Below are 115,343 nucleotides of genomic sequence, written 5' to 3'. Positions count from 1 at the left end.
ATCCCAAGTCCGCATCGAATTCAACTTTTTTCTGAAAATAGGCTCCTCCACAGCACGTAGGGAATGTATACACCGAGATATGCAGACGGATACAGGAACCAGCCATTCAGCAGGAAATGGTGAATCTCGGTGGTGAACGTAGTCATATGAGCATTGGTCGCATACACATCACCAGCGATGACGGTTGCCGCACTGTAGAAGCAGAGTAGCGCAAGAATATGGAATACTCGGGTAACCATTCGGGAACGAAGAGCAACATAAACCATAATTAGCGGAACAATTAACAAGAGCAACAAAAATACCAATTTCATCATCGATTTACTCCTTCGGTAAATGGAATTCTAATGATAATCAGTATGGGCAAATAGACTCAACTTCTAAACTTTTTCAACAATTTTACAAAAAGAAAGAGGAATTCAGCATATGAACAATTAAATTAAAGGAGGATAACCCATTATCAGGTAATTTGGAGGAGGAGAAAGGGAATATGAAGAAGGCGTTATGGCAGCACTGGATCGGGGCATTCCTGGTCTTTATCATGATGGCAACTGCACTGCTGGGGCCGGGTTCGCAGAGTCCGGTACAAGCTGCAGCACCACTTACGGTATCTCAGGCCATCGCTGCCCAGAGCGGTGGAGGAACAGCGACGGTTGAAGGAATCATTGTTGGACATGCTACCGGGTCGCTTACCGCGAAGTTTACATCTCCGTAAGCCAATGATTTTAATGTTCTGATTGCAGATTCAGCGTCAGAGCGGACCAACGCCAGATTATTGGATGTACAAGTTCCCGCATCGTTCCGTTCGCAATATGGACTAGCTTCCAATCCGAGTCTTGTAGGCAAAAAGATCATCGTAACCGGAACCCTCGGTGCCTACAACAGCTATGCAGGAGTCAAAAACCCAACGTCCATCACACTTTCCTCCGGAACAACCAATCCTGATCCAGAACCGAACCCGGGCACAACACTGCCGGACGGTACCGGCAAGAAAGTATTGTTTGATAATACCCACGCCCAGACAGCAGGTGTTGCGGACTGGATTATTGACGGGGCATTTTCGGATTTTGCCAACGGTTTGCGAAACGCAGGCTTTGTCGTGGATCAGCTGGAACGCAGCATCCCGTATACATTCGGTGAGCAAGCCATCACCTATAATAAATTGAAAGATTATGACGTCTTTGTCATTGGCGAAGCCAACGTGCCGTTCAAAGCGACAGAGCAGGCTGCGCTGGTGCAGTACGTGCAGAACGGAGGAAGTATTTTCTTCATCTCCGACCATTACAATGCAGACCGCAACAAAAACCGCTGGGATTCTTCCGAAGTATTCAACGGTTATCGCCGAGGTGCCTTCCTGAATCCGGCCAAAGGCATGTCTTCGGCTGAAGCCGAATCACCAGCGATGCAGAGTGTGACTAGTTCAGACTGGCTAGCGACGAACTTTGGTGTCCGTTTCCGCTACAATGCCCTTGGAGATGTTAATGCATCGGATATCGTTGCACCTGCTCAATCCTTCGGCATTACGGCTGGTGTTAATTCTGTAGCCATGCATGCGGGATCGACCGTTGCGATTATAGACCCGAACAAGGCCAAAGGCTTGGTGTATGTACCAAGTGGTGTGTCCAAGTGGGGCAATGCGGTGGATCAGGGCGTATACAATGGTGGTGGACGAGCTGAAGGAGCGTATGCAGCCATTGCAAAGGTTGGTGCGGGCAAAGCCGCATTTATCGGCGACTCTTCACCTGTGGAAGACGCTACTCCGAAATATTTGCGTGAAGAGACCGGTGCTACCAAGAAGACCTATGATGGATTCAAAGAAGTGGACGATGCCACGTTCCTTGTGAATACCGTGAAATGGCTTGCGGTCAAAGAGAGTTATACCAGTCTGGCACAAGTGCCAGGACTGACATTGGATACGGCCACAAGCCTGCTTTCGATGGAAGTTCCGGCTGCATCAACCGAGCCGCAACTTGAGCCATGGGCTGCACCCGCGGCAGGGTACAAATGGTATGACCCAGCTACATTTAAAGCAGGTTCATACGGAAAAGCACAATAAGTGAAATAGACATCAAATCATCATGCGAATAGGGCCTGACCGTGAAAGTTTGTTCGCGGACATGCTCTTTTTTGCTTGTTATAAAAGTTTCAATGAAGCCCATGATTGTCTCCTACAGCCCTGTCATTGCATAAATATCTGCTCCAGAGGGGAAGGTATGGGTACTAATGATACGGCGTGAAGCCCAACCCAACCAGAGGAGGCGGCGAATGATGACTCAGCAAGCAGACTGTGACAGTTCCTCGATGAGGCAGAAGCTCAAGGCAGATCTGCATCGTGTGGCGGATCGAATGAACATGACGTTATCCCGCTTTGACAATGACAGTGTCTGTCTGTTGGGGCAGTTTGCAGAGATTCGAGCGGAGATCAAGCAGATCGAGGTGCTTGCCTCTTCGTTTTATCTGGATTGTTATCTGTCACCCTTTACCGAGAAGTTTGCCGAGTTAACATCGAGCGTACAGCATCTATCTGACCGGAGATATGGGGCGTTGATTGTGATTGAACGGGAAGTTCCGTTGGAGACGATCATTCACTCAGGCGTGGCTGTGGATGCAAGAGTGACCCATGCGTTGCTGGAATCGCTGTTTATTCCCGGTGCACCTCTGCATGATGGGGCTGTGTTGATTCGTGGCAATCAAATTGTTTCCGCTGGTAATGTGCTGCCGTTGTCGCAAGCGGAAGTGCATGAACGAAAAATAGGCACTCGTCATCGGGCAGCACTGGGACTCAGTGAATTGACGGATGCGGTTGTGTTGGTCGTCTCCGAGGAGACGGGACAGGCTTCATTTGCTGTTGATGGCGATTTGCATCCCATTAATGTGGTTGAAACGCTCCCATAAGTGTGAACGATCAAGTGGCCTACTTGAGGCGAATAAGTTGATGCAGTTAAGTGAATTGTACCTTTCTCCTGTAAGGGAGAGAGGTTTTTCTATTGATAGACGATAAAATTATAATCTGAAATTCGACAGATATGCTCCCGCATATGAGAAACATCGATCGATGCTTCTCTGACATTGCGATGTGATTTTGCACAAACTGGGTATTCATGGGTACAATAGAGAATGGTCAATGAATAGAGAACAATGCGACTGGATCGCAAAAATGGTTGGAGGAGACGGTTAGCACATGAGTTGGTTTGAAGCAATGGAGCATCACGATTATGAGGAACTGGTTCTGTGCCAGGATCGAAATTCAGGGTTAAAAGCAATTATCGCCATACACGACACAACACTCGGCCCTGCGCTGGGAGGGACGCGGATGTGGACTTACGCTTCAGAAGAAGCAGCCATTGAAGATGCCCTGCGCCTTGCCCGTGGTATGACATATAAGAATGCGGTATCTGGCCTGAATCTGGGCGGGGGCAAAACCGTTATTATCGGAGATCCGCGGCGTGACAAAAATGAAGCGATGTTTCGGGCGTTTGGACGATATATTCAAGGGTTGAACGGACGTTATATTACAGCCGAAGATGTGGGAACAACGGAAGAGGACATGAACCTGATCTATCAGGAAACCGACTATGTGACAGGCATCTCGGCGAGCTATGGTTCATCCGGTAACCCATCACCCGCAACGGCTTGGGGTGTATATCGGGGGATCAAGGCAGCAGCCAAAGAAGCATTTGGTACCGATCTGCTGGAGGGTAAAACGATAGCGGTCCAAGGTGTCGGCAATGTGGCGATGCATCTGTGCAAATATCTGTATGAGGAAGGTGCATATCTGATCGTTACGGATATCCATAAGGACTTGGTGAAACAGGCTGTGGACCGCTTCGGTGCGACAGCAGTTGATCCCGCAGACATCACTAGTGTGGATTGCGATATCTATGCACCATGTGCGCTGGGCGGCACGATTAATGACGATACGCTCAAAACGCTCAAGGCGAAGGTAGTAGCGGGCTGTGCCAATAATCAGCTACTGGAGACCCGTCATGGGGATCAATTATATGATATGGGCATCGTATACGCGCCTGACTATGTTATCAATGCAGGTGGTGTCATTAATATTGCGGATGAGCTGAACGGGTATAATGCGGATCGGGCATGGAGCAAGATCGGAGAGATCTATTCCAATCTGGAGAAAATATTCGAAAGCTCACGTACTGAGGGCATCGCTACCTATGTTGCCGCGGATCGTCTGGCTGAGCGTCGGATCGAACAGATGAAGAATACGCGCAGTACATTCTTGCAGAATGGTCATCACGCATTGAGTTCCCGGAGATTGCGAAAGTAAACGTAATAGAATCATAACCAAATTTAAAAGGGTCTGTTAGATAACGGCAACATCCATTCCCAAGATGGATAGTCGATCTGACAGGCCATTTTTTTATGTTGCTATCCGTAATAAAAAAAGAAAACAGTGGCAATATCTCCCTAATTGATCAATTTTACTATGGATTTTTCCGATAATGTATGTACATCGTTCAGATGCAGATGGTTCAGGGAAGTGGGGAGAAGTGGGAAATGGGGAAAAGAAAAGGGTTAGGGCATAGGATCAAAAATATGTCGCTTAAAATCAAATTGCCTTTCATGATCAGTGTATTGGTTGTTTTGGTTCTGCTTGGTGCAACGACCACAAGTTATATGATTTCATCTGATGTTGTGGTCAGGAAAAGCAAGGATGAGATTAATGTGATGGCTGACCGCCTTGGGGAAGGGCTTTGGACAGCGATGCAACTTCAGCAACAATTGAGTCATGCGATATCCGTACATAATACCTTCAAGGAACTCTTGGAGCTGCGTAATACAACTGACATGACGGATGAAGAATTTTTCTCGGATGAGAACCCGTATTTCAATAAGGCCAATACGATCTTGACCGACAGTATATCGGAAACGGAAGGAAGTAAGCCAGATCTTTTCGTGTTTGATAAGGAAGGAATCATGGTGGCGGGAACCATGCCGGAAGTGATTGGTCAGTCACGGGGAGATCGGGAATATTTCAAGGAGTCCATACAGGGGAAATCCTTCATCAGTGATGCCGTCGTCTCTAAGACTAGCAAGAAGCTCATTATTGCATTTTCGGAGCCCATCATCGATGAAGAGGGGAATATCCTGGGTGTGCTTGCTATGTCGGTGGACAGCAACTTTTTCCTGGGGCAACTCGGAGACATTAAAATCAATGGTCAAGGCAAAGTTGAAGTGCTGAGCCGGAGCGGCATCATTATGTATGATTCACTGGACCCTTCCCTTGTGGGACAAACGTTGGAAGAGGATAAGGACGCGATGGGAATTATCGAGGCCAGAGCCACCGACAAAGTGAAAATCACTTCGATGGATCAAGAGGATACCTACTATCGTATTGATCAAATTCCGGGTGCAGATCTCTCTGTGGTCATTATTGACGATTATGACGATATTAAGCGCCCAATAGATGATATACAGCGCCAGATGTTTATCGTGACCTTGATTGGAATTGCTCTGGCTATTGGCGTAGGATTGTTGATTTCTCGTAGTATTACAAGACCTATCATTCGTCTGATCGGGCTGTTCCAACAGCTTGCTCAAGGCAATCTGACCGTTAAGGCCAATGGCAGATATAACAGTGAATTCAAGGATCTGGCTGAGAGCTTTAATGTTATGGTGGAACAAAACAGGAACCTTATTACCGATATGAATAATTCCATTCATGTTCTCCAAGACAGCACTCAGGAATTGGAGGAAACATCCAGACAGACGGCAAGATCCATTGATGAGACATCGGCGACGTCCATGGGGATTGCAAAAGCGATGGAGGCCCAATCGGAAGATACCGAGCAGATTGCAGGCAAATTCAACAGCTTTGGCGATAAAGTGGCTGCGATGAACAGCAGTGCACAGGATGTGAAGGCAAGAGCGGATGAGATCGAAACGGTATTCCACAACGGGAATGAAGTCGTGAATGAACTGATGCGTATTAATGAGGTGAACGAACGGGAAGTGGAGAAAATCTCTGAGATTACCGTCAAACTTCAAACGAGTTCGGGCAGTATTAGTCAGATCACGGAAGCCATCAGCCAGATTGCGAAGCAGACCAATCTGCTTGCATTGAATGCTTCAATTGAAGCATCACGGGCGGGGGAGCATGGCCGAGGATTTGCGGTTGTGGCCGAGGAGATTCGCAATCTGGCAGAGCAGAGTTCCCGCCAGTCCAAGGAAATCTCCAGCATTATCGAGCAGAATCTGGCCGATGTCGCCGAGAACAACCAAAGTGTTGCAGAAATTCACACCATCTCGTCCAGACAGGATGAGCTTGTCTTGCAGACTCGTCAGGCGTTTGATGTGATTCTAGAGAAGGTGACGGTCATTAATCAACAGATCGCCACAATGGCAGGACAGATGCAAGAGATGTTGCAGAACAAGGATGTTGTACTGGAGTCAGCTCATAGTTTGTCGGCTTCAGGAGAGCAGGTATCTGCTTCGGTTGAAGAGGTAACAGCAACCATGATGGAGCAGTCTTCCACGGTGCAGCAGTTGGCAAACATGGTTGATACGATCGATCAATTGACACAAAAGCTGGCTGAATCGGCTGCGCGATTCAAGGTGGAGTAAGGGGCTGTCTCAAAAGGAATTCCGCCTCGCTCCAAGCGCTAACGAACCTACCGCACCTTAAAAGGCGGATCATCACGCTTGCAAGATTTAAAGAATCTCAGTAACGCTATTTCGTCAAAAAACGTTGTCAAACCCTAAAAAATCGAGCGATTCTACGAAATAACGTCTCTGTGATTCGTTAGATCTCGGATCTGGGCAAATGGGAGCGAATAGCGTGCCTCAGGTTCATTAAAACAAAATAACATGAACAAGGGATGTCCCCTGTCATATTCATGACTTATAGGACATCCCCTTCTTTTTTATGGTCTCGATCAATGTGCTCTAGTCCATTTAGTGATCAATGAGATGCAACAGTTGAGGGAGAGGTGTGCGAGGCTTGGGCATAGGCTGATCTTCAGCGTTAAAATACCCCATGTGAAGTGTGCCTACTATTTTTTCCTCCGGTGTCACACCAATGGCTTCACAGAATAGTGGATTTTCGTTGAAAGGACTTGTCTTCCATACGACCCCGATGTGTTGTTCCCAGGCGAGCAACTGTATGTTCTGAATCAGTGCCGAGGTTGCAGCAAAAGCCTCTTCCCACGCTTTGGAGGGCAGGTTGGCTGTCATAACCACAACCAGATGCACAGGTGTCTGTTCACAATAGGCTGCTCTGATTTGTTGTCCGTACTTTGCTACAAATTCAGGATTGCGTGTACTCAATACAGCGCTCGCGAATTTCTCTCTGCCCTCATTCATAAACAGAATGAAGCGCCAAGGTTCCTTTTTGGAATGAAAAGGTGCCCATATCGCGTCCTCCAGAATCTCATGAATCGTTTCCAAGGGAATGGGTAGGCCATTAAATTCCTGAATCGTGCGTCGTTCGATCACGGTCTGCCTAAGGCTTGTTTTGGGTTTCATCATGTCCCTCTATAACTCGAAGGAAGCAGCGATCTCATCAATAATTTTGCTAAGACCGAGGGGACCGTATCCTGCAAACCACAGGTTGGCATCACCGATATATACATGATCGTTCTGGACTGCATTCAGATTGGACCAGATGGATGTATCCATGATGTTGTTAAGCACAACCTTGTTTTCTTCACCTGGACGAAGAATGATAAACAGCCGATCCGGGTTCAACTCAGGCAGAATTTCCTCGGAGATTGCCACATTCCATGATCCCTGAAAATCTACACTGTCTACTGAAGCAGGGGTTAATCCCAGAGCACCAAACAGAGTGAAGTTATCATCAGGTTTAATCAACTGAAGCTGTTTATCCTGTACGCGCATGTAAGCCACCGTTTCGTCTTTGGCTTTTACGGCAAGCTCATCATGGGTTTGGGTCACTTTGGCATCATAGGCGTCTTTGACCGCTTGGGCTTCTTTTTCTTTGCCAAGAACGGTTGCCGTTTCCATGAATCGCTCCCAGTCTCCTTTTTCTTCATTATCAAAAAGGATCGTTGGAGCAATCTTGGAGAGTTGCTCATAGTTTGCTTCATTTAACGTTTTGGAGGCCAGAATGAGATCCGGATCAGCCTGGAGCAATGCTTCAAAATTGGGAGACTCGCCGGAACCTACGGCAGTGGTATCTTTCATCTGATCTGCCAGATATTCAGGGAATCCGAGATCGTTATACGTTACCATGGCTGTCGGTTCAATGCCGAGAGCGAGTAATTGGTCAGCAAAGACGTAGAGCATACCCGCAATTTTCTTGGGTTCAGCAGGAATTTCGATATCCCCTTTGATCGTAGAAATAGTGCGTGTATTTTCACTTCCCTGTTCAGCGGTTGATGGCTCTACCCCATTGGAGTCGGGTGAAGCGGAGTTCCCGCTGTTCTGGGAAGTCCCACAGCCTGCAAGCATGCTGCATAGAACAAGAACGGTTATAAGGAATCGTCCTGATTTGAAAAAGGTAGAGAAGCGTTGGTTGTTAGGTAAAGACACGTTGTACACACCCTTTAACTGATTTTGATTATCATTATCAAAAATAATTATAGGTGCATTCCAAATCGTAATCCATGGATATTCCTGTTTAATGCATGGACGTTTGGCTCAGGAACAATTGACTAACCCGATTCAGAAACAGACTATGGGCCAAGGAAGTATAACAGGAGTAGGGGGAGGAATCGCCCAATTCATAGACTTGATTCATACGAACCGCCTCCCATTGCTGCCAGATTGAATTTTGCATAAGCGACGCTACAGTGTGCGTACGCTCTTCTGCGTGACCACTTGTAAACAGAATGAAGTGTTCAATATCCGACTGAACCAGCTGTTCCAGCGACATTAAACGGGAATGGGATACGTGGTGTAGAGCTTGGGGTACGGATAACTGCAAATCATCATAGAGTACCGTCCCCAGATTACGGTTGCCGTAGACCCGGAACTGTCCATCTTCGTATTGCGCAACAGCCACAGGGCGGTCATCGATGGCATGCTGTATACTGGAGATTTTTTGTTTGACCGATAGATCATAACGTTCCAGCCATTCTTCACCAGCTGTTATTTTGCCCACGGATTGTGCAATGGAGTACATCTGTTTACGCCAATCTCCTGCAAAAGATACGGTGCAAGTGGAGGCAATATGCCGAAATAATTCGGCTTTTTTGGGCTCTTCATAATCGGTTCCTTCATACCCAATGATCAGTTCCGGGTGTGCATTCATTAATAGTTCCAGATCAGGCTGATCTCTGCCCACTTGAATCACATTTTTGAATTCATATGAGGTTCTATGGACCGGATTAATCAGTGCCGCATAAGGCTCAATACCAAGGGCAAGCAGATGCCCCGTATAGGGATGGGCAAGTGAAGCGATACGTGTTACGGAGCGATGCTTTTTAATATAGACCATGGGAGACAATCCGGTGGTTGCTTTGAATTTTCGGCTAAAATAGAATTCATCTTCATACCCGACCTGGCGGGCTGTTTGTTTGATCGTGTTGTCCGAGGCCAGTAGCAGATCACCGGCTTCCCGGATGCGTACGGCGTTCAGATATTCGATGGGGCCTTGTCCGATCATTTTTTTGAACAATCTGGAATAACGGTTGACACTCAGTCCAGCCATTTCAGCCAGTTTTTCGCGTGTGAAGTTCTCCTGATAATGTGTATGGATATATTTTTGGCTCTGCCTTACCGCTTCAATTGCTGTATCTTCCTGAGATTTTTGCTTCTTCTGCTTCAATAGGACAAGACACAGTTCCTGAAAGAGGATCTGACGTGCCATTCCAGCCCATGGATCTTCCTTCTGCCCACCTTCATGGATTTGAATGGCAAGCACGGGAGCTGAGGGAACAACAGCTGCAATGCATTCAAGATGTGGATCAATAACTCGCTGCATGTTGCCTTCCAGTTCTTCGTTGTAGACATTGTAGGTTAAGGTGACACATTCAAAATCATGCTGTACCTCAGTAGTTGCGATACAGGTGTGAGAAGGCGGGACGGAGAGGACTTGAGGGGCGCATAGGGAGATGACTTTGTCTTCGACTTTGACAGTTAAGCCCCCTTTGATCACAACAAGCAGCGTATGATGTGGACGGGATGGAAAGGACACTTGTTCTGCATTGTTGTCGACACGCCGAGCGTCAATGAGCCTATATAAAAGATTCGTGAGTTTCATCTGATCTTCTCCTGACTGCTGTGAATGTACATACTATACTGCTGCTTATAAAAGTTATCTATATCAAAACGTGATGCACTTCTGGTTCAGCAGCTTCATGAATTGATCCAACGCACTACTGACATACCGATCCTCACCGCGGACAAAGGTTGTCGTGGTATGAGTATAGCGATCAGCCAGATCAAATACGGAGAAATTATCCGGTTTCTTGTGAATAACGCTGCACGGCATAATGGTAAATGCGATTCCTGACTCTACACAGCTAAGCAGGTTTTCCATCGTACTCACTTCGATGATATTACGTGCGGACAATCCTTCTTCCTGCAAAAATTCTTCGGTCATTTCACGATACGGACAGCCCTCGGGGAAAACAACCCATGATACTTGGCACAGACTTTCGGGTGGTGTATCCATCTGCTTGGAGATGATATGAACGGTGTCCTGCATCTCGTATTCCACCTTCAAACCTTCTTTCACACAAGCCCCGCTGATAAAAGCACCATCAATCTCATCGTCCTGTATTTTCTTGCGCAGTACTTTGGGTGAAGTGGCGTTAACGAGTGAGATGGACACCTTCGGGTAGGTTATCTGATATTCATTCAGGATCTCCATAAAACGGCTGGATGCCGCCGTTTCCACAATGCCGATTTTCAGTGTGCCGGAAGGCTCACCGGGATCGGTCATATCCTGCTTCAGATCATGCAAAAGGTTGTGAATCTGTGTGGCGTACTGGACGAACTGTTCTCCTTTGGAGGTCAGTACAACGCCTTTGGGAAATCGGTTGAACAACTGGATCTGATATTCTTGCTCCAGTTTTTTGATACGTGTAGTGACATTGGATTGTGCGTAATTCAGTTCTTTGGCGGCCTGTGAGATTTTGCCTGAACGCGCCACCGCGAGAACAATATCGATATCGGAAAGTTCCATGCTGTACCCTCCTGAACATTGATTAACTTCAATTGCTTCCGCAGATGCTAATGTTAGGTATCTCTCTGAGAGATACAAGTATATATTTCAATCATTTTACGATATATCAGGGTCGCCTTACAATATCCTTAAAGACGAAGAGAGTAGGGATATGACATGGATAACATGAATACACGTTCAACACTATTAAGCCCGGTGACGATTCATCAGTGGCAATTAAGGAACCGAATTGTGATGGCGCCGTTGACCCGGGGATTTGCTGATGATCAGGAGGGGACCGTGACGGATGAGATGGTCGCCTATTATGAGCAGCGTGCGCGGGATGGCGTGGGACTGATCATTACCGAGGGCATTAACCCGAATCTGGCAGGCAAAGGCACCTACGGCATCCCCGGTTTATATACAGATGAACAGACGACTTCTTGGAAAAGGGTAACGGATGCTGTTCACAGACATGGCGGCACCATTATTGCTCAACTGTGGCATGTCGGCAGGTTGTCCCACTCCGATCTGATCGGAACCGCTCCACTGGCACCTTCCAGCCTTGCGGCAGAGGGAAGAGTGCATAAGCTGCATAAGCCGTATCAGGTTCCCCAAGCGATGAGTACACAGGATATAGCGGATACGATTCAGCATTTTCAGGCTGCTGCCCGTAATGCAGTTCTGGCGGGGTTTGACGGGATCGAGCTGCATGCTGCGCATGGGTATCTGATCGACCAGTTTATCAATGAGAAGACCAACCACAGAACAGATGAATACGGAGGAGACACTGCGGGTAGATTGCGGTTCTTGCGGGATATTATTGTGGCTGTGAAAAAAGAGATCAGTGTAGATCGCATATCTGTACGATTCTCTGAGAAAAAGGATGATGATGCATCCTATGCATGGGTAGATAAAGCTGAAATGATCGATGCATATCTGAATTTGTTCCGCGAGACGGGAGTAACAATCTTGCATCCCTCAACAGACCATTATGCGAAAGCATGGGAAGGGGAGCGGACCTTTCACGAGCGGATTCGAAGTCAGTGGGATGGAATCATCATTGGTGTGGGGGATTTGGATGTTCAGACCGCAGAGCAGGCGATTGGTAAGGGAAGCATAGATCTGGCTGCGTTCGGCAGACCGTTTATCGCCAATCCAGATCTGGTGCGTAAATTGAATGCTGGTGAGCGTTTGGTCGAGTATGATGCTGCTACGCATCTGCCCGTGTTGGTGTGAAAATAAAGTGAAAAAAGGGCAGAATAGGCTGCCCTGAGGTTCAGATACTTTTTGAGTGATCCAGCGGATTCATTTCGCTTTTTCTAGTTGAGCTTTTTTCGATATACCAAAGAATAATCATAGACAACGCATAGAACAGACTGAAAGCCAGAATAATGATCCATACACTTTCCATGTCCATGCTTTTGATGAAAATGCCTGTCAAATATGGACTAAGTGTATAACCCAGGCAACCTACGAATAACAGCAAGCCGTTAAACCGTCCCTGATGTGTATCGGGTACACGCGAAGCAATATACAGATTGATGTTGGTCTGCACAAGAATCTCACCAATGGTCCACAGCACCGTGGATAAGGCGACGATGGAAAAATGGGGGAAGGTTCCGAGCAGGTTCAAGGCTCCAAATCCGATTCCATAGAAGAGTGCGCCTGTAGCTATGGAGTTCAGGGCAGTTAATTTGCGTGTAGCGGACAGGATCACGGTGGTAAGAATAATGACGCTAATGGCATTGATGGTCATGACAGAGCCGTAATAGGCTGCCCCGTTCTCGCCAAACGAGTGATTCATCTGGAGTGGGAGGCTAAATGAGTATTGCATATAGATAAAATAGTTAAGAAATGACACAACGATGAAGAAGGCAACGAGTGGATTTTTCAGCAGTAGTCTGAATAACGGTGAAGGCGGTTGGCTCAATCGTTGTTGTTCTTGTTGTTGTCCAGCATGTTCGCTGCTTGTTGATGCCAATTCCTTGCGTGTGCCGATCTTAACCTGGTTGATGATGATAAAGGTAGATATCAGAAACACGGTACCGATACTTATAAAGACAATGTTGACGTGATCCTTGATAAAAAAACCGGCGACCAGTGGTCCGATGGCTATACCCAGATTGGCCCCCAGATACATGAGGGAAAAGGCGGACTTTCGCTCTTTCTCCTCCGTACACAGTTGAATAATCAATGCATTATAAGCAGGCCGGGTAATACTGATGAAGAACATGACTGCAATCAGAAGATAACCAACAGTAATGGTTCCTGACCAAAAAGAGCAGCTTATAATCATGATGGCAGACAACAGTTGCCCGATGACAATAATTGTTTTTTTGCCCATAAGATCGCTTAAATAGCCGCCGAGAAGTACACCGGGTCCGCTAATCAGGGCTGCCATGGACACAAAGATTCCTGCACTGACCACATTCATGCCCATCTGCAACGTAAGCACCAAGGTAATCAGGGAGAATACAAAATCTCCCGTGCTGTTAATCGTTCTGGCTAAACAGAGATAATAGATATCGCGGCTCAGACCCGCGTAGGTTTTGAATAACGACAATAATTCCAGCCCTCCCCAAGATAACCGTCACTCCAGACCTAAAACGGTAAGGTTCATCCGTACAACTTATACGGTTTCAGCAACTGTCACTTCAATCTTGAAACGATCGTACATATCCAGCAGGGTTTGACGCAATTCCTCGAACGAATCACCCTCCACGATAGCATAGCCTGATCGGGTCATGGTATCGTTGACGTCCCCGGCGCACTGCCCCACTTGATAGGATACATTGAACTCAACGATGCCGGGGATATCCGCATAATCCTCTATCCCGGATATGTGTTGAATTATCCCGGCGCGTGAAGGGAAGCAGATCATGCCTGTGAATTTCTGGCTTGTCTCCTGTTGCTTAAATTCATATATTCCAACTTCCAGATCAGTAACGGCTTCGAAGAAATCAACGCCATGGGTGTTCTTGATACAAGGAGGCATAACATGTGATCCCCCGATTCTTGCACCAATTTCTCCAAAAACCACTTCTCCTTCCGGAGTTAGAAAAAGTTCGGCATGTGTTACGGATTGATTGATACCCAAGGCAGCAATCACCTGCTCATTAATTTCTTTGATGTGATGGATAAAATCAGCTTCCGTGCCTTCAGGGAACGTAATACTGGCCGGAGGTTTCTGCTTCGTCGCAATATCCAGGCAGTTATACAAGTATTGGGAAACGGATGCAAATACAACCTTGCCCTTAGACACAATGGAATCACAATGAAACTCCGTACCGTGGATGAATTCCTCCAGCAAATCCCTTTGCTGTGCTTGTCTTGTATGGTGTAGATAATGTATCAGTTCATCCATGCTGGATAATTTGAACGTATTGATACTTCCATATCCGCTGAGTGGCTTCACAATAATCGGGAAGCCGTGTACAGCAGTGAAACGAATATAGTCCTGTTCATGTAGAGCAATGGCAATTTCGGATGTCCGAATTCCGCGTTGATGCAGCATTTGTTTCATGATCCATTTGTTGCGAACAGCTTCAGCCTGATTGCGCTGCATACCGGGGATACCGAACTCGGAACGGAGCTGACCACCAATCTCAATCGCATTCTCACCCGGCGTTAACAAAGCAGAGATGGAATGGGATTCTCGGATCTGCATCATATGCTCCCGAATGGCATCCACAGATTCAAGATGATCAACATACCTAATTTCATCAAAGAAGTCTCTGAGCACCTCATCATGATGCAAATTATGCCGTTCAATAATCAGAATTTTCTTGTGATCCGCTAATTTCTGCAAAGGTCTAACGAAGTTTAATCCAGTAGGTAGCCTGAAATCAGATATGTATACAATGGTTTTCATACGTTCTCGTATATCCCCTTTCAACAAAATACTAAAAATAGTAAAAATTCATTTCATAACATTATAGCTCAATATTTTCCATTTTGAATACACCTTTTAGTTAAAAATATGAACTAAAATACATATTTATGTTGCGTTAAAGTGTTAATTGACAATAGGAATTTTTTGGTATACGATCTTTAGCGGATCAGAAATAAAAAGGAGGAAATAGAAATAAATGGAGATCGTTAAAGAGAAATATGCCATACTGGGAACGCTAGGAGACGATGAAGGATTCCTCACTTGCAGCATGCATATCGCGAAGAAGTTAGGCAACTCGGAACGAATCAAGCCATACCCCGAATTTGAAGCGGCTGCGGAAGACTTGAGATCAGGGATCATTTCCTGCCTACTGGTCCCCGGGGCGTATCCCAAGCTCAACAGCTTCATCATGGATTCTGAACTAGTGGTGTCTGAGAGCTTTGTGGAGAAGATTCCTGCGCTGGTTCTATCCGGCTGCCATGCGGTATGTCCCGATCAGATCGACATTATCTATCATCATCCAGCAACCACATACTTGTTATCTGAACTTGATACAACCTATAGAGAGAACAGCACCGTATCGTCCAACCCCGAAGCGTGTAGAAAGGTTCTGCACAACACGGAGAATTCCATTGCGCTCACCAATCAGCTATGCGCTGATCATTACGGGCTTGTGACCTACAAGGTGTTGCGCGAGGGAATCAATATGCCATGGGTATGTTTTACACAAAATACACAGAGGGTGAATGCAGTCATATGAAAAGAATTGCTATTATACTGGATAAAAATCTGGAACCTGGCGCCGCTGCTAATGTGGCTGCCCTGTTAATGGGACAAGCGGCTCTGAATGAGCCGGGGTTATATTCTGATCAACCTGTGCTGGATCAGAGCGGCGTTCAGCATGCGGGCATCCGATATAGCACTGTCATTCTGAAGGCTGGGGAGAATCAGCTGATCAATCTGGCCAAACTCTGCTCAGATGATAGCGGGGAACTGAGCCATGTTGTTTTTTCACAGACAGGCCAGTCGCTCAACAATGCCTTTGAACAATATGCAGTTGAGATTGCTTCGATGGAATTGGAAGCTACCAAAGTGGTAGGTGTCATTGTATGGGGCGAGGATGATCAAGTTAGGGCAGCGACCAAAAAATTCAGTGTCATGAAATAAGGGAAAAGGGCAGAAGCTGATCTTAGAGATCACTCTGCCCTTCTTTATATATGAAAGAATTGTTATAGACACACTTATAGATGATTGCTGGCGACGGCTGCTTTCTTTTCCGTAAAGTAATACACCAAAGCGAGCAGCGGCATAATCAGGCCAATCAGCGTTGTGAGACTCCAGCCTCCGTTAGCATAAGACCAGCTTCCAAGGGATGAACCAATCGCACCGCCGACAAAAAAAATCGACATGAATATACCATTCACACGCCCTCTCGCTTCACTTCCTAACGAATAGATAATGCGTTGACCCAGCACCAGATTTCCCGAGACAGCCATATCCAGTGTGATCGCCACGATCACAAGCAGGATCAATGCCAACGTGGAGTGGCTCTGGAACACATAAGCAAGACCGAACGAAGCAGCAGCGATCACCATGGCAGCACCCGTCAGAATACGTGTTAGTCCGCGATCAGCCAGTCTCCCGGCAATGGGAGCGGCAATAGCACCTCCGACACCAGCTAGTGCGAACCAGGCAATTCCTTGCTGTGACATATCAAAATCGTTAGCCAGTCTGAGCGGAACCGTGGTCCAGAACAAGCTGAAGGCACCAAACAGACTGGCCTGATAGAACGCCCGGCGGCGCAGCAGCGGCATCGTTCTGAACAGTGTGCCCAAGGACACGATTAATTGCCCGTATTTCAAGGTGGGTTCAGGCTGGCGAGCAGGAAGAGCACGTGACAGGAGCAGCATTAGAAGTGTTATGACAATGGCGGAGAATACAAAGACCGTCTGCCATCCGAAGAGACTGGTGATGAAACTTGCGACAGGACGAGCGAGCATGATACCCAGCAGCAGACCACTCATTACATTGCCTACAACCCGACCGCGCTGCTCTTCGGAGGTAAGATACGTTGCATAGGGCACCAGAATCTGAGCGACAACAGAACCTATGCCAATGAACAGGGAGGCAGTCAGAAATACAACAGCAGTGGGTGAGAAAGCCGCAGCAAGGAGAGCAACGACCAGTACGATGAGGAAAAGCACGACCAGGCGCCGATTCTCGGTAATGTCACTGAGCGGCACGATGAACAGCAAACCAATGACATAACCAATCTGAGTCAACGTTACGATCAATCCGGCAGCGGCAGAAGACAGCCCCGTTGTGATGCTGATCGGTCCGATAACGGTCTGAGCATAATACAGGTTTGCCACGATCAATCCACAAGCGGATGCCAGCAAAAAAATAATCCAGGTAGGTACAGGTGCCTTCTTCACTTGTTGTCTCATATCCATCATAATCATCCTCCACAGATTTCATATTCGTATTGAAAGTTCGATATTCCAGATAAATGGGTGTGTTTAATATTAATTACTAAACGTTGTGTTCACTAATTACAACATATAATAAACTAAACGTTTAGTATTGTAAATAGGCTCGACATATTTTAGATAGAAATTTAAATGAGGATATAAAAATGAGCGGAGAATGAATTGTGTGTACGCAATGCATTTTAGTATAATGAACGTATCGTTTTTATGAATATTACTGATGATAAAATATATTTTTTGCATCCAGGAGGGCTCAAGATGACTGCCAAAAGAGGACGTCCGCGTAACATGGAAACCCAGAATGCCATTCTTACAGCATCGTATGAGTTGTTGTTGGAGCACGGATTCGGGGCGGTTACAATCGAGAAGATTGCTGAACGTGCACAGGTGAGCAAAGCCACCATCTACAAATGGTGGCCGAACAAAGGCGCTGTCATCATGGACGGATATATGTCTGCCGCAACGGCAAGATTACCAGTACCGGATACAGGCTCGGTATTGGAGGATATACGCATACATGCGAGTAATCTGGTTCGTTTTTTGACCAGTCGGGAAGGAAAAGTGATTACACAGATTATTGGGGAAGGGCAGTCGGATGCAGGGCTTGCCGAAGAATACCGTACAAGATACATTCAACCACGTCGGCGTGAAGCTCGGGGAATTCTGGAGAAGGGTGTGGAACGTGGCGAATTGAAGGCAGGGGTGGACATTGGACTGTACATTGATCTGATCTATGGGCCGGTGTTCTATCGTATGTTAGTGACGGGGGAAGCGATGGAGGATGCGTTTGTAGATCTGTTGCTCCGTTCATTGTTTGAAGGTATTCAGTCCAAGTAAGTAGAGGGAAAGCGGCGATACAAGTTGGAGGAAGAGGGAAGAGGGTGATTCGTAGGAATCACCCTGGAAGGGGCGCGCGTGTATTGTACGTTGGAGATTGTTAGACCTGGAATATAGGTGAGATGGCTGAGGGCCATGAGTCTGTAGCGTTAGAGGAAAGGGAGGATGAGTGCTCGCTTAACACCGGGGATGCGTTCCATACCGAACTTGGCAGTTCGCGGCGTAGCACAGGGGCGACTTCCTTGGCAAAACGCTCCACTTGCTCCAGCTGCTCACTATGCGTCAGTCCATCTACGCTGATACTCAGCACCTGATGTCCGTAAGCGGCATGATAGTCCAGAATTTTCTCAATGACCTGCTCCGGACTGCCGATTAACGCAGGACCTCGTGCAATGTTATCCTCCAGATCGGTAAAGGGCGACTGATTATGCTGTGCGGCGGCGGTGGCATGGAACGCTTCATAATATGGCTTATAGCGGCGAATGGCTTCTTCACCCGTATCCGCCAGATAGAGACTGCCGGCACCAGAACCAATCACTGCTTGCTGCGGATCATGACCATAATAATCGAGGCGCTCCCGATAAAGATCAATTAACGCTTTATATTTGACCTGAGGGTGAAAAGAGTTCGACGTGAAGAGCGGCTCGCCATATTTGGCAGCGAGTTCGGTCGAGACCGTGCTGGACGCGCTACCATGCCAGATTGGGATGGACTGCTGAAGCGGCCTGGGCCACGTGGTCACTCCCTCAAGCGGAGGGCGATACGTTCCCTGCCAGGTTACATTCTCTTCAGACCACAGCCGTTTTAGCAGATGGTAGCGTTCATCGAGTGAATCCCATTGTTCCTCTTCGCGGATGCCAAACAGCGGATAGTGCCGAGGGTCATTGCCTTTCCCGATGATCATCTCCAGCCGTCCGCCCGATAATTGATCCAGCGTGGCATAATCCTCGGCAACCCGGACTGGATCAAGTATACTAAGAACAGTGACGGTGGTTAGTAACCGAATGCGTGTGGTTGCTGCGGCTATTGCGGTTAATACGACAGGTGGCGAGGAAGATAAAAAAGGCGCACCGTGTCGTTCACCGATTCCATAAGCATCGAAACCTAGTCGTTCAGCCAGCTTCGCTTGCTCTAATATATTGTGGAATTTCTGTTGTGTCGTTAGAGCTTCCCCGGTTACAGCATTAGGCAGATTCATCATGAGACTAAACAAGGCAAATTTCATCTGACCTTCTCCTCGAACTGAATTGATAATTTCTGTGTTGTATAATCCTATTGAAATAGTAGGATATGTAAGTTGAATTAAATGTATCATGTTCTCACGGATTCTTCTAATGGATTTTTTCTATAAGCAGGAGCAGCCAGGCTTCATTGCATAAATGTGAAGGGAATTGCCACGATTTTTATTGACCGCTGTAAAATTTAGGATTAAAATTGTGCTTATCATATAAATTCAAAATTATGGATTTTCATTGTGGAGGTGGGATACATGGAACCTACAACTACGATACGCTCATATATTGAGGACTACATCAGGAAACAGGGGTACACCCTGCAGTATTTTGCCGATATATCGGGAGTTAACGCTGGAACGCTTAGCGCAATTATTAAGGGGACTCGGCCCATCGCTATGGCGCAACTGGATCTGATTACCCAAGGCATGAAGCTGGAAGAGGGGTATTTCTACGAGATTTATGGGGCTGAATGTTTCGTGGAATCGGCACCTCATTGGAGGAGACTGGAACCATTCCTGCAACGCTGTGCTGAATTGGACAAGCTCGAATGTATTCATAAGGTTATCCAGGAAGTGACGGATGATCGTTCGTATATCTCGGAGTTGTTCGAGATGGCGGAAGGCATGCTTGAACGTGGACAGACGAAGGCTGCACGGATGTTGTACGAATGTGTGGCGGAGTGTGAGAAATATCAACACTCGGAACGTCTGGCTTTGTGCCAGTATCGCATCTTCACGTTATCTCTAGGTCAGGACCAGCATGAGAATCTTCGTGCGGCCGTACATTTTGAACCATATATTAATCGGCTGGATGAGGAACGGCAACTGGATGCGATTAGGGAGTTGGCGAATACATACAATGGGTTATGTCATTGGGATAAAGTATTCCAGTTAGCTGATGAACTGTTGCAACGGGTCAAATTTTTGGAACAATACAAAAATAAAAAAAAGGGATTGGAGTTTATTCGAACTTCAAAACACCCATTATTTACTTATAAATTTTATGCTTACTTATTAATAGCAACAGTATGGGGAGAACGTAAAGAGTATGAAAAGGCACTAGAGTATACTTCTTTCTATTCAAATATTGTTATTGAAGACCCTACTACAGAAGATCAACTCTTTATAAATCGATTTAAAGATTGGGCTGAAGTTAATACCTATTTATATAAGTTGATGACGGGTGACTATGATGCGCTTAACTCCTATCTCGACTTTATAGAAGCGAATGAAAATGAAACTCTGCTTGGACTTGTCAAAATTATGGAAGCGGCTAATCAGTATCAACTGAATGTTGACCACGTTCTCAAAAGATTTGATTTGTTTATCCGTATGTTAGTTAATGATCCTAACTATGAGAGTAGTTATACCACTCAGATAAAAGATGATCGATATACTAAATTTTGGGCTGAATTAGCATTCTACCAGTTGTCTAAAGCCAGGCATCATGAAGGTTTCAGGGATCTGCTTACTTGTTTAAGCTCTGCTCACAAGATCAAGGATGACTCCACCATAATTTATTGTGTGAGTTTATTTGAGGAATACAGAACACAGGCTTCTGAATTAATAGAGTCTCAATATAAAAGTATTATCAAGGAGGTTTATGGTCGGTATGAGAAAAAAAGCAAAGTTGGTATTAACGCTGTTTAGCTCTTTCATAATATTTTCTAGTATTACTGGTGGTATAAGCCATATTATAAATCTGGTTTTTAATCATGGTGCAGGTGGATATTAGGATTATTGATATTAAAGTCTTTCATTAACATGCGTCTTATTTCCGGGATATGGAGATGGGGCGCTTATTTGTACTATCCATTAGTTTATCCATAACGAAAAGAGGATTTATCATTGCAGATTGATATTCAGAAGCTTTACGACAAATATATAACTTTGGACATTCCTAATCCATTCACGTTAGAGCAGATTCATGACCGACTAACCAAGAAATACTACGCTGATAAGGTAGATTTAGAGGAGTTTTCCGACTTACGTAACGATCCTCATGCGGAATTTGATCAGGCGATTGCAGCTTATGTATTTAAGGATGAGAGGGGAACCAAGCAATTAATTAGCCTGAATAAGGATGAGGATATCCATGAGCCATTGGAGTTTGCATGGATCATCAATTCCACTGTGCGAGGATTTTCTCTTCTATTAGTTCTTGAAATCGAAGTATTTTACGGAATGGAAGAGAGTGAAATGACTCTGGGTAATCCACGTTTTGAGGAATATCTGATCCTACTCTATTTAACAGGTTACATTGAGTTTGAGAATGACTCTTCTATTCATCTGTTGCGTGCTCGTTATCGAGAGGGCTACAGACTTCGTTATTTTGGCATGCAGAACGGTGATGATAATTATCTATACGAAGAGATTACTTTCCAATAGATGTATTAACTTTTTTGAAAAGAAAGGCAGAAAGTAAGTGGGACCAAAAATGATAATATGTCCATGATTTACTTTTGCGTTTGTTGTTTCGACCATTCTTGAACACGATATGTAGACATGCTCTCAATATATTTGCGCACATCTTGTAGTGATGAGAGGTTTTCATATCTCTATGCAAAATGCTTGATGTTGAAAGTATCTCGATGTAAATAAACATTTTATTCTGCAAAGGAATATAATATAAATTTTTTGGCAATGTATCCTAAAATGTTATACAAAGAGGGGGTGCATGCTATGAATGAACCGAGGCAGATCAAAGATAAAATCGAACGGAACAGGCAAGAGTTAAGTCGTTTGGCGGAGAATCATGGCATGCAGGACAACCAAGTCCTCCGACAGTCCATGGTACTGGACGAACTTATTAATGAATATAATCGATTCAAATATAAAAGCCATCTTAGGAACAGACAACCGATTGCATAATGCAGTCGGTTTTTTTGTCTAATTAGTGTTCTATAGAATAGCGTAGTCGACTGTAGCGATACAGTCGGCTTTTTGGCGTTCACCCTGAAACCTATGCGGATAACTTGAAATTCCGTACCAATTCCAGGATTGGCAGGATAGCGAATGATCATTAAAACTGGATATGATGACCCCAGTTATATCCAGATTGATCTGTGGAGGGGACTCATACAATGATCGGGAGAGGGAGGGATGAACGGAAATGATGGACAAGGTACGCATTTTTCTCGGAAAAAACGTAAACCTGCGCACCAAGTTGCTCCTGTTGTTCTTGGCACTGACGTTGCTGCCGCTAAGTTTGCAGGGAATGATGAACTACAAGCATTTCTCGCAGACGATGGATCGCAAGACCGAGCAGTTCACCATTGAACTGGTTCGCCAGATTAACGCCAATCTGAATCGGCTGCTGAAGGACTTTGAGCGGTTGTCGCTCTTGCCGCTTTACGATCAGATGGTGCTTGGCATTCTAGGGAAATACAACGCTCCAATGGGGTCGGGTACATGGGCGAGGTCTGAGGATTATCTGAAAATGAAGCTCTACACATCGGGTCAAGCTTATGATCGGCCCGAGATTCGGGGGATTCACCTGATTAGCAACAGCGGTATTTTGTTCTCCAATCTCGATTCGCTGGCGGTCAAGCCGGTATGGGACAGCAGGCAGGATGACTGGTTTGCAGAGCTTGAAGACTCGGAAGGGACATGGCGCCTGCTTCCTCCGCATCAACCCGGCTATTACACGGGTGGTCAGCAAGAATCGTATATATCGGTGGGCAGAGTGCTTCGAGATCCGGGTACGCTCCAGCGATTGGGGTACATTCTGATTGACATCCGTCTGGAAGCCTTCGGCCAACTGTTATCCAATCTGAATGTTGAGCAAGATGCAAGTCTGATGATTGTAGACAGCAAGCAGCGTCTTCTGTTCGAACGGACCTCAACTGGAGGGATGTCTGCGTACGACCAGTTGTTAATGAATGGACAGCTTCAAAACTATGCAGGAAACCAAAAAGTTGTTCTGGCTGGGCAGTCCTATCTCTATGTACAACACCATTCCAGCTATTCCGGTCTTTCGGTGAGCAGTCTTACACCTATTGCTGTGATTCAAAAGGAATCGGGTGAGATGCTCACCTTCACAATATGGTTCGCTGTATTGTGTATGGCGGGTATAGCGATTCTGGCGGTTCTGTTATCCTATCGTATCACCCAGCCACTGATTCGATTGAAGCACCATATGATTCGGGTAGAGCAGGGAGATTTTAGCCAGCGGGTAGCACACTTCAGCAGTGATGAATTCGGACAGATTAGCCGGGGCTTTAACCGAATGATGGAAGAGATTCATCGACTGTTCAATGAGGTGTTTCTGCTGGGCATTCAAGAGCGGGAGGCAGAGTTGTCAGCGTTGCAAAGTCAGATGAATCCCCATTTTATATACAACACGCTGGAGTCCATTAACATGATGGCCATTCGCCAGAGGCATGCTGAGGTATCGGACATGGTGACGGCGCTTGGCAAGCTGCTGCGTTACACGATTGATAAGGTGGACCGGATGGTTCCCCTTGGGGAAGAACTGGCTTTTGTACAATCCTATGTACGCATTCAACAGGTACGTTACGATGGCAAGTTAGAGATTATCTATGACATCGAAGAAGCGATAACGGAGTATTTGATTCCCAAGCTGGTACTGCAACCGCTGGTGGAGAATGCAGTCTACCACGGCATTGAAGGGCAGGAAAATGGAGGAGTAATCTGGATATCTGCCTTGAAATTCGACCATGAACTGCTGATTAGTGTACGAGACAACGGTAAGGGGATGGCTCAGGCAAAGATTGACGAGTTAAATGAGTCCATATCAAAACAGCCTTCCAATGAGGCATTACGTTGCCATGCCGGGGACAGTCTGGGGCTTAACAATATCGCTCAGAGGCTTCGCCTCATGTATGGAGAGGGCGGCAGCCTAAGCATTGATGGAAGTCCCGGGCAGGGCCTGGTGGTCACGATATCCATTCAACTTCTACCGAAAGGGGATTGAAGCGCATGTATAAAGTATTGCTTGTAGAGGATGAGCCAGTCATCCGTCAGGGACTGAGGGAGCTGATCGTACAAGTGTCTTCTCAGTTTCAGGTAACGGGCGAAGCGTCGAGCGGTACCGAGGCGCTGGATTTTCTGAGATGTGAGGTGCCGGATGTGTTAATCACGGATATCCGCATGCGTGAAATGGACGGATTAACTTTGGTAAGCAAAGCAAGAGACATGTACCCTGAATTGCTAATGCTCATCATTAGCGGCTACGGTGAGTTTGAATATGCACGCAGAGCGATGGAGTTTGGGGTGTTGAACTACCTGTTGAAGCCAATCGATCGTTATGAACTGGCATTATGCATACAAAAGATTCAATTGCTGCTGGATCGCAGATACGGTATTTCAACCCTTTCCATCCCGGAGCCATCTGGGAAAGCAGAACACGCTGGTGGAGATACACGGAAGATTATCCGAGATGTGAAGGAGCACATCAAGCAACATCCCGATGGAGATCTGCGACTTCAGACGATAGCAGATCTTGTTAACTTGAACCCTACTTATTTGAGCCAGTTGTTCAAGAACGAAATAGGCATCAATTATTCCGAATACATCACAGAGGCACGTATGGAGCGGGCCAAGTGGTTACTGATCAACACGGGTCTCAAAATCTATGATGTGGCACGGTTATCCGGGCATCAGAGCCCCAAACACTTCATGCTGGTGTTCAAGCAGCAGGTGGGATGGACCGCAGGAGAATATCGAGACCGATTCAGTATCTCTTGAAAAACCATACCATTTCTGTAGTTGACGTGATTTATGAGGGAACGAAGCTTTCGTTATACTTTGGTTGCACATGTATACCACGACGTCCATAAGGGGGATTTCCATGAAAAAAGCAGGACTGATACTGGTGTTTATACTCATGATGGTGGCTTCAATCGCGTGCACAAGCGCAAATTCCAGCAGTGAGCCTGGCAGTGCAGGCGGGGAGAATGGAGAGGTAGAGCTGAAGTTCATGATGTGGGGCAACCAGGCACATATGGATGTATACAACAAGCTGATCGATGGCTTCACCAAGGAAAATCCAGGCATCAAAGTTACGATGGAATCCGTACCTTTCGCAGAATACCAACAAAAAAATTCGGTGCTTGCTGCCGGAGGCTCTCTTCCTGATCTCGCCTGGGTATCGGAGCGAATGGTGCCACAATTCAAGTCCAATCACATTCTGGCCGATGTATCCGAGTTCAAGGATGATGCACAGTTTAAGCTGGATGATTATATTCCAAGTACATTGGATTTGTTCCGTGATGGCGACCAGCTGCTGGGGCTACCTTTCTCTACACCTCCTGTGGTCATGTTTTACAATAAAACGCTGTTCGACAAGGCCGACCTGACTGATCCAAACACACTTGCCACCCAAGGACAATGGACATGGGAACAGTTCGAAGAGTCTGCCAAGGCGATTACAAGTAAGGAGGCGACCAACCGAATCTATGGAGCCAACTTTTTTCGCGACTGGAAGACCTGGGCGGTGCTCTCCTCCTACTCTTGGTCCAATGGAAGCGGTCCATTCGACGAAGGTATGACGAAGTTCACCTGGAACGATGCCTACGGCATACAGACCTTTGAATTACTGGAGCGCATGATGTTCACCGATGAATCACACCCGAAGGCGGGTGAGCAAGTCAGCTTCGATGCGGGTAATGTGGGCATGTTCTTCGATAATTACAGCTATGTTTCCAAAGCAAGAGAAATTACGGGTTTTGAATGGAGCATCGCGCCTATGCCTTCCGGTTCACAAGGCAGTGTACCGATGCTGGGGCAGGCCGGATATGCCATGTTCAACGATAGCAAACATCCAGAGGAAACGAAGAGGCTGTTGAAGTATTTTGCCAGTGAGCAGGGGATTCAGGCGACAGCCACCTACTTTGTGCCTCCGCGTACCTCTGTTCTGAACTCAGATGCATTCATTCTTCAGCCGAATAACCCAAGCAAAGAGCATATCGTGCAGGCCGTCATAGATGAAATGCCAAAAGCGCGCTTAATTCCCGGTCATATCCGTTGGCAGGATATCGACAATGCGGTATTGCAGGGATTTGACCGACTGTTTGCAAAGACAGCGACAGCTGAGGATAACCTGAAACAAATGCAGGAAGAGATCCAAAGCGTGTTGCAACCCTAAATAATTTGATTGAAACCGGAGGTGAGAATGATGGGCAAATTCAAAGAATTACTTGAACGGAAACCGCTGTCGCTGGTGGTCAGTCTGCCTGAGAATGATATTGCTTTGGCTCGGGCAGCTATGGAAGAGGGCGCTGATGCACTGAAGGTGCATTATAATGTCGGTCATCGCGCCAGCGGGAATCATTTTGGTCCATTGGACATGTACGCCGAGGTGTTTCGGGCGATCCGCAGTGAGTTTGGTGGTCCACTTGGGGTCGTACCTTCTGGCAGTATAGATGGAGCACAAAGGGAGGATGTGGAGCGTCTTGGTGGGCTGGGCTTTGATTTCTATTCCATCTATGCACATCACTTGCCATCTTTCATGCTGAGTGACTTGGGGTTGGACCCAACGTTTGCGATCAATGAGGAATATGATGCTTCCCTCGTAACATCGGCAGCGCACTTCGGCTTCACCGCTCTGGAGGCATCCATTGTACCTGGAAAAGAATATGGTACACCGCTCAGCTTCGCGGATGTGCTTAAGTATCGCCGTCTGGTCTTGCAAGCCCAGGTACCGGTATTGGTTCCTTCTCAGCGAAGGCTGGTGCCGGAGGATGTTCGGGTGTTATGCCATACCGGGGTCAAAGCGATCATGCTTGGGGCGGTCGTGACAGGCAACACGGAGGAACAGTTGCGGAGGGCTGTAAATGGGTTTCGCAATGCGGTGGATCGTCTGAATCGTCCGAATTAATCCGTTGAAAGTCACGTGAATCACGGGGGACACCCCATGTTAGCATTCATTCGTTCTAACGAATCGAGAACATGTTATTCGCGTCCATTTGAACGGATCTGAAATTTAAGGAATCAGAGAGACGTTATTTCGTCCATTTGGTCGATTTCCAAGGTTCTGTCGGCGCTTGGAGCGAGGGGGATCATTCCTTTTGAGACAGAACCTTATATAGAATCGTCGCAGAGTTCAGCTTCAGGAGGTAATTTGATTAAAAGGGGGCCTGATTGTGACCCATTCACGCAAGCGCAAAAGAGGGGGGCCACTTGCCAGAGAGGCCCAGATCGCAGGTTGGCTGTTTGTATCGCCGATGGTGCTTGGGTTTACCCTGCTGCTGTTATTTCCCATGGGTCTCGCGTTATACATGAGCCTGACCGATTGGCCGCTGCTGGGGGATCATCATTTTATTGGATTGGATAATTACCGGAATATTATGACAGACGCCATGTTCTGGAAAGTGCTTGCCAATACGGTCTATTTCACAGCGGGGCTGGTACCGCTTAATATTGTGCTCGCCCTGCTGCTCGCATTGCTGCTATCCAGAAATCTGCGGGGTATCGGAATTTTCCGAACAGCGATCTTTGTTCCGGTCATGACTTCGCTGATCGTATGGGCCATCGTGTGGAAGCTGATGTATGCGACAGAGTCTGGATTGATTAATCAGCTTCTGTTGATGCTGGGCATCAAAGGTCCGGCCTGGCTTTACAATCAGGATTTGGCAATGCCAGCGGTTATTGTGACAAGTGTGCTGAAAAATGTCGGTCTGAATATGGTGCTGTTCATTGCAGCGATTCAGCAGGTACCGCGTTCACTGTACGAAGCAGCAACATTAGACGGGGCGGGCAAAAGGGGAACCTTCTTTCACGTCACGCTGCCCATGATCACGCCAACCGTGTTTTTGACCGTAGTTATGACCGTGATTGGTTCACTCAAAGTATTTGGGCAGATCTACGTGATGACACAGGGCGGGCCGAGCAACAGTACAAAGGTATTGGTTTATTATATCTGGGAAAAAGCATTCAAATTATTTCAGTTTGGCTACGCTTCTGCTCTTGCGTATGTACTGTTCTTTATCGTGCTAATTCTGACTCTGCTGCAATGGCAGCTCCGAAAGAGGTGGGTATTCAATGAAGGCGATGCCTAGTCCCTCGGGGCGGAAGATAGGAAGTACTCTGGGGACGTACTTGTTGCTGACCCTGATTTCCCTCATTATGATTGTGCCATTTATCTGGATGATATCGACATCATTCAAGGAACCCCAGAGCATATTCACCTATCCACCGCAGTGGATACCGGAAACATTCCGATTTCAGAACTACATCGATGTCTTTCGATTGATTCCGTTTCACCGTTTTTATTGGAACAGTATCTACATTTCTGTGTTGGTTGTGTTGGGAACGGTATTTTTTTCCTCCCTCGCCGGGTATGCATTTGCCAAAATTCCGTTCAAAGGACGTAATGTGGTATTTCTCATCCTGCTAAGTGCGATGATGATTCCCCATGAGGTGACGGCGATTCCGATGTTTCTATTCATGCGACAACTGGGGTGGATTGATACCCATCTTCCGCTGATATTATTGCCGATCTTTGGTGCGGAGGGCGTATTTGGCATCTTTGTGATGCGGCAGTTCTTCATTACGGTGCCAACGGAACTAGAGGAAGCGGCGATGATTGACGGTTGCAACCGATTCCGAATATATGCGCGAATTATGCTGCCCATTGCCAAGCCGGGTATGGCTACGCTGACGATCTTTACGTTTGTGACGATCTGGAATGAGTTTTTTGATCCGTTGATCTTCATTAACTCGCGTGATCTAATGACGCTGCCGCTTGGATTATCCCTGTTTACAGATGAAGTGGGTACAGCCTGGCAATATCTGATGAGCGCCACCGTCATGGCGACCTTGCCGCTGTTAATTGTCTTTTTCCTGGCACAACGGCGCTTCATTGAGGGGGTTGCCATGACGGGACTGAAAGAGTAAGCCATGAAATTCGTGCAATACGTGCAATAGAACGGAAGGAGGGACAACATTTGCGTGAACGGATGAGCATGGAGAAGGAAGAAGCAGATGTCGTTATTGTGGGAGGAGGCCCTGCGGGTATAGCGGCAGCCATTGCGGCTGGACGGCAGGGTATACGAACAGTACTGGTGGAGCGATATGGATTCGTTGGAGGGATGTCAACTGCTGCTATGGTCTATCCCTGGATGACTTTTCATACGGAGCGTGGGGAGCAGGTCATTAAAGGCATTGCGCAGGAGATCGTTGAACGATTGCAGACGCGTGGCGGCTCCCCGGGGCATTTGCGTGATACGGTTGGATTCGTACATACCGTAACGCCGTATCATCCAGCCATCTTTCAGGTGGTTGCGGCAGAGATGTTGCAGGAGGCCGGCGTCCGGCTGTTATTGCACAGCTTTGTGGACGAGGTGGTCGTTGTAGAGGATCGGGTGGAAGCCGTGCGAGTGACAAACAAGTCTGGACGAAAGGAGTTCCAGGCGAACGTATTCGTGGATGCAAGCGGGGATGCGGATCTGGCTTATCTTGCGGGTGCTTCTGTAGCAAAGGGACGAGACGGCGACCATCAGTCACAGCCGATGACCATGAAATTCCGCATGCGTGGTGTCGACCTTGGACGAGTGAAACAATATATGCTGGAGCACCCGGAGGATTTCTATGTGAAAACTCCCTTTGCTGAATTGGACAGCATTCCGTTAACCGGGGTGAGTGGTTTCTATTCCCAGTGGAAAAAAGCAGGTGTGCCGATTAATCGCGACCAGGTGTTGTTTTTTACCGGACCCGCTGAGGATGAAGTACTGATTAATTGTACCCGGGTGCAGGGACTTGATGCGACGGATGCCGAGGATCTGACCTCTGCGGAACAGGAAGGCCGGAAGCAGGTGCTGATGATCGCTGAATTTTTGCAGCATGATGTCCCAGGGTTCGAAGGGGCTTCGATCTCGGCAGTAGCGCCGCAGATTGGTATTCGTGAATCGAGACGGATCATTGGGCAGTATGCCTTGACCCAGGCGGACGTGGTTGCAGGACGGAAATTTGATGATGTGATTGCCAGAAGTGGTTATCCGATTGATATCCATGACCCTTCGGGTCAAGGTGTTGTGGCTGCCTTTATAGAGGGGGATGGGGCATATGATATTCCGTATCGCTGTCTGATCTCTCGCAATATCCGCAACCTGCTGGCGGCAGGACGCTGCATCTCCACCACACATGAGGCGCATGCAACGACAAGGTTGACTCCAAGCTGTATGGCTACCGGGGAGGCCGCAGGAACAGCTGCTGCACTCACAGTGAAGATGAAGGTGGACCCGGTGGAACTTCCGATCGAGCTGTTACAGGCGGAATTACGTCACAACGGAGCGGCGATCTAGCGGATGAGCTGATTGTGGACGAATTGGGCGAATCATTAATAGTGGGAGTGGGTGTTTATTTAATTCGCGGTGGTGGCGTAAGTTTTAACGAACCTGAGGCGTCTAATTCGGGGATATAAGCTGAAATGAAAAATGTAACGAATCTCAGTGAAGTTATTTTACTAAAAACCCTGAAATAGGGGGTAAAAGCGGGGTGAATCGGAAGAATAGAGCGTCTACGATTCGTTAGATTAGAAACTATCCCACAAATAGCTAAATAAGCTTCCCTCAGTTCGTTAGAAATTGGTGGGAAGCTTGTGAATTGATGAGCATAACTGTAGCCCCAAAGACTCCAAATCCACTGCATAGCATAGGTGAATTTAGAGTTTTTAGGGCGTTCTCATTCTTTTCATCTATTAGGTTCTTTCCTTCAAGTTCATTTCTTCATATCTGATCAATCACGGGGTCTCGGTTCCTTCATGTTCCTTGATGTTCCTTCATGTGTCGTATTCTTTCATGCGTTATTCTCTCTGATTATCAATTCATCCGTGCCTCAAGTCGTCTTGCGACAATGGACAGCGCGTAGTTGATGACAAAATACAATACGGCTGCGAGCAGCAGGGCCGGGATAATGTAATCGAAACTTTGACCGCCAAGGATCTGCACGTTGTGCATCAGCTCTGGCAGAGAGATGATGATCGCCAGTGAAGTATCCTTCAGGAGTGAGATGAATTGGCTGACCATCGGCGGAGACATGCGGCGTAGCGCCTGTGGCATGATGATGCCACCGAGAGTCTGCATGTAGCTCAGGCCCGAGGAGCGGGCAGCTTCCACCTGACCGCGCTCAACGGATTTCAGACCGCTACGGACGATCTCGGCAATCATCGCGCCTTCAAACAGACTCAGTCCAACAACTGTGGACCAGAAGACGGACATTTTAATCCCAAGCTGTGGAAGCACCATATGGATGAAGAAAATGATAAGCAGCAGCGGCAGATTCCGGATCGTATCCACGATCACTGCCACGATCTGTGACAGAACAGGGATACGGGTAAACCGGATCGTACCCAGCACAGTGCCGAGCACAAAGCTGAATATAATAGATAGCCCTGCTACCTGCAGGGTAATCAGGAATCCTTGAAGCAGGAAACGAAGGTTGGGCCACGCATAGGCCCCGCTAAAGTCCATATTTTATTAGCCTCCTTCTGTATGCAGGAATGGAATATCGAAGATCAATAGATGGGGCATGGACTGTGTATAAAGCAACTCAAGCACCGTAGCAGTGAATTACAATATGCACTGTGACATGATCACCAATGCCAGTAAAACACAGACGATCCAGTACTCATTTAAACCACATGGACAAGCCGATATATTTCCCTAAAAATCTGCGGAGGTACAAGTCGATCAGTTACATGGTGACCTGACCTGCTGGTTTGTTCTTTTTCGGTTTGCCCCTGGTGCTGCGTGCCTCTGCATCGCTCTGTCCAAACCTGCGCTCCATATAATGCACCAGGAAGCTGAGTGGTAGCGTCAGCACCAGATAGAACAGCGCAACAATGGTGTACACACTTAGCGGTTGGAACGTATCCGAGTTAACCAGGTCGGCAAAATACATAAGATCCATACCGGCGACAACGGCAAGAATGGATGAGTTTTTGACCAAATTGATAAACTGGTTGCCGATGGACGGCAATACAATCTTGATGGCCTGGGGCAGAATGATCAGGTTCATGGCCTGTACATAGGACAAGCCGGAAGACCGTGCTGCTTCCAGTTGTCCACGCGGCACCGTTTGAATGCCCGCTCGGATCGCTTCGGCAATGAAAGCGGCGGTGTAGATGGTCAGACCCAGAGTACCGGAGACAAATCCATCCAGCGAGATGCCTAGTGCAGGCAGTCCAAGATAGAAGAAAAACACAACCAGCAGCAATGGGATGTTTCGGATAAATTCCACAAAAGCCGTGCCGATCCAATTCAGGGGTTTCACAGGGGATATCCGAAAGATAGCCAGGATCGCGCCAAGGATAAAGCTGCCAATGAGAGCCATAATGCTCACTTGAATGGTATTCAGGAACCCTTCCAGAAAACGATCCGAGTGTCGCATTAGTACGCTGAAATCCAATGTGCCCATATAGGCGAAGCCTCCGTTCTCCAGATATAGAAACGGCGATTACGTCTGCTCATGCTTCGCATCCAGCAGACGAATTCGCCGCTTACCTATCTTAATTCGGGTTACTCGGGCTTCGCGCCCAGCCATTTCTCATGTAATGTGTCATATTCCCCACTGTCTTTCATGCTTTTGAGCAGCGCGTTGACTTCCTCCACGAAGGCAGTGTCACCTTTGCGAATGGCCATACCATAAGGTTCGCTAGTGAAATTGCCACCAACCAATTGGAAGCTGTTATCCGTCTGTTGCATGCCGATGAGGATGATGTTATCTGTGGTCAGCGCCTCGCCTTTACCTGCTTTGAGAGCAGTGAATGCATCCTGATAGTTATCGAATTCAAGCACCTCAGCATCCGGGGCTTTCTCGCGAATATTCTGAGCGGATGTGGAGCCTTTCACCGCGAGTACTTTCACCCCGCTGAGGCTTTCCAGGCCGGTAATCGCACTGTCGTTTTTCACCAGCAGGGATTGGCCTGCTTCAAAATAAACATCACTGAAATCTACCTGTTCCTTACGCTCATCCGTAATTGTCATTGTGGCGATGATGATGTCGATATCTCCATTTTGCAGCATGGGAATACGCGTCTTGGAAGTGACCTCTTTCAGTTCAACCTTTGTCTCATCTCCAAGGATCTGTTTGGCGAGTGCTTTGGCGATATCAATATCGAACCCTTCAACGTTGCCACTTGCGGGATCTTTCAAGCCAAACAGCTTCGTATCGTATTTCACACCGGCAATGAGCTTGCCACGTTCCTTAATCCGCTCAATCGTGCCTTTCGCCTCGGCGTCGCCAACACCGCTCGCTGAAGGTGTATCAGTACCTGTACTACAACCTGACAAAACAAGGGAGAGAATGAGGACAAGCATAAATGATGGCCATTTCAATAATTTCTTCATGAATAAAGACCCCTTTCAAAATGGAATAGTGGATTATTCTCAATGATGAATCAGACGGCTCAGGAATTGCTGTGCTCGTTCTTCTCTGGGGTTGTCAAAAAATTCAGCAGCGTTGGCCTCTTCTACAATTCGGCCTTCGTCCATGAAGATGACCCGGTCCGCAACTTCGCGGGCGAATCCCATCTCATGGGTAACAACGACCATGGTCATGCCATTATGGGCAAGGGAACGCATAACATCGAGGACTTCCCCGATCATCTCGGGATCGAGAGCAGAGGTTGGTTCGTCAAAAAGCATGATTTTGGGCTCCATGGCGAGTCCTCTGGCGATGGCTACCCGTTGTTGCTGTCCACCGGACAACTGGGAGGGGTAACTGTCTGCTTTGTCGGCAATGCCCACCCGGGTCAGATACTTCATTGCTGTTGCGGCTGCCTGTTCTTTGGGTTGTTTGCGCACCTTCATGGGTGCAAGGGTAATGTTATCGATGACTTTTTTGTGAGGATAAAGATTGAAGTGTTGAAATACCATGCCGATGTCACGGCGGAAGAGGTTAATGTCCACCTTTTTCTGATGCAGAGGAATCCCACTGACGACAAGTTCACCTTCGGTAATGGTCTCCAGGCGGTTAATACAGCGGAGTAATGTGCTTTTGCCGGAGCCGGAAGGTCCGATGATGACAACGACCTCTCCTTCTTCAATGTGAAGATGGATATCCTTGAGGACATGAAAATGACCGAAATGCTTCTGGACACCCCTAAATTCAATCAAGAGTACACCCCATCCTTTCTGCAACGTCTGTGTGTAAAAGGAATAATAAGGAATAAATTGAAACTAGTTATTTAATCATACATAGTCATCCTGCTTATGGCAATTGGTTTGTGATAAAACATGACATAAGTAATGGGTTTTCTAGGGCTATAGCCAGAAATTGTGTTATATATCTGTCATGTTATTCAATACCTTGTGACGAATCTTGACAGAAAAATGAATCTATTCTCCTAGTTATTTTCCAACCTTTGGAATAGTTGTATAGAGTATACTGAAAATGATGTTTGATTTATGACTTTGAATTATAAAACAAATACCATCAAGTTCTAACCATACATGGCAAAAAAGCTTAACCTTGCACTTCTTGCCATTGATATGATGGAGCAAGAGAGCACCCGTCTGACCCCATAACAATTCCATTACAGATAGAGAGGATGATTTTGCACGATGAATACATATCACTCCCCAATGTCGACAGGAGCAGGTGCTCAGTCCGATGTTCGAGCTTATGAAGCTAATTTGCCTGTCATTCCTGCTCAGGATTTTCAGCTTACAGACTATGGAGCTGTTGGAGACGGCGTAACAGATAATACGGAGATGTTCCGACTTGCCATCGCTTCATGTGCTGAAGCAGGAGGTGGCAGAATCGTAATTCCTGCCGGAGTATGGCTCACAGGTCCGATTGTAATGCGCAGCCGTATTGAACTACATGTGGAAGCAGGGGCACTGGTTACATTTAGCCGAGATTTTGATCAATACCCATTAATTGCATCAAGCTTCGAAGGCTGGCAGGTGGTACGCTGCCAATCCCCGATCGATGGTGATCAACTGGAGGATATTGCGATTACGGGTGAGGGGATATGGGATGGTCGCGGGGAAGCGTGGCGTCCGGTGAAACGCTCCAAAATGACCACTTCACAATGGAAACGATTGGTCGCTTCCGGTGGTGTTGTAGAGCAATCCGGTGGGGATGAAGAAATCTGGTGGCCTACCACAGCTGCACTTGAGGGCGGCACCATCGCGAATCGATTGCATCAGGAGCAGGTACGTGATGTCGCTGCCTATGAAGAAGTCAGAGACTTTTTACGTCCCAACATGGTCAGTTTACGGAGATGCAAACGGGTACTGCTGGACGGTCCAACGTTCCAGAACTCGCCTGCATGGAATCTGCATCCCTGGGCATCTGAGCATGTCACCATTCGTAACGTGAGTGTGCGGAATCCGTGGTTTTCTCAGAATGGAGATGGGCTGGACGTTGAATCCTGCCGTCATGTGGTGGTGGAGAATAGTGTATTCGATGTCGGTGATGATGCGATCTGTCTGAAATCAGGCAAGGATGCCGAAGGCCGTGAACTGGGTCTTGCATCGGAGTACATCACCATTCGGGATTGCACGGTGTATCACGGTCATGGCGGTTTTGTAATTGGCAGTGAAATGTCCGGTGGTGTGCGGCATGTGCGTGTGTCGGATTGTACGTTTATCGGCACGGACATTGGACTTCGATTCAAAAGCGCACGTGGGCGCGGCGGGGTGGTTGAGGATATTCAGATCGAGCGCATATATATGAAAGATATCATTATGGAAGCGATCTCGTTTTCCTTTTTCTATGCAAATCAGGAAGGGTCTGCCCGGGGCAGTGATCTATCTCAGGAGATTAGCGAAGAGACGCCAGTGTTCCGGGATATTCGAATATCGGATGTGGTCTGTGCCGGTGCCGACACTGCGTTGCTCGTAAGTGGATTGCCGGAACTGCCTTTGGATGGGGTGATCATCCAGCGTTACAACGTGCAAGCTCGCAGTGGTATCCAATGTGCTCATGCAAAACATCTGCATATCGCTGAATTGCAGGCGCAGATCACCGAAGGTCCGCTGGTTCATTTGCACCAGTGCAAAGGGGCAGAATTAGAGAGCATTCAGGGCAAAGGTGCAGATGGCCGACTTCTGATGGTGACCGGACACGAGTCCGCAGGCATTGTATGTCGTGAAGGCGATGCCGACACAGACGGTCGTCAGATCTCTGTGGGTCCTGAAGTACGAAGTGGCGTGATCATTCGCAGGTAAAAGGTATGTAGTAAGATTTATACAAATTGGTCCAATTCAGCCGTAGTGGCGTAGCCATAGATTCAGTAATCGTGATGCCTTTTGATATAAGGAATACGTAATATCTGGAGCAAGGCTACCCACTCGGCTTTTATATGAAATCATCTGATGATCTACCGGTGTTCCTTGCGATAGCGCAGCGGTGTTGTACCGGTAACCTGTTTGAATGTTTTGTTAAAATGAGCCGTATGTTCAAATCCTACCTTCTCTGCGATCATTTGGACACGCTCTTGTGTGGACAGCAATCTTCGTTGTGCCTCCCGGACACGAACAACACGCAAATATTCGCTAAATCGAAACCCGGTAAACCGGCTGAACATTCGGCTCAGATAGGATGGACTGATATAAAAACGATTGGCTGCACCCTCCAACGTAAGGGGTTCGGTATAGTTGTTATTCACATAAGTGACGATTTCACTGATTTTGTCCTGCATCGGATGCAAGGGAACGGGGCATGACTGCCGGATGTTCTCCTCTACCCGGTGAATACGGATCAAAAGTTGGGCAAGCAGACTTCTTACGGCGATCTCATAGTGAGGGCGTCGCTCTTTGCATTCTTGCAGCATCTGCCACAATATACGCTCCATCTCGGGTTGTTCCGCTTCAGGCAGGCGAAGGAGTCTTGAACAATTAAAAGGCAGCAGACCACATATGCCAAGTTCCATCCCCGTTGCAAAAGCAGGCGAAAAACCGATTAAAATTCGTTCGAAGCCGGGAATGCTTCCTTTGGAAGTGGTATGTACATCGTGTGGATTAATCAGGATAAAATCACCCTTGCGGGCGGACAGAATCTGACCATTCATGGAATACACTCGTTCACCTTCAAGTAAGTAATACAGTTCGTAGAATGGATGAGCGTGAGGTTGTGGCATACCGTTCCCATCATGTCTTCGCATATGTTCAATGGTAAATGAATGTTCACCGATTCGATATTTGGGTCCAATCCGATCCTCTATGAGACTCATGGTACAGCTCCCCTCTGCTTCACGGATTAACAACGATATCCATATCATAACGGAAAATCCATCTTTTTGTAAACGCTATCATTGGAAATGAAATATTTCTCTTTAATCATAGCGATAAATACCGAGAGAACGAATCTGGCATGGCCCATATGCGCTGTCAAGGTGACAAAACTCGAATGATGTTTTAGAGTAGGGAGAGAGAGGCGAAACTCTGGTTAAGGAGTGTCTCGACTATGATTTGGAAGGAAGGAAACAGGTTATGACGACACATGAATTATCGCCATTGGTTGCTGCGCTCAATATGCAACCTCACGTTGAAGGCGGTTGGTATAAGGAAGAATGGAAGGCATCTTATCAGATTCCACAGTCCGTTCTGCCGGATACATACTCCGGCCCAAGATTCTCGGCAAGTTCCACGTATTTCCTGCTGCACGCACATGAAATCTCCGAGTGGCATACCGTTCTGTCCGATGAACTTTGGCTGTGGCACAGCGGCAGTCCGGTTGAACTGAAGCTGGGCGGCAACGGGGAGAACCCGGAGAACGAGGAAGTTCTTGTTCTGGGGATGGATATTGCTGCGGGGCAATCACCACAGGTGCTCGTTCCTGCCGGCGTATGGCAGACAGCGCGCCCGCTGGGCGATGAGCCTGTACTGGTAACTTGCGTAGTAGCGCCAGGTTTCCACTTTGATGATTTCAAGCTTGTATCCAAAAGCGAATAGGTTTTAATATGTGAAAATCCCGATCGGAGATGCTCAGTGCATCCGAATCGGGATTTTTTTGGATCGAGCGTATTAAATATGCTGAGGTCTATGCCCAGTTCAGCGATGTAGGATTCCCTTTCGAATCAGCATCACTTTTGGCGATGACGGATCACTTGGGATTCTCGTTACTCATCCAGCTGTCCACATAAAACTCCTCATGATAATCCGGTTGCTGAGCGAGTTCTTTGAGCTTCTGTTCGGCTTCTTCAGCGGTAGGATATTCTCCAATAACTGCTGTGAACTCACCGGTGGACGTTTTGAGGAAAGAGATGTCCTCATCCGGATAGGATTCTTTAATTATACCCATCGATTCTCCAAAAGGCATTGATTCTGTGCGGAGAGAGTATACCTTCCGAGGTGTGACCGGTTTGCCGTCGGAAGTCAGTTTCACTTCCAGGTATCCAGGGTTCTTGAATTCCGTTACGGCATACTGTACCCCTTCTTTTAAAACAACTACGAATCCGACGGAAGAGTCGTCTAAAATCATGGAACCATACACATCTTTCACTAAAGGCTGGGTCATAAAGTCGGCTTTGACTTTCTCTACATCCATGTAACGTGCACCACTAAAAGTGAAGAGCACACGATTCGGTGCTTCTTTGTGTTCGACATTATAAGAAGGGGCATCATTGGCCTGATCCTGTTCGTCGGTGCTAAAATTAATTTTAAGCGTATTTTCAGTTGCTTCTGAACCTACGGTTACCCCATCCGTAATTTTGCCGCCATCACCGAATTGAAGCACCTGAACAATCGTTCCCACCACAGGTATTTTGACCATGGCGTTTGCGACAGTAGGAATGTTGATAATGAGCAGCAAAGCGGCACATGCTGCCAGACTTGAAGCGTAGCGAATGACACGGGATGAGCTTTTGCGAGCGGCAGCCTTTTGCTGGGCGCGAAGAATAACATCTGGAAGTTGAGCTGGAATCTCAATATTTTCGTAACGTTCTTTACCTGTCATAGATCTTCAACCTCTCCTTCGATTAAATCCATTTTTAATTTGTTGATAATCCGATAGAATCTTGACTTAACGGTATTCTCCGACAGGGAGAGCACTTCAGCGATCTCCCGGAAACGCATATTACCAAAGAACTTTAATATAATATAGGCTCTATCTTCGGGTACGAGTCGATCCAGTGCATCATACAGATCCATTTTCTCTTCCACGGATGCCCCTCGTTCTGGAGCTACAAACTCCTGTACATGATCCTCCATATAGGTCACTCGCTGGTTGCGTCGTATATGATCTATCGCTGTGTTAATCACAATTCGTGACATCCAGGAATCAAAATAAGTCATGGACTCCATCTTTCCATAAGCGATGTACCCTTTATAGACCGCTTCGGATACGATATCCAGTGCTTCTTGTTCATTTTTAACATAGCAGTATGCCAGTCGATATAATTTATTTTGAATCTCTGTTATTTTTTCGCTGAACTGTTCTTCTTTTGTCTTTCTATGGTTCAGTCTAATCACTCCTGATCCCCCCTGATAAACCTAAATATTCAAGTCACCGCTCGTTCCAGGCCTGGATTCTATATAAGTGCTTGAGTTCGCTTGACACTCGTTAGACTGGTGAGGAGAAGAAATAGTTCTATACGGTCAAAAAAACTTTTTTCTTTCGGTTCTGAATAGGATAGCGAGCCTCGCCTACATTCTTAACAACGAATAGTTTGCCTATAACATCACATACCAAAACACCCGCTCTTCTAAGATCGAAGGCGGGTGTAATCGAATTAATCTGCTTATATTAGAAGTTAAAGTTGTCAGGATCGGAACCAAAGCGTTTGTTCTCGTTCAGGCCGTTAATCTGCTCTATTTCTTCCGAAGTTAACCCAAAATCGTAGAGATCGGCGTTCGCGCGAATACGCTCAGGGGTGACGGATTTGGGTATGGTCACGATGCCGTTCTGCAGATCCCAGCGCAGAATCACTTGTGCGGGGGACTTGCTGTATTTGGCGGCGATGTCCTTCAGCAACGGATGATCCATCAGATGACCTTGTCCGAGCGGAGACCAGGCTTCGATCTGAATCTGATGTTTGTTGCAGTACTCACGAAGCTCTGACTGAATCAGTAGTGGATGAAGCTCCACCTGATTAACCGCTGGTTTGATCGTGGCATCAATCATCAAGTCTTCCAGATGGTGAATCTGGAAGTTGCTCACACCGATCGCCCGGATGCGTCCTTCTTTATGGAGTTTCTCCAGCGCTCGCCATGTATCTTTGTACTTGCCTTTGACCGGCCAGTGGATGAGATAGAGATCCAGATACTCCAGTTCGAGTCGTTCCATGCTGGCTTCGAAGGCAGCTAGCGTGGATTCATATCCTTGATCGCTATTCCATACTTTAGTGGTAATGAACAGATCCTCACGAGCTACTCCAGATTCACGAATACCCTGAGCGACACCTGTTTCGTTGTTATACGCTTTGGCTGTGTCGATGCTGCGATAACCAGCTTGAATAGCTGTTTTGACAGCATGAACGACTTCGTCTCCGTCTTTAACTTTGAATACCCCAAAACCCAGCCATGGCATTTTGACTCCGTTATAGAGCGTGGTTGTGTCCTGCACATGTTTCATGGTCCGAAATTCCTCCTCATTATTGATTCATTGTTCCACTATGTAATTACCCTGCTGTTCAGCAGCCAATCGATATCGAAGGGCCATCTTGATTGATTATACTAAAAACTTCCTTGTATTGGAAAAGAACACGATCCAGCTTGCAAAATAAACGCCGCTATTATCCTTTTTCTTCAACCAGAGGTTTGGTTTTGACGCTTGTGGGTGATAAGATGAAGTATACGAAATATGGAAGTCGAGACTTTGTTATTGGAGAGTTTACATAAGAACAGACGAAGTACGGAATCGGGTACAGACTGGACCGTACGATTAACGATAAAGGAGCAAGAATACAATGGCTAAACCTAAACAAACCAAAAAAGCAGCTGCCTGGTCTCTCGTAGTGATGGGAGCGGGATTTGCTGCATCCTTGCCGTTTCAGGGCGTTCCCGTGGGCAAGTTGCTGGTAGGATCATTTGAAGCGGGACTCGTGGGTGGACTTGCGGACTGGTTCGCAGTTACTGCACTATTCCGTCATCCGCTCGGCATTCCAATTCCGCATACGGCATTGTTGCCGAAAAATCGGGATAAAATGACGGAGGGTCTGGTCTCCGCAGTAGAGAATAACTTGCTCAACAAAGACAGCATTACTGAGAAAATTGCAGATTTCAAAGCAGCAGAGACGGTGCTCGATACGTTGACCCGTGAGCTTCACAGTGACGGGATTAAGATCATGATTGATACGCTCTGCAAACGAATTCTGGCGGGTCTGCCGTTAGAGCAGATTGCTCCACTCGTAGCACGTGAGATCAAGTCACAGGCGGGTGCCTTTGATCTGGGTCCAATTCTGGAACGGGCTGCCCATCAGATGACAGAGCGGGGTTACGATGCCAAAGCGCTGGACTATGGACTGAAGCAAGCTGAGGAGTGGCTGGTTAAACCCGAGACTGTGATGTTTTTGGGTGAAAGCGGCATGAGAGCGATCAGCGGCATTCAAATGAACGGATTGATGCAGTTTGCGATGAATGCGTTCCTTGGTTATATGAATGAGGAGCGTCTAGGTGGCATTTTGCAAGGATATCTCTTTGATCGGGTAGAGGATATGAAACGTGAGGGCAGTGCTCTAAGGTACAAGGTGCTTGATGTGGTGCGTACCCAAGCAGTGCGTTTGGCAATGAGCGAGGCTATGCAAGATGGAATCAACAGCTGGAAGAACAATATGCTGGAGGGCTGGAACGCAGAGGAAACGGTGCTGAACAAACTCACCGAACTGAGAGACAAGGCGCTCTCCGCGATGGAAGATGGACAGTATGTAGATACGTATGCACTGCCAGCCATTGAGCGGGTATTGGTTGATCTGCGGGCAGATGACGAGTTGATGACAGGCATGAATGCCAAGATCGTAAATGGCGTCACAACACTGCTGGAGAAAAACCATTCCAAAATCGGTAAACTGGTACGCGAAAATGTGGACAAAATGGACAATGCCACTTTGGTTTCGATGATTGAGGATAAGGTTGGACAGGATCTGCAATGGATCCGAATCAACGGAGCCGTTACCGGATTTGTTATCGGGATTGCGCTGACTGCGCTGCAGATGGCATTGGCATAACCTAAAAGAGCCACCCTTGAAGTAGTGGGGCAAGGCTCTTTTTGTTATGCAAATATCAATGGAGATATAGATACGCATCTTTTTTCTATTTAGAGGTTAACTGCTTGGCTTGCCCTGGCAGATCGTCCGCTGTGACCTCTTCCCAGTGTGTAACACCACGCAGCGTGGATACATATAGTTTCAGATAGGCTCCATTTTTGAGTAGCTTACTGGTGGAGAAGCTGAGTGTTTTGGATTTTCCTTCGTCTGTATAGCCGATCAGTTCATAAGCATATCTGCCATTGTCATCCTTGTTGACTGTAGTCTGATTCACAGTGGTATAGTAGGTTGTTTTGCCGGCAGGGTTATCGGGAGTCAATTTAGCAGGGTCCATGAAGAAGAGCCACAGGCAAGTCAGAATAACGAGTACCAATGCGAGAATAGTGAATGCTTTTTTCATGTTCTTGTCCTCCTTTGATCTCGGTAAATTTAGGACGATGCGATGTCTTTATATTTCAGGCGGCGGATCGACCAGGTAGCAAACAGAAGGATAAAGAGACTGTTCATGAAAAGAAAGACGATATTCTCCGAGGATGTCAGTCCCTTTTGACTCAGAACGCCCATGCCTATAGTTAACAAAGAGTAGGGGAATAACATGCCGATTTTCAGCACGTACATGCCCAGTCCCAGAAAGACTGCACAAAGGCTGATGCCAATTGGCGTCGCAAAGCTTCTTATCCGGATCGACAACCCTAGTTGCAGCGCAGCAATAGAGATAGAGGCAAACCATCCTCGCAGGCTCCATACGACGGTCTCCATCGGGAACGGACCCGGAATGACGAACAGTTTGCCTGCTGCCCAGTACATGAGCATGAAGAAGGCTTGAGCCGAGAAGATCAATATGCCAACAATGACCAACTTGGCAACAAATAGGCTGGTGACTGACACTGGAGAAGCCAGAATCATATTCCAGTTGCGATTGCTGTGTTCCAGGCGGCATACAAAGGCACAACAGATAGCGATTAGGATGGGCAGGAAGAATTCTCCGTAAAACAAACTGACCTGTGTCCACAGGCTGTACCACCCGTTTTGTAAAGCCGCTTGATTGAAATAAAAGTTAAAGCATCCGATAAGCAGGCTGATAATAGGCAGAATGGCCAGTACCAGACTGATCCGGGAATGCCGAAGTTTAAGCCATTCGGCGGAAATGCTCCTCAGCATGTGTTTCCCTCCTCAAATCTCTTGTCTTGAAGCATGAATATTCCCTGCAAAATAGAAGATGGCAGCCATCAACAAGGCGGCTAAGAAAAGACCAACAGGCAGCATACCCGATACATAGGTACCCGAAGTTGCGCTGTAAATGTAAGTGACTGGATTCAGATCCATGTAGTAAGACCATATGAAAAGGTGACGTACACCCGCAGGAAACAAACCCGATGTTGTTCCAATGAATCCGCCCAGCATACCCAGACATAATGCAAAAGCCTGATTGCGTACCGTAAGAGACAACCATTGCTGAAGAGCGGTTATCGCGAGTGTAGTTAGCAGTGTGCCTATAACGAACTGCACCAGCAGGGAGAATGGTAGCGGGCCGGAAATGTTTTTGGATAGACCGAAACCGACAATGAACACAGCTTGCGCAAGAATACCATACAGGATCAGGCTGTTCGCACATATGTACTTGGCTGTGTAGACATGATTACGTCCGATGTTGGTCGTCATCAGCATCTTCCATGTGTTCCCCTTATGCTCCATGTCACAGATACGGGATACAACGATAGCCGATATAATGGGCAGGAACAGTCCGTTCATGGAAGCGATGCTGAAGATCAAGGCTTCCCAACTCGCATTGGCTGCACTTCGGGAGATGGAGATGCTCATAGACATGGAGGCCCAGATCATTTCTGCGGCCAGAAACAGGGAAAGCATGACCCAGATCCTTTTGCGGCGGATTTTATAATACTCCAGGGATAGAGCTTTCATTACAGGCTCCGCTCCTTTCCGGTCAGATCCAGGAATATACCTTCCAGACTTTTCTTGTATTCCTCGATACGAATCACAGGAATATCGTGTTGTACCAGCACTTTATTCATCTGCGAGACTTCTTCGTCACGAAGGTAGTCGAACACCAGTTGTTTGCCCTGGACTGTAGGCATGTAGCCTTGAGTCAAAAGGATTTTCTCTGCCCTTGCCGTATCCGTCGTCTGAAAACGAATGGTAGCCTTGTTATTGGCCTGAAGACTCTGCATGCTTCCCTGAAACAGAAGTTTGCCATCACTGATAATCCCGACCGAGGTAGCAATCTGTTCGATCTCCGACAACAGGTGGCTGGATAACAGGACTGTTATGCCATATTGACCCGGAAGGGACTTGATTAATTCCCGGATCTCACCGATCCCGGCCGGATCAAGTCCGTTTGTAGGTTCATCCAGAATAAGCAGGCTTGGGAAGGCAAGCAGGGCCATGGCAATACCGAGTCGTTGCTTCATCCCTAGGGAATACTGATCGGCTTGCTTATGTTTTTGATTTTCGAGCCGGACAATTTTGAGAGCTTCATCAATATTTTTGTTCGGTACGTTCCGCAATCGCTGCATGACTTTCATATTCTCAAGTCCAGTCAAGTGGCCGTAATAAGATGGGGATTCGATCAGTGAACCTGTCTGATTCAGAATGGAAGGGCGATGTTTATTCAGATCTTTGCCGAACACCTTCACAGTGCCTTCGGTGGGTTTGATCAAACCCAACAGCATTTTTAATGTGGTTGTTTTGCCTGCTCCGTTCGGACCCAGGAAGCCAAAAATCTGTCCCGTCTCAACTGCCAGATTAACCTGGTGTACGCGGTTAGTACCGCCATAAGATTTGGACAGGTTATGCGTTTCTACGATGGGGGAAGAATTTATCATTGATCTCAACTCCATTTCACTAATATCTCTGTTGCTCTAAATATAGATCAGGCTTCTTGCTCGTGGCTGAAGATAACCTTACAATTACCTTAAATGGAAATGGAAAATATCGGATGAATGCCTTTATGATGTATAATAAAAAGGGTGATATCAATGGAATTATTGAAGAATAAGAAAATATTGATCGTAGATGATGAACCTGAGATACGGGAAATGATTGAACGTTTTTTACGTAAAGAAGGTTTTTTTCGAGTCTATACGGCTGATAACTTCGTGAATGCCTTGGCAGTATGCAGGCTTGAAAAGCCGGATGCAGCAATCCTGGACGTGATGCTTCCAGATGGAGATGGGTTCTCTCTGCTCTCTTCGATCCGCTCATTCTCGGACATGCCTGTTCTGTTTCTGTCGGCACGTGGTGAAGATGAGGATCGATTGCTCGGTTTGGGGCTGGGAGCGGATGATTATATGGTCAAGCCCTTTCTGCCAAGAGAGTTGATTCTCAGGCTGATGGCTATTCTGAAGCGGGTATATGCCTCCAATACGGTGGAGAGATTGCCTGTATTCCGTTTAGGCGAACAAACCATTGATCTGGAGAGTGCTGTTGTACAGGGGACAGACAGGGAGCTTCCATTGACAGCTAAGGAGCACGCCATACTGATCAAGTTGTATGAGAATCAAGGCCGGATTGTAACCAGTGATGCCCTGTGTCAAGCCGTATGGGGAGACGAGAGTTATGGTTATGAAAATACACTGATGGTGCATGTTCGGCGAATCCGGGAGAAGATTGAGGAAGACCCATCCAAACCGGTATTTTTGCTAACCGTTCGGGGACTTGGTTACAAACTGATGGCTCAGGAGTCTAGGTGATGGATGGCGTTGTTCGAATTCTCAGAAAGTTTGTCGGATCTACCATTCTGGTATCTGTGGTGCTGTTATTGTTCAATCTAATTCTGCTAGGTTCGCTGATCTTCAAGGAAATTCATGAGGGTCCTTCCCCCGGTGCGGTTGTGAAACAGATGGCCAGTGGCCTGAGTAAGGGCGAGCAGGGGGACTATGCGCTAAACAGCGATGGAATGCAACTGCTGGATACATATCAGGCTTGGGCGATGCTGCTCGATCCCCAAGGTAAGGTACAGTGGAGCGAACGGCTTCCGGCTGAAATCCCGCGCTCTTATAACGTGACGGATGTTGCGAAGTTCTCGCGATACTATCTTAAGGAATACCCGGTGTACGTATGGGAACGTGAAGATGGATTATTGGTCGTAGGCTACCCTAAGAATACGTACGGAAAATACCAGTTCGACTTTCTGGCAGAGTGGCTCAAGTCATTGCCTATTCGGATCATACTATTGTTGGTGTGTAATGTGGCTCTGGCTCTACTAGTATCCATACTCATTGGAACGCGGGTGATCCGTAGTATTCGACCGTTAATCCATGGCATTCACGCATTGGCAAAGGAAGAGCCTGTTCACGTCGGGACCAAAGGTATATTTAACGATCTGTCACAAAGCATCAATTCAACATCCCGTATGCTTCAGGACAAGGATGATGCTCTAAAAGCGAGAGATGAAGCGCGATCCAACTGGATCGCAGGCATTTCTCATGATATACGGACACCCTTGTCCATGATTCTGGGTTACGCGAGTGAGTTGGAGGAGCAATCGGATTTGCCAGTTGAGCACAAACAGCAGGCCTCCATTATTCGTCGCCAGGGTGAACGCCTGCGGTCACTGGTCAGTGATCTAAACCTGGTATCCATGCTGGAGTATGAGATGCAGCCTTTACAGTTGAAGTCGATTCGACTCTCGGTACTAGCAAGGCAGGTTGTATCGGATTTTTTGAATAATGGATTGGATGAGCGTTATCCAATCTCGCTTCATGTTCAGGACGAGAGTCTTCATGTTATGGGGGATGAACGATTATTGTATCGTGCAGTAACGAATTTGGTACAAAACAGTATCACGCATAACCCGGAGGGGTGTGCAATTGTGTTGGAAACGATGCGTGCAGCAGAGGATGTATGTTGTGAATTTGTGGTGTCAGATGATGGAAAAGGAATTCCAAAAGAGTATCTGGACGATGTGGTGGTTCTCCCCTATGCGGCAGGGCGCGTACGGCCTTCCCGTCAGGGACATGGCTTGGGGCTTCCAATGGTATCAAGGATTGCGCAGGCTCATCGGGGAAAGCTTATTCTTGAGAGTGATAGTGGGGAAGGGCTTAGAGCTGCTTTGCAGTTGCCTTAGAAAAACACCTGCCTTGGACAGGTGTTTAAAATTTTGTGCATTTAACAACGGAATAACACAATTTTGTTGTGATTCTAGTAAAAGCAATTTATTTTGTCAAATGATGGTGAAATTCCGAAAATAGATTTACAAAAACTAGAAAATTATGCTAGTATGAATATATAGAAAATAATTACATAATTTAAATATTTTACAATATCCTGCAGTTGAGTTCAACATTGGTGTTTAGCTTTTTATAAGCTATACATATAAAAAAATTCGAATGGAGGTTTTTTCAATGAAACAATTCAATCTCGAAGCATTGCGAGCAATCGAGGACATCAGTGATGAAGAGCTTATGGTCATTACAGGGGCGGTATCTGTAATTGATGTTGAAGCTAGCGGCGGTGTATTCTGTACGGTAAGTCATGAATGTCATTATAATTCGGTTTCACCTTCTTCCTGGCTTACTTGTTGTTAAATTTTACTCTCATCTTCAAGCACATAGCTGATTTCAGTTATGTGCTTGATTTTTTTATGGGAGATTTTGGACACCAAACTATCCAATAGAAGGGGAATGAAATGATGAGCATACAGGAGCGATTACATGACTCCCGATGGAGTGATGCACTCTACTTAACAGAGAAATACAAACAGTTTGTGCAGCGATATACTGCACAAGTTCCCAACGTTCCGAATGTAGACATGCCTGTAGAGCAAACGGATTCAGGAAGAATGCAGCAATGGCTTGACAAGTTTTTTCAGGACCAGGAGCAATTGTCCAATCGCTTCCAGGCTGAATCCATGAATGTGGATACGGTGCAGGCTATGTTTAATGATGCAGGTTTTATGTACGACTTTGCTGAAATGACTTGGCATCAGGAACTCCGTAGGACATTTCTGGAGAATGAACATCTGGAGATCGAATACTTTATTGAGGGCGATACGGATGAAATTCCGTTCTTTGAGTTTTCCAAACCCTTCCTGCAACGATCCATTCAGATCATGACCGAAGGCCTGAATGAAGGATATGACTGGTTGGACAAACGGCGTGTTACAGGGCTTGTTCTGAAGACAGTCTCGGATAAAGTTTTCCACATGTCTGCCAAGACACTAATCTATGAGTTAAACAAAGCGAGATTACAAGATGAATTGAGAGGTGAGGATTCCCGGCAGCGGTATCAGCACTTTGTGAGCCAGAACATCCAGTCCAGAGAACAGATTCTCGCCTTACTGCTGGAATATCCTGTTCTTGCCCGAGGACTTGTTGAGCACACTCTTCGGATCAGTCTCAATATGATGCGTGTTCTGGAGCGCCTGACGAGAGATCGTCGTGAACTGGAGTCTTTTTTTGGTTTCGAGCTGGATAAGCTGGAGGATATCGTATTTCTGGGGGATTCGCATAATGGTGGAGCCAGTGTATTGCGGTTAGCGTTTGCGGGAGGGGGCAATGTCATGTACAAACCAAGGAACATGGCCATCGACACCGCTTTTGCCAGACTGTTGCAATGGTTTAACGATCAGCAAATGGGGTTGCCGTTCCGTATTGCCAAATCGCTGGATCGCTCCGAATATGGCTGGCAGCAGTTTATACCCTATGAGGAAGTCACCAGTCTGGAGGCAGCGGAACGTTTTTTTGAACGGCAGGGGCAGTATCTCGCTATTCTGTATGCCGTTAACGCAACGGACATGCATATGGAGAACATCGTTGCTCAAGGTGAGCATCCATTCTTTGTCGATCTGGAATCACTGCTGCACAATCAGCCCTTCAAATATGTGGAGGAGAAGGAATACTATACGGCGCTGGAGAAGACCCTTTCGATATTGAATGACTCCGTGTTAAAAACGAGCATGCTGCCCACGCTGGACTCCAATGCCTTGTATCACAGTGATCTAAGCGGGCTTGCGGGGGACGTAGATCAGGTACTCAACACGTATGAGATTCACGATAAGAATACAGATACCATGAGAATACAAAGAAGTAAAGTAAGCGTGAGTCGGTTCAGTCATTTGCCTTCATATGAACAGACCCCGATCAAACCTGAACAATATATCCAAAGTTTGAAGAAGGGTTTCTATCGTGTATACAACGCCATCATGGAGCAAAAGGAGTCATTTATCTCCATCGTTTGCAATTACTTTTATGGTTGTGCTGTGCGCACGATCGTTCGTCCGACTGTTACATACTTTACGCTGATTGAAGCCAGCTCCCATCCCAAATATCTCAGAAACGGGCTGGATAAGAGCTTGTTGTTCGACATGATGTGGATGATTGTACGACAGGATCGTATGCGTGAAAAGCTCGTGAAATATGAATGCTACGATCTATTGCACGGAGACGTACCTATGTTCCAGACCTGTATCGGCCAGGACATGTTGTTTCACCACCACGACAACCAAGCCATTGCCGGCGTATTTTCCTCTGATATTTTAACGCAGACTGCGGATAAAGTGCGGGCAATGAACCCGAAAGACATGGACATGCAGTGGGAATTTACCGAAAGGACACTCCAGACCAAGTATGTGCTGGAACGTTCATTCGCTATGGAGAAGAGTACCGCAAGTGTGCAACCGGCACAGTTGAATGAACTTCGAATACCCATGACGAAAGAAGAATATTTGCATGAAGCCGTAAGGATCGGGGATTACATAAAGGATATTGCCATTATGGGAGATGAAGGTATTTCGGTGTCATGGATCAGTATGGGTATGGATGCGGACGAGAAGTTAATCTACAAATCTTCGGAATTGGGGTTATATAACGGGGTAACGGGCATTGCCTATTTCTATTTGTATCTGAGTCAGGAGACAGGTGACCACAAATATATGCAGATGGTTCATCTGTGTATTCAGACAGCCTGGGAGATGATTCGCAAAAAAATCGATAAAAACATCTCATTGTTCACTGGATATGGATCACTTCTCTATTTACTGGTTCATAAAGCCGACGTATGTTCCGAACCGGGGATTAACCCGGATACGCTGGAATTGCTCGATATCCTGGACGATATGATTGATAATGATCAGCAATTGGATGTGATCTCAGGTTGTGCAGGTACATTGATGGCTTGTGTGGACATGTATATGAACTTTCAATCGCAAAGAGCGCTGGACGTGGCTGTGCGTTGCGGAGATCGTTTGCTGAAGCTTGCGCAGCCAATGGATCAAGGTATGGCTTGGGTGACGTCAGCGATTAATAAAACGCCACTTAGCGGCATTGCGCATGGTAACGCAGGCATCTGTCTGAGTTTGGCCCGTCTATACAGTGCTACAGGCAACAAAGCCTATCTTGAAACCTGTATTGAAGGACTGAAGTATGAGGAAGCCCTCTACAGTCCTGAAGTGAACAATTGGAAAGATCTGCGGTTCACCGATGGCAGCATGCCGGAAGAACATTATGTCATGTACTGGTGTAATGGCGCACCTGGTCTAGGGATCGCCCGTATAGGGTTAGCGCAGCAATTGAGGTCATTAGGAGCTATGGATAAGGTTGAGAAGGATATCCGCAGAGCGTTAGCCAAGACGATGGAAGAAGGGTTTACAGAAGTTAGCTATTCGCTCTGCCATGGGGATATGGGCAATCTGGAGTTGTTCCTGCTCGCAGCCGAATATTTGCAGGATGAAGAGTTGAAGGAGTACTCAGTTCAGATGGCAAATTACATTGTGACACAGGTGAGACATGATAATCATCATTGGAGATGCGGCATTCCGGGTCGTCAGCAAATCCCGGGACTGATGCTAGGGCTTGCCGGCATTGGATATCAATTGCTCCGACTTTACAATCGTGACCTGCCTTCAGTATTGATGATGGAGGGACCAAAAGGCAAGGAAATAAGGGATATGGCGCAGACATACGCTATGGAAACGGCATCCGCTCAGCAGCAGATGGACACTATGGAACAGTCACCCCATATGGGGCAGCATTATGCCTGAACGGCCTGTATTCCGTCTGCGCGGAAAGAGACAACGCAAAGTTCCTGTCAAACTGCAAATGAATCAATATGATTGTGGCCCTAGTTGCTTACATATGTTACTCGCATATCACGGCTACGAAGCGGATTTCACGGATCTGAAGGAACGTTTTGCGATGCTGGGGAACGGCCGGGATGGCAGTTCCATGCTCAAAATGAAAGAGGTTGCCCAGACCTATCATTTGAAGGGGATAGCCAAAAAAGCGCCTGTTGAATCACTCAACAATGACTTTCTGCCAATCATTTGTTTCTGGGAAGACAGCCATTTTGTCGTGCTTGAGCGGATCAAGACGGGTGGTCAGTTCATTATTGTCGATCCGGCTTTGGGCAGGCTGGTTATCAGTACGCAGGAGTTTGCTGAGAAATATTCAGGTATTTTTTTGCTCGTATATCCGGATGATGGCTTTGTACCTTTATCCGAGAAAAAGATTAGTAAAGTGGCGTACTTCAAGGATTTGATTCGCAGTAACAAAAAATATTTTGGTTGGACCATTCTACTTGCTCTGGGGTTGCAATTGGTTTCGGTGGCCTTTCCGTTCCTGATGCAAGTTTCAATTGATGCGGCCACTAGCGGTGAGGGTTACTCGTTATTTCCTGTCCTGATCACCAGCATTGTGCTGTTAACCCTGTTTCAGATCGGCTTCAGTTATATGAAGGATATGTGCATTGTACGGCTTCAGGAATTGCTGGATTCCCAACTGACGACAAACTTTGTCTCACATATGCTCAGACTGCCTTATCAATATTTTGAAATTCGTTCGCGTGGGGATTTGATGTTGCGGATTAATAGCAATACGACCATTCGAGAGATATTATCCCAGAAGATGATCTCTACGATGATCAATCTATTTTTAATTGTTGTTACCTTCACATATATTATAATCCAGTCCCGTTTGATCGCTTTCACACTGCTTGGTGTAGGGCTGATACAAATTCTTGTTTTTGTATACACACGCAGCAGATTCAAGAAGCTGACACAAACTCAGATTGTCGCCCAAAGTCTGGCTGGATCATTCATGACGGAAGTGTTGGAAGGTATCTCGACCATCAAATCACTAGGGATTGAAGAGCGTACCGCGGAGAAATGGAGAGCGCTATTCAAGCGTCAACTCGCAACAGTCAAGGAAAAAGCGATTTTTCAGACGAGAGTGAATACCGTGACCAACACGCTGAACTTTATGACTCCGATGCTCATTCTACTGGTGGGATTATATCAGATTATGCAGGGGAATATGACCCTCGGCATGCTCGTTTCATTCCAGTCTCTTGCCGCGCTGTTTCTGGGGCCGTTGAACTCGCTTGCTTTGATGCTCAATGAGTTCGTGATGGCGGATGCACTACTGGATCGAATCTATGATGTCATTCAAGCCGAGGAAAGTAATAAATTCAAGAAAAAATCAACGCCACCCCTTCAGGGGGTGAAGCTGAATGGGGATATTACGATTGATCAGATCAGCTTCAGGTATACGGACTATGGTGAAGATGTTCTTAAAAATATCAATATTGCAATCAAAGCAGGGCAAAGGGTCGCTCTGGTTGGCAAATCAGGATCAGGAAAGAGCACCTTGGCAAAATTGCTGGTAGGGCTGTACACGCCGACCCAGGGCAATATCTATTTTGACGGGATGAATGTAGAAGAACTGGAACAACAGGATATTCGCAGCCAGATCAGTATCGTGCTTCAGGATAACTTTGTTTTTAACAATACTGTTCATGACAATATTAGGCTGCACGCAACGGATTCAACGCTAGAGGATGTGATGATCGCAGCGAAGCTGGCTGATATTCATGCCGATATTGAGAAGATGCCAATGAAGTATAATACACTGATCTCTGAGGCGGGATCGAATCTGTCTGGAGGGCAGAAGCAACGGGTAGCTCTCGCACGAGCATTGGTGAGCAGACCCAAAGTTCTTTTGTTGGATGAGGCAACCAGTGCTTTGGATACTGTTACAGAGGCGACCATTGCCCATAATCTAAACATGTTGAAATGTACCCAGATTATCATTGCCCACAGGCTAAGTACGATCCGAAGCGCGGACACCATATATGTACTGGATCAAGGTGAACTCGTTGATGCTGGAACACATGATGAATTGATTGGGCGGTGTAAATCCTACAATGATCTCGTGTGTGAACAACTGGACGAAACCGGGGCCAGACAATATGGATAAGGCTAGTGAGGATGATGTTGACGGAAGACAAAAGGCTTTCTTTTCTACACAATATGTGTTGAAGAGAATGCTTTTTTGTTATATATGGTAAAGCCGAAAAGCTAAACTGATGCAAGAATTAGGAAAATGGGTAATGTACACCAAAGTACTCTGAATGAATCATATAGGAAGAAAGTTACATGAAAACGATCCTGTTAGCCGATATGGCACATGTTGATTTTGTACTATGATGCAGGTAACAGATGAGTAGGGTGTACTTCACATATAGTGAATGCCTCGATTCTACCAAGAGGAGGAATCCGTATTAAACGTGCAGGATGGTTGAAGGGTTTATTCACACTAATGATGGTGTTTACTATATTTCTGGGAGGTTGTCAGAACATGAATGCAAGTGAGAAAGAAGCTTTATACGAAGAAGCTGAAGCAACCGTAATTCAGCACTTCAAGCAGAAGTTTGAACTGGATGTTGTGATTACAAGCAAAGAGTTGTTGCCGGAAATGGCAGTGTCCCAGATTGGGCTGAAAGGCCATGTGAAAGATCATGAAGATCAGAGCTTTGGCATTTCGTACGACTACAAAAAGAAGGTAACCAAGAACCTGGTCATTAGCCCTGAAATTGAGGAAGTGATGATGGCTAAGGGACACGATCCATACGTCAAATAAAGGGAGGTGTAGTTATTGAGTAACGGGTCCAATATTGATGATGAAACGTATAAAACGATGTCTGATCTAGCCTACCAGGATCAAAAGGCTGGAGACAAATTAACGGAACTTCCCGGATGGGAGGTCCTTGAGGGGACGGAAAGCAATAAATTCTCCGGTTTTGATGCCGTAACATTTTATAATCCCGAGACCAAGGAAGCGGTCATTGCTTATCGTGGTACAGAAGGAAGTGCGTCATTGGATCGCTCTGTACCTGACTTTGTCATGGATGGCCGTATTGGGGGCGGAGAGTTGATTCGTAAGGGTCAGCAGGAGGCCGGGAATTTTGTTAATAATCTTACGCCGGATTGGCTCGACAAAGGGGTCGAAGGCGTTAAGGACTTCACGGGTATATCCAAAGTGGAAGATTGGGCTGGTGACAGGGTAAGAGATGTGGAGAACTGGACGGGTGATCGCGTAAAAGATATTGAAAAAACCGTTTCCCCTACAGGCTGGGCCAATCAGATGTATCAATCCGAAGACTACGCAAATCACATGCAGAACAAGCATAAGGATCTGAATTTCTCGATGACCGGACATTCCTTGGGCGGGGGAAATGCACAATATGCATCTGCTTATACAGGAATTCCAGCCGTGACGTTCAGTGCACCATCGGTAATGGGTAATTTGACGCCAGAAATGCGGCGCCGGGCTGAAGCGGGTGCATTTGACGGGCAGGTTGTGAACTATGCCAATCCCAGTGATCTGGTAGCCAGCGGAACGCTGGGAGGATATGACCGGCATGTGGGATCGACCTATTACATCAACTCCGATTATGACTCGGCGAATGACGGCGTGAGTATTATCGATAAAGCGAAGAACTCATTTGGCGGGGAAAACTATCACAGTCTGGATCAATATGATTTCAAAAATGGTTACATATCCAATGACCTGTACGATCCGATTACTGGAGAGAGAATCCGTTATTCGCCACGCCTTATGGATCACATGGGACCGTTCAGCAAGAACTTCGGTCCATTACGTTCCAAGTCCGGCGGCGCAGGTATGGCTTCGGCTGCTGCCGCTTCAGGTCTGATTCAGGTAACGCCGGAAGAACTGAAAAGTGTGGCTTCCCGGTGGAAGCAAAATGCACAGCAATGTAATGCCGAGCTGAATCAGGTACGAAGCCGCATGGCTCAATACCTGCATACAAGTCGCAGTCGCAGGCTGGAGCCAATTGTCACCCAACTGGACGCATCGATTCAAGAACTTAGCACATGGCATATGAAACATACCAGCCAGTTCCTGAACTTTATTGATGAGAAAGCAGATGCCTTCCGGCAGGCGGACGAGAGTCCGGTTCATTTTAATTAGGAACCAGGTTGGTTGATGTCGATATCACGTACATGGGGGAGGGGAACGCAAGTGGGTGGACAATTGCTGGTGGAATTGAATGATCTTCGGATTGCGGAAAAAGAACTGACACAGCTGCTTGCCCGTCTGCAAGCCGATGAGCAAGAAGCGCGGGCGCTATACAGTCGCCTGAACGATTGGAAGGGGCAAGCTGCTGATCATACAAGGCAGCAGATTGAAGAGTTTTTTGCGGGCCTGTCCAGACGTATTCAATCCATTGAACAGCAGAAGAAAAGCTTGCTGCAATACATTGAGATCATGATCCAGACGGATCAGGAACGCTAACGAGTGGTAAGGCTGATGCCATATTGCGGATGGTAATCAGCGTGGATAAGAGTGTGAATGTGGAGAAATGTCGAGCGATTGTATGTAATTGTGAGTACAAATAGAATGATTGAGAGTATAAACCACGGAGTAAAAAGTATTAATACCAGAAAAAAAGCCTATGACAGATCGGGTTTGATCCCGTATGCCATAGGCTTCTTTGTTATCTAAATTTTTCTCAAGTTATCGTGAACTGTAAGTTAGTCCTTAACGTTTTTTACGACGTGTAGCCAGAGCGATTCCCAGGAAGGACAGAACCAGAGCCAGGATGGATACGATCAACGTCGCTTGTTGAAGTTTCAATGTACCCGGGTCTGTATCCGTGTTGTTCGGCTCACCTGTAACGGTGTCATTGAGTGCATCGCCCAGCGTGGTGTCATCATTTGCTTTGCTATCGTCGGTAGCTGCATTATCTCCATTGGTGCCTTCTGTACCTGCACTATCATGTCCTCCACCTGCCGTAGCATTACCAGCAGCAGCCGGATCTTCGCTAATCGTCGTGATACTGTGCGGGTTGGCGTCACTTGGTTGGCCTGTCCATTCTACGATACTACCATCACTGTAGTATTGGAACGCATCCCAAGCTACTTCAGCTTCTGCCTTAGGATTCTGTGCAACGAAGTTGAACTGCTGGAATTGTCCTGCGATAATACCCTCGTTATCGCCGTCAATTTCCCATGTGATCGATGTGACTTCATTGGAGGCGTTCTTCTCTGTGGAGATTTTCCAGCCAGCCAGTGGTTGATATTGCTTGAATGCAACACCTTCCGGAACTTTCATCGTGATTTTGGTCGTTGGCAGTTCTTTCTCGGATGGAATCTTAATCGTGTATGTCTGCCATGCGCTTGTCTGTGCAACGGATGGGCTAACGGTAACGTGAGCGCTCGCGAATCCGGCGAATAGCATAAATGCTGCAGTACCTGTTGCGATAGTGGATGTCAGTTTGGAAATCCATGATGTTTTCTTCAAAATAAATAACCCCTCTCAGTTCTTATCATATATGATGCGGCCCATTTTCTTAAATAAGTGTCTACGTTCTGCAAAGGCACCGTTCGGTTACGAAGGGTTCTTTCGAGTGATTAAAAGCAGGTTACACTTGCTACTTCGATGACAGAATAACCCTCCGATCGCTGTTATCCCCAGATTTTTTGATTCCCTTTTCTTAAAGGGTAAAATCCGGGGATAGCATATGCTTCCGAAGCAGCTTTCTTTCAGAAAGCTTTTAGGCTAACGCTTCGCTTCTTCACGCTATTTCTGTCCTCTCCGTTCTCGTGTAGACTCAGAAAGCTTTTAGCTTCGCTTCTCCAGAATCAATTTCATTCCCTTCACTACATTTGCAGTTTGTAGAAACACTAATTTTAGATTGGGTCACTTTTCAATATAAACGTTGTGTAACTATGGCTTGGCGGTGTCGATCTCAAATTCGGTATCCAGTGAATCCAACGTTTTGGTCAGAAGATGTACCTTGATATTCCAACGGCCAGGCATGGAGATGTAATCTTCAGCCTTGTACACACCGGTGTCGTTTTTCGGAATGGTGATCTCATAGATCCCCATATCCATGTCCAGATGTGTGAGTGACAGGGTGATCTGTTCCAGATCATTAACGATACTGCCGTCTGCACGTTTGACGTCCACTTCAAATTGGTTCTCTCCCGTCACATTGGGACTCACCTGAAGTGTGATCGCCGAGCCATCGTCTGTAGTCTTTGTCTCCTGATACGGTCCGACCGCTGCTGGTTGTCCCGGAGACAAATGTGTCAACACGGCAGCAAGAGCGAGAATTACAGCACCAGTAGCGAGCTCGGCTTTCAGGCTGCCGGATAATCTGCTTCCCGTTGCTGCTCTTGCCAATCTGGCATGACGCCATGCAAAGAGAACCATCACAATCAGCAGGACGATCTTGCCGATCAGGACAAGGCCATAGGCTGTAGTGAACAAGGAAGTCAGCACAGGTGCTGGTAGAATAATCAGACTGCTGTATATTCCTGTAGCGACCAGAGCGGCTACGGCGCCAATCCCCCAGGCGGTAAACCTGCGAATAGCAACCCAGTAGACTTCTCCTCGCACCTTCGAAGGCAGCTTGTCGGCGAGTGGAGGCAGACATATCGCCATAGCCGTCAATGCACCAATCCAGAAAGCAGCACCGATCAGATGAACGAAGTCCATGGCAATCGCGAGAGCACGTTGATCCGCCGCAGCCGGATGTCCCGTCATGGCATGAGTGAACAGCCATCCAAGCACGAGCACGAGTGACCCGTAAGAAGACCAGATGCGAGCACGGATGGATCGATCGCGATCATATCCGGAGAGAATCGTGACGGCCAGCAGCATTACAATGAGTATCTGTAACATCCAGATCTGACCAAAGGACGTCAGTTTGAGCGCACTTCCAATCAGTCCCCAGCTTAGCTCACCCAGAGCCACACCAGATTCATATAACGTATTCAGTGGCAGGCTGACCAGAGCGGCAAAGGAAGCAGCAGCATAGCTGATCCATAACAATCTGTAGCTACCTGGAACGTCCATAGGTTCTCTTGTCATGGATGTCGGTGCGATTCGCAGCAGCAAGAATGCAAGTGTCCCCAGAATGACAGACAATCCGAGATACTGAATCCAGTCTGTCAGGGATACGATCCATTTCAGTGGCCCACCTGTTGAACCCGAACCGGATGTAAGATCACTCAGTCCGGCAGGAGAACCGGACGGTTCACCGATATGGAAAACATATGCCCCTTGAATGGGGTGTCCATCGGCAGATACAGCTTTCCAGTTGACGGCATAAGTCCCGTTCCCGAGTCCAGCCTGCAGGCCAGTCTCCAGAATATGAGGGCGATCCACATCAATCTGTACATTTCCATCGTCTGCCTGAGTACCGTCAGGACCGGTAACTTTGATATCATAAAAGGCCGTCTGCAAGGACTCGTTGAACTCCATCGTCAGCCGCTCCGGAGCAGCTACGAGGATCTCATTTTCTCCTGGCGAAGCCTTAACAATATAAGCGTGGGCAGATGCCCACTGTGGCATAACAAGGCAGCACACAAGCAACAGGCTGGTGACCAATGCCCAGTGCCGTTTGCCCCATTTCAGGGTAAAGCGTGTAAAAATCAAAAAATCATCACCCTCAGGTTAAAGATTTGTAGTCATTCATGTTCCTTTATACACAATCTAACCCATTATAACTTTGTCCAAAATGACTGCGTATGACTACATTGGGCTATAAAAAAACGATTTGGTCTACATAATTGTGACAAAAGCATGAATGCTATGTCATTTCTCACCTATGTGGGACGCATCATTGAATTCGAAACAACAATGTTTATTTGCGAAGCTTACGTCCTGCAAGCCCGCTCTCTAGCGCGTAGCGGGTGAGTTGTACCCGGTTTTCAAGCTGGAGTTTCTGCAAAATGTTTTTTAGATGATTCTTCACCGTCTGGTCTGAAATACCGAGTTGATCAGCGATCTCCCGATTGGTATATCCTGCGGATACCCATTGCAGAATCTCAAGCTCCCGCGCCGTTAGCGGGTTATCTTGCACATCTTCACTGCGTGGTGCGGGAAACTCCTGCAAAATCCGGTAGGCCAGTTCCTTGCTGAGCGGTGCATCGTCACTGACGATGGCGCGCAGGTACTCCAGCCAGGTGGAAGGCGTTAGATTTTTGAGCAAATAGCCTTGAGCGCCTTGTTTCAGTGCTTCGAACAGAAAGGTCACATCATCCGATACCGTGACCATAACAACAATAACATAAGGGAATCGCAGCTTGATCTGACGGGTGGCTTCCAGCCCATCCATGCCCGGCATCTGCACGTCCATCAGGATCAGGTCAGGCATCCATTGTCCGGTGAGCTCCAGCGCTTCCTGTCCATTCGAAGCTGTACCAATCACTTCAAACAGGCTGTCCTCGGATAAAATGCTACAGATCGCTTCACGCGCATGCGCATGATCATCAACAACCAATACACGTACATGTTCCATATTAAGCATGCTCCTTTCCAATCGTCATTCGTGTATGCCCCGGTCTTGAATCGAGGGTAAAAGACCACCCCATCTCGGCAGCGCGTTCCTTCGTAATTCGCAGTCCGTACCGATCCTTCAGATGAAGAGGATCTTCAGTTAGTCCAATCCCATTATCCTGAATATAAATGAACCAGGCAATTGGGTTACCCTCCGCGTGAACCTGAACTTGGGTAGCCTGTGCATGTTTGCGTACATTCAGTAAACCCTCGCGGATACAGGCGAGCAGTTCCACTTGCTCCTTGGCAGAGAACGTTACACCATCGAGATCCCAATGAATCTGTGCACCAGGTACCGTTTCTTTGACGAGCACTTCGACCTGCGCATGCAGTGAAATAATCTCGGGTGCCACGGTAGATGAGGGAACATAACGCAACTGGGCAATAGCTTGCCTTACATATGTATTGACTTCATGCACGGTTTTTTGAATCTCCTGGATTTCATGCTCATGTCCGCTCCCTGCCAGACTACGGCCGGCTTTATCGGTCTTCACTGACAGCAGGAAAAGAGACTGGGATATGCCATCATGAAGTTCCCGGGCCAATTGGTCACGAGCTTCCAGAGCTGCTTTCGCTGCACGTTCCTGCTCCAGAGCAGCCCTGGCGCCTTCGAGCATGCGGAACAATCGGCTGAGCAGTGTCACGCTGACGAGGTAAACGATGACCGGTGTTAACCAGTTTCCAGCATCCATCGAAAGGTACGGCATCAGAAACTGATGGCGAATATATTCCCAGATGCCAACCGTGAATGTGGGGATCAGCAGAATCATCCATTTAATTTGTTTATAGGACATGAATGCAGAACTCCTTTGATCTAGGATTAGCTTAATTAGGTAATTTATTTATACAGGGATGGGACCATTATAACGCAAGCTTGTCCAAGACCCTAGTCTGTGTCCTTTGGAGAAAGCTGGGGAGGATCAGGGAGTATTTAGAAGGATATCTAAGAACGACAAGGGGTGAAATGTTGTCACGCTAGGTGAGGGTTGGTGTGACCAGCTGAGGAAGGCTGAGTCCGTTTTCCCTATCGGAGAAGGTCCTCTATACTTAATATAGAACGTGAATTCATTACAAAACATGTTAAGGAGTGACGCAACAACATGAGTCAAGAAGTATTGGAACGTCGCAGTGAATTGCTCAAAAAGAACATTCATCAGATGCTTGTTCAAGACAATCAGCACGGTATCAGTCGCCAAGACAACATGTTTTTGCAGCAGATGATTAAAGAGCTGCATCAGACTTCACATGAACTGAATACCAAATCTTAATGTAGAATCTGCACGAGAATGAAGTTGTCTGGTGTACGATTCATTCCATGAAAATGAAAATGGCGCTATCTCCGATCAGACCGGGGATAGCGCTTTGACTTTTTAAGAGCATATAGAAGAAGCTCCGTTCATCTTACTGCAACTGTTGCTGAGCGGTCCTTTTCTCAATATATTGAATGAACAACTCGGCAAGCTCCGGATCGAACTGTGAACCCGAACATGCGCGTAACTCCCGAATGGCTTCTTCCACGTTCTTGGTCTCTTGATACGGCCGCTCTGTCGTCATGGCATCAAAGGAGTCAATCACGGTCAGCATCCGGCATAGCCGAGGAATCTCGTTACCCTTCAGGCCGTAAGGATAGCCCTTGCCATCATAGCGCTCGTGGTGAAGTTCAATATACGGAATCAGATCGGCGAAGCGATCGTTCGTGATCACCATTTTTTTGCCCCAGGTGACATGTCCTTTGATCGTTTCCCATTCTTCTGCGGTGAGCTTGTCCTTCTTGTTCAGAATGGACCAGGGAATCTCCAGTTTGCCGATGTCATGAATCAATGCTCCAAGCACAAAACGACGTTTTTCCGCATTCTCCAGTGTGAGCAATTCACTGATATCGAGTGCATATTTGTAGACCCGTTTGGAATGTTTAAACGTATCCATATCCTTGTATCTGAACAGATTAAGCTGCTGCTCGATGTCACGAACGTCCTGTACCAGGTCAATCTCGTGTTCCATGCCATCATTGCTGCCGTGGCGGTGCACGTTGTTCTTGCCCTGTTTCTTCGCATAATACAGTGCTTTATCCGCCTGATCCACGAGCTGGGATTTGTTATACATATCCACCTGATAGGGGGCGACGCCACCCGAGAAAGAGAGACAACCGTGCGGAAACACTTCAACGCCTTCAAACGGCGTGTCGTTTAGTTGTTTGCGCAGCTTATTCATAAACTTGTAGGATTCGTCCAGTTCCATTCCTGGCATGAGCAGAGTGAACTCTTCGCCTCCATAACGAAAGGCGGTAACAGGTGTACCTTCCGTCTTTCGCATCAGAAAATCTCCCAGCAGGGCCAGCAGACTGTCACCTTGAAGGTGACCAAACCGGTCATTATACTTTTTGAAATCATCGATATCAATAAGTCCCAGACAGAGCGGGGTTCCTTGCGTGCGAGCGTTAGTCAGTTCACTTTCCAACATATTTTCAAAATAACTATGGTTGAACAGGCCTGTGCGTTGATCCGTGTTAGCCTTCTCCTCGATGCTCTGATACATCACAAACAACTGCTTGAATGCATGGGAAAGCAGAATGCTCAGACTCAGATACAACAAAAGGCCGAGTACGCCATTGTGCACAACCAGAATCGTCAGGACAAGCGCCAGAATCAGCGTACATAAATAAACCAGCAGGGATTCGGTAACGAATGCCCGCTTCATCTGCTGTAATGCATCCTTCGTCGAGAAATGAAAGAATAAGCCAAGTGTGATCGTGTTGATGATGAAGTAGGCTGCGAGCGCTGCAAAATAAGGAATCAGGTTATATCCGTCAAGAGTTCCCGATTGCCCGCCAGTCCACTGAAACACGGCAGCTGCTCCCGTAATCATGATACTGTAGATGCTGAAATTGACAATGTGTTTCCACCAGGTGAGCTTGCGCTCTTTGATTAACAGGATGATGGAGACAGGAAGCAGTACGGATAAACTGAAAGCTCCGCCAAACATGAATATACAGGCAAGGTATACCGATGAATCCATGGATTGCTGATTACCTTTGGGTGGAATCTGGAACGTGAAATAATCCAGAATTAACGCCGCACCCAGCATGGTGTAGACCATAACCCAATCCGCCGTGGTTAGATGAAGGTAAGACCATTTGTTCATGTACAGAAAAACACCGATCCCGGTACAACTAAGCAAAATAACATACATACTGCTTCGATCTGCCTTATGGATAAGGTTACGAATAAAGTTCATAAAAAATCTCCTGCTTGGTTTAGTCTACTCTTGATGTGTATATAAATTGAGCTGATGGGTATTAACACTTACACTTCGATGACAGAACAACCTTCCGATCGCTGTTATCCCCAGATTTTTTGATTTCTTTTCCAGAAGGGAAAATCCCGGGATAGCATATGCTTCCGATGTAGCTTTCTTGTAGAAAGCTTTTAGGCGAACACTTCGCTTCTTCAGGTTATTTCTGTCCTCTCCGTTCTCGTGTAAATGTTCAGTTCAATATATGATTGGTGTTCTTGTAAAGGGATATACTATATGGATATATACCATACCAAGTTGCCTGCCAAAAATCCAGAAAGAAAAAACAGGCCGCTGGCAGCCTGTTTGTCTTGTTTGGCGGTATGGATACTAGCCGCCCAGCTTGTATCCCGAAGTTAATGCCACAACGACAGAAGCCACGATGATTGCGTTGATGACAATGCGGGAATATTTCACACCTTCAAATTTCTTCATGGAGAAGACCTCCCTTCCTTGGAGTCTACCTGCTCTCTTCAAGCCTGATGAGTTTTAGCAGGTTGCACAGCCTTTTTGACCCGATTCACCATCATGTACTGGATAAAAAGGAATATGCCCACGTTCATGACCACATCACCGATGCTGATGACCTGAGTCCGTGGATAAGGGCTGGAGAGTGGGATGATATCACCGAGAAAAGGCAAACGTGTGGACGCATCCATCATAAAATGCTTTGATACGGCGCCGCCTTCCCTGAGCATGTCTACATAATAGGGTCCCAATACAGAGGAGGCTTCCACAGAAACTGGCATGCGCCCACCGTTGACAGCCATGACGGCAAAATTGAGAAACACCCCAATCCAGATGAGCATGAAACCGGTATGGTGTCTGTTGAGCCACAGGAAAGCGAGTCCTGTAATGTAGACGGCAGCAAAGAGATATCCATTAATGGATGCCACCCATTCGAATCGTTCCTGCAGATAGAAAATAAAGAACTGGACTAGCAACAATACAGGGAAAATCCAGCCACTTCGCAGCTTGAGTGCTGCAAACTGGTTGAGCCCATGCCGCAACCCGCCTCGAAAAAATCCAACGATCAAGCCTAGTAGAATACCGTCATATACCATGGAGTAACTCCTGTTCGTGCGGAGATATGCAATATGATTGCGTGTTTGTGTACATAAAGGATTCGACCTTATATTGGTAATTCCTGCATGTGAAAAATGATTTTTTAGAAGAAATTTGCAAAATGCTGAACAAAAAACCGCCTTTACGAATCTTGGGGTCGAAACCCCTGTAAAATTCGGTAAAGGACGGCTGCTTATGGTGCCAAAATACGAGCTTTAATTCGGTTGGAGACGGAATTTATTTTATTCGGATCCACCGTTCAGATAGTTGAAGAAAGGCTGGTCTACCCAGAAGTCATACGTCGTAATGTCCGCATCTGGAGCCAGCTTCAGGAAACCTTCCCGAATGGATTTGGCATTCTCTTTCAGAGAGAAGGACTGAGCATAGTAATTGCCAAGCGCGATCTTATTATTGGAAATGACAGGGTAGTTCGCCAATGCGGTTGGTGAATAATACAGCGGTTGCCACCAGGAACTGAGAATCAATGGCGATGTACTGTCACTGTTCTTTTTAGCATATTTCAGCACAATGTCGTTGAAGCGAACTTTGTCAGCCACATTGTTGAACTCGAACTGAATATCATATTCCTTCGCAGAAGCTATATAGTTGCCGTTCTCGATCTGTGTCACTTTATAGTCTGGCGTTTCCTTCGGCTCGCCCCATTCCTTCAAATAAATGAAGGCAGATGTCTTCGGTTGGAATTGTACATCGGCGTCAATGCCTTCGCTACGCAGCAAACCAACCAACTGTACAGCATGTTGGATATTATCGTGGCCGTAGGTAAGTGTCAGTTCATCGATAAAGTTGGAGTCAAAGCGGCTATCCTTCAGATTGTAACCTGTTACGAGATCATCTCGCAGAGCCTGATCCACAATCTTTCTCAGTTCAGGTGATTCGATCAGATCTGCTGTGCGATATGCAGCATACAGTTTGGAATAGATGTCCGCATCGCCGGAACGCCCAATCTCATGTTTGTATTTCCCTTGACTGACCAATACGCGTCCAAGCAAAGTATTAGCGAAATCTTTACTTGCTACGCCACCCTTAAGGAGAGTGGGGTACAGGTTTTCGGGAATCAGGCCTGTATCAATCGCCGCAGCCAGTTCCTGTGCGGCTTGTCCCTGAACACGTTTCGGACTAATGCCAACTTTGGCAAGCGCTTTGGCCGTTTTTTCTGCAGGATATGTATAAGCCAGTTCCTTGAACCCGGCTGCTTTCACCGCGATGAAGACCGCTGCATAAGTGCTCAATTGATCCTTAGCACGTACTTCTGTACCTGTAAGAACCCCATTATTGTATAAGGATACGGCAGCATCGTAGGAAGAATCACCAGAAGACAGATCGGTAAAGACTGGAGCTTTGGCTGCACTGTCACTTGCTTGAGTTGCTTCAGTGATGGCTGCAATGGCTTGAATGAAATCACCTTTGGTAATCTGTTGTGGCAATTGAATGTTGTATTTCGCTTGCAAGAATTGAGCAAAATCCGCTGCGCTTTCCGTATAGACAACTGGAGCCTGAGCTACCGGTCCTTTGACACTTTGTGAGGTGGTTGGTTTAGCTGGAATTGCAGATGCTGCTGAAGCAGAAGCGGGCAAGCTAAGGCTGCCGAGTGTTACCGGAGCGGCGAGTAGGGCCGCCAACGTGATCTGGGTGATTTTTTTCAAATGAATAGCCTCCTTAAAATGGGTTGGAAAATAATTAGCTTTGGGTTATAATTCTGACAATTCCTATCAGAATAGAATAATTGGATTGACTTTAGCACGGAGACGCGCTAGATGTCAACGAAAAAAAGCTTGATACAGAACGGTTTCCAAAGCTTGGTAGAAAGCGAATTGTCAATTATATTCTATTTGAGTGTATACGCTCAAAGATTTATTGACAAGGATCGACAGTATCCGCTAGGATAAGAAAAAAGAATGTTGAAAAGGGGTATTTTCAAAATGAAAAGAGGTTTATCGTTCGTCTTATCGATCATCATGTTGGCTATTTTGTTGGCAGCTTGTGGGAATTCGGCTTCCAAAGACGAACAATCCGCCCAAGGCAGTGATTCGGAGAAATCTCTTCGGATGGCCCTCGTACTTCCCGAAAAAATAGGGGTTAACCCTTTCTTTGTACAGATGGATGAAGGCTTCAAAAAAGCAGGCGAAGAATTCAAAGTAGATACCAAGACGATTGAATCGACAGACCCGGCAGCATTTGAACAAAATCTGCGTGCTGCGGTTGCCGAGAATTATGATCTGATTATTACAGCAACTTTCCAGGCAGAAGATGCATTGAAAAAAGTGGCAGCAGAGAATCCAGACAAGTCCTTTGCGATTGTAGATACAACCGTTGATCTGCCTAACGTTCGTAGCGTTGGTTTCCGTGAATATGAAGGGGCGTATCTGCTTGGTGCAGCTGCTGGATTGTCCACCAAAACAGATAAAGTCGGCATGATCGCAGCAATGGATGTACCATTGATCAAGAAATATACGGAAGGTTTCAAAGCTGGATTGGAATCCGTGAATCCGGATGCAGAATTCCTCGTGAACTATGTAGGTGGATTTAATGACCCGGCCAAAGCAAAAGAATTGGCACTGGTACAATTCGGCAAAGGCGCTGACTTCATTGCTGGCGCATCCGCTGTAGGTGATCTTGGCGTGTTCGAAGCAGCCAAAGAAAAAGGCTTCTACACTTCCGGTCAGGATACGGATCGTACAGTTGAAGACCCGGAACATATCGTATTGTCTCAATTGAAGTCAACCGATACGGTTGCTTATGAGACTGTGAAAGATTTCGTAGAAGGCAACTTCAAAGCAGGCGCTGTTAACTACGGTTTGAAAGAAGACGGTGTAGGCCTGACGTACGTTACACGTGACAGCGAATCTCCATTGAATGCTTTCGTCGGACAAGAAGTGATCGACAAGGTTAAAGCAATCAAGGATGATATCGTATCCGGCAAAATCGTAGTCAAAGATCCATTGCAACAATAGTTTTGAATGTTCTTTTCAATGAATGAGTGATGGAAATGATCAGCCGGCTGCCCGATCAGGCAGCCGGTTTTGCTGCTATTAAATGACCGAGACCGAGAGGAGCGAACGCAAGATATGCTGTTGGAGATGGAGCACATTACGAAGAAATACGGCGGCTTCACCGCTAACCGTGACATCCGTTTTAATTTGCGTGAGGGAGAAATTCATGCCCTTGTAGGTGAGAACGGGGCCGGTAAAACAACCTTGATGCGTATGTTGTACGGTATGGAACAGCCTACGTCGGGCACAATCAAAGTCCGTGGACGTGAGGTGAGCTTTGCCACGCCGTCCCAGGCGATGGCAAGTGGCATCGGTATGGTGCACCAGCATTTCATGCTGTTCCCTTCCTTTACGGTGGCGGAGAACATCGTGATCGGACGCGAACCGGCAGCGGCAGGTGTATTTGACCGTAAAAAGGCAGCAGCCCAGGTGAACGAGCTTGGCAGACAATATGGTATGCCGGTTGACCCGTGGAAAAAAGTGTCCGAGTGCCCGCTTGGCATGCAGCAGCGTGTTGAAATTCTCAAGGTGCTGCATCAGGGCGCAGACATCATTATATTGGACGAACCTTCGGCGGTACTGACACCGCTGGAAGTAAAGGAACTGCTGGCGAACATGAAATCACTCGCCAAGCTGGGCAAAACCTTTGTACTGATCACGCACAAGCTGCAAGAAGTCATGGATGTAGCCGACCGGATCACGGTGCTTCGGGATGGTCAGGTGACAGGTACGTTGGAAGCGAAGGATACACATGTGGAGGAATTGTCCCGTCTGATGGTTGGTCGTGAACTTGTGCGTATGGACAAGCAGCCATCGGTTCCAGCGGAAGCCGTGCTTCAGGTGGAAGGGGTTAATCTGTCCGGAGCGAAGGATCGTTCGGCGCTCAAGGAGATTCATATGGAGGTTCGAAAAGGTGAGGTTGTTGGTATAGCAGGCATCTCAGGTAACGGCCAGTCTGAATTGATTCAAGTGATTGCGGGACTTCGTAAGGCTGACAGTGGTCGTGTCTTGCTCTCCGGGCAGGATACAACGAACTGGCCGGTACGGCGCATCCGGGAGCATGGACTTGCACATATCCCGGAAGATCGTTACATGTGGGGAGCGGCCAAGGATGCGAGTGTTCGCGAGAACGGGCTAATGGGACACCATCATCGTTTGCAGTCACGAGGTATTATCAAAGCCAAAGCAGCAAGAACGATGGTAGAGAGCTGGATCAAACAGTTCAGCATCAAGACGGGTTCTGCGGAAACCAAGGCACAGTTTCTGTCGGGAGGAAACTTGCAGAAGCTGATTGCCGCTCGTGAATTTGCACAGGATACACCGTTTCTAATTGCAGCCGAACCAACACGTGGTGTAGATATCGGAGCGATGGAGACCATTCATGCCGAATTGCTGCGTAAACGCAGTGAGGGCGCGGGCATTCTGCTCATTTCATCCGAGTTGTCGGAGATTTTGCAATTATCTGATCGGATTATTGTTATGTATGAAGGTGAGATTGCCGGAGAATTGAGAGCAGAAGAAGCGACTGAGGAACAGATCAGCTTGTTAATGGCAGGAGGGAAAGAGCGGATATGAATCGGGTAAAAGAAACACTTCGCGGACTCGTACAGCCGCTGCTTGCCGTATTCATCGGTCTGATTGCAGGGGCTGTGGCGATTCTGATCGTTGGCGGTAATGTGGTGGATACGTATGCGGAGATGTGGAAAGGGGCCTTCGGCAACTTCTACTTCTTCACGAATACGTTGGCTCGTTCCACACCAATCATCTTGGCGGGGCTTGGCGTAGCATTGGCATTCCGTGCCGGATTCTTCAATATGGGAGCCGAAGGCCAAATGATTCTTGGCGGGCTTAGTGCCGCGCTCACGGCGCTCTATCTGCCAGGCCCGGGCTGGTTCGTGTGTATTGCTGCGATTGTCGCAGGTATTGTTGCCGGGGGAATCTGGTCCCTGTTTGCAGGTTGGCTGGATGCTCGTTTCGGCATGAATCTATTGATCACAACCTTACTACTTAACTATATCGCTATTTATTTTGGCGGCTACATGGTCTCCTATCCATTCAAGGATCGGACTGGATCTGCAGCGATGGCTCAGACACCCATGATTGATCAGAGTATCTGGTTGCCGAAGTTGTTCCAGGGCATGGGGCTGCATGCAGGCTTCATTATTGCCATTGTAGCGGCCATTCTGATCTACTGGTTTACACATAAAACGGTGACCGGTTACGAAATCCGCATGCTCGGCAGCAACCCGTCCTTTGCAACCTACGGCGGTGTTCGTCGCATTCGCATGATGATGCTGTCCATGGTCATCAGTGGCGGACTTGCTGGACTCGCGGGTGCGGGGGAAGTACTCGGTACACAGTACCGTTTCCTTGATGGCTCATTGTCTTCGGCAAGTTACGCATGGAGCGGCATTATGGCAACGTTGCTTGCCCGATCGCATCCACTTGGTACAGCTGTGGCAGCTATTTTGCTAGCTGCGTTACAGACGGGTGCCATGGGGATGGAACGGAACACGGATGTTCCGTTGGAAGTTGGCAGTGTCATCCAGGCTGTATTGACGTTATTTGTATCAGCTCAGATCGGTTATTCATTCCTGAAGCGGAGAAAGGAGAAAAAGTCCAATGCAACAACTGTTTGATGCAGCCATGTTTGGCTCAACCTTGCGGATTATGACTCCAATCCTGCTTGCAGCGCTCGGTGGGGCTTTATGTTCTCGTGTCGGTCTGTTTAACGTGGGTCTTGAAGGACTGGTTTTGATCGGTGCATTCTCCGCCATTGTCGGCAATTATCTGTTTGGCAATGTGCTGCTTGCTGTACTTTTTTCCATTATTATAGTGATGTTATTCTCGGCGCTCTTTGCCTTTATAAGCATTAATCTCAAGGCCAACGCCATCGTGGTCGGGATCTCGCTCAACTTCCTGGCTGCGGGGGTGACGACCTTTGCATTGCGTGCGATTTTTGATGTAAAGGGTGCATACTACGACAAAGACATGGTGGGACTTCCCAAGTGGGATATTCCGCTGATCAAGGACATTCCGTGGTTGGGCGATGTATTATCGGGACATAGTCCTCTGGTTTACCTCGGCATTGTGCTCGTGATTGCACTGCAATTTTATCTGTTCAAAAGTGTATCCGGCTTCCGTCTGCGCTCCGTCGGTGAGAACCCGATTGCAGCACAGAGCATTGGGATCAAGGTACGCGGCATCCAGTATGGTGCCGTTCTGATGTGCGGTGTATTGTGTGCTCTGGCTGGAGCACAGTTATCGCTCGGTCAGGTAACGATGTTTACCGAAGGCATGACCGCTGGTCGTGGCTTTATCGCGCTGGTGGCAACGATGTTAGGACAAGCGAATCCGCTTGGCGTCATGGGCTCCAGTGTGCTGTTTGGCTTCATGGAAGCATTGAGTATTCGTCTGCAAGGATTCTCCTTGCCAACCCATTTCACATTGATGCTGCCGTATATTGTGACGCTGGTCGCGATGTTCTTTTTCAAAGACCGTACCTATGCACAGGATGCACTGAAAGCGGGCGGAAGCTCGCGTTAATTCCTGAATGTCTACGTTAGAGACAGTAAAAGAAGGAGGAATTCCACTTGCATAACAAGGCTGAACGTTTGAAAAAAAGTAAAACCCCGGCACCCAAAACAGGTAACGATCACGGAGATCGTCTGCCGCCAGGGCAGATGCTGACGGAGAAATTCCCGATTCTGCATGAAGGGGAAGTGCCGGAATATGACCTGTCCACATGGGACCTGAAGGTATTCGGCGAAGTGGAAGAGGAGAAGGTGTTCTCCCTGGCTGAGTTACAGGCGATGCCTCAGGTGAACACGGTGAGTGATATTCACTGTGTCACACGCTGGTCGAAATTCGATACGCCGTGGGAAGGTATTCGCTTCTCCGATTTTGTGAAACTTCTGGGGGTTAAACCGGAAGCAAAATACGTTATGATCCATGCAGATCATGATTATGAGACAAATGTACCGCTTGAAGAATTGATGCATGATGATGTACTGCTTGCATTCAAATATAACGGTGAGCCACTAACGCCCAAGCATGGTTTTCCGCTGCGTATGGTTGTGCCACAACTGTACTTCTGGAAGAGTGCGAAGTGGATACGAGGTCTGGAGTTTATGACAGAAGACCGTAACGGATTCTGGGAAGTGAATGGTTTCCACCATTTTGCCGATCCGTTCAAGGAACAACGCTTCTCGGGTGAAGATCTGCCGATTCCGGAAGACGAGTGGACGAAGAAGGAGTTTGATTGACATGTTGATGCCTATTTTGCAGATTCATTCGGAAGACATGCCGGCATATGCCATCGTCTGTGGTGATCCGGCACGTGCGGAGAAGATTTCCCGCAAGCTGGAGCAGGCGAGAGAACTGGCGTTCAGTCGGGAGTATCGCACGTTTGTTGGTTTGTACGAAGGGGTACAGATTGCTGTGGTCAGCCATGGTGTAGGTTCACCTGGAGCAGCTGTCTGCTTCGAGGAATTGATTCGCGCGGGTGTAACAACTCTGATTCGTGTAGGTACGGCGGGATCGTATACAGCCGATTATCCAGCAGGCAGTGTGATTGTGAGTACGGCGGCCGTTCGTACGGATGGGTTGACTCGCCAACTGGTGCCGGATGGTTTCCCAGCGGTAGCAGACATTGGGGTGACACAAGCGTTGATCGAAGCTGCGCGTGAGCAAGAAAGCGCTGATGCTGCAGCGTTTGCAGGCAAAGTTGGCGTTGGTATCACCGTAACGCTGGATGCGTTCTTTGCAGGCGTGGAAGAGATTCCACACCGCAAGTACAAGCAGGCTGGAGCACTTGCAGCCGAGATGGAAATTGCGGCGCTCTACATCGTCAGCACCTTACGTGGCGCTCGCGCCGGAGCGATTGTCGCGATCGATGGATTCGCGGACAGCGACCTGGCAGCCGAGTATGATCCGCATACGGATGCGGTTGGACAAGCGGTGGAGCGCGAGATTAATGCAGCGCTACATGCGCTAGTCGCTCTTGCTCGTCAGGATCAGGCTTAGGCTGGTTAAGGCAAGGATGATTGGTGTTCATTGTTACAAAGCAAAATAGTAGAAGTTGTCCATTGGATTTGGATAATATAAAAGGGCGTCCCGCAAGGTCCGAATATGACCTAGGGGCGTCCTTTCCTTTTTAATTTCTCCGTTTTTGGTAAAGTGTAGCCTTTTAAATAAACTGAAAAAGAAGAGGGGATGCAGGTACAGTAGCGAATTGTATTTGCAGGGCATGTCATTAAATTAGGAGAGTGATTAAATATGGGTTGGAGTGAATTACGTGAAATTCCTAATGAATACAGCGATGAGGTACAACGGATTGATGAGCAACTTTTGAAACTGGTTGCAGCCAGAAAGGACATAACCGGAGCTGTCCAATACCAGCCTCCTCAAAGTACCATCGATGAATGGGTGAGCTTACTGGATATGAAGGAGGAAGATATCCGATATGTTCTCCGTAGCGTGCAGCCGATGCCGCAAAGGCACTACTATCCAAGTGAACCTCTCCAATTGACAAGTGTGGTGCCGATTATGAAGAAAATGATCAAAGATTCGTGTGAATATATGATTGCGCATTCAATGCAATATGAAGGCGAAAGCCTCGTTTACGTGGAAATTCGATATAAGGGGAATGAAGCTGATCGTATACAAATGGTTCCACATTTGGCTCTGGAAATATTCAGCGAACAGGGACATATAACCATGAGACATGGTAGTCGTGGAGGAGGCGGGGAGACGCAAATTTGTTTCAGAGTGGTCCCTGCCCTTCCTTCTTCTCTGGAAAACGTTCGATTCTCCTTGATTCCCTCAATACCAGAGATGGAATACAAAGTAGAGGAAATCATTTTGGATAAACAGGTTGATTTCGATTAACGGGGAACAGGATATATCATGAAAAATGACGTATGGATAATGCGCATGTACTAAGGGCGCAAAATCTATACGTCATTATGTGTATCAGGGGTAATAACACCTTGTTCTTTCTCAAATTCTTCAATATGTTGTTCAATAAGATACTCAATTTGCATTGCAATAGATCGTTTGTTTTTGTCTGCAATCACTTTAATTTTCTCAAAATTCTTTTCTCGCAGCCTAAGTGTAAAGACTCTTTTATCTGTAGCCATGAAATAAAATCTCCTCAAAAAGTAATGTTCATATTGTATCATTAAAACCAGTTCAAAGCTCTTCGTATGGAGAGTATCGGAAATCTTGTGATTTATAATTCAAAAGAGTATAAAAGATTGAGTCAAGAAAGTGATCGTTTATTTATGGAGCTGTGTGATTATGTTAAGCCAGAAGGGATGGCTTTATTTTTGGACTATTGTAATGTAATAACCCTTCTTCAGGGTACAGCAGAGTCAGTAATGTATGAGCAAGGGTTTAGAGATGGCTTTAGCTTAATAAAGTTAATATTTACGTCAAATAACACATAACTTGGGGACGGTCTATCCTTCGCGAAGAATGATAATGCAGAAAATGGGCACGTTATATAAAGGAACATGAACATGAATACGAAAAAAGGGAGGACTCTACGATGACACAGAACAATCAACCTCAGGATGAGGCGGAAATTCGCAACAAGCTGGATGAAGACGGGGATTCCTTGATGGAGAAAAAGAAGATTCTAAGCGGAGTGGACATTGAGCCGCAGGCGGATGAATGGGCCGCGAAGCCATCACCTGTTGCTTTTAATGAAGGAAATGCTTCTTCGAAAAAATAAACAACATGAGCATCTCATTCGCTTTGTGGAATGAAAATGAATTTAGCGAAGCAGGTACCCTTATGGTATCTGCTTTTTGGTTGTATAATAATGTAAAATTCAGTAGACGAAAGAGTGATGGGGATGAGTGCAGGTAAGATTAACATCAGAAAGGCAGAACTGAGGGACTACTCGGGCGTGTCATTGTTGATGGATGAGCTGCACCAGATGCATGTCGAGGGGCGGCCCGATCTATACAGAGTGTTAGAGACCAGAATGGAAGAAAAAGAGTTCACCGAACTGCTGGAAACGGACAAGCGTTACCTGTATGTTGCCGAGTCTTCGGAAACGGGTTTGATTCTGGGTTACGGGAGTGCGCAGTTAAGTGTCATTCAAGATAACCCATTGATGTTGGATCGCAAGATGCTGTACATCCATGAACTTGTAGTGGATACCAAGCATCGGGGCCAAGGAACAGGCAAACAGTTACTACAAGCATTCATCGAGTTGGGGAGAGAGCTTCAGGCAGATAGCGTGGAATTGTCCGTGTCGACGTTTAACTCTGGGGCACAGGCTTTCTATGAACAGATGGGTCTGGTCGTCCGCAGCAGTAGGATGGAATATACCTTGTAAGATGCATCGCTCTATTTAATTAGGAAGGATTCATCCGTTTTTAATAAAATATCAGAATACCCTTGAATACCCCCGTGGGGTATGTTACTCTTAGAAAAGAACGAAAGAAAAGGGGTGTTCATGATGGATCATCAGAGCCATCCCGAGGAACCTTTGCAATCCTCCAAGTCCGATTCAACGGAAGCTTTGGCTACAGTCCAAGAAGCAGTATCCTGTCATGCCGAGGGCAGTGATGGGAAGCATGTGCGCAAGAGTCACCATTCGCAGGAGATGAAGAGTAATCTTGTTTCTCGTTTGAACCGTGTGGAGGGTCAGATTCGCGGGATCAAGGGATTGATTGAGAAGGATACGTACTGTGATGATGTGCTGACGCAGATTGCGGCGGCTCAGTCTGCTCTGAATTCCGTAGGCAAACTTTTGCTTGAAGGTCATATGAAGAGCTGTATCGTTGAGCGTATTCAGGCTGGCGAACATGAGGTTGTGGATGAACTGCTGGTTACGATGCGGAAGTTAATGAAGTAAGCTGAATCAATTCACCTAATTAATTTTATCATTTTAATATACCCCAAGGAGGAATTTACAATGTCTAATGTTACGTTGAACGTTACGGGAATGTCTTGCAATCACTGTGTGAAGTCGGTTGAAGAGGCTGTGAAGAATACCGGTGCGAGTGGTAAGGTTGATCTGGCAGCGGGAACAGTAGCGGTGGAATATGATGAGCAGACGGTGAACGTGGATCAGATCAAAGCTGCGATTGAAGATCAGGGATACGATGTAGTCTAACGGGATCACAGGCTTAAACCGAACATGCTCATGGGCGAAAAAGAGGTCAGAGTACCTTTTCCCAAGAGTCAGGTTTAAGCCTAATTTTCTGTCTGATATATACCCCTTGGGGGTATGATGGGTGCAACATATAAAAATTGAATCGACATGAAAGGAGCTGACATGATGGATAACTCAACGAATAAACCAATGGATAGATCATCCGAACCCACACCAATGCCACCTATGGCAGAAGCACCAGGACTGAAGGCAACACTGCACATCACGGGAATGACTTGTGCTGCATGTTCGACACGAGTGGAGAAGGGCTTGTCCCGTATGGAAGGGGTGCATCAGGCCAATGTGAATCTTGCCATCGAACAGGCAACCGTATCTTATGATCCGAAGACAACCAACGTGAATGCGTTGCGGGATAAAGTAGAGGCGCTTGGCTACGGTACGGTGTCCGAATCGGTTGATCTGAACATCACCGGTATGACGTGTGCTGCTTGTTCTGCCCGGATTGAAAAAGGTCTTTCCCGACTACCGGGGGTATCTCAGGCGAACGTGAATCTGGCGCTGGAGACAGGGCATATCGAATATGCCGCAGGCACATTGAAACCTTCGGATATTACCGCCAAGATCAAGCAGATGGGCTACGGTGCTGAACTGCAATTGACGCAAGAAGAGACCACATCGGTTCGTGAACGTGAACTGCAACGCAAAAAGTGGAAATGGATGATCTCTGCGTTGTTATCGATTCCTTTGCTGTGGGCAATGGTGGGGCATTTCTCGTTCACATCCGGAATCTATGTCCCAGATCTGTTCATGAACCCTTGGTTCCAGCTGATTCTGGCAACGCCAGTACAGTTCGTGATTGGATGGCAATTCTATGTGGGAGCGTACAAAGCACTACGCAACCGCAGCGCGAATATGGATGTTCTCGTCGCACTGGGTACCAGCGCAGCGTTTTTCTACAGTCTGTATCTGACGTTATCCAGCGGGTACTTACCTTCTGCAACCATGAATCATGGCGCAATGGGAACGAGCACAGCCGCCATGCCTTCGGTAGAACTCTATTATGAGACAAGTGCAATTCTGATTACGTTAATTTTACTGGGAAAATGGTTCGAAGCTGTGGCCAAAGGTCGCTCTTCACAGGCAATCAAAAGCTTGATTGAACTGGCTCCACGTGAAGCCCGTGTCATCCGGGACGGACAGGAAGTGATGGTTCCTGCCGCATATGTTGCGGTGGGTGATCTGATTCTGGTGAAGCCGGGGGACAGTATCCCGGTAGATGGTATCGTTGAAGAGGGGCAATCCTCTGTGGACGAATCCATGCTAAGTGGAGAGAGCCTTCCCGTGGATAAAAAGCCGGGAGATCCCGTTACAGGTGCTACGCTGAACAAAAACGGGGTATTACGACTGCGCGCAACCCGAGTGGGATCGGACACGGCTTTGTCCCAGATTATTAAAGTAGTCGAGCAAGCTCAGGGCTCCAAAGCACCGATCCAGCGGATCGCAGATGTCATTTCAGGCATATTTGTTCCCATTGTCGTGGGTATTGCCGCGCTGACATTCTTGATCTGGTATCTGTTTGCAAGTCCGGGTGACTTCGCTGGTTCCCTTGAAAAAGCGATTGCCGTGCTCGTTATTGCCTGTCCATGTGCACTGGGGCTGGCAACGCCAACCTCCGTCATGGCTGGATCAGGACGTGCTGCTGAATATGGCATTCTGTTCAAGGGCGGCGAACATCTGGAGTCCGCACAACAGATTCAGACCGTGGTGCTCGACAAAACAGGTACAGTAACCCAAGGTAAACCCGTCCTTACGGATGTTGTCACGGCTCCGAATTGGACGGAATCCGATCTGCTTGAGCGTGTAGGAGCGGCTGAACAGAGTTCCGAGCATCCGCTGGCAGAAGCGATTGTTGCTGGTATCCGTGCCAAGGGTCTGGAACTAACCCCAACAGAGAAGTTCGAGAACATACCGGGATACGGTGTGCGAGCTTCAGTAAAAGGGCAGGAAATTCTGGTTGGCACACGGCGGTTGCTTGCGGATGCACAGGTGAATGTCTCTGAGGGAACCGTTCAGCAGATGAACTCTCTGGAGGAGCAGGGACGTACAGCGATGCTGGTTGCGGTGGATGGTCAGTGGGCAGGGATTGTGGCTGTGGCTGATACCATCAAGGATACCTCTCGTGAAGCCATCGGTCGTCTTCAAGCGATGGGGATTGATGTCATCATGATCACGGGAGACAATGAGCGAACAGCTCGCGCTGTAGCAGAACAGGCAGGCATCGGTAAAGTTCTGGCTGAGGTTCTGCCGGAGGGTAAAGCTGCGGAAGTGAAGAAACTTCAGGAGAGTGGCCTGAAAGTTGCGATGGTAGGTGATGGCATTAATGATGCTCCGGCACTCGCTACGGCGGATATTGGGATGGCGATCGGAACAGGAACGGATGTAGCGATGGAAGCGGCGGATATTACGTTGATGCGTGGTGATCTGAACAGCATTGCAGATGCGATTGAGATGAGCCGGCGCACGATGGGGAACATCAAACAAAACTTGTTCTGGGCACTCGGATACAACGTTATTGGTATTCCCATTGCGGCAGTTGGCTTCCTGGCTCCATGGCTGGCAGGGGCGGCGATGGCGTTCAGCTCCGTATCGGTTGTCCTGAATTCCCTACGTCTGCAACGCATGAAGCTGAAGAGAAATGACTGACCGACCTTTGTTTGGAGATATATTCAACGCTTTATTGTAAATGAAGTGAGGATGAATAAATGCGCGGTTCGCTGCGGCGGACCGTGTTTTTTGTTGAGAAAAAATACAGTTGAGTCGCCAAAAAGTAAGCCTGAATCGTTGGTGTAGATGTTCTTTTCTACGGAGAAAAGATAGAATAATGCTCTTTTGTGAAAATGGTTCAATTGCATTCATGAATATAGCTTACATTTTCTGAATTTTTCAAAAATGAGTTGACAATACGGACATATTCACATAAAATTTAAACGATCGTTTGATTCAAACAACTGTTTAAATCAAATTTGAACTATTTGAGTAATGGAGGACACCTTTTATGTTACAGGCTTTACGTACATTGTTTAAAAAACCGCCAGTGATTGTAGGGATCGTAACAGCACTTATGTTCCAAGTGATCTTTAGCGTGATCTGGATGACCGCATATTCTGGAGTAAATGACCGTACGAAAGAATTGACGGTTGCGATTGTGAATGAGGACGGCGAAATGTCCAAAGGAATCGCAGATTCGCTCGCAGGAACACTGCCTTTCCATACTGTATCCAATCTGAGTGCGGCTGAAGCGTTGGATCAGCTGAATCATCACAAAGTACACATGGTGCTGGATATCCCGGCTGGGTTTAACGAATTGCTTCAGACGGCTGGCTCAACCGCCGAGATTAAATACACCATTAATGAAGCGAACCCGGTTACGATTAAAAGCATGATGCAAGGTGTATCACAAAGTGTAACAAACACAATTAACAAACAAGCAACAGCACAAGGGGTACAGACGGTGTTAACCGCTTCAGGCGCACCTGCCGATCAGGCTGCTGAAGCCGCTACAAACCTGACTACCCGAGTGGAAGGAACGACAACGTCCATCAACCCGGTTAACGGGATGAATAATCAGATGGTACCGATGATGATGGTACTGGCTTCCTATGTAGGTGCCATGATCATGGGGATGAACCTCCAGACAGCCATGGGTATGCTGTCATCTACCTATTCCCGATTGACTTTGTTTGGCGCGAGAGTAGTCATTAACGTGGGTTCTGCATTGGTCGTTTCCTTGCTGGGATCTTCACTGATTGTGGCACTGGGAGGACAGATTGCACAAGGATTCGTTGCATTCTGGTTGTTCCAGGCGCTCTTCCTGTGCACGTTCATGTTCTTCTCCCAGTTCTTCCTGATCTGCTTCGGACCTGCAGGAAGTCTGTTCAACATCATCTCACTGTCCTTGCAACTGGTATCTTCCGGTGCAATGGTACCGCGTGAATTGCTGAACAGCTTCTATAGCGGCATTGGGCAGTACCTGCCTGCAACATACGCTGTTCAGGGTATTCTGAGCGTGCAGTTGGGAGGCCCGGGAGTTCAGTCTGCTGCGGGCTCTATCGTGATTGTACTGTTGGTTGCCGTTGCGTTGTCACTGGTCGTGACGTTGTTGAAAAAACAACGCATGCCAGCTATGGCTCCAAGCCCTGCTCAAGCAAACAACTAATACAGCAGATGCATACCATTGCATCATAGGATAGGACAAGCACCCCGATGATTTTCATCGGGGTGCTTGGTGTAATATAATAGACAGATGAATCGCTGGCTGCAGTCCTTGAGCTGGAGCGAATGAGATGAACGGACAAGAGGGAGCGGGACGGAATGACGGAACCGGAGTTGGATATCAAAACGAGGATATTGCTTGCAGCCAAGAAGCTTTTTGCACAGCAGGGGTATGACGGGACGAGTGTTCGTCAAATATGTGATGAGGCAGGTGCCAATGTGTCGCTGGTGTCTTATCATTTTGGCGGCAAAGAAAAGGTGTTCGAAGCGTTATTTGAGCATTTTTTCCCTGGGCATATGATGAACGCGCTGGCTGAAGAGTCCGTGTCCTCGCCTGTGGAAGGTATCCGCCGAATTATTGGTGAAGTTGTGAAGTTCACGATGACGGATCGGGAGATGAGCGATATTGTGCAGCTTGAAATTACACTGCGTACACATCGTACAGCTACCGTATTTCGTTTTCTGGACCCTGTATGGACCCGAGTGAGGGAACTTCTGCAAGAAGGAAAAGACCAGGGGTTGTTCCGGGTCGAGTCCGTATCTTATGCGATGCTTCAGGTTATGGGTGTGGCTTTGGCGCACAAACGGGCCAAGAATTCACGATTTGGCTTTGATTATCAGGATATGAATACAGACGAGCTCGCTGAGCAGACAATTGAGTTCGTACTTCGAGGATTGGGAGTGAACCACCATGAATGAAACCATTGAGTTGATGATGAAACACCGCTCTGTACGCAAATTCAAGCCAGACCCGGTAAGTGAAGAGCAGCTTGAAGCCATCGTAGCGGCTGGACAGATGGCTTCCTCTTCAAGTAGTGTGCAAGCATATACCGTAATTGCTGTGACTGACTTAGAGCAAAAAGCCAAGCTGGCTGAATTGGCAGGCAATCAGGCCTATGTCAATGAATGTCCGGTATTTCTCGTATGGTGTGCTGATCTGTATCGACTGAGTGATGCTGCGAAACGTCATCTTCCTGAGAAGGAATCGTACGCCGATTCAACAGAGAATTTCATGGTAGCCACAATTGATGCTGCACTGGCTTCCCAGAATGCCGCTCTTGCAGCTGAGTCGCTTGGTTTCGGAATTGTATATATCGGCGGGCTTCGTACCCGGATTGAGGAAGTAGCCGAGTTATTGGGATTGCCGGAAGGGGTATATCCGGTGTATGGCATGTGTATTGGCGTTGCAGATCAGGAAACGGGAATTCGGCCACGCCTGCCGCTGGATGCAGTCCTGCATCATAATCGTTATAATGCCGATCAGAGCATCAAAGGTGTTGAGCAGTATGATGAGACAACGACAGCGTACATGAAAGAACGGACCAATGGTGAGCGCACGACCCCATGGTCCGAACTGATGGCGAAGCGCCTGACTGAGCCGACAAGGTTACAGGTGAGACCGTTCCTGGAAAGCAAAGGATTCTTGAAGCGTTAAGTTGAACTGAAGGTAGTTACACTTGCCACTCCGATGACAGAACAACCTTCCGATCGCTGTTATCCCCAGATTTTTTGATCCCATTTTTGTGAAGGTGAAAATCTGGTGATAGCGTATGCTTTCGAAGTAGCTTTCCTTCAGAAAGCTTTTAGGCGACCGCTCTGCTTCCTCAGGTTATTTCTGTCCTCTACGTTCCTGTGAAAAATTTAGTTCAACTGATATATATATAGTAAATTAGAAGTCAGTCGGAGCGAAACCGACTGGCTTCTTTGTGCTGTGTTAGTAGGGCAAGCGAGAGTGCTTGCTGCTGGCAGATTGTACTCAAGTTAAGCCGTAGAAACGCTTTGTATTCTGATAAAAGAGACGGGCGGCCCGTTCGGTTCCCATGCCGGTGATCTCACTCCATGCCTGAATGACCTGTCTGGTCATGGCCGGGTGTGTCATTCGTCCCTGAAATGGCCCTTCGAAGGGCCAAGGTCCGTCGGTCTCGGCCATCACTTGTTCGGATGGATATTGCCGGGCGAGTTCACGAATCTCTTCTTCATACCGAATATCCGGCGTGAAAGAGATGAAATAACCGTTGTCCGCCATGCGCCTTACGGTTTCGCGTGATCCTTTGAACCAGTGGAAATGAGCACGTCGGAACTGATATTGCTCGAGCAGATCACAGACGATATCGGCATCATCGTATACCGCATGAAGGACAAGCGGTTTGTTGTGTTTTTTGGCGAGCTGGATGAAACGTTCAAGCAGTTCGATATACCCGCTCTGATCGAAGTGCTGCCCTGCCTGCTCCACTTCCAGACGGTTGTAATAGGGCAGACCAACCTCTCCTATGGCTGTGGCTTGTCCCATATGCTTCTCGATCCATTGGAAGAACAGATCCATTTCTGCAGCGGAAGGCAATTCCTGTTCCGGATGGAAACCGAAGGCCGGATAGATATTGCGTGGATGTTGCTTTGCAAGCTCCAGGTTGGCCTGGGCAGAAGTGAGATTCATGGACACGGCAATGACTGCTTCGACCTGCTGAGACGGGAAAGATAGCAGCATCTCGCGTTGTTCTTCAGAGGTGTACTGATCGAAGTGAATATGAGCATCAATTAATGGTGCAAAAGCTTGAGAATGCACGAGGGAATTCCTCCTTGTGTTCATTTATATTCTAACTATGTTACGCAGAATTCCTTATGCTGGATCACCCATTAAAGGAAAATAATAACTCAAAAACCCGCGCTATTATGATAGGCGGGCTTTCTGCTGTTCTTCTCTCATCCACTGTGCAATCTGCCGTTTACGCTCCAGAAAAGCGAATTCATCCGTAATTTCTTCTCGTCTTGGGCGATCAAAAGGAACATGTACCTCGTGCAACACCGTTGCAGGTCGGTTGGATAATACATAGACCCGATCCGCAAGCAGCAGTGCTTCTTCGATATTGTGGGTGATGAACAGCACCGAGCGGCGGTTCTGTTCCCAGATATCGAGCAGCCAGCGCTGCATGTCGCTACGTGTCAGTGCATCCAGCGCGCTGAAAGGTTCGTCCAGCAGCATGAGTTCCTGCGGACTGAGCAGGGCGCGCAGAAATGCAGCACGCTGCTGCATTCCGCCCGACAGCATATGAGGATAGGCTTGCTCGAATCCGGCAAGACCCACGCTGCTTAACCACTTACGAGCTTCTGCAAGTGCTTCGGCCCGAGGGGGAGCGCTTGAGGCTACTTCACCAGCAAGCAGTACATTGTCTTCAATGGTGCGCCACGGGAAAAGAGCAGGCTGTTGGGGCATATAACTGATCTTGCCACGTTGGCCCGTCACATCATGACCGTTCATGAGTACTTGCCCTTCCTGTGGCTTCAGCAGACCGCCGATGATATGGAACAGGGTGCTTTTGCCACAGCCAGAAGGTCCAACGATAGCAACAAACTCGCCTTGCTCCACAGTCAGGGACAGGCCGTTCAGAACCGGTAACCTGCTCCGCCGTTCACGGAATGATGCATGAACAGTAACAACGTCCAGTGCAGGTGGAACCGGAGCAGGAGTCGTGTTGGCAGGTCGATCAGACGTACTTGGGTGGAGTTTTTCACCGTGCTTTGGTTCCAATGCGAGTGCTCCCCGTTCAGGCCGGACTTGTTCGCCCTGTTGCTGATTCATATGCTCATCACTTCCTAATATACAGTTTACTTCTTTACTATCGCTTCTGTGGCCGCCAGCGTACGAGCAGCTTCTCCAGCAGGGCAATGAGCAGGAAGAGCAGCAAGCTGAGCGCGACAATAATCATGATCGCCACGAATAGGCGATCGGTGCGATAAGCCGACTTTTGCAGCATCATATAATAACCAATACCCTTGTCTGCACCAATCCATTCGGCGATGATGGCACCCATCACGCTATAGGTAGCGGCGATTTTGACACCGGAGAACACGGATGGCAGCGCATGGGGAAGCTCCAGCTTCCAGAAGATCTGATGACGTTTCGCACCAGCCATGCGCATATAGTTCATCATCGCCGCGTCAGTACGGGTCAAGCCGTCCATGGCCGCCACTGCAACGGGGAAGAAGCAGACCAGAATGATCGTAATCAGCTTGGGCAGTAGCCCGAATCCGAACCAGATTAACAGGAGCGGCGCGAGCGCGATGGTCGGGATATTTTGACTAAGAATAAGTAAAGGATACAGGGCTGACTTGAGAAAAGGGACCAAATGCAGCACCATCGCAATTAATAATCCAACCGCGGTGCCAGCCGCGAATCCGATCAGCGTTAACTGAATGGTTGCGGAAGCGTGCATTCCAAGTCGCTCGGCCTGGGTTGCCGCTTCGCGGGCGATGTCGGACGGTGCAGGCAGCATCCATTTCTCAATATGGAACAGTGAGACGGCTCCCTGCCATATCGCTATAAAGAGAATAACCGCCACTAAGGGCGGCCATACACTTTTGAAATAGGCATGCATTAGCGATACTTCTCCGTCAGGGTGTCCATGCTGAAGCCGGTAGGGCTATGGGCGATTTTGATCTGGGAGATGATGCTTGGGCTGCCAGCCTCCACAAGTACCTCGTGCATCTTGCGGACAACCTCCAGCAGTTCCTCCAGTTCCCCCTCCATCGTGGTGTCGAGCGCGTTCACCTGATACTTCAGGCCAGATTGCTGAATAACCTCAATGGCGCGATCTACATAAGGATAAGAGTTCTCGCCATTTGGCGTTTTGGGAATAACCTGAATGCTAAGTAGTGTGCTTGCCATGAGAGATCACGGCTCCTTTCGTGATAAATTGCATGAATTGAACCAGGTTTACACTTCACTCCGATTGCAGTACCCTCTTCCGATCACTGTTATCCCCGGATTTCTTTAATGAATTCTAATGGAGGAAATCCGGGGATAAAGGTGAGCGCTTCGCTTCTTCAGATGGGTTCTGCACTCTTCGTTCTTGTGTAAAAAAGTTAAACTTAAGCAATTTTTATTGGGGTAAAAACGCGTTCGTATATGCCTTGCTCACATCGATTTGTTCATCCAGCAGTTTTTTGCTAAACATCCAGTCGGTGTAGTTCTGCCACACTTCCTGTTTTTGTTCTCCCCAGCGCGGGGCGTCATCCGTGTACTTTGGACTAAGCCATTTCTGGCTTGCCAGCACCAATTCCTTGTCCAGATCCGGTACGGCCTTGATCAGAATGTTGGCTGCGTCTTCGGGATGATCAATCGCATATTGATACCCCGCGGAAGTGGCTTTCAGGAATGCTTTCACCAACTCAGGGTCGTTTTGGATCGTCTGCTCGTTTGTTACAAGGACAGGTGTGTAGTAATCCAATGCTTCTGAATAATCCTTCACATATAACATGTCGATCGGTTCCCCGCGCAGTTCGGCTTCAATACCCGTCCAAGCGTAGAAAATCCACGCGAAATCAATGTCCCGTTTCACTGCGGTGAAAAAGTCAGCATCACCCATGTTAATGTTTTTCACTTTGGATACATCGGCGCCTTCGCCTTCCATAATGGATTGCATCACGGCTTCTTCAACAGGGGAGCCCCAACCGCCATAGGTTTTACCTTCAAAATCTTTCGGTGATTTAATATTCCGATCCGCCGGAGCAGCGAACCCGGATGTATTATGCTGAATAACTGCTGCAATGGAGACGAGTGGAACACCCTGTGTGCGGGCTTGAGTTACACTCTCCTGATAACTTACGCCAAAAGGCACTTCATTCGATGCAACCATCGTATCTGCGCCACCGGCACCTGGTTGTACAATCTCCACGTTCAAGCCTTCGGCCTTGTAAAAACCTTGATCTACAGCCGCATACAGGCCTGTGTGATTCGTATTCGGTGTCCAGTCGAGCACCACTTTAATATCTTTCAGGGCGGCAGTGTCACCTTCGTTGCTGCTTTCCGTATTTGTGTTGCCGTTCTGCCCAGCTGGGGCAGCTTCTTTGCCGCCACATGCGGCTACAGTCACCATAAGCACGCATAAGAGCAACAATCCCATCGTTTTACGCCATTTCATCTGTAATTCTCTCCTTCGGTATGTCCGGCCGATTGGCACGGGGTACTCCTTGGCTTCATATCCAATCATCTTGCATAAATCGACAGATTTATACCAGTTGAGATCTGGATGACGTTATTTTATAACATAAGAAAACGTCTATCGATGTCATTCGAAGAAGCCAGACCGCGTTTAGCGGAAGTTTTCTTGCAATATCAGGAAGGGGATGCTCAAAGCGTATACTTTCTGATAGTAACAAAAAAAGCGCCCCGTAATCCGGGACGCGTGCAGGCGTTAGAGAGGTGGCGTTCAGCCATAGGGCTGTGCCATTTCGATATACTCCGATTCCTACGCTGGCATGATCCAGATCAGGTCTAAGGGTTAGTATCTTGGTGGGATACACTCTCAGCCGGCCAATTCCGACTCCCCTGGGAAACTATGAAGTTACGGGCATTACTAGGTGTAATTATAGGCCAGGAGGTGGAACGTGTCTAGTCAGGAACTGGATGGGGACACGTATGAACTTATCAAACAGGCCGTTATACATATGTATAACAGCCTGTTTAGATGTGTTATTTTCAATAATTATCGTGGCGAATCATATAAGGAAATCTGGCTGAGTGCGAAAGCATCGGATTTTGGATCATAACCTACCTGTTTCTGAGTGCTTTCCAGATTCAATCGTTTAAACCGATTATTCGAGATCCCATGCAGTATGGTGAAGGGCTCCAGATTGGTAGCTGTAATTGCTTTGAACATCAAATCACACATGTCAGCCGGACTAATATACGCGCTCATATCCCTTGCCTCCAGCGCTGGTCCGTCTGGTTGAAAATCATCATATGCACCTATACGTACCGCCACACTTTGTAAACCTTCGGTATACGCAAAATAAGAAGCAAGCGATTCTCCAAAACATTTGCTAACCCCGTACAAATTCCGTGGGCGTGTTGGCATGTCCGGATAGACTTGAGCATCAATGGGATACCCCTCGATCGTCTGTGCACTGCTTGCCAGAATGACTCTTCGTACACCTTGGTCCTTGGCTGCACGGAATACATTAAATGTACCTTTGATATTGATGTCCAACAACGATTCATAGAATCCGGCATGCGGGGAAGGATCTCCCGCCAGATGTACAACCACATCCATGCCTTCGCAAGCGTGCTGACAGGCTTCGGGATCTGTCACATCCAGTGTCATGATCTCATGGCTGGTCTCTTGATACGTATGCAGTCTGTCAATATTCAAATCTGTTAGTCGCAGGTGAAATGCTTCTGACAAGTGTTGGGACAAGTCACGTCCAATTTTTCCGGCTGCGCCGGTAATTAAAATGTTCATGAAATCAGCTCCAATTCTTAGCGCTGGAAGAACTCAATCCATTCCTTTTCAGGTCCATAGATGAAGAAATAGCGGTAACCGTTAGGCAGTGTAATGATCTCTCCATCGATAAATTCGGCTTCGGTGGATTGGATGCGTTTGTACTCAGAATCAAGATCATGCACGTGGATGGCAAAATGGTGCACCGTACCTTCGGCAGGCAGCTTGTCGCTGTACCCTTGAATTAACTCAACCTCAGTCTCGTTACTTCCATTGAAGCCGAGAAAGGCAAGCTGAATGACGCCGTTGGTATGGGTCACCCGGTCTTTAAGCTCCAATCCAACAACCTCCGTATAGAAACGCAGTGTGGTCTCCAGATCACGAACAGCAATGCCGACGTGGTCAATGCGCTTTTGAAAACTCACAATCAAAAACCTCCTAGTGAAATTTTCTACCATTTTAAGGGATATCATAGGGCTGTACTACATGGTTGTCAAATTCGATTTTAATTTGGAAAAATCATAATTGTTCACAAAATGTTCACTTATGTGGAGGGTTTCCTCATCTCTATAATTACGAAGGTAAACAGAGAGGATGAGAGAATTGCCAACAAGCAAGAAGGAACAAATTATTTTCGGATTAATGATGTGTACAGGAATGGTCGTGGTCATGATGTTCTTCAATCTCTGGCACAGTGGGTTACTCGGCAAGATGTCCCCGCTTAAGATACTGCTTCAATTCATACTATGTTTTGTCATCGCATTTCTGGTGGAGTCATTCCTTGTTGGACCTGTAGCGAGAAAGATTGCATTCTCCTTGCCCTTTGACAAGTCCAACAAGATTCTGGGTGTGCTCGCCATGTCATTTTTTATGGTGATTGGCATGGTTCTGATCATGTCCATGTATGGAATGATCTCGGCATATCTTGCGGATCAATTAAGTGGGTCATCCGTACTCCGTACGTACCTTCATACAATTGCTCGTAACTTCAGTCTGGCGCTTCCGTATCAGTTAATCATTCTGGGACCACTCGTCCGATATGTATTCGGTAAATTCATCAAGGACGACGGGCCCGTAATGCCTGTCGTTAACAAAAGTGTGTGATTCGGCGCGCCCTAAGTATTTCCTGGGCAATCTTGTGCAAATGAATAGATCGTATTCTTTCCCTTGATTTAAGGTGATCAGAGAGGCAAAGATAGGGCACTTGCCACCATATTACAGCGCTAACGAATCGAGAACATCTTATTAGGCTAGTTTTTAGGGAATAAAAAATCTAACGAATCTCAGCGGCGTTATTATGCAGAAAAACTGCAACGAGACCTTGAATTTTAGATAATTACCTATAATAACGTCTCTAGGATTCGTTAGATTTCAAACATACGGAAATGGATAGGAATAGCGTATGCTAGGTTTGTTAGAACAGAGTAACGTCACAAAAAAGATGTCCACCGTCAGGTCATGACAGTAGACATCTCGGTTTCTTTAATAGGTAATTCTATTTCTCAGGACTGCATCGACACATAACTGTTAAGTCGCTGGATCGACCACATGTTTGTTCTGCCATTGATACGTGATCACGCTAATGACAAGCAGGCCAACTGCAAAGATCGCAAGCATCCATGCAGATTGATTAACCGCCAGATGATCAAGACTCCATCCTGTAGTCAAAGGCAGAATGGCACCGCCAACCCCACCTGAGGCAATCAAAATGCTGGGTGTGGATTCTTCTGTTCCGGGCAGCAGTTTACTGGCGAAGACAAGGGCAATGGAGAAAATGCCTGACATCGCAAGTCCAAGCAGCAAGATGATGAGAAATGCAGACCAGATTTGGTTTGTAAATGGAAATACCATTAACAAGAGAACAGATGCGAGACAACTGTACAGGACATAGACGCGGTATTCGAATTTCTCTGCGATATATCCGGCGAAGAGTCGTCCCACAGACATGGCAATCCAGAAACAGGTGACACTAAGCGCTGCTCCGGCTTCCTTCATGTTCATTTTCTCAATTAGAATCGCTGGCATGAAATTCGCAAGACTCATCTCTGTTCCAACATAGAGGAAGAAGAACAGGACGAATAATACCAGAAGAGTCCTGTTACGGCCACGATAGGTTGGACTGGGTGTACTTGCAGATGTGGGATGCATCTCACCCGATGTCCCAGCTGAGTGCGTATTTACGGAAGCATGATTTGAACCCCGTCGCTCCAGAAACTTATCGAGCTCTCCAAATGATCCTTTTGCCCAGAACACAAAGGTCAGCGCTGCGCAGATCGCAACAACGAGAAAGGAGAGACGCCAGTATCCGGCAGCAATCAGACCGCTGGCAATGAGCGGCATGACCATCGCCCCGATCCCGAATAACACTTCCAGTCGACTCATGGCAACGGCTGTATTGTCTTTGATTGCAGCGATGATAATGGTGCCAATAACAGCTTCAACCATTCCGAATCCAAAGCCGGCAGCGGGTGCAATGACGAACATCCAGCCCCATGGTGGCAGCAGCATATAGGATAATTCTGCAATGCAGAGCAACGCAGTGGCGATTAACAGGCCTCCCCGTTTACCAAAGCGTCTGTTCAGCCATGGAGATAACAATACACCACCGAGGAATCCGGCAAATTGAGCAAAGATCAGCGTTCCGCCGTGGCTATAATCTTTGCCGTAATGTTCAAGTGCAACCGGTAGAATGGAACCGAGCACAACGTGGGCAAGTCCAATCAGGAAATAGGATAGACATCCGATCCAAAGTAATTTTTTCATAAAGAACTCCTTCTACTTATATACATAAATTGAGGATCACAATAAAGCGCAATCTTGAAGACAAAGTCTATCATAACAGGACATGTTAAGTTGTGCCATGAATTCCTGATCGATACAGAAGGTTGCAATTTGGTCCAACGTTCGTATATACTGAGACACAACAATTACAGATCGGACCATGCCGTTGAAGAGCATCCAACTCGGAGGCGTTTTCGCCAGGGGAGCGATATTTCCCCAAGTTAACCGGAACCGCCCGTTATCGCGGACCAAGAGGCTGGAAGCAGGATATCCTGATTCAGCAAGTTGGGTGGCACCGCGAGCAGAGCGCTCCTCGTCCCAAGGGATGAGGGCGCTCTTTGTATTTTTATAGCCAAAGGAGACGGTGACCATGTTGGAAATGAAGTGGATTCGGGCACATGAAGAAGAGGTTCAGGCCGCAGCAGACGGGAAAAAAATCAAGATCAACATTCGCACATTGTTAGAGCGGGATGAGGAACGCAGAGCACTTTTGCAGGAATCGGAAGAAGGACGCAGATTGCGCAATACGTTATCTGCTGACATTGGCAGACTCATGCAAGCCGGGAATCGGGAACAGGCCGAGGGTTTGCGGGCTCAGGTGAAACAGATCAATGAACAGTTGGAACAGGTGGAAGCGAGGCTGGCCCCTGTGCAGGAGGAAGTAACCAAGCTGCAATGGCTGGTGCCCAATATTGTATCCCCGGATACCCCCAATGGCTCGTCGGACGCAGACAATGTAGAGCTGCGACGTGTGGGAGAGGTGCCAACGTTTGAGTATAATACCAAAGATCACGTGGAACTTGGGGAGTTGCATGATCTCATCGATATTCCCCGTGGAGTTAAGATTGGCGGTACGCGAAGTTATGTATTAAAAGGCGCTGGCCTGTTATTACATCGGGCAGTACAGCAACTTGCGCTTGATCTGCTGCTGAAGCACGGATTTACACCAATGGAGGTTCCGCTGATGGTCAGGGAGGATGCGCTGGTGAACACCGGATTCTTCCCAACTGGTCGAGATCAGGTCTATGAGCTCGAAGGGGAGAACAAGTGGCTGGTGGGAACTTCTGAAGTGCCGCTGGTCTCGTATTATGCCGATGAGATTGTTGATGTTCAAGAGCCTGTGAAGCTGGCCGCGGTATCGACGTGTTTCCGCAGTGAGGTTGGCTCCGGCGGACGGGATGTACGCGGATTATACCGTGTGCACCAATTTGCCAAAGTTGAGCAAGTCATTCTCTGTGCCCCTGATGCAGAAGAATCGGAGCGCATGTTGCAAGAGATTACGGGACACGCCGAAGAATTGCTGCAATTACTTGAACTGCCGTATCGTGTTGTCGCTGTATGTACCGGAGATATGTCGCAGAAAACGTACAAACAGTATGACATCGAGACCTGGATGCCGAGCCGCGGTGCATATGGAGAAACGCATTCGTCGTCGAATCTGCATGATTTTCAGGCCCGCCGTTCGAATATTCGTTGCCTGGATGCCGAAGGCAAGTTGGCGTATTGTCACACACTGAATAATACGGCGGTGGCATCGCCGCGTATCCTGATTCCGTTGCTTGAGAATCATCAGCAGGAGGATGGAAGCATTCGCATTCCGGCAGCCCTGCGGCCCTATATGGGCGGGGCCGAGAACTTGATTTTGCCAGAGCGATGAAGTGAAGTAAAGAGGTTAGGTAACGGTCTAGTAATTCAAAAAGGGGATGTTCCAAACGTCATGTTGCATGTGACGATGGACATCCCATTTTCAATGGTAACACTATTTAACGAACCAATTTCCTACTATGTTGTGCTGAACTGATCCGGTAAGTGCTTGGACCTAAGATATAGCCTACTTCTTTGATTAAAATTTCTTCGTATATGTAAGTAAATAAAATTATTTCTTAGATGTCAACGCAGCTTCCATTCACGCTCGTTAATAATTTCAATTTGTCCAGATTCAAGGGCTTTTTTGAAACGATTGCGGGCTGTTTTCATCAATAGAACCATTTCGTCTTCAGGACGAATCTTGGTGGATGTCGAAGTGACGATAGCTTTCATACGTTTACGGTTATTTTTAGGTGAAACCATATCAAGCAAATTCTTTTCGATCATACATATCCCACCCCATTTTTTAGGTTTATTAAAACAGTATTACGCGACCTTCCCATATTATACAATGAAAATCATGAATTGTTCCAAGACTCCCACTTATGTTATTCAACTTTATGCAATTCGTATCCGATATAATATAATAGAAGTAAAATATTGGATTATGGGAGTTGGGAATTAAAAATGAATAGAATCAAACTGGCGCTTCGAGGCACACTTGCTCTAATTATGGCATTAACAATACTGGTCCCTTCGTTGGCCTTGGCGGCTACCGGTGACGTGACATCGATTGAAATAACCAATAGCAGCCCGCAGAAGATGAGTGTATCCGAAACAGCTGCGCTTCAGGTGATGGCAACGGTAGAAGGTTTTGATAACAAGCAGGATGTTACCGAAGGCGTGACATGGTCCACCAGTAATGCAGCAGTTGCGACGATGGTGAAAGGCAAAGTCAAGGCTGTGGCCGCGGGCGAAGCAACGATTTTTGCAGAGGTAGATGGGGCAAAAGCCCAGTTGGTTGTCCAAGTGCAGGAGAAGATTAAAAGCATCAAAGCTTCACCGAATTCCTACAATTTTGTTAAAGGTAGTGAAAGTACACTTCCCAAAGTAAGCATTACCCGTGCGAATGGTAAGGAAGAGGATGTGACGTCTGAGATTGTGTGGTCCGTATCCACTTCTTCGGCTGTGCTGGAAAACGGTAAAATTAAAGGGGTTACACCCGGCAGAGTATTGCTGCAAGGCAAATATGGAACAACGATTGTTAAAGTCCCTGTTGCTGTGACGGACGAGATTACCAAAGTCGAGGTCACACCTGCCTCAATGCAGTTGAATATCAAGAAGTCCAAAGCGTTGAAGGTTATCGGCACCTACGCAAACGGCAAAACCATTAACCTTTCAAAACAAATGGTATGGACCTCTTCCAACACAAATGTAGCTATCGTGAAAAATGGAGCAGTCAAGACGCTGACAGAAGGACAAGCCACCTTGACAGGAACTTATCAAAATCAGACAATAAAGGCAGAGGTTACCGTTGTACCTTTGCTCAAAAAGCTGATTACAGGCCAGAAAAAACTGGTCTTGTCTCCGCAGGGAAGTACAACACTGAGTGTGATGGCCCAGTATGATACGGGCAAAACCACTGTTGTGACCAACATTGCGGTGTGGAGCAGCACAAAGCCGGGCGTAGCGACAGTGACAAATGGCAAGATCGTGGCTGTAGGCAAAGGAAAAACGTCCATCACGGCCAAGTGGGGCAACAAAAAAGTGACGATCCCTGTTACGGTAAAATAAATCTTCATATAATGAAACATCTTGCATGAATCAAAAATTAGTTTCAGTACATGACATCGTTAAAATCATCAATGTAACAGACAACCAGGGGCGTAGACATACGCTCCTTTTTTGGATATATAGAAATATGTATCTGGGATGCCCTCTGCTAGAACAACAATATAACGGGATTGGATGGGATGAATATGAAAGCTTCGATTATAAGCTCAGACTCTAACTCTAGTGATCTGGCTTACCTGAAATATCTTCTTTTATCCCCAAGTTCCACACTTACATTTCAACGGAGTACTACGATTAAGCGCATGAAGCAACGCACCTATGAAAAATACAGAGAAGGTTATCATTTAAAATGTCATGGTGAAGAGGAGATACCTGAATGAAAGATCCAATGCAACCGGAAAACTGGCCTGCCTGGGCCACAGAGTCAGTAGAGATTGCTCCTACCAACCCCAACTGGGACGCACGGGCTCAGGAAGAAATCCGGCAACTCAAACGTCTTCTACAGCAGTTTAATATCCATCAATTCGAACATATCGGAAGCACGTCCATTCCCGGGTTACCCGCCAAGCCCATTATTGATCTGATGGCAGAGGTACAGTCATGGGACGACATGGATCTGATTGCGAATCAGCTGAATCCGTTGGGCTGGAACTACGTTCCGCCTGAACTGGATGGACGGGAGTACAGACGATTCTGGGTCAGGGTTAAGGATGGCAAGAGAGCTGTACACCTGCATCTGATGCGCCCGGGAGAGGACCGTTGGGATCGTCAAATTCGGTTTCGGGATGTGCTGAGAAAACGCCCAGATCTGGTGGAAGCTTACGCCGTCCTAAAGACGAAGCTTGCTGATGAGAATAAGGAAGACAGGGAATCGTATACCGCTGCCAAAACGCAATTTATTTTACAAGTGCTTGATGAAGGCTTGTGATCAATTGAAAAGCGTACATATCAGAGAAAGGCTGATCTATTTCCTCGCAGTCATGATGACCATGGCGGCAGGACTCGCATCCAGACACTTTGGTGATCGATTGCCGGATTGGGTGTATGAACATTCCGGAGATGCATTATGGGCGGGCATGATTTATTTCGGAGTGCGCATGGTGTGGCCTCGTCACAGCTTGGTATGGGCGATGAGTTTGAGCTGTGTATTCAGCTGGATGATTGAGTTTTCACAGTTGATTCAGACGCCTTGGCTGATTGAGATACGCTCAACCGTATGGGGTGCTCTTGTTCTGGGACATGGGTTTCTGGTGATTGATCTGATTCGATATACGGTCGGAATTCTATGCATGGTGATGATAGATCGTTATTTCCTGAGAAATAAGATGGCTGGATCATGAAATCAAGTGAATCATGGAGGTGTGCTGAATGAATGTAGAAAAACTTTTTGCCGAATTACCCGAATTCGAAACACAGCGGTTAAAACTGAGGCGGCTTACGATGGATGATCTTGATGAATATTATGCGTTTGCCTCTGATCCGCGAGTGAGTCAGCAAAGCTTGTGGAACTGCCATGAGACGGTGGAGGATTCAATTCAATATATTCAGCGGGTACTGGATAATTATGAACGGAAAACGGTACATATCTGGGCTTTTGTTTTAAAGGAAACAGGGACCTTGATCGGGAGGGGTGGCATTTTTGATCTCAACGAACCCATGCAGAGTGCTGAACTAGGGTACGCGATAGCCACCAGTCAATGGGGTAAGGGCCTCGCAGCAGAGGCGATGCAGCCCATCGTGGATTATTGCTTTCGGGAACTGGACTGCAATCGGTTGGAGGGGAAATGTAATGCAGGCAACATAGGCTCTGCACGCGTAATGGAGAAGTTGGGCATGTCGTACGAAGGTTTGCTACGCAAACAGTTGAAGATCAAAGGTGTATTTACGGATCAAAAATTGTACTCCCGTATCCGGGATGATCTATAATACTTCCAATGACGCATAGGGTACATCGCAGAAATTGAAGGAGGCGGAACCATGATCTATAGTATTATTTCCCGTTCGTTGTGGGAGCAAGTGTCAAAGGGGACTGAGTATGCACCAGATAGCCTGGAGACGGACGGATTCATTCATTGTTCCACCAAGGAACAGATTCCATGGGTAGCCGGGCAATATTATGCAGGCCGTACGGATCTGTTATTGCTCAGTATTGATGAGAAGGCGTTAAAGCCAGAGTTGGTGTATGAGGATCTCTACGAATTGAATGAACTATATCCACATATCTATGGAGAACTCAATCTGGATGCTGTGCGCAAAGTCATTCCATTTGAACCGAATGCAGACGGCACATTCTCATTTCCTGAATAAATAACATGTGACGCTTCTGTTTGGACGTGATCAGGGGACAACATACTTTTCCGAAGGGTGGTTAACGGATGGATACGAATCAGGTTTTTCTGGAGACAGCCGAAAAGCAATTCTTGTATTACAAGCAGCTCGGGGAAAAAGCTATGGCACAACTGGAGTCCGCGCAATTGTTTCAATCCTGGAATGAAGACGCGAACAGCATTGCGGTTATCGTAAAACATTTATGGGGCAATATGCTGTCCCGTTGGACCGATGTACTGACAACAGATGGTGAGAAACCTTGGCGTGAACGAGATGCCGAATTCGTGAATGATCTTACATCCCGGGAAGAGTTGCTCGCTAAATGGGAAGAAGGCTGGACATGCCTACTCGAAGCCATTCGTTCGTTTACCCCGGAACAATTGTCTCATATCATATACATTCGCAATGAAGGACACACCGTCATGGAGGCTATTATTCGGCAATTGGCGCATTATCCGTATCATGTCGGGCAGATTGTATTTGCCGCGAAAATGCTAAAAGAAACAGCTTGGGACAGTCTCTCCATTCCGAGAAACGGGTCTGCTCAATATAATGGCGGCAAATTTGCCAAGCCGAAGGCACGCAAACATTTTACAGAAGATGAACTTCATATAGAAAAAGGTGAGGAACAACAATGACTCAAATTGCATTGATTCGCCATGGAAGCACAGCGTGGAATAAGGAAAAACGTTCGCAGGGACAGACGGATAATCCGCTGGATCAGGATGGCAGGGATCAGGCGGTATTACTTGCTGCGAGATTGGCCGAGGAATCCTGGGATGCCATCTATGCAAGTGACTTGGAGCGTGCAAGTGAGACGGCTCGCATCATCGGTGATCGCTTGGGCATTCAGGAGATTCATCTGGACCCTAGACTTCGCGAGATGGGCGGAGGACAGGTCGAAGGAACGACGGAGGAGGAACGTATAGCCAAGTGGGGAGCGGACTGGGGTACTCTGGATCTTGGACGGGAGCTTGCAGATGCAGGGACTGTTCGAGGTAGTGCGGTGCTTGAGGATATTGTACAGCAGCACCCCGATGGAAGAGTGATTGTTGTCAGTCACGGAGCCGTTCTGCGGAACACACTTCGAGGTCTGGTGCCTGAACTGGATATTAGCGTAAAGCTGTCCAACACATCCATTACTCGGATCGCCAAGAAAGATGATACGTGGCAATGCGAACTGTACAATTGCAGCGCGCATTTGGATTCGTCCAGGGATTCACAATAGATGGATGCTCTGACGTTAAAACGCTAGCAAACTTTGTGGACAAAGGGGGAGATGACGCATGACCGAATTGACGTATGCATGGACGGAGGAGATCCTATCTCCGCTGGGTGAGACAGCGGTTATCATCCAGTTTGGAGATCAATTGTCTGACGCTGTGCAGCGCAGAGTGATGTCTGTCTGTGCTTTGCTGGAAAAAAGCACTTTGCCAGCCATGATCGAATGGGTGCCTTCATATACGTCCGTTACAGTATTTTATGATCCGTTCATCTCCCCGTACCCCGAGTTATGCCGAATCCTGCTTCAACAGTTGAATCAAATGAAGGTATCCGTCCAAGACAAACCCAGAACGGTCACGATTCCCGTATGTTATGGTGGCGAGTGGGGGCCTGATCTGGACTACGTTGCCAGTGAACATGGACTGACCCCAGAAGACGTTATTGCGATTCATACATCCGGGGATTATCTCGTACATATGATAGGATTCGCACCGGGTTTTCCGTATCTCGGCGGGTTGTCTGAACAGATTGCTACGCCCAGACGTGCAACGCCAAGGCTTCGGGTTGAGGCTGGCACAGTAGGTATTGGTGGCAAACAGACAGGAATCTATCCAGTGGACACACCCGGGGGATGGCAATGTATTGGACGAACGCCACTCCGGTTGTTTCGGCCGGGTGAGAACATGCCGAGTTTGCTGGCAGCAGGGGATCGGGTTCGATTTGAACAGATTACGATGCAGGACTATCTGGCGTTGAAGCGGAAGGAGGGCGAACAATGAGTATTGAAGTGATTCGCCCTGGTCTGTTATCTACCGTTCAGGATGAAGGCAGAACCGGCTATCGTCGATATGGTATTCATCCTGGCGGGGTCATGGACACCTTTGCAGCCAGAGCAGCCAATATGCTTGTGGGCAACTCCCGACATGCGGCAGTGCTGGAGATGACGATGACGGGGCCGGAGCTTCGATTTCAGGAGAGCCAGCTTATCTCATTATGTGGGGCCGATCTGACGGCAACGGTGGATCATCTGCCTGTACCTTTGTGGCGTCCTGTGCTGGTGCGGGCTGGAAGTGTACTGAAATTTGACCCATGTCGTCATGGCTTGCGTGGATATCTGGCGTTTGCGGGTGGAATAGCTGTGCCTGAAGTGATGGGTAGTCGAAGTACAGATCTCAAGACAGGTCTTGGCGGTTTGGAAGGAAGAGCCCTGCGTGTGGCAGATCTGTTATCTACAGGTAAGCCTTCTGGTGAAGCGCAAGGTTGGATGCATCGTATGGAGCAGCAGATAGAGAAGAGTGAGCGGGACCACCGAATATTGGCGCCTGCGTGGTTTTTATCTGAACGTGAGAGACCTGACTATTATGAGAAATCTGTTATTCGTGTGATGGAGAGCAAGGATAGTTCGCTGTTCAGCGAGGCAAGTCTTGGACAATTCTATGCCGAAAAATACGTGATCTCTTCGCAATCCGATCGGATGGGCTATCGCTTACAGGGCTCCAGACTGGAGCTGGATCAGCCGCTGGATCGGCTGTCTGAAGCCGTTACCTATGGCACGGTGCAGGTGCCACCTGATGGTCAACCCATCATCTTGATGGCGGACCATCAGACGATTGGAGGTTATCCTGTCATTGCACAGGTAGCTCAGGTGGATATGCCAATCCTGGCTCAGGCTAGGCCAGGAACTCAAATTTCTTTTGAACAGATTACGCATGATCAAGCCGGACAGTTGTATATGGAACAGGAAATCAATATGCAGCTCATGGGTAAACTGATACGCAGAAGAATGGCAGGAATGGAGGGCGCTTAATGAATACCTCGAAAACCTTGGATATCAATTGTGATCTGGGCGAAAGTTATGGTATATATCGCACGTTATCTGACGAAGCCATTCTACCCTTGATAACGTCAGCCAATATTGCCTGCGGGTTTCATGCAGGGGACCCGGCTACGATGCGGATAACGGTGGAGAGGGCATTGGAGCATCAGGTGGCGATTGGAGCTCACCCCGGGTTGCAGGATTTGCAAGGGTTTGGCAGAAGACGTATGGACATTACGCCACGGGAAGCATATGACATGGTGGTGTATCAGATTGGTGCGCTGGATGCCTTTGTCCGGGCAAGCAGAGGGCGAATGCATCACGTGAAACCGCATGGAGCCTTATACAATATGGCCGCAGAAGATGCGAGGCTTGCTGAAGCTATCGTGGAGGCGATCTATCAAGTACAGCCTGATCTGTATTTGTATGGTCTGGCGGGCAGTGAGCTGATTCACGCCGCGGATCGCATCGGTCTGCGTAGTGTGAGCGAAGTGTTTGCGGATCGAACCTATGGAGCGGATGGTAAACTAATCCCTCGTAGCCAAGCTGGAGCCCTCATTGAAGAGTCGGGACAAGCGATTGCTCAAGTGCTTCGGATGGTGAAAGACCGCGTGGTTGTATCCACGGATGGTACGTTGGTTCCCATTAAGGCAGAGACGGTCTGTATCCACGGTGACGGAGCATACGCTCTCGCATTTGCTCAAGAGATTCGTCGTGTGCTGGAATCGGAAGGCATTAAGTTATCCGCGCATACAGCTGGATGATACGCCTGTTCAGTAGAACAACAGTGTTATCAGGTTGTTCGGATTGAACTTTGAAATTTTGGAATGACAAGGAGTGAATGAACAGAATGAAACCCATACGCAACTCGGCGAAAGCTGTCATTGTGCAGGATGGACGATTGCTGGTCATCCGGCTGGAAGACCAATATGGTACCGCTTATGTGTTCCCGGGTGGAGGACAGGAGAAAGGTGAAGAACTCAAGGATGCGGTCGCACGCGAATGTCTGGAGGAGATTGGTCAGGCCGTGAATGTGGGAGAGCTGTTACATATCCGGGAGTATATCGGAAAAAATCATGAATTCGCCGAGTGGGATGCAGATATCCACCAGGTTGAGTTCTATTTTGCGTGCAGCCTGATCGATCCGGAGGCAACTATTTTTGAAGGCTCCAATCCAGACGATCACCAAGTTGCCGTGGAATGGATTGCACTTGAAGAGCTGTCCCAGATTCGTTTATATCCAAAAACCATTGGTGAGTTGCTGCTTAAATCGGATTCTTCCTCAATCTATCTTGGAGATTTGAATTAAAATGATCCTAGGAACAATACGGGATAACCCCTTTATGTAAACATTTTTATAATCAGCTTTTCCAATTTTGTCACGTTTGCGTATCGGTTCATGGATTCACCATAGGTGAGGTGGGTACACTATAAGTACAGGCTTATTACACCTAACGTAAGTTGACTGTACTTATACACAGTAACGGAGCGGATAAAATCTAAAGTAGCGAAACCTGCGAAGTTAAGTTCAGGTTTCTGTTTGAACTTTAGCTTACCCACTCCTCAAATTGGGAGAACGGTAGACGTAGTGGAGGGGACGGAATCGATTCCGAGGAAGCGGAGTGTCTGCTGGTATCCTGGATTTTCACTTGTATATCCATTGAATTAAACATTTACACGATAACGGAGAGGACAGAAGAGACCTGAAAAAGCGAAGCGGTCGCCTTTATCACCGGATTTTTTCCTTGAGAAAAAGGAATCAAAAAAATCTGGGGATAACAGCGATTGGAAGGTTGTTCTGTCATCGTAGTGTCAGTGTAAATCGTCTTTAATCCAATGTATACGAGGAAGAGATCAGGATCATTGAGGGATAACAGCGATCCAAAGAACGATCCGTACCCGGAACGACCTTCTACAAGAGTCCTCCCAATATTCCCCAAAACCGAAAGGAGCACTTCCCCATGAACCAGACTGAATTGGAACAAAACATTGTAAAAGCATTGGAAAACAACCCTTTTTGCAGCTTCTCCACTGTGGAGAATGGTAAACCGAAATCACGCTATATGGCGCTTTTCAACGATGGACTGAACATTCATCTGGCAACGAACCGCCGTACACACAAAGTAGAGGAACTGGAGAATAATCCGAATGTTAGCCTGCTACTTGGTTATGAGGCTGGTGGTTCCAAGGAAGTGGTTGAGATCGAAGGAACCTGTGAAGTGACAAAGAACGAAGGCTTGCGTGAGCAAGTGTGGAACGACGAATTGAAAGCATGGTTCGATGGACCTAATGATCCGAACTATGTCATTCTGGACATCACCCCGGCTCGTATTGAATACACGGGTAAAGATCATGAACATCATGTGTGGGAACAATAATCCAAATATGAACATAACCTCTGCAAAGTAGCGTCCTTATGCGAAAATACGCGCAGAATTTAATCCAACCGTGAAAGCCATTAAGGTTTCACGGTTTTTGGTATGGATGAATAACGCTGAATTGGTTATACATGTAATAAACATGTAATATACGTATTTTGAAGATAATAAGCACTATATACCTACTAAAATGTTGAAAAAAATGTCGAAATCACGCATGATAATGTAAACTTGCCTAGGTATGTGCGGGTAATGTAAAAAATAATGCTTTTCAATGGCTGAACATTGCGTTATGATTTGGAATGTAAACGACAAGCACAGACATAAATAGATGTTCATGTGAGATAAACTTACCTGAAGTTCCGATGCATGTCATCAGAGCGTCAGTACGCACAACCCATGAAATCTATCTTTTTTCTGCGCTCTTCGTTTGCCCATTAATGCATGATTCAATGTACATAACCGGGAGGGGTTATTTTGAAAACGAGTAAAAAAGTATTATCAAGCCTGACTGCCGCTTTGGTTGCATTAAACGTGCTTGCGGTGTTTCCTGTACCAGTATCGGCTGCGGATGCTGCCAAAGTTAAACTGCGGATCATGGAGACAACAGATATTCATGACAATCTGATTAACTACGACTATTATTCCGACAAAGAGACAGACCAGTATGGACTCGCCAAAACAGCTACACTGATCAAAAAAGCGCGTGATGAAGCCAAGAACAGCTTGCTGTTCGACAATGGTGATCTAATTCAGGGTAACCCGCTGGGAGACTATGTTGCGAAGATTGATCCACTGAAAAAGGGTGAGACTCACCCTGTATATAAAGCCATGAATCTGCTCGATTATGATGCAGGTAACATCGGTAACCATGAATTCAACTATGGTCTGGACTTCCTGGACATGACGCTGGAGGGAGCAAACTTCCCTTACATCAATGCCAATGTTTATGTAGACGATGGTGATGATGATGAGACAAATGACAAGAACTACTTCACACCGTATGAGATTTTGGATAAAAAAGTAACGGATGAGACTGGCAAAGAACATACGATCAAAGTGGGTGTGATCGGATTTGTGCCGCCTCAAATCATGCAGTGGGATAGCGCTAACCTTGAAGGCAAAGTAATTGCCAAGGATATTATTGCTACCGCGAAAAAATTCATTCCGAAAATGAAAGCCGAAGGTGCCGACATTATTGTAGCCATCCCTCACTCCGGATTTGAGGATATTCCTCAAACGGATCTGATGGAGAACTCCGTCCTGTACCTGAGCCAGGTAGAAGGCATTAATGCCATTCTGTTTGGACATGCCCACAAAGTGTTCCCAAGTGCTGATTTTGCCGGCAAAAAAGGGGTAGACCTTGAGAAAGGGACAATCAATGGCGTTCCTGCTGTAGAGCCAGGGTTCTGGGGTGATCATCTTGGTATCATCGACCTGGATCTGGAGCTGGTTGATGGCAAATGGAAAGTGGTAGATTCCAAAACGGAAGCACGCCCAATCTATGACACAGCCAACAAAAAGCCACTGGTAGATGCGGATCAGGACATCATTGATGCGGTTCATGAAGAGCATGAAGGTACATTGGAGTATGTTCGTGGTCCGGTGGGCGAAACGACTGCACCTATCAACAGCTTCTTCGCTCTGGTTCAGGATGATCCATCCATTCAGATCGTAACGAATGCACAGAAATGGTATGTCGAAAAACATATGCAAGGTACGGAATATGAGAAAATCCCTGTATTGTCCGCAGGTGCACCATTCAAAGCCGGTGGACGTTCAGGCGCTTCGTATTACACGAATATCCCTAAAGGCACCATTGCGATCAAAAACGTTGCTGACCTGTACGTGTATCCAAATACGGTACATGCTGTAATGGTGAACGGCGCAGAACTGAAAGAATGGCTGGAATGGTCTGCAGGCCAGTTCAACCAGATCGACCCGGCTAAAGGTGGACAACAACAACTGATCAACATGGATTTCCCGACGTACAACTTCGATGTCATCGATGGTGTAACGTATCAGATTGATGTGACCCAACCAGCCAAATATGACGGCAAAGCTACGATTGTTAATGCATCCGCAAGCCGGATCAAGGATCTGAGCTTTAACGGCAAACCGGTTGACCCGGCGCAAAAATTCATTGTAGCGACGAATAACTATCGTGCTTCTTCATCCAAACTGGCTAACCCGGACGGCAAACGCATCGTTCTGGCTGCACCGGATGAGAACCGTCAAGTGATCATCGACTACATCCGTGAAAATAAAACGATTAATCCGGCAGCTGACGGCAACTGGTCCCTGGCACCAATCAAACCATCTGCTGGTGTAACTGCAGCAGCGCTGAACGATCTTGAAGTTGTGTTTGCTTCTTCCCCGGATGCGAAAGGTCTGGTTGAAGCAAACCCGGCGATGTCGTTCATCGGTACGAACAAAGAAGGTTTTGCAGAGTATGGCTTGAAATTGACAGGTGAAGCAACGACAACTCCGAAACCAGGTACGGAGCCCGCTCCTACGCCTACAAAGCCAACTAAACCTACGGAGCCGACTACTCCAACCAAACCAACGATCAAGCCACAGCCTGAGAAACCAGCGGGCGGCAAAGTGGTATATGTGGTGAAAAAAGGCGATAACTTGTACCGTATCGGCTTAAAATATGGTGTGGACTGGCGTAAGCTTGCGACAGCTAACAAAATCTCAAATGTGCATAACCTGAAAGTTGGACAGAAAATCGTGATTCCCGCTTCTTAAAGTTTAATAAGCGGTGAAGAGGAGACCGACAGTCATCAGACTGTCGGTCTTTTTTCTGCAATTTTGAATATATTTGTTTTAATATCCGTCATATACGAAGTCATCAAAACAGTAGAGATTAATTTTAAGACCCATGATATAATATTTACAAACTTTGGGTATATACCAGTAAACATTAATGGACATGGAATCATAAATTGGCAAGGGGGTCCTACATGAATTGCAGTGGCTGCAGTCCAATCTATCCTATAGAGGGCCAAGGTACCTTGTACCTGCGTCCCATTTCCCCCGTTTTGCTGGAAGCGCTGCAAACGCCGGGAAGACTTATCGAGACGTCGGATGACATGATGTGGATGCATTTTTCGAATCTTGAGGCGGTTCAGAGCTTAATAGAAGAGATCGGTGAAATTGATCTGACATTACGTGATTCCCTAACCGTTCAGATTATGCCTTTATACGAACAGGCTAATGAAGAAAGTTGGATTAGTCTAACCATGCAGGAGTCCCGATTTAAGCATGCGGAGCTCGTTTCCATTATTCTGGAGCATCAATTCAGCAGTCATATGCAACCCATCGTTGATGCATCGGAGCAGATTATCGGATATGAGTTTTTGCTTCGTCCTGCTGAGAATGGAAAATCCTTCAGTTCCTATGAATTATTCGAAGTGGCGCGTGAGACCGGACTACATTCTTTTCTGGATCGAATGGCGCGTATTACTGCTATTGAGACCAGTGCCCTTTTTCTGCCGCAGGGTGTCAAACGCTTCGTAAATTTCCTGCCTTCCTCCATATATAATCCCGAATATTGTCTGACACATACGTTTGAAGCGATTGAACGTCTTTCGCTTGACCCTAAAGATTTTGTGTTTGAAGTCGTGGAAACAGAGCAGATTCAGCATATGCCCATCTTGCAGCAAATATTTGAGGTGTATCGTTCCCGTGGAATGTCGGTTGCACTGGATGATGTGGGTGCCGGATATTCGACAATCGAGTTGATGAATCGGTTAGAACCGGATTTTGTCAAAATAGATCGAAGTCTTATCGACTGTTGTGATCAGGATTCGACCAAACAACAGAAAATTCTTGATATTGTTGAGATGTCGAGTCGATTTGGAGGTCAAGTCCTTGCCGAGGGGATCGAACGGATGGAAGAGTTTGAATTCTGTCGTTCCATAGGTATTGAGCTTGCACAGGGCTACTATTTTGGTAAACCCTCGGCACAACCCCCTGGCGGTCCGTACTGCAATACTTCATCTAATTCATGGAATAATTAGTAACCCGTACCTTGTATAAGTCACTTCTGATCAGAGGTGGCTTGTTTGGCGTGCCTGCACATTTTTCCCTCAAATAAATCCCCTCATTTAGCCGATATATAAGATAAGCCTTTTAGAGTGTTCCATACATACAAAGAAAGAGGGCATTTTTACATTTAGAGGGGGAGAAAGACATGAGTCAAACTCAGGATACTAAACCAATGAAAGCAGCGAAACCTGCGAAACCAAAACATAATCAAAATAAAAAGAAGAAGAAAAAGAAAGGTTTCGTCTGGAATATAAGGAACAAACTATTGGTCTCCTTCCTGGCCGTTCTGCTCCTGCCAAGCTTGGCGATCGGCTTGATCACACTAACGATAGCCGAAGATAGCGTACAAGGACAATTAGTGGATAGTGCCATGCAAAGTGTGAGCACTGCCAATACCATTGTAGAAAACCAAGTGAAGTATAAAATTCATGACATTAACTATTTCGCGGATGCCCTTGATCCGAGCCTGGTCAAAGGGGAGAACGATAGTCCCGAGCTTCAGTTGAAGCTGGAGCAATATCTGGGCTTGCATCCCGATGCCATGAACATTTTTGTAGGAACAACTGACGGAGTCATGGTTCGAGGTAAACCAACAGCGAGCAGCACACGTGGAGATGCATATGATCCCAGGGAGCGGGAGTGGTACAAACTAGCGATGGAAAAGCCAGGTACAGCCGTTGTATCAGCGGTGTCTGTTAATACCGATGGCGTTGCCGTTGTATTTATCTCCAAAACATTAAAGGATCAATCCGGTGTAATCGGTTTGTCTCTGGATCTGACAGACCTGCGAGAACAGGCATCCATTAAGGTGGGTAAAGAAGGCTACGTCATTATTATGGATGCAAACAAAAATTATGTCGTTTCCCCTGTAGCAGATACGGGTACACAGGAAACTAGCGGCACCCTTGATGAGATGTATCAGAGTCAAGAAGGTCATTTCGATTACGTGTACAACAATCAGCCGAAAATGATGATTTTCTCAACGAATGAAGCAACCGGCTGGAAAATTGCCGGCACGATGTTCAAGAGTGAAATAACCAATGCGAGTAAGGATATTCGCATGGTCACATTTATTGTTATTCTGGCGGCTACGTTCCTTACGCTCATCTTTATTATCTGGTTTACTCGCTCCATGCTGCGTCCAATTAAACGACTGCAGGAATCTGCCAGAGCCGTGAGCAAAGGTGACTTGACTGTGAAATTGGAAACAGGGCGTAAAGATGAAGTCGGAGAACTGGCGAAGTATTTTGAACGTATGGTTGATAACCTGCGGATGATGATTCTTGGTGTACAGGAAACAACAGAGCAGGTTTCCGCTTCTTCACAGGAATTGTCTGCCAGTGCAGAACAAACCACCAAAGCGATTGAACATTCAACACAGGCCATTCAGGAACTGGCTGAAGGTGCAGAGCAGCAGGTAAACAGCGTGAAAGACGGATCGGGACAGATGAGTCGAATGGCAGAAGATGTTCGAATGATGTCGGAGCGTGTTCAATCGATTACGGCGAATATGCGGAATACGTCCGGCGCGGCCTCTTCTGGTAATGAAGCAGCAGGACAGGCTATGGAGCAGATGAACAGTATCCAGGAAACGGTGGAGCAGCTGGGAACTGTGGTTCAATCTCTGAATGCCCGTTCCGTTGAGATTGGTAGCATGGTGGATGTCATTGCATCCATCTCCAAACAAACGAACTTGCTCGCATTGAATGCATCTATTGAAGCGGCAAGAGCAGGGGATGCGGGTCGTGGGTTTGCAGTTGTAGCCGGTGAGGTACGCAAACTGGCAGAAGAATCTGGAAGCTCGGCAGCGCAGATCGGTGAGGTCGTTCATAATATCCGTCAGGACATGGATGCCGCTCTAATCGCCATGAATGCGGCGCAGACTCGGGTAGGAGAAGGGATTCAGGCCGTGAATACGTCTGGACAATCCTTTGCTCAGATACGGGAGGCGGTGGAAGATGCGGTTCATACATTGGATGACTTGTCCGCAACAACGAAACAACTGGAGAGTGGAGCTTCCCACGTTGCCAAAGCGATGAGCGATATTTCGAATGTGACCCAGGAATCGGCTGCAAATACAGAATCCGTGTCTGCATCTTCCCAAGAACAACTGGCATCGGTAGAAGAGATTGCATCATCCTCGGCACACCTGAACAGTATGGCAGAACAATTGCAAGGACTGCTTGGCATGTTCAAGATGGTAGAGGATACACCGAAGGATAAGGGCAAAGAATAAATCCTAGCATTTTAACACCACAATTTACCATACATTTTATAATAGAAGAAAATAAAGATAGACATTGCTCCTGTAGCCCTGTATAAATATATCGTCTGGTTATTCTGCGCATATAGCGGTGTAATCTTACAAAATAACATCGAATTAACGAAATAATATATTGATACAGGGTACAGCAGGAGGCTCTATGGTATACGTAGCAATACTGATTTTTGTAGTGACGATCACCTTGGTGATCTGGCAACCTCGTGGGTTGGGTATCGGTTGGACTGCCTCGGGCGGGGCATTACTTGCCCTGTTGTGTGGAGTTGTTAGCTTAAATGATGCCTCGGATGTGGCATCCATTGTATGGAATGCAACGTTGGCTTTTGTCGGCATTATTATGATTTCTCTCATTCTCGACGAGACGGGTTTCTTCGAATGGGCTGCCCTGCATATGGCGAGGCTGGCTGGAGGAGACGGTCGCAGACTGTTCTTCTACTCCATTTTACTGGGGGCCGCGGTGTCTGCCCTGTTCGCGAATGACGGTGCGGCACTCATTCTGACGCCAATTGTGCTGGCGATGGTGCGTGCATTGAAGTTTGATGAGCGCATGGTGCTGGCTTTTGTGATGGCGAGTGGATTTATCGCCGATACCACGTCGTTGCCATTAGTGGTCAGCAATCTGGTTAACATTGTATCGGCCGATTTCTTTGGTATTACATTTGTGGAGTATGCGGTACGCATGGTTGTACCCAATCTGTTCTCCATCGTAGCGAGTACGGGGATGTTGTTCTTGTTCTATCGCAAAAGCATACCTCGTCGCTACGACATCTCCGCGGCGCGTGACCCGAAGGAAGCGATACGTGATCCACGGATGTTCCGAATCGCCTGGTTCATGCTTGGGCTGTTATTGGTTGCCTATGCATCCAGTGAGTTTCTGCCGATTCCCGTGTCGGTTATCGTTGGCTCCGTTGCGCTGCTGTTCGCTTTACTGGCACGCAAGAGCGAGGCTGTTGATCTGAAACGGGTAATTAAGGAAGCGCCATGGTCGATTGTGGTGTTCTCGGTGGGCATGTATATCGTCGTATATGGACTGCGTAATGCAGGGTTAACGGATCATCTGAGCCGCTGGCTGGATGCTATAGCAGAGCATGGTCTGCTGGCTGCTTCGCTCGGGATGGGCATCATCGCTGCTGTATTATCATCGGTGATGAACAACCTGCCGACCGTGTTGATTAACCTGCTAGCCATCCAAGGCGCACATACCGAAGGTATCATTCAGGAAGCATTGATCTATGCCAATGTCATCGGTTCCGACCTGGGTCCCAAAATGACCCCAATTGGATCACTTGCCACATTGCTGTGGCTGCACGTGTTATCCCGTAAAGGTGTGAAGATCACATGGGGGTATTATTTCAAAGCAGGCATCATCCTGACGATTCCGACATTGCTAATTACCCTAGCTGGGTTGGCATTGTGGTTATGGATTTTAGGTTAGTAAAATTAGATTTACATTAAGTATTAATAAGATATCTGTTGTAATGTAAAAGGCTGCTCTCACGGCTGGTGCTACGCACTGGCAGCGAGGCAGTTTTTTTTTTCTGCTTCTGTACCTTCTATAGAAGAAATGAATTCTCTATTTCAAATAAGCAGTTAAGCATTTCATAAGGCCAGCCCATTGTAGGGCTGGCCTTCTTTGCCTACTTCCCAGGCTGGAGATTGAAATGCCTGAGATCCAACGAGCGCTGACAAGCACAGTACAGGGAAACCGCGATCGTAGTGGAGGGGACGGAATCGATTCTGAAGAAGCGAAGCGTTCGCCTTTGTCTCCTAATTACAACAATTAAAATTATTGATCAAAGAAATTTGGAGACAACAGCGATCAGAAGAACGATCCGTAACCGGAACGGCCACTCAAGGTATCAGCTACTTAATGTATCTATAAGTAAATTTTTTTCATGGAAATCTGGACACAATACGGATTGAAACAACGTCCGTTCCCGAAGCGGCCACTTCAGCGCAATTTGTCTCAGATAAATTTCAATATACAGCCGATATTTTTAACATTGCGTTTACAAAACACTGATTTTAAGATGACATACCGAAACTACAATGAGTAAAGAGTTGATGGTGAACAAACAAATTCACAAAACGCCATCACTACATTGGGGGAGGAAAACAAAACATGTTTAAAAAGTTGCCGTTTATTTTGATGACCTTAACGTTCGTACTGGTACTCGCAGCATGCGGATCGAAAAATGACGCTGGTACAGAGGGTGCCGCAAGCAATGGATCAGGAGAAGCTGCTACTGAGCTTAGCGGTAACATTCTGGCAGTCGGATCGACAGCATTGCTACCTCTGGTAGAACAAGCTGGACAGAAATTTATGGCAGTTGATGAATATAAGAACGTAACGGTTCAAGTTCAAGGTGGCGGTAGTGGTACTGGTTTGACACAAGTATCTGACGGACAAGCTACAATCGGTAACTCTGATGTATTCGCAGAAGAGAAACTGGAGGACGAAGCCAAAGTAAAAGAACTGGTTGACCATCAAGTAGCCGTAGTAGCTATGGCTCCAGTTAGCAACAAAGATGCAGGTGTAGAAGATTTGACGAAGCAACAACTGGTCGACATTTTCTCCGGTAAAGTGAAGAACTGGAAAGACGTTGGTGGCGCGGATCAAGCAATCGTTATTGTAAACCGTCCAAGTAGTTCCGGTACTCGTGCAACGTTCGAGAAGTATGCATTGGGTGCAAAAATGGATGATATTCAAGGTTCGATTCAAGAAGATTCTTCTGGTAACGTAAAAAAATTGGTAGCTGAAACACCTGGTGCTATTGGTTACCTTGCCCTGTCTTACTTGGATGACAGCTTGCAAGTGTTGAAATACGAAGGTGTAGAAGCAACAGTTGAGAACGTGGAAGCAGGAACTTATCCAGTGTGGGCTTACGAGCACATGTACACTAAAGGTGAGCCGGATGCAGCAACAAAAGCTTTCCTGGACTACATCCTGAGTGACGAAATTCAACAAAACGACGTGACAGAGCTTGGATACATTCCAATGTCAGGCATGAAAGTAAAACGCGATGCAGCAGGTAATGTGGTTCAATAATCTTTGAACTTGCGCATACAGCGAAAGAGGCGGACTTAGGTCCTGCCTCTTTACGCGGTTTGCTCTGAAATAATCCCATATTTTGCATTAATTCTACTATAGAAGGATGGTTGTTATGGAACAGACCGAAGGGGGAACGGTAATGAATAACAAGTTGAAACCGCGCCGGCCCTTAAAAGAGAAACATTATTGGGAAGAGTGGACGGGACGGATCTATACGTCGATTTGTGTCGTTTTCCTGATCGTTGTCATGTTTTCCATTGTTTATTTTGTAGCGTCCAAGGGACTGTCCACATTTTTCCAAAACGGAATAAGCATAAGCGAATTCCTTGGTGGGAAAACGTGGAATCCAACTGGAGAGCCTGCGTTCTACGGGGCATTGCCGTTCATCACAGGTTCTTTCATTACAACCTTGCTTGCGGCATTGATCGCAAGTCCGCTTGGCCTGTGTGCAGCGCTCTTCATGACAGAGATTGTCCCGGGGAAAGGGAAAAAGATCTTGCAGCCTGCGATTGAGCTCTTGTCCGGAATTCCATCCGTTGTGTACGGATTTATCGGTCTGAGTGTCATCGTACCTTTGCTGCGCAGTATCTTTGGTGGAACAGGCGTCGGGATTGCAGCCGGATGTCTTGTTCTGGCGGTAATGATTCTTCCTACGGTGACAAGTATTATGGCAGATGCATTGTCCGCATTGCCAAAAGGTTTACGTGAATCCTCCTATGCACTCGGTGCCACTCGCTGGCAAACCATCTACCGTGTCATTATTCCAACGACTTTGCCAGCTTTGTTGACAGGTGTCGTTTTGGGTATGGCCCGTGCTTTTGGTGAGGCACTTGCTGTGCAGATGGTTATTGGTAATGCACCGCATGTTCCAACATCCTTGCTTGAATCAGCTTCAACATTAACAAGTGTAATTACACTCAGCATGGGTAACACCACGATGGGTTCTGTTCATAACAATGCACTGTGGAGTATGGCGCTTGTCCTGCTGGTGATGACATTTGTCTTCGTCATTCTGGTTCGCCTGCTTGAAAGGAGAAACCGGGTATGAAAATGAAGGCAAAGACGGTAGATAAAATTGCAACATCCGTTATCGTTGTACTGGCCCTGTTCATTGTTATTCTATTGCTCGGTCTGCTTGGCTTCATCATGTATAGAGGCATTGGACATATTAGCTGGAACTTCCTGACAAGCGCACCACAGTTGCTTAAGGGTGGCGGCGGGATTGGTCCACAGCTCTTCAACTCCGTATTCTTGCTTGTTCTGACCTTGATTGTGACCATTCCACTCGGATGGGGCGGCGGGATTTACATGGCGGAATACGCCAAACCAGGCAAGATTACCAGCTTCATTCGTCTGGTCGTTGAAGTATTGTCATCATTCCCTTCCATTGTTATCGGTTTGTTTGGTCTTTTGCTGCTAGTAAATCAATTTGGTCTTGGTTTCTCCCTGATCTCGGGTGCCTTGGCTCTGGCGATCTTTAACTTGCCACTGATGGTGCGTACTACGGAGCAGGCCTTCCGTGCCGTTCCGAAGGAACAGAAGGAAGCAGGTCTGGCGCTTGGACTGTCCAAGTGGAAGATTATCACTTCGATTCTGCTACCTGTGGCATTGCCGAGTTTGATTACGGGTACGATCCTGGCATCGGGCCGGATCTTCGGTGAAGCAGCAGCGCTGATGTTCACCGCAGGTATGAGTAGTCCACCATTGGACTTTACAGATTGGAATCCGACGAGTCCAAGATCACCGCTTAATCCTTTCCGTCCGGCAGAGACACTTGCTGTCCATATCTGGAAAGTGAATAGTGAAGGCATTGGGCCAGATTCCAAAGAAGTGGCAGCTGGGGCATCCGCCGTGCTTGTCATTCTCGTGCTGGCGTTCAATCTAAGTGCACGCTGGATCGGTCGGGTTGTATTCCGCCGCATGACAGCTTCGAAATAAGGAGGAACCAACATGGCCATACCTTTTGGTACGGAACAGTTAAGCATATATTATGGACATTTTCAGGCGGTCAAACAGATCAGCCTGGCGTTTCCCGAAGCGAGCGTAACGGCGCTTATCGGGCCGTCTGGTTGCGGTAAATCCACGTTCCTCCGGTCACTCAATCGGATGAACGACGAGATTGCCGGTTCCCGCACAGAGGGGCATATCTGGATGGACGGTAACGATCTGAATGAGCCTGGAACCGATGTAATCAAGCTTCGCCAGAAGATTGGCATGGTGTGGCAGAAGCCAAATCCTTTTCATAAGTCCATCTACAACAATATCGCGTTTGGCCCCCGCTACCGTGGTACGAAGAGTAAGAAGGCACTGGATGAAATTGTGGAAAAAAGCTTGCGTCGTGCTGCGCTCTGGGACGAAGTGAAAGACAGGCTGAACGAGTCAGCTCTGTCTCTCTCGGGTGGACAACAGCAGCGTCTATGTATCGCCCGCGCTTTGTCTGTTGAACCACAGATTCTGCTGCTCGATGAGCCGGCATCTGCACTTGACCCGGTATCTACGGGTAAAGTTGAAGAGTTGATTACCGAGCTCAAGAAGGAGCTGCGGATTGTTATTGTTACCCATAACATGCAGCAGGCGGCACGCATCTCGGATTATACAGCTTATTTCTATCTGGGAAGCATGATTGAGCACGGGGATACAGAACATATTTTCACGAACCCGGACAATCGTCTGACGCAAGAATACATTATGGGACGTTTCGGTTAATTGGATCATGGAGTGTCACATAGAGCAACAGACAGAGAGATTAAGAAATAAATAGAGACAAAAGGAAGCACAATGCCTGGACGGTTGTTCGGGGGTTGTGCTTTTTTAATTTAATTCTGGAAAAATTTGCTGTATGTAAAGCAATCATGCTACGATATTTAGTAATAAGAGAACGTTTACATTACTTTGAAGGAGATGTTGATAATCACTACGGATCAGGTGTCTTACGACCATATGGCAGCTCAGATTATACAGAACTACACTATTGAAAAACCTGTCGTTTCATATATTCGCCACAATGAGAATCTGACGTATCATGTCGTTGATGAAGCAAGCGGGCAGAAGTATCTGCTACGTATCCATCAAGCTGCATATGCAAGTATGACCGGCATTCAGCATACGCCTCCTGCGCTGGAGGCAGAGATGAACCTGCTTCATGAGTTAAATGCAACGACAGCATTGCGCGTGCAGCATCCGGTACGCAATGTATCGGGTGAATGGGTAACGGTATGGATAAGTGAGGAAGGGAAAGAGATCTGTTGTACGGTACTGAAGTGGATTGAGGGAAGGGACATCCAGCAGGGAGAACGCCTGACAACAGAGCAGATCTATGACCTGGGTGCACAACTACAGATGCTTCATCAATACGGACGTGTACAAGAGACGCCCGAAGCCACTAAGGGAACGGTTGAAGGCAGAGGAGTGGTGGATAGCAACGATCATCAGCGGACAGGAAGAGAGATGAGCCAGACAGATCGGACAAAGATACGCCCGGCATATGGCAATATCCATGAGAACTTGGTCATGCTAGGTCAGCTAGAAGAAGGCGTCCGACTTGGGATTTTTACAACGGAAGACTTCGATCTGCTTCGTGAGACGTTTGAGAACATTAATGAGCAGTTAGCAACGTACCCGCAGCACGGGGAGACATGGGGGATCATTCATGGGGATATTACTCGCAACAATCTTCTGATAACGGATCAGGGCATATCCATGATTGATTTTTGTCTACACGGTTATGGTTATTATCTTTTTGATGCCGGAGGGGCAGCGCTTATGTTCAATCGGGAGGAACGTGACATATTCTTATCCGGTTATACAAAACAGATCGCGCCACTGACGGATCGTGATATCCGATTAATGGAAGGGTTTATGTTGATCTTTACGCTGGGTTATTATGCCTTTCAGATGGCGAATGAGTCGAGGCACGAATGGATGAAAGATCGCATGCCGAAGCTGTGCAGTAAGTATTGCAGACCCTATGTACAGAACAAGAGCATCTTCTACGAACTGTGACGCCTACTTGTATACTGCATATACATACAGGATGATCATTACCCAGCGAAGGCTGGCGGAGGAGGCATCCAAGTATGGCTGTTTTATCAACGGGACCCATTGAAAATAATATTGTCGCGGGAAGTGGGCGCCCTACCCAGAGAATTACGGTAAGACTGGATAATCGGAATACAATTAGTATTTATACGGTCCTGGTTCAAGGATATAATTTGGTAGGCGTACGCTCATTATATATTGAAGAGTTGTTCAATGTTCTGCCTAATCAGGTAATAACCAAAGATTTTTATGCGGATTTGGACGGGTTTGAATTTGTTTTTACAACGGGGGATAGTGCCGTGGAGGAGGTGCAGATTTCGGTCTGGGGGAAAAACCAGAATGGAGAACTGGTCACCGCCCACCGTCTCGTATCTGAGGAATTACTGGGGGCATACAGTGGTATTTCAGGTGTAACTGGAGCCACCGGTTTTACAGGTGCAACAGGTGTGACAGGAACGACCGGAGATACTGGTGTTACAGGTGCAACGGGAGTTACTGGAGCGACTGGAGTCGCTGGGGATACGGGTGCAACAGGTGTAACGGGAGCGACCGGATTCACTGGAGTTACAGGTGCAACGGGAGTAACGGGAACGACAGGAGTCACTGGAGATACGGGAGCAACAGGACTGACGGGAACGACTGGAGATACAGGTGCGACAGGTGTAACGGGAGCGACCGGATTCACTGGAGTTACAGGTGCAACGGGAGTAACGGGAACGACAGGAGTCACTGGAGATACGGGAGCAACAGGACTGACGGGAACGACT

Annotated in this window: 105 protein-coding genes, 2 pseudogenes and 1 riboswitch; of the genes and pseudogenes, 69 read left to right on the top strand and 38 right to left on the bottom strand. The window is 47.2% G+C overall.

What is annotated here, in order from left to right; translation table 11 throughout:
• Positions 1 to 20 precede the first annotated feature (20 nt).
• Positions 21 to 314, bottom strand: coding sequence for a hypothetical protein (locus QVE09_RS27220; RefSeq protein ID WP_315939340.1), 294 nt, complete (start codon positions 312 to 314; stop codon positions 21 to 23).
• A 224-nt stretch (positions 315 to 538) separates the two neighbouring features.
• On the opposite strand from QVE09_RS27220, the pseudogene QVE09_RS27215 reads away from it, so the two are divergent.
• The 4 genes and pseudogenes from QVE09_RS27215 (at position 539) to QVE09_RS27200 (ending at position 6,582) form a co-directional block, all read left to right on the top strand.
• A pseudogene (locus QVE09_RS27215) lies at positions 539 to 2,053 on the top strand (DUF6359 domain-containing protein).
• A gap of 209 nt (positions 2,054 to 2,262) precedes the next feature.
• Positions 2,263 to 2,892 (top strand): sporulation-specific diadenylate cyclase CdaS, encoded by a 630-nt coding sequence (gene cdaS / locus QVE09_RS27210; protein ID WP_315939339.1) that lies wholly within the window; start codon positions 2,263 to 2,265, stop codon positions 2,890 to 2,892.
• Positions 2,893 to 3,178: 286 nt separating this feature from the next.
• Positions 3,179 to 4,285, top strand: a complete 1,107-nt coding sequence (locus QVE09_RS27205; protein WP_315939338.1) for a Glu/Leu/Phe/Val family dehydrogenase — start codon at positions 3,179 to 3,181, stop codon at positions 4,283 to 4,285.
• A gap of 230 nt (positions 4,286 to 4,515) precedes the next feature.
• On the top strand, positions 4,516 to 6,582 hold the full coding sequence (locus tag QVE09_RS27200) for a methyl-accepting chemotaxis protein (RefSeq protein ID WP_315939337.1): 2,067 nt from the start codon (positions 4,516 to 4,518) through the stop codon (positions 6,580 to 6,582).
• Between the two features lie 330 nt (positions 6,583 to 6,912).
• Here QVE09_RS27200 and QVE09_RS27195 read toward each other — a convergent pair whose 3' ends face one another.
• From QVE09_RS27195 to QVE09_RS27180, 4 genes are all read right to left on the bottom strand, one after another.
• Positions 6,913 to 7,482 carry a nitroreductase family protein gene (locus QVE09_RS27195; RefSeq protein WP_315939336.1) on the bottom strand — a complete coding sequence of 190 codons (570 nt, stop codon included), beginning with the start codon at positions 7,480 to 7,482 and terminating at the stop codon, positions 6,913 to 6,915.
• Between the two features lie 9 nt (positions 7,483 to 7,491).
• Complete coding sequence (locus tag QVE09_RS27190) at positions 7,492 to 8,508, bottom strand: ABC transporter substrate-binding protein (protein ID WP_315939335.1); 1,017 nt, start codon at positions 8,506 to 8,508, stop codon at positions 7,492 to 7,494.
• A gap of 88 nt (positions 8,509 to 8,596) precedes the next feature.
• Positions 8,597 to 10,180 carry a helix-turn-helix domain-containing protein gene (locus tag QVE09_RS27185; protein WP_315939334.1) on the bottom strand — a complete coding sequence of 528 codons (1,584 nt, stop codon included), beginning with the start codon at positions 10,178 to 10,180 and terminating at the stop codon, positions 8,597 to 8,599.
• Positions 10,181 to 10,243: 63 nt separating this feature from the next.
• Positions 10,244 to 11,107: a LysR family transcriptional regulator gene (locus QVE09_RS27180; protein ID WP_315939333.1), complete on the bottom strand. Its 864-nt coding sequence runs from the start codon at positions 11,105 to 11,107 to the stop codon at positions 10,244 to 10,246.
• Between the two features lie 156 nt (positions 11,108 to 11,263).
• Between QVE09_RS27180 and QVE09_RS27175 the strand changes: the two genes are divergently transcribed.
• Entirely contained in the window at positions 11,264 to 12,325 is a 1,062-nt protein-coding gene (locus QVE09_RS27175) for an oxidoreductase (RefSeq protein ID WP_315939332.1), read from the top strand.
• A 40-nt stretch (positions 12,326 to 12,365) separates the two neighbouring features.
• On the opposite strand, the gene QVE09_RS27170 is transcribed toward QVE09_RS27175, so the two are convergent.
• Positions 12,366 to 13,652: an MFS transporter gene (locus QVE09_RS27170; RefSeq protein WP_315939331.1), complete on the bottom strand. Its 1,287-nt coding sequence runs from the start codon at positions 13,650 to 13,652 to the stop codon at positions 12,366 to 12,368.
• Positions 13,653 to 13,718: 66 nt separating this feature from the next.
• Positions 13,719 to 14,960 (bottom strand): ATP-grasp domain-containing protein, encoded by a 1,242-nt coding sequence (locus QVE09_RS27165; protein ID WP_315939330.1) that lies wholly within the window; start codon positions 14,958 to 14,960, stop codon positions 13,719 to 13,721.
• Positions 14,961 to 15,177: 217 nt separating this feature from the next.
• Here QVE09_RS27165 and QVE09_RS27160 point away from each other — a divergent pair, with 217 nt between their 5' ends.
• Complete coding sequence (locus QVE09_RS27160; RefSeq protein WP_315939329.1) at positions 15,178 to 15,741, top strand: type 2 periplasmic-binding domain-containing protein; 564 nt, start codon at positions 15,178 to 15,180, stop codon at positions 15,739 to 15,741.
• Complete coding sequence (locus QVE09_RS27155) at positions 15,738 to 16,148, top strand: DUF2000 family protein (protein WP_315939328.1); 411 nt, start codon at positions 15,738 to 15,740, stop codon at positions 16,146 to 16,148. The genes QVE09_RS27160 and QVE09_RS27155 overlap by 4 nt, the downstream gene beginning before the upstream one ends.
• Positions 16,149 to 16,222: 74 nt before the next feature.
• Here the strand turns inward: QVE09_RS27155 and QVE09_RS27150 are convergent, their stop codons facing one another.
• Positions 16,223 to 17,437: an MFS transporter gene (locus QVE09_RS27150; RefSeq protein ID WP_315939327.1), complete on the bottom strand. Its 1,215-nt coding sequence runs from the start codon at positions 17,435 to 17,437 to the stop codon at positions 16,223 to 16,225.
• Positions 17,438 to 17,728: 291 nt separating this feature from the next.
• Here QVE09_RS27150 and QVE09_RS27145 point away from each other — a divergent pair, with 291 nt between their 5' ends.
• Positions 17,729 to 18,307 carry a TetR/AcrR family transcriptional regulator gene (locus QVE09_RS27145; protein ID WP_315939326.1) on the top strand — a complete coding sequence of 193 codons (579 nt, stop codon included), beginning with the start codon at positions 17,729 to 17,731 and terminating at the stop codon, positions 18,305 to 18,307.
• Between the two features lie 100 nt (positions 18,308 to 18,407).
• On the opposite strand, the gene QVE09_RS27140 is transcribed toward QVE09_RS27145, so the two are convergent.
• Positions 18,408 to 19,532: an LLM class flavin-dependent oxidoreductase gene (locus QVE09_RS27140; RefSeq protein ID WP_315939325.1), complete on the bottom strand. Its 1,125-nt coding sequence runs from the start codon at positions 19,530 to 19,532 to the stop codon at positions 18,408 to 18,410.
• A gap of 264 nt (positions 19,533 to 19,796) precedes the next feature.
• Between QVE09_RS27140 and QVE09_RS27135 the strand changes: the two genes are divergently transcribed.
• From QVE09_RS27135 to QVE09_RS27090, 10 genes are all read left to right on the top strand, one after another.
• On the top strand, positions 19,797 to 21,191 hold the full coding sequence (locus QVE09_RS27135; RefSeq protein ID WP_315939324.1) for a helix-turn-helix domain-containing protein: 1,395 nt from the start codon (positions 19,797 to 19,799) through the stop codon (positions 21,189 to 21,191).
• Positions 21,192 to 21,389: 198 nt separating this feature from the next.
• On the top strand, positions 21,390 to 21,929 hold the full coding sequence (locus QVE09_RS27130; RefSeq protein WP_315939323.1) for a pyruvate kinase: 540 nt from the start codon (positions 21,390 to 21,392) through the stop codon (positions 21,927 to 21,929).
• Between the two features lie 294 nt (positions 21,930 to 22,223).
• Entirely contained in the window at positions 22,224 to 22,412 is a 189-nt protein-coding gene (locus QVE09_RS27125) for an aspartyl-phosphate phosphatase Spo0E family protein (protein ID WP_091018370.1), read from the top strand.
• Positions 22,413 to 22,653: 241 nt separating this feature from the next.
• The gene (locus tag QVE09_RS27120) at positions 22,654 to 24,477 is read left to right on the top strand and encodes a sensor histidine kinase (RefSeq protein WP_315939322.1); all 1,824 of its coding nucleotides are present in this window, start codon (positions 22,654 to 22,656) and stop codon (positions 24,475 to 24,477) included.
• Positions 24,478 to 24,482: 5 nt separating this feature from the next.
• Positions 24,483 to 25,250: a response regulator transcription factor gene (locus QVE09_RS27115; RefSeq protein ID WP_315939321.1), complete on the top strand. Its 768-nt coding sequence runs from the start codon at positions 24,483 to 24,485 to the stop codon at positions 25,248 to 25,250.
• 103 nt (positions 25,251 to 25,353) lie between these two features.
• On the top strand, positions 25,354 to 26,649 hold the full coding sequence (locus QVE09_RS27110; RefSeq protein ID WP_315939320.1) for an ABC transporter substrate-binding protein: 1,296 nt from the start codon (positions 25,354 to 25,356) through the stop codon (positions 26,647 to 26,649).
• A gap of 30 nt (positions 26,650 to 26,679) precedes the next feature.
• Positions 26,680 to 27,381: a beta/alpha barrel domain-containing protein gene (locus QVE09_RS27105; RefSeq protein WP_315939319.1), complete on the top strand. Its 702-nt coding sequence runs from the start codon at positions 26,680 to 26,682 to the stop codon at positions 27,379 to 27,381.
• 265 nt (positions 27,382 to 27,646) lie between these two features.
• Positions 27,647 to 28,561: a carbohydrate ABC transporter permease gene (locus QVE09_RS27100; protein ID WP_315939318.1), complete on the top strand. Its 915-nt coding sequence runs from the start codon at positions 27,647 to 27,649 to the stop codon at positions 28,559 to 28,561.
• Positions 28,545 to 29,399 (top strand): carbohydrate ABC transporter permease, encoded by an 855-nt coding sequence (locus QVE09_RS27095; protein ID WP_315939317.1) that lies wholly within the window; start codon positions 28,545 to 28,547, stop codon positions 29,397 to 29,399. The genes QVE09_RS27100 and QVE09_RS27095 overlap by 17 nt, the downstream gene beginning before the upstream one ends.
• A gap of 68 nt (positions 29,400 to 29,467) precedes the next feature.
• Positions 29,468 to 30,805, top strand: coding sequence for an FAD-dependent oxidoreductase (locus QVE09_RS27090; RefSeq protein WP_315939373.1), 1,338 nt, complete (start codon positions 29,468 to 29,470; stop codon positions 30,803 to 30,805).
• 516 nt (positions 30,806 to 31,321) lie between these two features.
• Here the strand turns inward: QVE09_RS27090 and QVE09_RS27085 are convergent.
• The 4 genes from QVE09_RS27085 to QVE09_RS27070 all read right to left on the bottom strand — a co-directional run bounded on the left by QVE09_RS27085 (position 31,322) and on the right by QVE09_RS27070 (position 34,618).
• Entirely contained in the window at positions 31,322 to 31,972 is a 651-nt protein-coding gene (locus QVE09_RS27085) for an amino acid ABC transporter permease (protein ID WP_017691038.1), read from the bottom strand.
• Between the two features lie 223 nt (positions 31,973 to 32,195).
• Positions 32,196 to 32,918, bottom strand: a complete 723-nt coding sequence (locus QVE09_RS27080) for an amino acid ABC transporter permease (protein WP_315939316.1) — start codon at positions 32,916 to 32,918, stop codon at positions 32,196 to 32,198.
• A 101-nt stretch (positions 32,919 to 33,019) separates the two neighbouring features.
• A complete protein-coding gene (locus QVE09_RS27075; protein ID WP_315939315.1) occupies positions 33,020 to 33,850 on the bottom strand; it encodes a transporter substrate-binding domain-containing protein in 831 nt (276 codons plus the stop codon).
• A 39-nt stretch (positions 33,851 to 33,889) separates the two neighbouring features.
• Complete coding sequence (locus tag QVE09_RS27070) at positions 33,890 to 34,618, bottom strand: amino acid ABC transporter ATP-binding protein (RefSeq protein ID WP_051449904.1); 729 nt, start codon at positions 34,616 to 34,618, stop codon at positions 33,890 to 33,892.
• Between the two features lie 447 nt (positions 34,619 to 35,065).
• Between QVE09_RS27070 and QVE09_RS27065 the strand changes: the two genes are divergently transcribed.
• Positions 35,066 to 36,679 (top strand): glycoside hydrolase family 28 protein, encoded by a 1,614-nt coding sequence (locus QVE09_RS27065; protein ID WP_315939314.1) that lies wholly within the window; start codon positions 35,066 to 35,068, stop codon positions 36,677 to 36,679.
• 152 nt (positions 36,680 to 36,831) lie between these two features.
• Here the strand turns inward: QVE09_RS27065 and QVE09_RS27060 are convergent, their stop codons facing one another.
• Positions 36,832 to 37,683 carry a helix-turn-helix transcriptional regulator gene (locus QVE09_RS27060; protein ID WP_315939313.1) on the bottom strand — a complete coding sequence of 284 codons (852 nt, stop codon included), beginning with the start codon at positions 37,681 to 37,683 and terminating at the stop codon, positions 36,832 to 36,834.
• 259 nt (positions 37,684 to 37,942) lie between these two features.
• On the opposite strand from QVE09_RS27060, the gene QVE09_RS27055 reads away from it, so the two are divergent.
• Positions 37,943 to 38,404 carry a cupin domain-containing protein gene (locus tag QVE09_RS27055; protein ID WP_017691032.1) on the top strand — a complete coding sequence of 154 codons (462 nt, stop codon included), beginning with the start codon at positions 37,943 to 37,945 and terminating at the stop codon, positions 38,402 to 38,404.
• A gap of 151 nt (positions 38,405 to 38,555) precedes the next feature.
• Here QVE09_RS27055 and QVE09_RS27050 read toward each other — a convergent pair whose 3' ends face one another.
• From QVE09_RS27050 to QVE09_RS27040, 3 genes are all read right to left on the bottom strand, one after another.
• Positions 38,556 to 39,407, bottom strand: coding sequence for a hypothetical protein (locus tag QVE09_RS27050; RefSeq protein ID WP_315939312.1), 852 nt, complete (start codon positions 39,405 to 39,407; stop codon positions 38,556 to 38,558).
• Positions 39,404 to 39,922: a sigma-70 family RNA polymerase sigma factor gene (locus tag QVE09_RS27045; protein WP_315939311.1), complete on the bottom strand. Its 519-nt coding sequence runs from the start codon at positions 39,920 to 39,922 to the stop codon at positions 39,404 to 39,406. The genes QVE09_RS27050 and QVE09_RS27045 overlap by 4 nt, the downstream gene beginning before the upstream one ends.
• Positions 39,923 to 40,196: 274 nt before the next feature.
• Positions 40,197 to 41,024: an aldo/keto reductase gene (locus QVE09_RS27040; protein ID WP_315939310.1), complete on the bottom strand. Its 828-nt coding sequence runs from the start codon at positions 41,022 to 41,024 to the stop codon at positions 40,197 to 40,199.
• A gap of 334 nt (positions 41,025 to 41,358) precedes the next feature.
• Between QVE09_RS27040 and QVE09_RS27035 the strand changes: the two genes are divergently transcribed.
• Entirely contained in the window at positions 41,359 to 42,615 is a 1,257-nt protein-coding gene (locus tag QVE09_RS27035) for a DUF445 domain-containing protein (RefSeq protein ID WP_315939309.1), read from the top strand.
• A gap of 85 nt (positions 42,616 to 42,700) precedes the next feature.
• On the opposite strand, the gene QVE09_RS27030 is transcribed toward QVE09_RS27035, so the two are convergent.
• The 4 genes from QVE09_RS27030 to QVE09_RS27015 are packed head-to-tail and all read right to left on the bottom strand — an operon-like array spanning position 42,701 to position 45,497.
• Positions 42,701 to 43,054, bottom strand: coding sequence for a YxeA family protein (locus QVE09_RS27030; RefSeq protein WP_036616662.1), 354 nt, complete (start codon positions 43,052 to 43,054; stop codon positions 42,701 to 42,703).
• Between the two features lie 29 nt (positions 43,055 to 43,083).
• Positions 43,084 to 43,815 carry an ABC transporter permease gene (locus tag QVE09_RS27025; protein ID WP_036673135.1) on the bottom strand — a complete coding sequence of 244 codons (732 nt, stop codon included), beginning with the start codon at positions 43,813 to 43,815 and terminating at the stop codon, positions 43,084 to 43,086.
• 12 nt (positions 43,816 to 43,827) lie between these two features.
• On the bottom strand, positions 43,828 to 44,577 hold the full coding sequence (locus QVE09_RS27020) for an ABC transporter permease (protein ID WP_133386958.1): 750 nt from the start codon (positions 44,575 to 44,577) through the stop codon (positions 43,828 to 43,830).
• Positions 44,577 to 45,497: an ABC transporter ATP-binding protein gene (locus QVE09_RS27015; protein ID WP_397387103.1), complete on the bottom strand. Its 921-nt coding sequence runs from the start codon at positions 45,495 to 45,497 to the stop codon at positions 44,577 to 44,579. The genes QVE09_RS27020 and QVE09_RS27015 overlap by 1 nt, the downstream gene beginning before the upstream one ends.
• A gap of 153 nt (positions 45,498 to 45,650) precedes the next feature.
• On the opposite strand from QVE09_RS27015, the gene QVE09_RS27010 reads away from it, so the two are divergent.
• The 8 genes from QVE09_RS27010 to QVE09_RS26975 all read left to right on the top strand — a co-directional run bounded on the left by QVE09_RS27010 (position 45,651) and on the right by QVE09_RS26975 (position 56,204).
• Positions 45,651 to 46,364 (top strand): response regulator transcription factor, encoded by a 714-nt coding sequence (locus tag QVE09_RS27010; protein ID WP_074093207.1) that lies wholly within the window; start codon positions 45,651 to 45,653, stop codon positions 46,362 to 46,364.
• A complete protein-coding gene (locus QVE09_RS27005) occupies positions 46,364 to 47,740 on the top strand; it encodes a sensor histidine kinase (protein WP_315939308.1) in 1,377 nt (458 codons plus the stop codon). The genes QVE09_RS27010 and QVE09_RS27005 overlap by 1 nt, the downstream gene beginning before the upstream one ends.
• A gap of 277 nt (positions 47,741 to 48,017) precedes the next feature.
• Entirely contained in the window at positions 48,018 to 48,200 is a 183-nt protein-coding gene (locus QVE09_RS27000; protein WP_315939307.1) for a type A2 lanthipeptide, read from the top strand.
• A gap of 101 nt (positions 48,201 to 48,301) precedes the next feature.
• Positions 48,302 to 51,652 carry a type 2 lanthipeptide synthetase LanM family protein gene (locus tag QVE09_RS26995; RefSeq protein WP_315939306.1) on the top strand — a complete coding sequence of 1,117 codons (3,351 nt, stop codon included), beginning with the start codon at positions 48,302 to 48,304 and terminating at the stop codon, positions 51,650 to 51,652.
• Positions 51,645 to 53,864 (top strand): peptidase domain-containing ABC transporter, encoded by a 2,220-nt coding sequence (locus QVE09_RS26990; protein WP_315939305.1) that lies wholly within the window; start codon positions 51,645 to 51,647, stop codon positions 53,862 to 53,864. Before QVE09_RS26995 ends, QVE09_RS26990 begins: the two co-directional genes overlap by 8 nt.
• A 381-nt stretch (positions 53,865 to 54,245) precedes the next feature.
• Positions 54,246 to 54,527, top strand: coding sequence for a hypothetical protein (locus QVE09_RS26985; protein WP_315939304.1), 282 nt, complete (start codon positions 54,246 to 54,248; stop codon positions 54,525 to 54,527).
• A 15-nt stretch (positions 54,528 to 54,542) separates the two neighbouring features.
• Positions 54,543 to 55,880 (top strand): Tle-like phospholipase domain-containing protein, encoded by a 1,338-nt coding sequence (locus tag QVE09_RS26980; protein ID WP_315939303.1) that lies wholly within the window; start codon positions 54,543 to 54,545, stop codon positions 55,878 to 55,880.
• A 51-nt stretch (positions 55,881 to 55,931) separates the two neighbouring features.
• Positions 55,932 to 56,204: a hypothetical protein gene (locus QVE09_RS26975; RefSeq protein WP_315939302.1), complete on the top strand. Its 273-nt coding sequence runs from the start codon at positions 55,932 to 55,934 to the stop codon at positions 56,202 to 56,204.
• Between the two features lie 246 nt (positions 56,205 to 56,450).
• On the opposite strand, the gene QVE09_RS26970 is transcribed toward QVE09_RS26975, so the two are convergent.
• From QVE09_RS26970 to QVE09_RS26955, 4 genes are all read right to left on the bottom strand, one after another.
• Positions 56,451 to 57,212: a YcnI family copper-binding membrane protein gene (locus tag QVE09_RS26970; protein WP_315939301.1), complete on the bottom strand. Its 762-nt coding sequence runs from the start codon at positions 57,210 to 57,212 to the stop codon at positions 56,451 to 56,453.
• Positions 57,213 to 57,638: 426 nt separating this feature from the next.
• The gene (locus QVE09_RS26965; RefSeq protein ID WP_315939300.1) at positions 57,639 to 59,354 is read right to left on the bottom strand and encodes a copper resistance CopC/CopD family protein; all 1,716 of its coding nucleotides are present in this window, start codon (positions 59,352 to 59,354) and stop codon (positions 57,639 to 57,641) included.
• Between the two features lie 208 nt (positions 59,355 to 59,562).
• Complete coding sequence (locus tag QVE09_RS26960; protein WP_036616682.1) at positions 59,563 to 60,219, bottom strand: response regulator; 657 nt, start codon at positions 60,217 to 60,219, stop codon at positions 59,563 to 59,565.
• A 1-nt stretch (position 60,220) separates the two neighbouring features.
• On the bottom strand, positions 60,221 to 61,051 hold the full coding sequence (locus QVE09_RS26955) for a sensor histidine kinase (RefSeq protein WP_315939299.1): 831 nt from the start codon (positions 61,049 to 61,051) through the stop codon (positions 60,221 to 60,223).
• Between the two features lie 306 nt (positions 61,052 to 61,357).
• Here QVE09_RS26955 and QVE09_RS26950 point away from each other — a divergent pair, with 306 nt between their 5' ends.
• Entirely contained in the window at positions 61,358 to 61,525 is a 168-nt protein-coding gene (locus QVE09_RS26950) for a hypothetical protein (RefSeq protein ID WP_017691019.1), read from the top strand.
• Between the two features lie 133 nt (positions 61,526 to 61,658).
• On the opposite strand, the gene QVE09_RS26945 is transcribed toward QVE09_RS26950, so the two are convergent.
• The 3 genes from QVE09_RS26945 to QVE09_RS26935 form a co-directional block, all read right to left on the bottom strand.
• Positions 61,659 to 63,491 carry a diguanylate cyclase gene (locus tag QVE09_RS26945; RefSeq protein ID WP_315939298.1) on the bottom strand — a complete coding sequence of 611 codons (1,833 nt, stop codon included), beginning with the start codon at positions 63,489 to 63,491 and terminating at the stop codon, positions 61,659 to 61,661.
• A 530-nt stretch (positions 63,492 to 64,021) separates the two neighbouring features.
• Positions 64,022 to 64,612 carry a DUF5317 domain-containing protein gene (locus QVE09_RS26940; protein ID WP_315939297.1) on the bottom strand — a complete coding sequence of 197 codons (591 nt, stop codon included), beginning with the start codon at positions 64,610 to 64,612 and terminating at the stop codon, positions 64,022 to 64,024.
• Positions 64,613 to 64,855: 243 nt separating this feature from the next.
• Positions 64,856 to 66,277: a hypothetical protein gene (locus QVE09_RS26935; RefSeq protein WP_315939296.1), complete on the bottom strand. Its 1,422-nt coding sequence runs from the start codon at positions 66,275 to 66,277 to the stop codon at positions 64,856 to 64,858.
• 276 nt (positions 66,278 to 66,553) lie between these two features.
• Between QVE09_RS26935 and QVE09_RS26930 the strand changes: the two genes are divergently transcribed.
• The 7 genes from QVE09_RS26930 to QVE09_RS26900 all read left to right on the top strand — a co-directional run bounded on the left by QVE09_RS26930 (position 66,554) and on the right by QVE09_RS26900 (position 73,513).
• Positions 66,554 to 67,585, top strand: a complete 1,032-nt coding sequence (locus QVE09_RS26930) for a BMP family lipoprotein (RefSeq protein ID WP_017691014.1) — start codon at positions 66,554 to 66,556, stop codon at positions 67,583 to 67,585.
• A gap of 114 nt (positions 67,586 to 67,699) precedes the next feature.
• Positions 67,700 to 69,199 carry an ABC transporter ATP-binding protein gene (locus QVE09_RS26925; protein WP_315939295.1) on the top strand — a complete coding sequence of 500 codons (1,500 nt, stop codon included), beginning with the start codon at positions 67,700 to 67,702 and terminating at the stop codon, positions 69,197 to 69,199.
• A complete protein-coding gene (locus QVE09_RS26920; RefSeq protein ID WP_017691012.1) occupies positions 69,196 to 70,263 on the top strand; it encodes an ABC transporter permease in 1,068 nt (355 codons plus the stop codon). The genes QVE09_RS26925 and QVE09_RS26920 overlap by 4 nt, the downstream gene beginning before the upstream one ends.
• Entirely contained in the window at positions 70,247 to 71,170 is a 924-nt protein-coding gene (locus tag QVE09_RS26915) for an ABC transporter permease (RefSeq protein ID WP_315939294.1), read from the top strand. Before QVE09_RS26920 ends, QVE09_RS26915 begins: the two co-directional genes overlap by 17 nt.
• A 47-nt stretch (positions 71,171 to 71,217) precedes the next feature.
• A complete protein-coding gene (locus QVE09_RS26910) occupies positions 71,218 to 71,889 on the top strand; it encodes a sulfite oxidase-like oxidoreductase (RefSeq protein ID WP_017691010.1) in 672 nt (223 codons plus the stop codon).
• Between the two features lies 1 nt (position 71,890).
• Complete coding sequence (locus QVE09_RS26905) at positions 71,891 to 72,649, top strand: nucleoside phosphorylase (RefSeq protein ID WP_315939293.1); 759 nt, start codon at positions 71,891 to 71,893, stop codon at positions 72,647 to 72,649.
• A gap of 252 nt (positions 72,650 to 72,901) precedes the next feature.
• Positions 72,902 to 73,513 carry a hypothetical protein gene (locus tag QVE09_RS26900; protein ID WP_315939292.1) on the top strand — a complete coding sequence of 204 codons (612 nt, stop codon included), beginning with the start codon at positions 72,902 to 72,904 and terminating at the stop codon, positions 73,511 to 73,513.
• Between the two features lie 65 nt (positions 73,514 to 73,578).
• Here QVE09_RS26900 and QVE09_RS26895 read toward each other — a convergent pair whose 3' ends face one another.
• A complete protein-coding gene (locus QVE09_RS26895) occupies positions 73,579 to 73,764 on the bottom strand; it encodes a hypothetical protein (protein ID WP_101314872.1) in 186 nt (61 codons plus the stop codon).
• A 410-nt stretch (positions 73,765 to 74,174) separates the two neighbouring features.
• Between QVE09_RS26895 and QVE09_RS26890 the strand changes: the two genes are divergently transcribed.
• From QVE09_RS26890 to nfsA, 8 genes are all read left to right on the top strand, one after another.
• On the top strand, positions 74,175 to 74,360 hold the full coding sequence (locus tag QVE09_RS26890) for a hypothetical protein (RefSeq protein WP_017691007.1): 186 nt from the start codon (positions 74,175 to 74,177) through the stop codon (positions 74,358 to 74,360).
• Between the two features lie 123 nt (positions 74,361 to 74,483).
• Positions 74,484 to 74,972 carry a GNAT family N-acetyltransferase gene (locus tag QVE09_RS26885; RefSeq protein ID WP_315939291.1) on the top strand — a complete coding sequence of 163 codons (489 nt, stop codon included), beginning with the start codon at positions 74,484 to 74,486 and terminating at the stop codon, positions 74,970 to 74,972.
• Between the two features lie 123 nt (positions 74,973 to 75,095).
• Positions 75,096 to 75,494 carry a metal-sensitive transcriptional regulator gene (locus QVE09_RS26880; RefSeq protein WP_017691005.1) on the top strand — a complete coding sequence of 133 codons (399 nt, stop codon included), beginning with the start codon at positions 75,096 to 75,098 and terminating at the stop codon, positions 75,492 to 75,494.
• Positions 75,495 to 75,554: 60 nt separating this feature from the next.
• Positions 75,555 to 75,755, top strand: a complete 201-nt coding sequence (locus QVE09_RS26875) for a copper ion binding protein (protein WP_017691004.1) — start codon at positions 75,555 to 75,557, stop codon at positions 75,753 to 75,755.
• Between the two features lie 216 nt (positions 75,756 to 75,971).
• A complete protein-coding gene (locus QVE09_RS26870) occupies positions 75,972 to 78,458 on the top strand; it encodes a heavy metal translocating P-type ATPase (RefSeq protein WP_315939371.1) in 2,487 nt (828 codons plus the stop codon).
• Between the two features lie 352 nt (positions 78,459 to 78,810).
• On the top strand, positions 78,811 to 79,971 hold the full coding sequence (locus tag QVE09_RS26865) for a YhgE/Pip domain-containing protein (RefSeq protein ID WP_315939290.1): 1,161 nt from the start codon (positions 78,811 to 78,813) through the stop codon (positions 79,969 to 79,971).
• A 155-nt stretch (positions 79,972 to 80,126) separates the two neighbouring features.
• A complete protein-coding gene (locus QVE09_RS26860) occupies positions 80,127 to 80,726 on the top strand; it encodes a TetR family transcriptional regulator (RefSeq protein ID WP_315939289.1) in 600 nt (199 codons plus the stop codon).
• Complete coding sequence (gene nfsA, locus QVE09_RS26855) at positions 80,719 to 81,462, top strand: oxygen-insensitive NADPH nitroreductase (RefSeq protein WP_315939288.1); 744 nt, start codon at positions 80,719 to 80,721, stop codon at positions 81,460 to 81,462. Before QVE09_RS26860 ends, nfsA begins: the two co-directional genes overlap by 8 nt.
• 321 nt (positions 81,463 to 81,783) lie before the next feature.
• On the opposite strand, the gene QVE09_RS26850 is transcribed toward nfsA, so the two are convergent.
• The 7 genes from QVE09_RS26850 to QVE09_RS26820 form a co-directional block, all read right to left on the bottom strand.
• Entirely contained in the window at positions 81,784 to 82,614 is an 831-nt protein-coding gene (locus QVE09_RS26850; RefSeq protein WP_315939287.1) for a TatD family hydrolase, read from the bottom strand.
• Positions 82,615 to 82,695: 81 nt separating this feature from the next.
• Complete coding sequence (locus QVE09_RS26845; RefSeq protein WP_315939286.1) at positions 82,696 to 83,604, bottom strand: ABC transporter ATP-binding protein; 909 nt, start codon at positions 83,602 to 83,604, stop codon at positions 82,696 to 82,698.
• 37 nt (positions 83,605 to 83,641) lie between these two features.
• Positions 83,642 to 84,400 (bottom strand): ABC transporter permease, encoded by a 759-nt coding sequence (locus tag QVE09_RS26840; protein WP_315939285.1) that lies wholly within the window; start codon positions 84,398 to 84,400, stop codon positions 83,642 to 83,644.
• Positions 84,400 to 84,690 (bottom strand): thiamine-binding protein, encoded by a 291-nt coding sequence (locus QVE09_RS26835; RefSeq protein WP_017690996.1) that lies wholly within the window; start codon positions 84,688 to 84,690, stop codon positions 84,400 to 84,402. The genes QVE09_RS26840 and QVE09_RS26835 overlap by 1 nt, the downstream gene beginning before the upstream one ends.
• A 214-nt stretch (positions 84,691 to 84,904) precedes the next feature.
• Positions 84,905 to 85,945, bottom strand: coding sequence for an ABC transporter substrate-binding protein (locus QVE09_RS26830; protein ID WP_315939284.1), 1,041 nt, complete (start codon positions 85,943 to 85,945; stop codon positions 84,905 to 84,907).
• Between the two features lie 306 nt (positions 85,946 to 86,251).
• Positions 86,252 to 86,364, bottom strand: a riboswitch (TPP riboswitch).
• A 145-nt stretch (positions 86,365 to 86,509) separates the two neighbouring features.
• Positions 86,510 to 87,265, bottom strand: a complete 756-nt coding sequence (locus QVE09_RS26825; RefSeq protein WP_315939283.1) for an NAD-dependent epimerase/dehydratase family protein — start codon at positions 87,263 to 87,265, stop codon at positions 86,510 to 86,512.
• Between the two features lie 17 nt (positions 87,266 to 87,282).
• Positions 87,283 to 87,702: a VOC family protein gene (locus QVE09_RS26820; protein ID WP_315939282.1), complete on the bottom strand. Its 420-nt coding sequence runs from the start codon at positions 87,700 to 87,702 to the stop codon at positions 87,283 to 87,285.
• Positions 87,703 to 87,838: 136 nt separating this feature from the next.
• Between QVE09_RS26820 and QVE09_RS26815 the strand changes: the two genes are divergently transcribed.
• Entirely contained in the window at positions 87,839 to 88,348 is a 510-nt protein-coding gene (locus tag QVE09_RS26815; protein ID WP_315939281.1) for a DUF2798 domain-containing protein, read from the top strand.
• A gap of 423 nt (positions 88,349 to 88,771) precedes the next feature.
• Here QVE09_RS26815 and QVE09_RS26810 read toward each other — a convergent pair whose 3' ends face one another.
• Positions 88,772 to 90,007, bottom strand: coding sequence for an MFS transporter (locus QVE09_RS26810; RefSeq protein ID WP_315939280.1), 1,236 nt, complete (start codon positions 90,005 to 90,007; stop codon positions 88,772 to 88,774).
• A 388-nt stretch (positions 90,008 to 90,395) separates the two neighbouring features.
• On the opposite strand from QVE09_RS26810, the gene serS reads away from it, so the two are divergent.
• A complete protein-coding gene (serS, locus tag QVE09_RS26805; RefSeq protein WP_315939279.1) occupies positions 90,396 to 91,682 on the top strand; it encodes a serine--tRNA ligase in 1,287 nt (428 codons plus the stop codon).
• 233 nt (positions 91,683 to 91,915) lie between these two features.
• Here the strand turns inward: serS and QVE09_RS26800 are convergent, their stop codons facing one another.
• Entirely contained in the window at positions 91,916 to 92,119 is a 204-nt protein-coding gene (locus tag QVE09_RS26800) for a hypothetical protein (protein WP_076253873.1), read from the bottom strand.
• A 180-nt stretch (positions 92,120 to 92,299) separates the two neighbouring features.
• Here QVE09_RS26800 and QVE09_RS26795 point away from each other — a divergent pair, with 180 nt between their 5' ends.
• The 22 genes and pseudogenes from QVE09_RS26795 to QVE09_RS26690 all read left to right on the top strand — a co-directional run.
• Positions 92,300 to 93,406: an Ig-like domain-containing protein gene (locus QVE09_RS26795; protein WP_315939278.1), complete on the top strand. Its 1,107-nt coding sequence runs from the start codon at positions 92,300 to 92,302 to the stop codon at positions 93,404 to 93,406.
• 376 nt (positions 93,407 to 93,782) lie between these two features.
• Positions 93,783 to 94,334, top strand: a complete 552-nt coding sequence (locus QVE09_RS26790; RefSeq protein ID WP_315939277.1) for a GrpB family protein — start codon at positions 93,783 to 93,785, stop codon at positions 94,332 to 94,334.
• A gap of 4 nt (positions 94,335 to 94,338) precedes the next feature.
• Positions 94,339 to 94,746, top strand: coding sequence for a ribosomal maturation YjgA family protein (locus QVE09_RS26785; protein ID WP_315939276.1), 408 nt, complete (start codon positions 94,339 to 94,341; stop codon positions 94,744 to 94,746).
• Positions 94,747 to 94,774: 28 nt separating this feature from the next.
• On the top strand, positions 94,775 to 95,332 hold the full coding sequence (locus QVE09_RS26780; protein ID WP_315939275.1) for a GNAT family N-acetyltransferase: 558 nt from the start codon (positions 94,775 to 94,777) through the stop codon (positions 95,330 to 95,332).
• 51 nt (positions 95,333 to 95,383) lie between these two features.
• Positions 95,384 to 95,713, top strand: a complete 330-nt coding sequence (locus QVE09_RS26775) for a DUF952 domain-containing protein (RefSeq protein ID WP_036673184.1) — start codon at positions 95,384 to 95,386, stop codon at positions 95,711 to 95,713.
• Positions 95,714 to 95,781: 68 nt separating this feature from the next.
• Positions 95,782 to 96,372 carry a DUF1572 family protein gene (locus QVE09_RS26770; protein WP_315939274.1) on the top strand — a complete coding sequence of 197 codons (591 nt, stop codon included), beginning with the start codon at positions 95,782 to 95,784 and terminating at the stop codon, positions 96,370 to 96,372.
• On the top strand, positions 96,369 to 96,962 hold the full coding sequence (locus QVE09_RS26765; RefSeq protein WP_315939273.1) for a histidine phosphatase family protein: 594 nt from the start codon (positions 96,369 to 96,371) through the stop codon (positions 96,960 to 96,962). The genes QVE09_RS26770 and QVE09_RS26765 overlap by 4 nt, the downstream gene beginning before the upstream one ends.
• Before the next feature lie 58 nt (positions 96,963 to 97,020).
• Complete coding sequence (gene pxpB, locus QVE09_RS26760; protein WP_315939272.1) at positions 97,021 to 97,737, top strand: 5-oxoprolinase subunit PxpB; 717 nt, start codon at positions 97,021 to 97,023, stop codon at positions 97,735 to 97,737.
• Complete coding sequence (locus QVE09_RS26755) at positions 97,734 to 98,765, top strand: 5-oxoprolinase subunit C family protein (RefSeq protein ID WP_315939271.1); 1,032 nt, start codon at positions 97,734 to 97,736, stop codon at positions 98,763 to 98,765. The genes pxpB and QVE09_RS26755 overlap by 4 nt, the downstream gene beginning before the upstream one ends.
• Complete coding sequence (locus QVE09_RS26750; protein ID WP_315939270.1) at positions 98,765 to 99,538, top strand: LamB/YcsF family protein; 774 nt, start codon at positions 98,765 to 98,767, stop codon at positions 99,536 to 99,538. Before QVE09_RS26755 ends, QVE09_RS26750 begins: the two co-directional genes overlap by 1 nt.
• 86 nt (positions 99,539 to 99,624) lie before the next feature.
• Positions 99,625 to 100,083, top strand: a complete 459-nt coding sequence (locus QVE09_RS26745) for an NUDIX domain-containing protein (RefSeq protein WP_315939269.1) — start codon at positions 99,625 to 99,627, stop codon at positions 100,081 to 100,083.
• A 652-nt stretch (positions 100,084 to 100,735) separates the two neighbouring features.
• Entirely contained in the window at positions 100,736 to 101,152 is a 417-nt protein-coding gene (locus QVE09_RS26740; RefSeq protein ID WP_017690978.1) for a pyridoxamine 5'-phosphate oxidase family protein, read from the top strand.
• Between the two features lie 477 nt (positions 101,153 to 101,629).
• Positions 101,630 to 103,903 (top strand): bifunctional 2',3'-cyclic-nucleotide 2'-phosphodiesterase/3'-nucleotidase, encoded by a 2,274-nt coding sequence (locus QVE09_RS26735; protein WP_315939268.1) that lies wholly within the window; start codon positions 101,630 to 101,632, stop codon positions 103,901 to 103,903.
• Positions 103,904 to 104,118: 215 nt separating this feature from the next.
• Positions 104,119 to 105,177, top strand: coding sequence for an EAL domain-containing protein (locus QVE09_RS26730; RefSeq protein ID WP_315939267.1), 1,059 nt, complete (start codon positions 104,119 to 104,121; stop codon positions 105,175 to 105,177).
• Positions 105,178 to 105,350: 173 nt separating this feature from the next.
• A complete protein-coding gene (locus QVE09_RS26725; RefSeq protein WP_315939266.1) occupies positions 105,351 to 107,441 on the top strand; it encodes a methyl-accepting chemotaxis protein in 2,091 nt (696 codons plus the stop codon).
• A gap of 187 nt (positions 107,442 to 107,628) precedes the next feature.
• Positions 107,629 to 108,921, top strand: a complete 1,293-nt coding sequence (locus QVE09_RS26720) for an arsenic transporter (protein WP_289390995.1) — start codon at positions 107,629 to 107,631, stop codon at positions 108,919 to 108,921.
• 687 nt (positions 108,922 to 109,608) lie between these two features.
• Positions 109,609 to 110,535 (top strand): phosphate ABC transporter substrate-binding protein, encoded by a 927-nt coding sequence (locus tag QVE09_RS26715; protein ID WP_315939265.1) that lies wholly within the window; start codon positions 109,609 to 109,611, stop codon positions 110,533 to 110,535.
• A 115-nt stretch (positions 110,536 to 110,650) separates the two neighbouring features.
• Entirely contained in the window at positions 110,651 to 111,586 is a 936-nt protein-coding gene (gene pstC / locus QVE09_RS26710) for a phosphate ABC transporter permease subunit PstC (protein ID WP_017690972.1), read from the top strand.
• Between the two features lie 2 nt (positions 111,587 to 111,588).
• A complete protein-coding gene (pstA, locus tag QVE09_RS26705) occupies positions 111,589 to 112,476 on the top strand; it encodes a phosphate ABC transporter permease PstA (protein ID WP_026081329.1) in 888 nt (295 codons plus the stop codon).
• 12 nt (positions 112,477 to 112,488) lie between these two features.
• Entirely contained in the window at positions 112,489 to 113,244 is a 756-nt protein-coding gene (pstB, locus tag QVE09_RS26700) for a phosphate ABC transporter ATP-binding protein PstB (RefSeq protein ID WP_315939264.1), read from the top strand.
• Positions 113,245 to 113,478: 234 nt separating this feature from the next.
• On the top strand, positions 113,479 to 114,540 hold the full coding sequence (locus QVE09_RS26695; RefSeq protein ID WP_315939263.1) for a phosphotransferase enzyme family protein: 1,062 nt from the start codon (positions 113,479 to 113,481) through the stop codon (positions 114,538 to 114,540).
• Positions 114,541 to 114,614: 74 nt separating this feature from the next.
• Positions 114,615 to 115,343 (top strand): annotated as a pseudogene (locus tag QVE09_RS26690) (YVTN family beta-propeller repeat-containing protein); the annotation flags it as partial.

Origin of the sequence: Paenibacillus sp. ClWae2A, assembly GCF_032452295.1 — a bacterium.
GTDB lineage: Bacteria > Bacillota > Bacilli > Paenibacillales > Paenibacillaceae > Paenibacillus.
Note: the sequence above shows the minus strand (reverse complement) of the source record. Positions and strands in the feature narration are given on the sequence as shown.

Coding starts and splice junctions, on each gene's coding strand:
- QVE09_RS27155 (WP_315939328.1), top strand. CDS start 15,738: ATGAAAAGAATTGCTATTATACTGGATAAAAATCTGGAACCTGGCGCC.
- pxpB (WP_315939272.1), top strand. CDS start 97,021: ATGACCGAATTGACGTATGCATGGACGGAGGAGATCCTATCTCCGCTG.
- QVE09_RS26825 (WP_315939283.1), bottom strand. CDS start 87,265: ATGAACATTTTAATTACCGGCGCAGCCGGAAAAATTGGACGTGACTTG.
- QVE09_RS27065 (WP_315939314.1), top strand. CDS start 35,066: ATGAATACATATCACTCCCCAATGTCGACAGGAGCAGGTGCTCAGTCC.
- QVE09_RS27110 (WP_315939320.1), top strand. CDS start 25,354: ATGAAAAAAGCAGGACTGATACTGGTGTTTATACTCATGATGGTGGCT.
- QVE09_RS26845 (WP_315939286.1), bottom strand. CDS start 83,604: ATGAATCAGCAACAGGGCGAACAAGTCCGGCCTGAACGGGGAGCACTC.
- QVE09_RS27000 (WP_315939307.1), top strand. CDS start 48,018: ATGAAACAATTCAATCTCGAAGCATTGCGAGCAATCGAGGACATCAGT.
- QVE09_RS26740 (WP_017690978.1), top strand. CDS start 100,736: ATGAACCAGACTGAATTGGAACAAAACATTGTAAAAGCATTGGAAAAC.
- QVE09_RS27180 (WP_315939333.1), bottom strand. CDS start 11,107: ATGGAACTTTCCGATATCGATATTGTTCTCGCGGTGGCGCGTTCAGGC.
- nfsA (WP_315939288.1), top strand. CDS start 80,719: ATGAATGAAACCATTGAGTTGATGATGAAACACCGCTCTGTACGCAAA.
- QVE09_RS26830 (WP_315939284.1), bottom strand. CDS start 85,945: ATGAAATGGCGTAAAACGATGGGATTGTTGCTCTTATGCGTGCTTATG.
- QVE09_RS26745 (WP_315939269.1), top strand. CDS start 99,625: ATGAAACCCATACGCAACTCGGCGAAAGCTGTCATTGTGCAGGATGGA.
- QVE09_RS27205 (WP_315939338.1), top strand. CDS start 3,179: ATGAGTTGGTTTGAAGCAATGGAGCATCACGATTATGAGGAACTGGTT.
- QVE09_RS27035 (WP_315939309.1), top strand. CDS start 41,359: ATGGCTAAACCTAAACAAACCAAAAAAGCAGCTGCCTGGTCTCTCGTA.
- QVE09_RS26800 (WP_076253873.1), bottom strand. CDS start 92,119: ATGATCGAAAAGAATTTGCTTGATATGGTTTCACCTAAAAATAACCGT.
- QVE09_RS27025 (WP_036673135.1), bottom strand. CDS start 43,815: ATGCTGAGGAGCATTTCCGCCGAATGGCTTAAACTTCGGCATTCCCGG.
- QVE09_RS26950 (WP_017691019.1), top strand. CDS start 61,358: ATGAGTCAAGAAGTATTGGAACGTCGCAGTGAATTGCTCAAAAAGAAC.
- QVE09_RS26850 (WP_315939287.1), bottom strand. CDS start 82,614: ATGAACACAAGGAGGAATTCCCTCGTGCATTCTCAAGCTTTTGCACCA.
- QVE09_RS27140 (WP_315939325.1), bottom strand. CDS start 19,532: ATGAAATTTGCCTTGTTTAGTCTCATGATGAATCTGCCTAATGCTGTA.
- QVE09_RS26870 (WP_315939371.1), top strand. CDS start 75,972: ATGCCACCTATGGCAGAAGCACCAGGACTGAAGGCAACACTGCACATC.
- QVE09_RS27185 (WP_315939334.1), bottom strand. CDS start 10,180: ATGAAACTCACGAATCTTTTATATAGGCTCATTGACGCTCGGCGTGTC.
- QVE09_RS27015 (WP_397387103.1), bottom strand. CDS start 45,497: ATGATAAATTCTTCCCCCATCGTAGAAACGCATAACCTGTCCAAATCT.
- QVE09_RS26720 (WP_289390995.1), top strand. CDS start 107,629: ATGGTATACGTAGCAATACTGATTTTTGTAGTGACGATCACCTTGGTG.
- QVE09_RS26930 (WP_017691014.1), top strand. CDS start 66,554: ATGAAAAGAGGTTTATCGTTCGTCTTATCGATCATCATGTTGGCTATT.
- QVE09_RS26955 (WP_315939299.1), bottom strand. CDS start 61,051: ATGTCCTATAAACAAATTAAATGGATGATTCTGCTGATCCCCACATTC.
- QVE09_RS26755 (WP_315939271.1), top strand. CDS start 97,734: ATGAGTATTGAAGTGATTCGCCCTGGTCTGTTATCTACCGTTCAGGAT.
- QVE09_RS27135 (WP_315939324.1), top strand. CDS start 19,797: ATGGAACCTACAACTACGATACGCTCATATATTGAGGACTACATCAGG.
- QVE09_RS26835 (WP_017690996.1), bottom strand. CDS start 84,690: ATGGCAAGCACACTACTTAGCATTCAGGTTATTCCCAAAACGCCAAAT.
- QVE09_RS27085 (WP_017691038.1), bottom strand. CDS start 31,972: ATGGACTTTAGCGGGGCCTATGCGTGGCCCAACCTTCGTTTCCTGCTT.
- QVE09_RS27030 (WP_036616662.1), bottom strand. CDS start 43,054: ATGAAAAAAGCATTCACTATTCTCGCATTGGTACTCGTTATTCTGACT.
- serS (WP_315939279.1), top strand. CDS start 90,396: ATGTTGGAAATGAAGTGGATTCGGGCACATGAAGAAGAGGTTCAGGCC.
- QVE09_RS26990 (WP_315939305.1), top strand. CDS start 51,645: ATGCCTGAACGGCCTGTATTCCGTCTGCGCGGAAAGAGACAACGCAAA.
- QVE09_RS26810 (WP_315939280.1), bottom strand. CDS start 90,007: ATGAAAAAATTACTTTGGATCGGATGTCTATCCTATTTCCTGATTGGA.
- QVE09_RS27105 (WP_315939319.1), top strand. CDS start 26,680: ATGGGCAAATTCAAAGAATTACTTGAACGGAAACCGCTGTCGCTGGTG.
- QVE09_RS26875 (WP_017691004.1), top strand. CDS start 75,555: ATGTCTAATGTTACGTTGAACGTTACGGGAATGTCTTGCAATCACTGT.
- QVE09_RS26890 (WP_017691007.1), top strand. CDS start 74,175: ATGACACAGAACAATCAACCTCAGGATGAGGCGGAAATTCGCAACAAG.
- QVE09_RS27095 (WP_315939317.1), top strand. CDS start 28,545: ATGAAGGCGATGCCTAGTCCCTCGGGGCGGAAGATAGGAAGTACTCTG.
- QVE09_RS26880 (WP_017691005.1), top strand. CDS start 75,096: ATGGATCATCAGAGCCATCCCGAGGAACCTTTGCAATCCTCCAAGTCC.
- QVE09_RS27060 (WP_315939313.1), bottom strand. CDS start 37,683: ATGAGTCTCATAGAGGATCGGATTGGACCCAAATATCGAATCGGTGAA.
- QVE09_RS27220 (WP_315939340.1), bottom strand. CDS start 314: ATGATGAAATTGGTATTTTTGTTGCTCTTGTTAATTGTTCCGCTAATT.
- QVE09_RS27090 (WP_315939373.1), top strand. CDS start 29,468: ATGGAGAAGGAAGAAGCAGATGTCGTTATTGTGGGAGGAGGCCCTGCG.
- QVE09_RS27040 (WP_315939310.1), bottom strand. CDS start 41,024: ATGAAACATGTGCAGGACACAACCACGCTCTATAACGGAGTCAAAATG.
- QVE09_RS27195 (WP_315939336.1), bottom strand. CDS start 7,482: ATGAAACCCAAAACAAGCCTTAGGCAGACCGTGATCGAACGACGCACG.
- pstA (WP_026081329.1), top strand. CDS start 111,589: ATGAAGGCAAAGACGGTAGATAAAATTGCAACATCCGTTATCGTTGTA.
- QVE09_RS27010 (WP_074093207.1), top strand. CDS start 45,651: ATGGAATTATTGAAGAATAAGAAAATATTGATCGTAGATGATGAACCT.
- QVE09_RS26940 (WP_315939297.1), bottom strand. CDS start 64,612: ATGGTATATGACGGTATTCTACTAGGCTTGATCGTTGGATTTTTTCGA.
- pstB (WP_315939264.1), top strand. CDS start 112,489: ATGGCCATACCTTTTGGTACGGAACAGTTAAGCATATATTATGGACAT.
- QVE09_RS26915 (WP_315939294.1), top strand. CDS start 70,247: ATGCAACAACTGTTTGATGCAGCCATGTTTGGCTCAACCTTGCGGATT.
- QVE09_RS26885 (WP_315939291.1), top strand. CDS start 74,484: ATGAGTGCAGGTAAGATTAACATCAGAAAGGCAGAACTGAGGGACTAC.
- QVE09_RS27150 (WP_315939327.1), bottom strand. CDS start 17,437: ATGATGGATATGAGACAACAAGTGAAGAAGGCACCTGTACCTACCTGG.
- QVE09_RS26900 (WP_315939292.1), top strand. CDS start 72,902: ATGGGTTGGAGTGAATTACGTGAAATTCCTAATGAATACAGCGATGAG.
- QVE09_RS26895 (WP_101314872.1), bottom strand. CDS start 73,764: ATGGCTACAGATAAAAGAGTCTTTACACTTAGGCTGCGAGAAAAGAAT.
- QVE09_RS26925 (WP_315939295.1), top strand. CDS start 67,700: ATGCTGTTGGAGATGGAGCACATTACGAAGAAATACGGCGGCTTCACC.
- QVE09_RS26790 (WP_315939277.1), top strand. CDS start 93,783: ATGAAAGATCCAATGCAACCGGAAAACTGGCCTGCCTGGGCCACAGAG.
- QVE09_RS26765 (WP_315939273.1), top strand. CDS start 96,369: ATGACTCAAATTGCATTGATTCGCCATGGAAGCACAGCGTGGAATAAG.
- QVE09_RS26770 (WP_315939274.1), top strand. CDS start 95,782: ATGGATACGAATCAGGTTTTTCTGGAGACAGCCGAAAAGCAATTCTTG.
- QVE09_RS26750 (WP_315939270.1), top strand. CDS start 98,765: ATGAATACCTCGAAAACCTTGGATATCAATTGTGATCTGGGCGAAAGT.
- QVE09_RS26995 (WP_315939306.1), top strand. CDS start 48,302: ATGATGAGCATACAGGAGCGATTACATGACTCCCGATGGAGTGATGCA.
- QVE09_RS26920 (WP_017691012.1), top strand. CDS start 69,196: ATGAATCGGGTAAAAGAAACACTTCGCGGACTCGTACAGCCGCTGCTT.
- QVE09_RS26945 (WP_315939298.1), bottom strand. CDS start 63,491: ATGAACTTTATTCGTAACCTTATCCATAAGGCAGATCGAAGCAGTATG.
- QVE09_RS27125 (WP_091018370.1), top strand. CDS start 22,224: ATGAATGAACCGAGGCAGATCAAAGATAAAATCGAACGGAACAGGCAA.
- QVE09_RS27175 (WP_315939332.1), top strand. CDS start 11,264: ATGGATAACATGAATACACGTTCAACACTATTAAGCCCGGTGACGATT.
- QVE09_RS27075 (WP_315939315.1), bottom strand. CDS start 33,850: ATGAAGAAATTATTGAAATGGCCATCATTTATGCTTGTCCTCATTCTC.
- QVE09_RS26780 (WP_315939275.1), top strand. CDS start 94,775: ATGAATGTAGAAAAACTTTTTGCCGAATTACCCGAATTCGAAACACAG.
- QVE09_RS26730 (WP_315939267.1), top strand. CDS start 104,119: ATGAATTGCAGTGGCTGCAGTCCAATCTATCCTATAGAGGGCCAAGGT.
- QVE09_RS27055 (WP_017691032.1), top strand. CDS start 37,943: ATGACGACACATGAATTATCGCCATTGGTTGCTGCGCTCAATATGCAA.
- QVE09_RS26860 (WP_315939289.1), top strand. CDS start 80,127: ATGACGGAACCGGAGTTGGATATCAAAACGAGGATATTGCTTGCAGCC.
- QVE09_RS26795 (WP_315939278.1), top strand. CDS start 92,300: ATGAATAGAATCAAACTGGCGCTTCGAGGCACACTTGCTCTAATTATG.
- QVE09_RS27080 (WP_315939316.1), bottom strand. CDS start 32,918: ATGGGCACATTGGATTTCAGCGTACTAATGCGACACTCGGATCGTTTT.
- QVE09_RS26960 (WP_036616682.1), bottom strand. CDS start 60,219: ATGGAACATGTACGTGTATTGGTTGTTGATGATCATGCGCATGCGCGT.
- QVE09_RS26905 (WP_315939293.1), top strand. CDS start 71,891: ATGTTGATGCCTATTTTGCAGATTCATTCGGAAGACATGCCGGCATAT.
- QVE09_RS27160 (WP_315939329.1), top strand. CDS start 15,178: ATGGAGATCGTTAAAGAGAAATATGCCATACTGGGAACGCTAGGAGAC.
- QVE09_RS27005 (WP_315939308.1), top strand. CDS start 46,364: ATGGATGGCGTTGTTCGAATTCTCAGAAAGTTTGTCGGATCTACCATT.
- cdaS (WP_315939339.1), top strand. CDS start 2,263: ATGATGACTCAGCAAGCAGACTGTGACAGTTCCTCGATGAGGCAGAAG.
- QVE09_RS26725 (WP_315939266.1), top strand. CDS start 105,351: ATGAGTCAAACTCAGGATACTAAACCAATGAAAGCAGCGAAACCTGCG.
- QVE09_RS27115 (WP_315939321.1), top strand. CDS start 24,483: ATGTATAAAGTATTGCTTGTAGAGGATGAGCCAGTCATCCGTCAGGGA.
- QVE09_RS26820 (WP_315939282.1), bottom strand. CDS start 87,702: ATGGTAGAAAATTTCACTAGGAGGTTTTTGATTGTGAGTTTTCAAAAG.
- QVE09_RS26815 (WP_315939281.1), top strand. CDS start 87,839: ATGAGAGAATTGCCAACAAGCAAGAAGGAACAAATTATTTTCGGATTA.
- QVE09_RS26985 (WP_315939304.1), top strand. CDS start 54,246: ATGAATGCAAGTGAGAAAGAAGCTTTATACGAAGAAGCTGAAGCAACC.
- QVE09_RS27050 (WP_315939312.1), bottom strand. CDS start 39,407: ATGACAGGTAAAGAACGTTACGAAAATATTGAGATTCCAGCTCAACTT.
- QVE09_RS27165 (WP_315939330.1), bottom strand. CDS start 14,960: ATGAAAACCATTGTATACATATCTGATTTCAGGCTACCTACTGGATTA.
- pstC (WP_017690972.1), top strand. CDS start 110,651: ATGGAACAGACCGAAGGGGGAACGGTAATGAATAACAAGTTGAAACCG.
- QVE09_RS26695 (WP_315939263.1), top strand. CDS start 113,479: ATGGCAGCTCAGATTATACAGAACTACACTATTGAAAAACCTGTCGTT.
- QVE09_RS26715 (WP_315939265.1), top strand. CDS start 109,609: ATGTTTAAAAAGTTGCCGTTTATTTTGATGACCTTAACGTTCGTACTG.
- QVE09_RS27145 (WP_315939326.1), top strand. CDS start 17,729: ATGACTGCCAAAAGAGGACGTCCGCGTAACATGGAAACCCAGAATGCC.
- QVE09_RS27120 (WP_315939322.1), top strand. CDS start 22,654: ATGATGGACAAGGTACGCATTTTTCTCGGAAAAAACGTAAACCTGCGC.
- QVE09_RS26840 (WP_315939285.1), bottom strand. CDS start 84,400: ATGCATGCCTATTTCAAAAGTGTATGGCCGCCCTTAGTGGCGGTTATT.
- QVE09_RS27200 (WP_315939337.1), top strand. CDS start 4,516: ATGGGGAAAAGAAAAGGGTTAGGGCATAGGATCAAAAATATGTCGCTT.
- QVE09_RS26865 (WP_315939290.1), top strand. CDS start 78,811: ATGTTACAGGCTTTACGTACATTGTTTAAAAAACCGCCAGTGATTGTA.
- QVE09_RS26775 (WP_036673184.1), top strand. CDS start 95,384: ATGATCTATAGTATTATTTCCCGTTCGTTGTGGGAGCAAGTGTCAAAG.
- QVE09_RS27020 (WP_133386958.1), bottom strand. CDS start 44,577: ATGAAAGCTCTATCCCTGGAGTATTATAAAATCCGCCGCAAAAGGATC.